This window comes from Burkholderia mayonis, assembly GCF_001523745.2.
Taxonomy (GTDB): Bacteria; Pseudomonadota; Gammaproteobacteria; order Burkholderiales; family Burkholderiaceae; genus Burkholderia; species Burkholderia mayonis.
Map to the genome: position 1 here is coordinate 1897837 of NZ_CP013387.1, position 115343 is coordinate 2013179.

Annotated in this window: 96 protein-coding genes, 1 tRNA gene and 7 pseudogenes (1 of these 104 running past the window's edge); 46 read left to right on the forward strand and 58 right to left on the reverse strand. The window is 66.4% G+C overall.

Features of this window, described 5'->3' with window-relative positions; all coding sequences use genetic code 11:
- The 5 genes from WS70_RS27090 to WS70_RS27110 all read left to right on the forward strand — a co-directional run.
- Window positions 1-985 carry the 3' portion of a Zn-dependent oxidoreductase gene (locus tag WS70_RS27090; RefSeq protein WP_059597416.1) on the forward strand. Its footprint begins 47 nt before the window's first position, so 985 of the gene's 1032 nt are visible here — the last part of the coding sequence; its start codon lies beyond the left edge, outside the window; its stop codon occupies window positions 983-985.
- A 497-nt stretch (window positions 986-1482) separates the two neighbouring features.
- Entirely contained in the window at window positions 1483-1668 is a 186-nt protein-coding gene (locus tag WS70_RS27095) for a hypothetical protein (RefSeq protein WP_059469934.1), read from the forward strand.
- Between the two features lie 86 nt (window positions 1669-1754).
- The gene (locus WS70_RS27100; RefSeq protein WP_059469933.1) at window positions 1755-2657 is read left to right on the forward strand and encodes a DMT family transporter; all 903 of its coding nucleotides are present in this window, start codon (window positions 1755-1757) and stop codon (window positions 2655-2657) included.
- Window positions 2658-2821: 164 nt separating this feature from the next.
- Window positions 2822-3484, forward strand: a complete 663-nt coding sequence (locus WS70_RS27105; RefSeq protein ID WP_059597417.1) for a glutathione S-transferase family protein — start codon at window positions 2822-2824, stop codon at window positions 3482-3484.
- Window positions 3485-3596: 112 nt separating this feature from the next.
- A complete protein-coding gene (locus tag WS70_RS27110; protein WP_059597418.1) occupies window positions 3597-4241 on the forward strand; it encodes a LysE family translocator in 645 nt (214 codons plus the stop codon).
- Between the two features lie 12 nt (window positions 4242-4253).
- On the opposite strand, the gene WS70_RS27115 is transcribed toward WS70_RS27110, so the two are convergent.
- Entirely contained in the window at window positions 4254-5228 is a 975-nt protein-coding gene (locus tag WS70_RS27115; RefSeq protein ID WP_059597419.1) for a TetR/AcrR family transcriptional regulator, read from the reverse strand.
- 111 nt (window positions 5229-5339) lie between these two features.
- Here WS70_RS27115 and WS70_RS27120 point away from each other — a divergent pair, with 111 nt between their 5' ends.
- From WS70_RS27120 to WS70_RS27150, 6 genes are all read left to right on the forward strand, one after another.
- Window positions 5340-6557, forward strand: coding sequence for a Tm-1-like ATP-binding domain-containing protein (locus WS70_RS27120; RefSeq protein WP_059597420.1), 1218 nt, complete (start codon window positions 5340-5342; stop codon window positions 6555-6557).
- A gap of 2 nt (window positions 6558-6559) precedes the next feature.
- Window positions 6560-7402 (forward strand): phosphoenolpyruvate hydrolase family protein, encoded by an 843-nt coding sequence (locus tag WS70_RS27125; RefSeq protein ID WP_059469928.1) that lies wholly within the window; start codon window positions 6560-6562, stop codon window positions 7400-7402.
- A 43-nt stretch (window positions 7403-7445) separates the two neighbouring features.
- The gene (locus WS70_RS27130; RefSeq protein WP_059597422.1) at window positions 7446-7886 is read left to right on the forward strand and encodes an SRPBCC family protein; all 441 of its coding nucleotides are present in this window, start codon (window positions 7446-7448) and stop codon (window positions 7884-7886) included.
- Window positions 7887-8336: 450 nt separating this feature from the next.
- A complete protein-coding gene (gene nirK, locus WS70_RS27140) occupies window positions 8337-9896 on the forward strand; it encodes a copper-containing nitrite reductase (protein ID WP_059597424.1) in 1560 nt (519 codons plus the stop codon).
- A 31-nt stretch (window positions 9897-9927) separates the two neighbouring features.
- Window positions 9928-10752: a formylglycine-generating enzyme family protein gene (locus WS70_RS27145; protein WP_059597426.1), complete on the forward strand. Its 825-nt coding sequence runs from the start codon at window positions 9928-9930 to the stop codon at window positions 10750-10752.
- Complete coding sequence (locus WS70_RS27150) at window positions 10749-11363, forward strand: SCO family protein (protein WP_059469925.1); 615 nt, start codon at window positions 10749-10751, stop codon at window positions 11361-11363. The genes WS70_RS27145 and WS70_RS27150 overlap by 4 nt, the downstream gene beginning before the upstream one ends.
- Before the next feature lie 312 nt (window positions 11364-11675).
- Here WS70_RS27150 and WS70_RS27155 read toward each other — a convergent pair whose 3' ends face one another.
- The 4 genes from WS70_RS27155 to WS70_RS27170 all read right to left on the reverse strand — a co-directional run bounded on the left by WS70_RS27155 (window position 11676) and on the right by WS70_RS27170 (window position 16410).
- Window positions 11676-13343, reverse strand: coding sequence for a S10 family peptidase (locus tag WS70_RS27155; RefSeq protein ID WP_059597427.1), 1668 nt, complete (start codon window positions 13341-13343; stop codon window positions 11676-11678).
- A 237-nt stretch (window positions 13344-13580) separates the two neighbouring features.
- Window positions 13581-13754, reverse strand: coding sequence for a hypothetical protein (locus tag WS70_RS31970; protein WP_159082982.1), 174 nt, complete (start codon window positions 13752-13754; stop codon window positions 13581-13583).
- Between the two features lie 58 nt (window positions 13755-13812).
- Window positions 13813-15402 (reverse strand): S53 family peptidase, encoded by a 1590-nt coding sequence (locus WS70_RS27165; RefSeq protein ID WP_059469923.1) that lies wholly within the window; start codon window positions 15400-15402, stop codon window positions 13813-13815.
- 381 nt (window positions 15403-15783) lie between these two features.
- A complete protein-coding gene (locus WS70_RS27170) occupies window positions 15784-16410 on the reverse strand; it encodes a LysE family translocator (protein WP_059469922.1) in 627 nt (208 codons plus the stop codon).
- A gap of 135 nt (window positions 16411-16545) precedes the next feature.
- Here WS70_RS27170 and WS70_RS27175 point away from each other — a divergent pair, with 135 nt between their 5' ends.
- The 8 genes and pseudogenes from WS70_RS27175 to WS70_RS27220 all read left to right on the forward strand — a co-directional run bounded on the left by WS70_RS27175 (window position 16546) and on the right by WS70_RS27220 (window position 26630).
- Window positions 16546-17010 carry an Lrp/AsnC family transcriptional regulator gene (locus tag WS70_RS27175; RefSeq protein WP_059469921.1) on the forward strand — a complete coding sequence of 155 codons (465 nt, stop codon included), beginning with the start codon at window positions 16546-16548 and terminating at the stop codon, window positions 17008-17010.
- Between the two features lie 149 nt (window positions 17011-17159).
- Window positions 17160-17564, forward strand: coding sequence for an SRPBCC family protein (locus WS70_RS27180; protein ID WP_059469920.1), 405 nt, complete (start codon window positions 17160-17162; stop codon window positions 17562-17564).
- A 122-nt stretch (window positions 17565-17686) separates the two neighbouring features.
- Complete coding sequence (locus tag WS70_RS27185; RefSeq protein ID WP_059597429.1) at window positions 17687-19273, forward strand: inorganic phosphate transporter; 1587 nt, start codon at window positions 17687-17689, stop codon at window positions 19271-19273.
- Between the two features lie 111 nt (window positions 19274-19384).
- On the forward strand, window positions 19385-20167 hold the full coding sequence (locus WS70_RS27190) for a 2OG-Fe(II) oxygenase (protein ID WP_059597431.1): 783 nt from the start codon (window positions 19385-19387) through the stop codon (window positions 20165-20167).
- A gap of 578 nt (window positions 20168-20745) precedes the next feature.
- Window positions 20746-22353: pseudogene (locus WS70_RS27200) on the forward strand (acyl-CoA ligase (AMP-forming), exosortase A system-associated).
- Window positions 22354-23174: 821 nt separating this feature from the next.
- Entirely contained in the window at window positions 23175-23867 is a 693-nt protein-coding gene (locus WS70_RS27205; RefSeq protein WP_059469917.1) for a LuxR family transcriptional regulator, read from the forward strand.
- A 304-nt stretch (window positions 23868-24171) separates the two neighbouring features.
- Window positions 24172-24780 (forward strand): acyl-homoserine-lactone synthase, encoded by a 609-nt coding sequence (locus tag WS70_RS27215; RefSeq protein ID WP_059469916.1) that lies wholly within the window; start codon window positions 24172-24174, stop codon window positions 24778-24780.
- Window positions 24781-25304: 524 nt separating this feature from the next.
- The gene (locus WS70_RS27220; RefSeq protein WP_059472919.1) at window positions 25305-26630 is read left to right on the forward strand and encodes an NADH:flavin oxidoreductase/NADH oxidase family protein; all 1326 of its coding nucleotides are present in this window, start codon (window positions 25305-25307) and stop codon (window positions 26628-26630) included.
- A gap of 235 nt (window positions 26631-26865) precedes the next feature.
- On the opposite strand, the gene WS70_RS27225 is transcribed toward WS70_RS27220, so the two are convergent.
- From WS70_RS27225 to tauA, 3 genes are read right to left on the reverse strand one after another with little or no spacing between them, the layout of a single operon-like run.
- Window positions 26866-27717 carry an ABC transporter permease subunit gene (locus tag WS70_RS27225; RefSeq protein WP_059597436.1) on the reverse strand — a complete coding sequence of 284 codons (852 nt, stop codon included), beginning with the start codon at window positions 27715-27717 and terminating at the stop codon, window positions 26866-26868.
- Window positions 27718-27719: 2 nt separating this feature from the next.
- The gene (locus WS70_RS27230) at window positions 27720-28502 is read right to left on the reverse strand and encodes a taurine ABC transporter ATP-binding protein (RefSeq protein ID WP_059597438.1); all 783 of its coding nucleotides are present in this window, start codon (window positions 28500-28502) and stop codon (window positions 27720-27722) included.
- A gap of 22 nt (window positions 28503-28524) precedes the next feature.
- The gene (gene tauA, locus WS70_RS27235; RefSeq protein ID WP_059472916.1) at window positions 28525-29535 is read right to left on the reverse strand and encodes a taurine ABC transporter substrate-binding protein; all 1011 of its coding nucleotides are present in this window, start codon (window positions 29533-29535) and stop codon (window positions 28525-28527) included.
- Between the two features lie 302 nt (window positions 29536-29837).
- Between tauA and tauD the strand changes: the two genes are divergently transcribed.
- The gene (tauD, locus tag WS70_RS27245) at window positions 29838-30674 is read left to right on the forward strand and encodes a taurine dioxygenase (RefSeq protein WP_059472945.1); all 837 of its coding nucleotides are present in this window, start codon (window positions 29838-29840) and stop codon (window positions 30672-30674) included.
- 501 nt (window positions 30675-31175) lie between these two features.
- Here the strand turns inward: tauD and WS70_RS31975 are convergent.
- Window positions 31176-31325, reverse strand: coding sequence for a hypothetical protein (locus tag WS70_RS31975; protein ID WP_159082983.1), 150 nt, complete (start codon window positions 31323-31325; stop codon window positions 31176-31178).
- Window positions 31326-31560: 235 nt separating this feature from the next.
- On the opposite strand from WS70_RS31975, the gene WS70_RS27255 reads away from it, so the two are divergent.
- Window positions 31561-33462: a tetratricopeptide repeat protein gene (locus tag WS70_RS27255; protein ID WP_226382869.1), complete on the forward strand. Its 1902-nt coding sequence runs from the start codon at window positions 31561-31563 to the stop codon at window positions 33460-33462.
- Between the two features lie 30 nt (window positions 33463-33492).
- Window positions 33493-33805 (forward strand): annotated as a pseudogene (locus tag WS70_RS33270) (ATP-binding cassette domain-containing protein); the annotation flags it as partial.
- Window positions 33806-33984: 179 nt separating this feature from the next.
- On the opposite strand, the gene WS70_RS27265 reads toward WS70_RS33270, so the two are convergent.
- The 9 genes from WS70_RS27265 to bcsB form a co-directional block, all read right to left on the reverse strand.
- Complete coding sequence (locus WS70_RS27265) at window positions 33985-34176, reverse strand: hypothetical protein (RefSeq protein WP_059472913.1); 192 nt, start codon at window positions 34174-34176, stop codon at window positions 33985-33987.
- Window positions 34173-35732, reverse strand: a complete 1560-nt coding sequence (gene bcsG / locus WS70_RS27270; protein ID WP_059472912.1) for a cellulose biosynthesis protein BcsG — start codon at window positions 35730-35732, stop codon at window positions 34173-34175. The genes WS70_RS27265 and bcsG overlap by 4 nt, the downstream gene beginning before the upstream one ends.
- A gap of 33 nt (window positions 35733-35765) precedes the next feature.
- On the reverse strand, window positions 35766-38300 hold the full coding sequence (bcsA, locus tag WS70_RS27275) for a UDP-forming cellulose synthase catalytic subunit (RefSeq protein WP_059597442.1): 2535 nt from the start codon (window positions 38298-38300) through the stop codon (window positions 35766-35768).
- Window positions 38297-39082, reverse strand: coding sequence for a cellulose biosynthesis protein BcsQ (bcsQ, locus tag WS70_RS27280; RefSeq protein WP_059597443.1), 786 nt, complete (start codon window positions 39080-39082; stop codon window positions 38297-38299). Before bcsQ ends, bcsA begins: the two co-directional genes overlap by 4 nt.
- Window positions 39079-39291 carry a hypothetical protein gene (locus WS70_RS27285; RefSeq protein ID WP_059472909.1) on the reverse strand — a complete coding sequence of 71 codons (213 nt, stop codon included), beginning with the start codon at window positions 39289-39291 and terminating at the stop codon, window positions 39079-39081. Before WS70_RS27285 ends, bcsQ begins: the two co-directional genes overlap by 4 nt.
- Window positions 39288-41789, reverse strand: a complete 2502-nt coding sequence (gene bcsE / locus WS70_RS27290) for a cellulose biosynthesis protein BcsE (protein ID WP_059597445.1) — start codon at window positions 41787-41789, stop codon at window positions 39288-39290. The genes WS70_RS27285 and bcsE overlap by 4 nt, the downstream gene beginning before the upstream one ends.
- A 10-nt stretch (window positions 41790-41799) precedes the next feature.
- Complete coding sequence (locus tag WS70_RS27300) at window positions 41800-45837, reverse strand: cellulose synthase subunit BcsC-related outer membrane protein (protein ID WP_418230174.1); 4038 nt, start codon at window positions 45835-45837, stop codon at window positions 41800-41802.
- 203 nt (window positions 45838-46040) lie between these two features.
- The gene (gene bcsZ, locus WS70_RS27305; RefSeq protein ID WP_059472944.1) at window positions 46041-47168 is read right to left on the reverse strand and encodes a cellulose synthase complex periplasmic endoglucanase BcsZ; all 1128 of its coding nucleotides are present in this window, start codon (window positions 47166-47168) and stop codon (window positions 46041-46043) included.
- Between the two features lie 592 nt (window positions 47169-47760).
- Entirely contained in the window at window positions 47761-50064 is a 2304-nt protein-coding gene (gene bcsB / locus WS70_RS27310) for a cellulose biosynthesis cyclic di-GMP-binding regulatory protein BcsB (protein WP_059597450.1), read from the reverse strand.
- A gap of 1026 nt (window positions 50065-51090) precedes the next feature.
- Here bcsB and WS70_RS27320 point away from each other — a divergent pair.
- From WS70_RS27320 to WS70_RS33930, 3 genes are read left to right on the forward strand one after another with little or no spacing between them, the layout of a single operon-like run.
- A complete protein-coding gene (locus WS70_RS27320; protein ID WP_059472905.1) occupies window positions 51091-51519 on the forward strand; it encodes a helix-turn-helix transcriptional regulator in 429 nt (142 codons plus the stop codon).
- A gap of 29 nt (window positions 51520-51548) precedes the next feature.
- Window positions 51549-52853 (forward strand): type II toxin-antitoxin system HipA family toxin, encoded by a 1305-nt coding sequence (locus tag WS70_RS27325; protein WP_418230175.1) that lies wholly within the window; start codon window positions 51549-51551, stop codon window positions 52851-52853.
- Window positions 52816-53436, forward strand: coding sequence for an HAD family hydrolase (locus WS70_RS33930; RefSeq protein WP_059597452.1), 621 nt, complete (start codon window positions 52816-52818; stop codon window positions 53434-53436). The genes WS70_RS27325 and WS70_RS33930 overlap by 38 nt, the downstream gene beginning before the upstream one ends.
- Here the strand turns inward: WS70_RS33930 and WS70_RS27335 are convergent.
- Window positions 53331-53774, reverse strand: coding sequence for a hypothetical protein (locus WS70_RS27335; protein WP_059597454.1), 444 nt, complete (start codon window positions 53772-53774; stop codon window positions 53331-53333). The genes WS70_RS33930 and WS70_RS27335 overlap by 106 nt on opposite strands.
- Before the next feature lie 232 nt (window positions 53775-54006).
- Window positions 54007-54921 carry a LysR family transcriptional regulator gene (locus tag WS70_RS27345; protein ID WP_059472901.1) on the reverse strand — a complete coding sequence of 305 codons (915 nt, stop codon included), beginning with the start codon at window positions 54919-54921 and terminating at the stop codon, window positions 54007-54009.
- A gap of 152 nt (window positions 54922-55073) precedes the next feature.
- Between WS70_RS27345 and speB the strand changes: the two genes are divergently transcribed.
- Both speB and WS70_RS27355 read left to right on the forward strand, forming a co-directional pair.
- Window positions 55074-56027: an agmatinase gene (speB, locus tag WS70_RS27350; RefSeq protein ID WP_059472943.1), complete on the forward strand. Its 954-nt coding sequence runs from the start codon at window positions 55074-55076 to the stop codon at window positions 56025-56027.
- A gap of 414 nt (window positions 56028-56441) precedes the next feature.
- Window positions 56442-57845 carry a hypothetical protein gene (locus tag WS70_RS27355; protein ID WP_059597456.1) on the forward strand — a complete coding sequence of 468 codons (1404 nt, stop codon included), beginning with the start codon at window positions 56442-56444 and terminating at the stop codon, window positions 57843-57845.
- Window positions 57846-58420: 575 nt separating this feature from the next.
- Here the strand turns inward: WS70_RS27355 and WS70_RS27360 are convergent.
- Entirely contained in the window at window positions 58421-58762 is a 342-nt protein-coding gene (locus WS70_RS27360) for a DNA-binding protein (RefSeq protein ID WP_082716391.1), read from the reverse strand.
- Window positions 58763-58841: 79 nt separating this feature from the next.
- Between WS70_RS27360 and WS70_RS27365 the strand changes: the two genes are divergently transcribed.
- The 3 genes and pseudogenes from WS70_RS27365 to WS70_RS27380 form a co-directional block, all read left to right on the forward strand.
- Complete coding sequence (locus tag WS70_RS27365) at window positions 58842-59642, forward strand: hypothetical protein (RefSeq protein ID WP_059472942.1); 801 nt, start codon at window positions 58842-58844, stop codon at window positions 59640-59642.
- A 251-nt stretch (window positions 59643-59893) separates the two neighbouring features.
- On the forward strand, window positions 59894-60124 hold the full coding sequence (locus tag WS70_RS27370) for a hypothetical protein (RefSeq protein WP_059472899.1): 231 nt from the start codon (window positions 59894-59896) through the stop codon (window positions 60122-60124).
- 415 nt (window positions 60125-60539) lie between these two features.
- Window positions 60540-60963: pseudogene (locus WS70_RS27380) on the forward strand (RICIN domain-containing protein); the annotation flags it as partial.
- A 220-nt stretch (window positions 60964-61183) separates the two neighbouring features.
- On the opposite strand, the gene WS70_RS27390 reads toward WS70_RS27380, so the two are convergent.
- The 3 genes from WS70_RS27390 to WS70_RS27400 all read right to left on the reverse strand — a co-directional run bounded on the left by WS70_RS27390 (window position 61184) and on the right by WS70_RS27400 (window position 66583).
- Window positions 61184-62185: a patatin-like phospholipase family protein gene (locus WS70_RS27390; RefSeq protein ID WP_059472896.1), complete on the reverse strand. Its 1002-nt coding sequence runs from the start codon at window positions 62183-62185 to the stop codon at window positions 61184-61186.
- 621 nt (window positions 62186-62806) lie between these two features.
- Entirely contained in the window at window positions 62807-64174 is a 1368-nt protein-coding gene (locus WS70_RS27395) for an MFS transporter (RefSeq protein WP_059472895.1), read from the reverse strand.
- A gap of 60 nt (window positions 64175-64234) precedes the next feature.
- Window positions 64235-66583: a cytochrome P450/oxidoreductase gene (locus tag WS70_RS27400; RefSeq protein WP_059597464.1), complete on the reverse strand. Its 2349-nt coding sequence runs from the start codon at window positions 66581-66583 to the stop codon at window positions 64235-64237.
- Window positions 66584-66757: 174 nt separating this feature from the next.
- Between WS70_RS27400 and WS70_RS27405 the strand changes: the two genes are divergently transcribed.
- Window positions 66758-67639: an IclR family transcriptional regulator gene (locus WS70_RS27405; protein WP_226382870.1), complete on the forward strand. Its 882-nt coding sequence runs from the start codon at window positions 66758-66760 to the stop codon at window positions 67637-67639.
- A gap of 153 nt (window positions 67640-67792) precedes the next feature.
- Here the strand turns inward: WS70_RS27405 and WS70_RS27410 are convergent, their stop codons facing one another.
- The gene (locus WS70_RS27410) at window positions 67793-68455 is read right to left on the reverse strand and encodes an OmpA family protein (protein ID WP_059472892.1); all 663 of its coding nucleotides are present in this window, start codon (window positions 68453-68455) and stop codon (window positions 67793-67795) included.
- A gap of 163 nt (window positions 68456-68618) precedes the next feature.
- Window positions 68619-74861, reverse strand: coding sequence for a YadA-like family protein (locus WS70_RS27415; protein WP_108034082.1), 6243 nt, complete (start codon window positions 74859-74861; stop codon window positions 68619-68621).
- Window positions 74862-76360: 1499 nt separating this feature from the next.
- Between WS70_RS27415 and WS70_RS27420 the strand changes: the two genes are divergently transcribed.
- The 3 genes and pseudogenes from WS70_RS27420 to WS70_RS27430 form a co-directional block, all read left to right on the forward strand.
- Window positions 76361-77194, forward strand: coding sequence for a response regulator transcription factor (locus tag WS70_RS27420; protein WP_059597467.1), 834 nt, complete (start codon window positions 76361-76363; stop codon window positions 77192-77194).
- Complete coding sequence (locus WS70_RS27425) at window positions 77187-79580, forward strand: sensor histidine kinase (protein WP_059472940.1); 2394 nt, start codon at window positions 77187-77189, stop codon at window positions 79578-79580. Before WS70_RS27420 ends, WS70_RS27425 begins: the two co-directional genes overlap by 8 nt.
- 210 nt (window positions 79581-79790) lie before the next feature.
- Window positions 79791-79985, forward strand: a pseudogene (locus WS70_RS27430) (helix-turn-helix domain-containing protein); the annotation flags it as partial.
- A gap of 18 nt (window positions 79986-80003) precedes the next feature.
- Here the strand turns inward: WS70_RS27430 and WS70_RS32220 are convergent.
- The gene (locus tag WS70_RS32220) at window positions 80004-80390 is read right to left on the reverse strand and encodes a hypothetical protein (protein ID WP_162499002.1); all 387 of its coding nucleotides are present in this window, start codon (window positions 80388-80390) and stop codon (window positions 80004-80006) included.
- On the opposite strand from WS70_RS32220, the gene WS70_RS27435 reads away from it, so the two are divergent.
- Complete coding sequence (locus WS70_RS27435) at window positions 80343-80834, forward strand: hypothetical protein (RefSeq protein ID WP_059472888.1); 492 nt, start codon at window positions 80343-80345, stop codon at window positions 80832-80834. The genes WS70_RS32220 and WS70_RS27435 overlap by 48 nt on opposite strands.
- Window positions 80835-81613: 779 nt before the next feature.
- On the opposite strand, the gene WS70_RS31980 is transcribed toward WS70_RS27435, so the two are convergent.
- Window positions 81614-81901: a hypothetical protein gene (locus WS70_RS31980; RefSeq protein WP_156438324.1), complete on the reverse strand. Its 288-nt coding sequence runs from the start codon at window positions 81899-81901 to the stop codon at window positions 81614-81616.
- A 743-nt stretch (window positions 81902-82644) separates the two neighbouring features.
- Here WS70_RS31980 and WS70_RS27450 point away from each other — a divergent pair.
- Window positions 82645-83103, forward strand: coding sequence for an avidin/streptavidin family protein (locus WS70_RS27450; protein ID WP_162499003.1), 459 nt, complete (start codon window positions 82645-82647; stop codon window positions 83101-83103).
- 233 nt (window positions 83104-83336) lie between these two features.
- Here WS70_RS27450 and WS70_RS27460 read toward each other — a convergent pair whose 3' ends face one another.
- Window positions 83337-83621, reverse strand: coding sequence for a BrnA antitoxin family protein (locus tag WS70_RS27460; RefSeq protein WP_059472886.1), 285 nt, complete (start codon window positions 83619-83621; stop codon window positions 83337-83339).
- Entirely contained in the window at window positions 83605-83874 is a 270-nt protein-coding gene (locus WS70_RS27465) for a BrnT family toxin (protein ID WP_059472885.1), read from the reverse strand. Before WS70_RS27465 ends, WS70_RS27460 begins: the two co-directional genes overlap by 17 nt.
- 128 nt (window positions 83875-84002) lie before the next feature.
- On the opposite strand from WS70_RS27465, the gene WS70_RS27470 reads away from it, so the two are divergent.
- A complete protein-coding gene (locus tag WS70_RS27470; protein ID WP_059472884.1) occupies window positions 84003-84416 on the forward strand; it encodes an ASCH domain-containing protein in 414 nt (137 codons plus the stop codon).
- On the opposite strand, the gene WS70_RS27475 is transcribed toward WS70_RS27470, so the two are convergent.
- The gene (locus WS70_RS27475; RefSeq protein WP_059472883.1) at window positions 84413-84742 is read right to left on the reverse strand and encodes a hypothetical protein; all 330 of its coding nucleotides are present in this window, start codon (window positions 84740-84742) and stop codon (window positions 84413-84415) included. The genes WS70_RS27470 and WS70_RS27475 overlap by 4 nt on opposite strands.
- Before the next feature lie 398 nt (window positions 84743-85140).
- Between WS70_RS27475 and WS70_RS33275 the strand changes: the two genes are divergently transcribed.
- Window positions 85141-85659: a hypothetical protein gene (locus WS70_RS33275; protein ID WP_226382871.1), complete on the forward strand. Its 519-nt coding sequence runs from the start codon at window positions 85141-85143 to the stop codon at window positions 85657-85659.
- 274 nt (window positions 85660-85933) lie between these two features.
- Here the strand turns inward: WS70_RS33275 and WS70_RS27490 are convergent, their stop codons facing one another.
- Complete coding sequence (locus WS70_RS27490) at window positions 85934-86470, reverse strand: SOS response-associated peptidase (protein WP_082722294.1); 537 nt, start codon at window positions 86468-86470, stop codon at window positions 85934-85936.
- Between the two features lie 202 nt (window positions 86471-86672).
- On the opposite strand from WS70_RS27490, the gene WS70_RS27495 reads away from it, so the two are divergent.
- Complete coding sequence (locus WS70_RS27495) at window positions 86673-87080, forward strand: VOC family protein (protein WP_082722295.1); 408 nt, start codon at window positions 86673-86675, stop codon at window positions 87078-87080.
- Window positions 87081-87377: 297 nt separating this feature from the next.
- On the opposite strand, the pseudogene WS70_RS33935 reads toward WS70_RS27495, so the two are convergent.
- Window positions 87378-87500: pseudogene (locus WS70_RS33935) on the reverse strand (lysozyme); the annotation flags it as partial.
- Window positions 87501-87689: 189 nt separating this feature from the next.
- On the opposite strand from WS70_RS33935, the gene WS70_RS33940 reads away from it, so the two are divergent.
- From WS70_RS33940 to WS70_RS27510, 4 genes are all read left to right on the forward strand, one after another.
- Complete coding sequence (locus WS70_RS33940; protein ID WP_059597471.1) at window positions 87690-87956, forward strand: IS110 family transposase; 267 nt, start codon at window positions 87690-87692, stop codon at window positions 87954-87956.
- A gap of 38 nt (window positions 87957-87994) precedes the next feature.
- Window positions 87995-88141 carry a hypothetical protein gene (locus WS70_RS33945; RefSeq protein ID WP_156438111.1) on the forward strand — a complete coding sequence of 49 codons (147 nt, stop codon included), beginning with the start codon at window positions 87995-87997 and terminating at the stop codon, window positions 88139-88141.
- A 285-nt stretch (window positions 88142-88426) separates the two neighbouring features.
- Entirely contained in the window at window positions 88427-88585 is a 159-nt protein-coding gene (locus WS70_RS31985; protein ID WP_159082984.1) for a hypothetical protein, read from the forward strand.
- Window positions 88578-89549 (forward strand): phytanoyl-CoA dioxygenase family protein, encoded by a 972-nt coding sequence (locus WS70_RS27510; protein WP_082722157.1) that lies wholly within the window; start codon window positions 88578-88580, stop codon window positions 89547-89549. Before WS70_RS31985 ends, WS70_RS27510 begins: the two co-directional genes overlap by 8 nt.
- 137 nt (window positions 89550-89686) lie before the next feature.
- Here WS70_RS27510 and WS70_RS27515 read toward each other — a convergent pair.
- The 8 genes from WS70_RS27515 to WS70_RS32225 form a co-directional block, all read right to left on the reverse strand.
- Window positions 89687-89782: transfer RNA gene (locus WS70_RS27515), tRNA-Sec, on the reverse strand.
- Between the two features lie 64 nt (window positions 89783-89846).
- The gene (selB, locus tag WS70_RS27520; protein WP_059596622.1) at window positions 89847-91769 is read right to left on the reverse strand and encodes a selenocysteine-specific translation elongation factor; all 1923 of its coding nucleotides are present in this window, start codon (window positions 91767-91769) and stop codon (window positions 89847-89849) included.
- Window positions 91766-93208, reverse strand: a complete 1443-nt coding sequence (gene selA / locus WS70_RS27525) for an L-seryl-tRNA(Sec) selenium transferase (protein ID WP_059596617.1) — start codon at window positions 93206-93208, stop codon at window positions 91766-91768. Before selA ends, selB begins: the two co-directional genes overlap by 4 nt.
- A complete protein-coding gene (fdhE, locus tag WS70_RS27530) occupies window positions 93205-94164 on the reverse strand; it encodes a formate dehydrogenase accessory protein FdhE (protein ID WP_059596618.1) in 960 nt (319 codons plus the stop codon). The genes selA and fdhE overlap by 4 nt, the downstream gene beginning before the upstream one ends.
- A 146-nt stretch (window positions 94165-94310) precedes the next feature.
- Window positions 94311-94937, reverse strand: coding sequence for a formate dehydrogenase subunit gamma (locus tag WS70_RS27535; protein ID WP_059472878.1), 627 nt, complete (start codon window positions 94935-94937; stop codon window positions 94311-94313).
- Window positions 94934-95848 carry a formate dehydrogenase subunit beta gene (gene fdxH / locus WS70_RS27540; RefSeq protein WP_059596619.1) on the reverse strand — a complete coding sequence of 305 codons (915 nt, stop codon included), beginning with the start codon at window positions 95846-95848 and terminating at the stop codon, window positions 94934-94936. Before fdxH ends, WS70_RS27535 begins: the two co-directional genes overlap by 4 nt.
- Before the next feature lie 10 nt (window positions 95849-95858).
- The gene (gene fdnG / locus WS70_RS27545; protein ID WP_082722158.1) at window positions 95859-98930 is read right to left on the reverse strand and encodes a formate dehydrogenase-N subunit alpha; all 3072 of its coding nucleotides are present in this window, start codon (window positions 98928-98930) and stop codon (window positions 95859-95861) included.
- Window positions 98931-99623: 693 nt separating this feature from the next.
- Entirely contained in the window at window positions 99624-99944 is a 321-nt protein-coding gene (locus WS70_RS32225; protein WP_162498988.1) for a DUF4170 domain-containing protein, read from the reverse strand.
- Between WS70_RS32225 and WS70_RS33290 the strand changes: the two genes are divergently transcribed.
- The gene (locus tag WS70_RS33290; protein ID WP_226382978.1) at window positions 99868-100716 is read left to right on the forward strand and encodes an enterotoxin A family protein; all 849 of its coding nucleotides are present in this window, start codon (window positions 99868-99870) and stop codon (window positions 100714-100716) included. The genes WS70_RS32225 and WS70_RS33290 overlap by 77 nt on opposite strands.
- 28 nt (window positions 100717-100744) lie before the next feature.
- Here WS70_RS33290 and WS70_RS27565 read toward each other — a convergent pair.
- From WS70_RS27565 to WS70_RS27605, 7 genes and pseudogenes are all read right to left on the reverse strand, one after another.
- Window positions 100745-101525: pseudogene (locus WS70_RS27565) on the reverse strand (YdcF family protein).
- A 481-nt stretch (window positions 101526-102006) separates the two neighbouring features.
- Window positions 102007-102945 carry an ABC transporter substrate-binding protein gene (locus WS70_RS27575; RefSeq protein ID WP_059472873.1) on the reverse strand — a complete coding sequence of 313 codons (939 nt, stop codon included), beginning with the start codon at window positions 102943-102945 and terminating at the stop codon, window positions 102007-102009.
- Between the two features lie 373 nt (window positions 102946-103318).
- Window positions 103319-105394 carry an amino acid ABC transporter permease/ATP-binding protein gene (locus WS70_RS33535; protein ID WP_082716371.1) on the reverse strand — a complete coding sequence of 692 codons (2076 nt, stop codon included), beginning with the start codon at window positions 105392-105394 and terminating at the stop codon, window positions 103319-103321.
- 106 nt (window positions 105395-105500) lie between these two features.
- Entirely contained in the window at window positions 105501-106823 is a 1323-nt protein-coding gene (locus WS70_RS27590) for an LLM class flavin-dependent oxidoreductase (protein ID WP_059472872.1), read from the reverse strand.
- A gap of 64 nt (window positions 106824-106887) precedes the next feature.
- Window positions 106888-107889 (reverse strand): LLM class flavin-dependent oxidoreductase, encoded by a 1002-nt coding sequence (locus tag WS70_RS27595; protein ID WP_059598275.1) that lies wholly within the window; start codon window positions 107887-107889, stop codon window positions 106888-106890.
- 238 nt (window positions 107890-108127) lie between these two features.
- Window positions 108128-109075 carry an ABC transporter substrate-binding protein gene (locus WS70_RS27600; protein WP_059472870.1) on the reverse strand — a complete coding sequence of 316 codons (948 nt, stop codon included), beginning with the start codon at window positions 109073-109075 and terminating at the stop codon, window positions 108128-108130.
- A 95-nt stretch (window positions 109076-109170) separates the two neighbouring features.
- Window positions 109171-109722: a GNAT family N-acetyltransferase gene (locus tag WS70_RS27605; protein WP_059472869.1), complete on the reverse strand. Its 552-nt coding sequence runs from the start codon at window positions 109720-109722 to the stop codon at window positions 109171-109173.
- On the opposite strand from WS70_RS27605, the pseudogene WS70_RS33950 reads away from it, so the two are divergent.
- Window positions 109721-109966 (forward strand): annotated as a pseudogene (locus tag WS70_RS33950) (hypothetical protein). The gene WS70_RS27605 and the pseudogene WS70_RS33950 sit on opposite strands and share 2 nt — an antisense overlap.
- Before the next feature lie 235 nt (window positions 109967-110201).
- Here the strand turns inward: WS70_RS33950 and WS70_RS27615 are convergent.
- The 10 genes from WS70_RS27615 to gvpA all read right to left on the reverse strand — a co-directional run bounded on the left by WS70_RS27615 (window position 110202) and on the right by gvpA (window position 114259).
- Window positions 110202-110522, reverse strand: coding sequence for a gas vesicle protein (locus WS70_RS27615; protein ID WP_226382873.1), 321 nt, complete (start codon window positions 110520-110522; stop codon window positions 110202-110204).
- 10 nt (window positions 110523-110532) lie between these two features.
- Window positions 110533-110895, reverse strand: a complete 363-nt coding sequence (locus WS70_RS27620; RefSeq protein WP_059472866.1) for a gas vesicle protein K — start codon at window positions 110893-110895, stop codon at window positions 110533-110535.
- Window positions 110892-111092, reverse strand: coding sequence for a gas vesicle protein (locus WS70_RS27625; RefSeq protein WP_226382874.1), 201 nt, complete (start codon window positions 111090-111092; stop codon window positions 110892-110894). Before WS70_RS27625 ends, WS70_RS27620 begins: the two co-directional genes overlap by 4 nt.
- Before the next feature lie 53 nt (window positions 111093-111145).
- Window positions 111146-111373, reverse strand: a complete 228-nt coding sequence (locus WS70_RS27630; protein ID WP_059472864.1) for a gas vesicle protein GvpG — start codon at window positions 111371-111373, stop codon at window positions 111146-111148.
- Between the two features lie 8 nt (window positions 111374-111381).
- The gene (locus tag WS70_RS27635; RefSeq protein WP_059472863.1) at window positions 111382-112131 is read right to left on the reverse strand and encodes a GvpL/GvpF family gas vesicle protein; all 750 of its coding nucleotides are present in this window, start codon (window positions 112129-112131) and stop codon (window positions 111382-111384) included.
- A complete protein-coding gene (locus tag WS70_RS27640; RefSeq protein ID WP_059472862.1) occupies window positions 112118-112351 on the reverse strand; it encodes a hypothetical protein in 234 nt (77 codons plus the stop codon). The genes WS70_RS27635 and WS70_RS27640 overlap by 14 nt, the downstream gene beginning before the upstream one ends.
- 10 nt (window positions 112352-112361) lie before the next feature.
- Window positions 112362-112637, reverse strand: coding sequence for a hypothetical protein (locus WS70_RS27645; RefSeq protein ID WP_059472861.1), 276 nt, complete (start codon window positions 112635-112637; stop codon window positions 112362-112364).
- 3 nt (window positions 112638-112640) lie between these two features.
- Complete coding sequence (gvpN, locus tag WS70_RS27650; RefSeq protein WP_226382875.1) at window positions 112641-113588, reverse strand: gas vesicle protein GvpN; 948 nt, start codon at window positions 113586-113588, stop codon at window positions 112641-112643.
- 93 nt (window positions 113589-113681) lie between these two features.
- The gene (locus tag WS70_RS27655) at window positions 113682-113963 is read right to left on the reverse strand and encodes a hypothetical protein (protein WP_059472859.1); all 282 of its coding nucleotides are present in this window, start codon (window positions 113961-113963) and stop codon (window positions 113682-113684) included.
- Window positions 113964-114037: 74 nt separating this feature from the next.
- On the reverse strand, window positions 114038-114259 hold the full coding sequence (gene gvpA / locus WS70_RS27660) for a gas vesicle structural protein GvpA (protein WP_010109838.1): 222 nt from the start codon (window positions 114257-114259) through the stop codon (window positions 114038-114040).
- A gap of 470 nt (window positions 114260-114729) precedes the next feature.
- Here gvpA and WS70_RS27665 point away from each other — a divergent pair, with 470 nt between their 5' ends.
- A complete protein-coding gene (locus tag WS70_RS27665) occupies window positions 114730-115332 on the forward strand; it encodes a hypothetical protein (protein WP_059472858.1) in 603 nt (200 codons plus the stop codon).
- Window positions 115333-115343 lie beyond the last annotated feature (11 nt).

Here is a 115343-nt window from a genome sequence, read left to right on the forward strand (position 1 = left end):
AATGCCGATGCCCGCGCCCGCCGCGGGCGAATTGCGCGTGCGCGTGCGCTATGCGGGCATCTGCGGATCCGATCTGCACATCTTTCATGGCAAGAACCCGTTCGTCTCGTATCCGCGGATCATCGGGCACGAGTTCGTCGGGCGCGTCGAATCGGTCGGCGCGGGCGTCGACGCATCGCGCATCGGCGAAACCGTCGCGGTCGATCCGGTCATCAGTTGCGGGCGCTGCCACGCGTGCGCGATCGGCCGGCGCAACGTGTGCCGCCACCTGACCGTGCTCGGCGTGCATCGCGACGGCGGCTTCAGCGAATACGTGTGCGTGCCCGCGGCGAACGCCTACCGGATTCCGCCCGAGATCGCCGACACCTGCGCGGCGATCGTCGAGCCGTTCGCGGTCGCGGCGAACGCGACCGCGCGCACCGGCGTGCTGCCGTCCGACGTCGCGCTGATCTACGGCGCGGGCACGGTGGGCCTCACGCTGCTGCAGGTGCTGAAGCGCGTCTACGGAATCCGCGCGTTCATCACCGATCGCCTCGGCGAGCGCCTCGAACTCGCCCGCAAGTGCGGCGCGGCCGACGACGAGGTGATCAACGCCGCGACGGAAACGCTGCCGGACGCGCTGCAGCGGCGCGGGGTCGACGGCGGTCCGACGCTGATCTTCGATGCGGTGTGCCACCCGTCGATCCTCGAGGAAGCGGTGCGGCTCGCGGCGCCCGCCGCGCGGATCGGCGTGCTCGGCTTCTCGTCGGAGCCGTCGTCGATCGTGCAGGCGGAGCTGACGAAGAAGGAATTGACGCTGTGCGCGTCGCGGCTCAATTGTGCGATGTTTCCGCAGGTCATCGAATGGATCGGCGCGGGGCTCGTGCATCCGGAGCACATCGTCACGCACAAGGTCGATTTCCGCGACGTCGCGCAGGCGTTCGATCTCGCGGAGCGCAATCCGCGAGAAAGCTGCAAGATCCTGCTGGATTTCGCGGCGGAATGAACGGCGTCCGATGCCGCGCATCGGGTGCGATTGCGGGAACGTCGAAATCGGGTCGCGGCGCTTCGCCAGTGCCGCTCGCCCACCGCTTGAAAAGCGACATGGCCGCCCGGTTACGACGCTGTACGCCGACAATCGGCAACCGTGCAAGGGCATGGATTTCCGCCACGCCACGCCATGACAAGCAAGCGATGCGCTCCGCATCGCGAAATCGGATCGGCCGCGCGCAATGCGCTCGACGCGCGACGCGCTCGCCCGCGTCGCGTCATCTCATACACGCATGAACGGAAGCGGCCATGCGCGCCGCGCGCCGGCCCGCGGACGGACCGCGCGCTCCAGACGACGCGCCCCGCCGAGAACATGCGGCGCCCATCGCCCCGCTTTCGACGATCGCCTCTCACCCACGAGCAATTCAGTATTTCGCGTCGCACGGCAATCGGCTCCGCCGCACATTGCTAAACTCGCCGCTCGACCCCAAGCCAACCGACAGAGGTGAATCGATGTATCGCAAAGGCGCCGTCCTCGAAATCCAGTTTCCGCCGGAGCGGCTCAACGACGCCGCGGGCGATCCGTACTGGATCGATCTCACGCTCGATGAAGCGCGCCGCCTGCATCAGCAACTGAGCGCGCGCTTCGCGACCGACGCCAGCGCGAATCAGCCGCTCGACACGTTCTCGATCGACTGAAGCGGCCGGCGCGCCGCGCCGCGGGCAGTGCAGATTTCGACAAGACGGCGGCGCACCGCCGCGCGATACTCGGCGGCTTCACCGTCATGTCGGCCGCGCCCGGTCCGCTTCGCATGCCTGCTTCCGCTTCCCTCGTCGCCGCGGCGTTCGTCGCGCTGTGGTCCACGGGCTTCATCGTCGCGCGCGCGATCAAGCCCTACGCCGATCCGAATCTGTACCTGCTCGCGCGCTTCGTAGGCACCGCGCTCCTCTACACGTGCGTCGCGCTCGCCGTCCGTGCGCGTTGGCCCTCGGGGCGCGAATGGGGCCGGCATCTGTTCGCCGGCGCGCTGCTGCAAGGCGTCTATCTCGGCGCGAGCTATTGGGCCGTCGCGCAAGGGCTCAACGCCGGCGTGATGGCGCTCCTAGGCGCGCTTCAGCCGCTCGCGACCGCCGCGCTCGCCGCGCCGCTCTTCGGCGAGCGGCTGTCGGCGCGCGGCTGGCTCGGAATGGCGCTCGGCATCGCGGGCGTCGCGCTCGTGCTCGCGCCGAAGCTCGCCGCCGCCCGCGCGGCGGCGGGAGGCGCGCCCGCATGGGCCGTCGTCGCGATCGCGGTCGCCGCCGTCGCGTCGATCACGGCCGGCTCGCTCTATCAGAAAAGCTCGCTCGCGCAGACCGACCTGCGCACCGCCGTCGCCGTGCAGAACCTCGGCGCGGCGCTCGTCGCCGGCGCCGCCGCGCTCGCGCTCGGCGAAACCCGCTGGCACGGCGCGCCCGCGCTGTGGTTCTCGCTCGCGTGGGGCATCGCGATGCTGTCCGGCGTCGCGGTGATGCTGCTGATGGCGATGCTGCGCCGGGGCGAGGCGGCGCGCGCGACGTCGCTGCTGTTTCTCGCGCCGCCCCTCGCCGCGCTGCAGGGCTACGCGCTCTTCGGCGAGACGCTCGGGCCGCCGCAGATCGCCGGCTTCGCGGTCGCGCTCGCCGGCGTCACGCTCGCGCGCCGTAATTGACGGCCGGCATGCCCGCGCGAATCCGCCTCCGCGGCGGTCCCGGCGCACACGTCCCCGCCGACGCGCGCATGCCCCGGCGCACCATCGCCGAACTTGCTACCATCGAGCGTCTCGACCGCTCGCCGTGCGTCGAACCCGATGCCCCCCGATCAAGGAGACCGCCCATGTCGTACACGCTGTACTACTCGCCGGGCGCGGCCAGCATGGCCGTCCATTGGATGCTGATCGAGCTGCGCGTGCCGTTCGACGTCTGCTGCATCAACATCGACGAAGGCATGCAGCATTCGCCCGACTATCGGCGACTGAATCCGACGGGCCGCGTGCCGACGCTCGTCGTCGACGGCGTGCCGCGCCACGAATCGACCGCGCTGCTGATGCTGCTCGCCGAGCGCCATCCGGAAGGCGGCTTCGCGCCGCCGCCCGGCACGCCCGAGCGCGCCGCGTGGTTCGAACTGATGATCTATCTGGCGAACACGCTGCTGCCGGCGATGCGCAACTGGTTCTACGCGGACATCGATGGCGATCCGGACGGCGCCGACGCGGTCCGCGCGCATGCGCGCCTTCAGATCGAAGCGGCGATGGACGAATTCGACGGCCGGCTGCGCGACGGCCGCGACCATCTGCTCGGCGGCGCGTCACCGAGCACCGCCGACTTCCTCGCGATCGTGCTGATGCGCTGGACGCGCAACATGCCGCGCACGGTGTTCGCGTGGCCGCATCTCGCGCGCTACGTCGAACGGATGCGCGCGCGGCCGTCGTTCGCCGAGCTGACCGCGCGCGAAGGGCTGACCGAATGGCTCAATGCGCCGATTGGCGCGGCGGGATGACTTGCACGACCGCGTGCACGACCACGCGACTGCCGCACTCGCTGCAATCACCGCAATCGTTCGAGCCGCCGAGAACGGCCGATCCAACGCCGCCGCTTCGAAGGAACCCCGCATGCATGTCGATTCGCACGCCATCTTTGCCGTCTTTTCCGTGTATCTCGCGGGCGTCGTGATCCCGGGCCCGAACTTCGTCGCGGTCGCGCACAAGGCCGTCTCGGCGACCCGGCGCGACGCGCTCGCAATGGCGGGCGGCATCGTGCTCGTCAATCTGATGTGGGCGTCGTGCGCGATCCTCGGCGTCGGCATCGTGTTCGCCGCGTTTCCGTGGCTCGCGGTCGCGGTCAAGCTCGCGGGCGCCGCCTACCTGATCCGTTTCGGTTTCCGGCTGATTCGCGATGCCGGCCGCGCCGGCGTTCGACGCGCGACAGCGCCGGGCACGCCGCGGCACATGGGCAGCGATCGTGTCGGCGCCCGCCGCGCGTTCGCGCAAGGCCTGCTGACGAATCTCGCGAACCCCAAGTCAGTCGCGCTCTACGCGGCCGTATTCGCATCGGCCGCGCCCGCGCATGTCGGCTGGCCGACCTTCGCGGCAATGCTCGCGATGGTCGCCACGGTCGCGACGGGCTGGTACGGCTTCGTCGCGCTCGCGCTGTCGCATGCGGACGTCGCGACCGCCTATCGACGCGGCCGCAAGGCGATCGACCGGTTCTGCGGCGGGCTCGTCGTCGCGCTGGGCGTCCGGCAACTGCTGCGCTGACGCGCGGGCTGTTCAGGAATCGCGCTTGTCGTCGCCGGGAGCAGCCGCTTCGTGCGCGCCATCCGCAACGCTCGGGCCACCGGCGTCATGTGCGTGATCCGCAGCGCCCGACGCAGTGGCGCCACTCGCAGCACCGGCACTGCCGGCCGGGCCAGCGGCCCCCGCCGCATCCGCGCCGCCCGCCGATCCGACGCTGCTCTGCACGGCTGCGGTGTCGTCGCTCGCGGCACCTGGGCCGCCCGTCGAACCAGCATCGCTCCCCGCCGCCCCCGCACCGCCCGACGACGCGCTGCTCTCGGTATCCGCATCGCTCGCGGCCTCCACGCCCCCCGCCGAACCGACGTCGCTCCCCGCCGCCCCGGCGACGCCCGCCTCCGCGAGCGTCGCGCGCACGAGCGCGGAGCTCGTCCATTTGACGACGTTCATGAACTGCTGGAAGTCGAGCCCCCAGAAATCCTTCAGCACGACCATCGCCTCGGTGCCGTAAAGCAGCGACAACGATTGCGCGAGCCGTGCAGCCGCCGCCGGCGCGACGCCCGCCTGCAACAGCGGCTCGACCGCGAGCGACAGGAGCCGCTTGCGGTTGCCGCGCCGGTATTTCGGCTCGTCCTCGGCGCGCCGTGCACGCTCGTTCGCCCACTGCTGCAACGCGACCTGCAACGCGGCGCGCAATGCGCCTTCGTGCTGCTCCATCCGCGGATACGCGAAATCGAGCAGTTCATTGACCCGCGCCTCGACCGACGTCGACGTCGGCTGCCATTGCAGCACCGGCCCGAGGCTCTCGTCGACGACGGTGCTGACGAGCGCCGCCTGCGACGGGAAGTAGCGATAAGCGGTCGCGCGCGACACGCCGGACGCGTTCGCGAGTTCGGTGATCGACGGAAACCAGCCTTGCTCGAGCATCGACAGCGCGGTTTGCAGCAGCAGGTCGCGAGTCTGCGTGCGCGTTTCGGACAGCGTTTCCGTTGCGGATACGGTAGTTGGCATGTGTTTTGTGTGGGCGACCGCTGAGACGGCCGTCTCACCTGTGTTAAAGTTGTCGCGGAATCGAATCGCGGTACATCGGGCGACAAACGAACGATTGGCGAAGGAGACCAAATGGTACCCCACCGTAAACAGATCTACGTTGCGGCAACCGTTGATACAAAAGGCGCGGAAGCGCATTTCGTCAAGGACCGGATCGCCGACGCGGGGCTCCCGGCGGTCGTGGTCGATCTGTCTACGCGCGCGCCGGGGCTCGGGGCCGACATCGGCGCAGACACCGTCGCCGCGCATCATCCGGACGGCGCGGCCGCCGTGTTCTGCGGCGACCGCGGCCGCGCGATCGCCGCGATGGCGATCGCGTTCGAGCGCTACATCAAAAGCCGCGACGATGTCGCCGCGCTGATCGGCATCGGCGGCTCGGGCGGCACCGCGCTCATCACGCCGGCGATGCAGGCGCTGTCGATCGGCGTGCCGAAGCTGATGATCTCGACGATGGCGTCGGGCGACGTGTCCGCCTACGTCGGCTCGTCGGACATCGCGATGCTCTATTCGGTGACGGACGTCGCCGGCCTCAACCGGATCTCGCGGCAGGTGCTCGCGAACGGCGCCCACATGATCGCGGGCGCGGTGCGCGACATGCAGCCGCTGCCCGCCGACCTGAAGCCCGCGCTCGGGCTGACGATGTTCGGCGTGACGACGCCGTGCATCCAGGCGGTCGCGTCGCGGCTCGACGCCCGCTTCGACTGCATCGTGTTCCATGCGACGGGCAACGGCGGCCATGCGATGGAGAAGCTCGCGGACAGCGGCCTCCTCGACGGCGTGCTCGATCTCACCACCACCGAAGTCTGCGACCTGCTGATGGGCGGCGTGCTCGCGTGCGGCGAGGACCGCTTCGACGCGATCGCGCGCAGCCGCGTGCCGTACGTCGGCTCGTGCGGCGCGCTCGACATGGTGAACTTCGGCCATATCGACACGATGCCGCCCCGCTACGCGGGCCGCCTGCTGTACAAGCACAACCCGCAAGTCACGCTGATGCGCACGACGCCGGACGAGAACCGCCGGATCGGCGAGTGGATCGGCGCGAAGCTGAACGCGTGCGAGGGCCCCGTGCGCTTCCTGATTCCCGAAGGCGGCGTGTCGGCGCTCGACGCGCCGGGCCAGGCGTTCTGGAGCCCGGAAGCCGACGCGGCGCTCTTCGACGCGCTCGAGGCGACGGTGAACCAGACCGACAATCGCCGCCTCGTGCGCGTGCCCGCGCACATCAACGACCCACAGTTCGCCGACATCGCCGTCGAACACTTTTTATCGCTTCACGCAGCACACCGGAATTGAAGATGAAGAGACTGACACGCGCCGAGATCCTCGAAAAACTGCGCGCGACCATCGCGCGCGGCGAGCCGATCGTCGGTGGCGGCGCGGGAACGGGCCTGTCCGCGAAATGCGAGGAAGCGGGCGGCATCGACCTCATCGTGATCTACAACTCGGGCCGCTACCGGATGGCCGGGCGCGGCTCGCTCGCGGGGCTGCTCGCGTACGGCAACGCGAACGAGATCGTCGTCGACATGGCGCGCGAGGTGTTGCCCGTCGTCAAGTCGACGCCCGTGCTCGCGGGCGTGAACGGCACCGATCCGTTCTGCAATTTCGACGCGTTTCTCGACGAGCTGATCCGGCTCGGATTTTCCGGGGTGCAGAACTTCCCGACCGTCGGCCTCATCGACGGCAATTTCCGCGCGAATCTCGAAGAAACCGGGATGGGCTACGCGCTCGAAGTCGACATGATCCGCCTCGCGCACGGCAAGGGACTGCTGACGACGCCGTACGTATTCAGCGAAGCCGATGCGATCGCAATGACCGAAGCGGGCGCCGACATCGTCGTCGCGCACCTGGGCTTGACGACGGGCGGCACGATCGGCGCGAGCACCGCGCGCCGCCTCGCCGACTGCGTGCCGCTCGTGCGCCGCTGGGCCGATGCGGCAAAATCGGTGCGCGACGACGTGATCGTGCTGTGCCATGGCGGTCCGATCGCGTCGCCCGAGGACGCCGCGTACATCCTGCGCGAGTGCCCGCAGTGCCACGGTTTCTACGGCGCGAGCTCGATGGAGCGCCTGCCGGCCGAAACCGCATTGACCGACATGACGCGGCGCTTCAAGGAGATCGACAGGCGCGTCGCGTCATGATGCCCGCGCGCGTGCGCGCGCCTCTACGAGGAACCGAACGACGATGAACCACACCTCCTTCGCCAGCAGTGTCATCGACGCGCCGACCGAGCGCGTCTGGGCGTTCTTCCGCGATTTCAACGGCCTCGCCGCGTTTCATCCGGCGATCGTCGAAAGCCGGCTCGAGCCGGGCCCGGACGCGCACACGGTGGGCGCGATCCGGTACCTGACGCTGCAGGACGGCTTCGTTCGCGAAAAGCTGCTGAAGCTCGACGAGCCGAGTCACGCGCTCGAGTATTCGATCGTCGAGACGTCGATGCCGGTGCGCAACTATGTCGCGGGCGTGAAGCTCTTCCCCGTCACCGACTCGGGCAAGACGTTCGCGCAATGGTGGGCGAACTTCACGACCGAAGGCGTCAAGTTACAGCCGATTGCGGCGTCGATCAGCGAGCATGTGTTCGCGGCGGGATTTCGCGCGCTCTCGGACAAGCTGCGCGCGCGCTGACATGTCGCAGATGTGTTTCGCCGCGCCGATGCCCGTTTCGGGCGTCGTGCGCGGCTTGCCGGCGGCTTCTGCCGCCGCTGCGTCGCACCGCCGGCTTGCGGTGCGGCAACGCAGCCCCGCCGGCGAGTTCTCGGGTTCTGGCAATGGCCCTCGGATGAAGCCGGAACCTTTTTGGCCGACCTTGACGGGCCGGCCACTTTCTATTCGCAATCGCGCCGCGCATGAAGGCGCCTCCCCACGCAGGAAGCGAACGGGCCGCGCATAGCGCGCGATCCGTTCGCACACCGCAACACTTGCGACACGCGGGCGCAGCTGCGCCGCCCGGAATTCACCTGGATTAAGTTATTCGCCGCCCTGCGTGCGCCCAAAAAGATGCATTTGCCGAACATCAATGCTGCCCTGTCTCGCGACCGATAGCTTGGAAGAAACGAAGCCAGCGAGGGGCGAATCATGAAAGACCTGCAATCGACCCGTGGCCAACTCCGCGCCACGTTCCTGTCCGTCGTGCTGAGCGCCGTCGTAGCGGCGAGCGCGAGCGCGCATGCCGCGACGGCAACCGGCAAGATTTCCGGCGACTTCGGTCCGCCGCAAGGCGAGCCGATCCACGCGGCGCTCGTGAGCCCGCCGAACGTGCCGCCGCCCATCACCCGCCGCTATCCGGCGAAGGTCATCGTCGATCTCGAAGTCGTCGAGAAAGTGATGCCGATCGCGGACGGCGTGAACTACACGTTCTGGACCTTCGGCGGCGCGGTGCCCGGCAACTTCATCCGCGTGCGACAAGGCGACACGGTCGAATTCCATCTCAAGAATCGTCCGGACAGCAAAATGCCGCACAACATCGATCTGCACGCGGTGACGGGACCGGGCGGCGGCGCGGCGTCGAGCTTCACCGCACCGGGCCACGAATCGCGCTTCACGTTCAAGGCGCTGAACGAAGGGCTCTACGTGTATCACTGCGCGACCGCGCCCGTCGGCATGCACGTCGCGAACGGGATGTACGGCCTGATTCTCGTCGAGCCGCCGGAAGGGCTGTCGCAGGTCGACCACGAGTATTACGTGATGCAGGGCGACTTCTATACGAACGGCAAGTATCGCGAGAAGGGGCTGCAATCGTTCGACATGGACAAGGCGATCGACGAGCGCCCGACCTACGTCGTCTTCAACGGCGCCGAAGGCGCGCTGACGGGCGACAAGGCGATGCGCGCCCGCATCGACGAGACGGTGCGCCTGTTCGTCGGCAACGGCGGACCGAATCTCGTGTCGAGCTTCCACGTGATCGGCACGGTGTTCGACAAGGTGCGCGAGGACGGCTCCGACGTCACGCAGAGCAACGTGCAGACGACGCTGATTCCAGCGGGCGGCGCGGCGACGATCGAGTTCCATACGCGCGTGCCTGGCAACTACACGTTCGTCGATCACTCGATCTTCCGCGCGTTCAACAAGGGCGCGCTCGCGATCCTCAAGGTCGACGGTCCGGACAACAAGGCGGTCTATTCGGGCAAAGAGCTCGATACGCTCTACAGCGGCGATCGTGCGGCCGCCGCGGCCGGATCGGTCCCCGCGGCGAACGCGACACCGGCCGCCGCGGGCGCGAATGCCGGCGCTTCGCTCGTCACGACGCGTGCAACGACGCCCGCCGCGCCGCTGTCGCTGCAAGGACAAGTGAAAGCGGGCGGCGCGGTGTTCGCGAGCACCTGCGCGGTGTGCCACCAGAGCGGCGGCGCCGGCCTGCCGGGCGTGTTCCCGCCGCTCGCCGGCTCCGATTTCCTCGCCGCGAATCCGAAGCGCGCGATCGGCATCCTGCTGCACGGGCTGAACGGCAAGGTGACGGTCAACGGCCGCGATTACGATTCGGCGATGCCGCCGATGGCGCAACTGACCGACGACGAAGTCGCGAACGTGCTGACCTACGCGCTGAACAACTGGGGCAATCCGGGCGGCCAGGTCGGCGCGAACGAGGTCGCGAAGATCCGCACGAAGACGCCCGCGGTCGCCGAGACTTCGCACTGACACGATCCACCGACGCCAGGGAGCAACGGCCATGCGCGCTTCGTCGACATCGTCACGCGCGGTTCGACTCGCCCGCATCGCGGCGATCGCACTGGCGCTTGCATTCGCTGCGGCGGGCGCGCATGCCGCCGCGCGCTTCGTGCGGCTGCCGGGCGGCGACTTCGAAAGCGCGCTGCCGCAAGACGTGCCGGGCCGCTCGACGCCCGTGCACATCGACGCGTTCGAGCTGCAGGACGCGCCCGTGACGGTCCGCGCGTTCGCTGCGTTCGTGAGCGCGCATCCCGAATGGCGGCGCGATCGCGTCGCGCGCGTATTCGCCGGTCCCGCGTATCTCGCCGATTGGGCCGACCCGCTGCATCCCGCGCAGCCGACGTCGCCCGACGCGCCCGTCACGGGCGTCAGCTGGTTCGCCGCGCGCGCGTATTGCGCGAGCGAAGGCGCCCGGCTGCCGACGTGGCTCGAATGGGAATACGCGGCGGCCGCCGACGCGACGCGCACCGACGCGCGCAACGATCCGCTGTGGCGCAGGCAGATCCTGTCGTGGTATGAGCAGCCCGCCGCGCGCGTGCTGCCGCCCGTCGGCGGCGCGCCGAACGCCTACGGCGTACGCAACCTGCACGGGCTGATCTGGGAATGGGTCGACGACTTCAATGCGCTCTTCATCAGCGGCGACAGCCGCACGCAAGGCGACCCGGACCAGCAACGGTTTTGCGGCGCCGGCGCGATCAGCATCGTGCGGCGCGACAGCTACGCGGTGCTGATGCGCGTCGCGCTACTGTCTTCCCTCACCGGTGCGGATTCGACCGGAAGCCTTGGTTTTCGCTGCGCCCGTTCGATTTCAGGAGAAATGATATGAAGCTTGGACACCTCACCCGGCGCGGCGCGCTCGCGCTGATCGCCGCCGCATGCGTCGCGACGACCGCCGAAGGCGCGGGCCTGCCCGTCGCAGCCGAGCAAGCGACCGCTGCGACGGCAACCGATTCGCTCTACCCGGCAAACGCAACGCTGACCGATCAGGACGGCAAAACGTTCCGCCTGGCCGATTTGCGCGGCATGCCGACGCTCGTCAGCATGTTCTACACGTCGTGCAAGATGGTCTGCCCGATGCTGTTCGAGACGATCGGCCTCACGCTCGACGCGGGCGGCGAGGCGGCGCGCAAACGGATCAAGGTCGTCGCGGTGACGATCGATCCCGATCGCGATTCGGTCGCGGTGCTGCGCAAGACCGCGAACGCGCACGGCCTCGATGCACGCTGGCGGCTTGCGCGCACCGATCGCGACAGCACGCGCGCCGTCGCCGCGCTGCTCGGCATTCAGTACCGGAAGCTCGCGAGCGGCGAGTTCAATCATTCGAGCACGATCGTGCTGCTCGATGCCGACGGACGCATCGTCGCGCACACGAACACGCTCGGCGAGACGGACCCGGCGTTCGTCGATGCAATGCGCAAGCAGTTGGCCGCGCAATAAAAAAACGGCGACGCGAGGCGTCGCCGCTCGTCCGTCGAACGCTGCGGCATGCCGTGCGTCTCGCGCGAACGCGCTCTGCATCGAACCTCGCCGGATGTCCATGCGCCGCCGCATCCCCGTATGGCATCCCTTCGATCGCGCGTTGCACGCCTGTCGAAATCGGCACACGCCGCCGCGCATCGATCGCCAGCGCGCGAGAGCGCGGGCACACGGACTTGCGCCCGCTGCGCGCCGCCATGCCGTCACGCGCATTCACGCACCGCACCGCCCGCGAGCCGCATCCGCGCGACTCGCGGCGCGCGCCCGGCTCCATCACGCGCCTTCGCGCTTCTTCGCCTGCAGCGCGCGAATCCGCATCACGGCCGCGGCGTCGTGCACCGTCGACTCGTACATCTGCGCGAGATCGTGCTTGAGCGCAGTGCGCGAGCCGCCGTCGAGATACACCATGTGCCCCGACGGATAGAACCGCGCCGACAGGTTCTCGCGCACCTTCGGATCGTCGAGCGGCATCTGCTGCAAGTCGAGCACCGTCTGGTAGAACGGCGTGACGAAGTCGTAGAGGCCGTTCGCCGACAGCACCTTCAGGTCGACGTTGAGCGCCATCACGGCGGCGAGATCGCCCGCCGTGTAGAGGATCACGTTGCCCTTCGCGTCGACGCCCTGCTGCTCGCCCGTCGGATCGACATGGCCGAAGTCCCAGTACTTGAACGCCTGGTCGTTCAGGTCGGTGAACGACGAATTCGACGTGTACTTCAATTGCTCGTTCAGATACGCGTTCCACATCGCCGTGTAGACGCCGGACACCGCCGTCATCGTCGGATCGTTGCCGCCCGAGTTCGGATCGATCTTGCCCGCGATCCCCGATTCGATTCCCGTCACGCGGCCGTCGTACCCGCCGAGCGCCAAGCCGCGCGCCTTCAGCAGCGTCGTCAGGAACAGCGAATTGCCGCGCGTGTCGTAGCCCGCGATGTCGAGGCTCCACGACAACAGCGTCGTCGTGTCGATGCCGGTGTAGTCGGACAGCTTCTTGACGACGGCCGCATCGGCGTGCGGGAACTTGCGCAGCGCGTCGAGATAGTCGGTGCGCGCGAACTGCGCGACTTCCTCGACGAACGCGCCGAGATCGGTCGGCGCCGGCGCGACGCCGAGCCGCTTGTGATACCACGCGTCGGCGGCCGCGGTCGGCAGCGCGCCGACCGGGTTGCCCGCCTGCTTGTAGTCGAGGATCGACGATTGCAGCGTGATGCCGTTCAGGTCGACGCCGTCCTCATGCAGCTTGTACGCGAGCACGCAGCTGCGCGCGGTGCCGTACGATTCGCCGAACAGGAACTTCGGCGAATTCCAGCGGTTGTTCTTCGTCAGATAGCGCTTGATGAACTGCTTGATCGAGTTCGCGTCCTGGTCGACGCCCCAGAAATCGCGGTTCTTGTGCGGCGCGATCGCCGCCGAATAGCCGGTGCCGACCGGATTGATGAACACGAGATCGCTCTTGTCGATCAGGCTGTCCGGATTGTCTTCCATCCGGTATGGCGCGGGCGGCGTGAAGCTCGGCATCGACGTCTTGATCCGCCTCGGCGCGAACGATCCGAGCAGCACGAACACCGCCGACGAGCCCGGTCCGCCGTTGTAGAAGAACGTGACGGGCCGCGATTCCTCCAGTTGCCCGTCCTGCGTGAACGCGACGTAGAAGATCTTCGCGTTCGGCTGTGAACTGCTCGGGTCGACGGTCACGAGGTGGCCCGCCGTCGCGGCGTACGCGATCGTGCGGCCGTCGATCTGGATCGTGTGATGCGTGAGCGCCGCGGCCTCGGTCGTGTCCGTCACAGAATCGTCGGGACCGTTGCCGTACGCGACCGGATCGAAGAATGGCTGATCGCCGTCCGCCTTCGGCGTCACGACGGTCGGCGGCGCATGGACCGAAGCCGACGCGCCGTGATGCAGCGGCTGCACGCCGCCGGAAGATGTCGTATCGATGCTCATCCTGCTGCTCCTTCTGGTTCTATTAGGTGGTGCATGAACGAATCGTCAATCGTGCCAAACCGTTTGCGGTCGATTGCGACGGCGCGCGTGTCTCGGGCAACCGATCGCGTCGAGCCGGCACCGGACCGCATCGGCTTCGCGCGACGCGCGTCCGCTGCCACGACCGCTTCGCCGCAATCGCAGCGAAGCACCGTTGCGATGCCGGCGTCGCCGCTGCGGCTACGCGGGCGCCTTTGCTCACCGCGTCGTCACCGCGTCGACGCCCGGCTCGCCGGCGCCGTCGAGCGTCATGGCTTGCGCCGCCGAACCGCTGCGGTTGGCACCGCCGCCATCGGCCCCGCGCCGCAAAATCTCCGGCGCCGCGACGCCGACGTCAAACGCCCCGACGCCGCAGCCTGCGAGCCGTCGCATCGAGTGCGACGGCGCGTCGGCAGATGAAGCGCTGTCGGAGCGTCGCGCCGGCTCGCGATCATCCCGCCGCGCCGCTCTTCAGCGCCGCCGCGACCTTCGCGCCGTCGGGGCTGCCAAGCCCCGTGCACGCGTCCCAGCCGGGCGTCGCCGCATATGCGCCGTTGTCGCCGACCGAGACGTCGCGCAGCGCGCCCGTGTTCCGGTACAGCTTCGGGTTGATCCAGCCTGCCGGGCTGCCCGCCGCCGCGTTGATCCGCGCGACGAGCGCGGCCCACAGCGGCGCGACGGCGCTCGTGCCGCCCATCGCCGTCGACGTGCCCGCGACGAGCACCTCGTAGCCCGTCGCAGGCGACGCGTCGCCCGCGACGTCGGGCACGCCGCGCTTCGTGAGCGGCGACGCGCTTCCGCCCTGCGCGAGCGTCGCGCTCAGGCCCTTCTGCCAGTCCGGCACGTCGAACACGGCGCTCACGCCGCCGCCCGTCGAGCCGCCGCCCGCCGCATCGTCGTTCCACACGACTTCGCTGCGGATGCCCTGCCCCGGCAGCGCGTCGAGCCGCGTGCCGCCGCACGCGAGCACGTACGGGCTCGATGCCGGGAAGTCGACGTGATTCGCGCCGTCCTGCAGGCCGTCGCTCGAGCCGGCGTCGCCGGACGCCGCGCACACGGTCACGCCGAGCGCCGCGGCCGATTGCAGCACGCGGTTGAACGCCTGCAGCGATTGCGACGTCCACGCGGCCTCCGGACCGCCCCAACTGATCGTTACGACCGACGGCCGGTTCGTCGTGTCGTGCACCGCCTGGTTGACCGCCTGGATGAAGCCGGCGTCGCTGTTCTGCGTGAAATAGACGGCGAGCGTCGCGCCGGGTGCGATCGCGCCCGCGACCTCGAGATCGAGCGCGACTTCGCCGTCCGGCCCGCTGGGATCGCCGGTCGGCGCGTTGCGGCCGGCGCCGACGTTCACGTCGACGAGCGTCGGCTGCCGCGCGAGCCCGAGGCCGCTGAAATACTGCTGGATCTCGGCGGGCCGATATCCGCCGCCGAGCTCGACGACGGCGATGCATTGGCCCGCGCCGTCGCCGGGCGGGAAATCGTAGAGCGCCGCGAGCTGCGGCGGCGTGTAGGTGACGGCGACGCCGCGCGCGGGCTGGAAGGTCGGCCGCACCCGGAAATGCGGGCGTGCCTGCGGACGGTTGTCGAGCCCGAGCACCGCGGTGACGACGTCGTGCAGTTCGTCGGGCAGCGTGACGTCGCCCGTGCGTCCGCGATACTGGCCGATCGTCCGATGCTCGAAGCGCTGCAGCTTCACGCCGAACGCCGCCTCGAACTGCACGATCGTGCCCGACAGCACGACGACGCTCTCGACCGGATCGACGCGCGCGACCGTCAGACCGTGCTGCTTCGCGAACGCTTCGACTTTTCCGACGTCGTCGGGATGCGCGCAGAAACGCTGGGCGAACGCTTCGCGCGAGACCGGCTTCGCGTCGGGATCGCCGCTCGCGAGGCCTTGCAACAGCGTGGCGAGGTGCTGCTCTTCCTGCCGCCGCAACATCACCATCACGTGGATCGTCTCGGCCGGATCGCATGGACCGATGCACGTGGATTCGGCGACGATTTGCGGTTCGTTGCCGGCGTGAAGATGCCTTGCCATATTCGGATCCTCCAGAAGCCGTGGTAACGGGTTGTCAGGATTCGGACACGGTCGCGCGATCGCAGTTCCGACCGGTATGTCGGACGGCGCACACACGCCGTCGACAGGACCATGCGACAGTACGGCAGAGCAAGTGTAAAGCACGCGCGGCGATCCTGTGTCGGCATCTCGAGCGTTCGTGACGGCGCATTCATGGCATCGCGGGGTCGGGCACGCGACGTTCGGCCCACCGCGAACGACGCGTGCCCGCGCAGGCGGGCGCGGGCCTCGCACGACGTGCGCGGCCCGCGAATTCCGGCGCTTCGCGGTTAGTTGCTTCGCATGCGCCAATGGCCGCGTGTGTTGACGCCGACGGCGATGCCGGCGTTCGCGCGCGTCGCGTCAGTCGATCGACAGCCGCAGCGCGAAGCCGAGCAGCACGGCCGAGAAGGTCCAGCGCTGCGCGGTCTGCGCAAGCGGATGCGCGCGCAACCATCCCGCGACGCGCGTCGCACCCGCGACGCACGCGAGATCGAAGCACAGGCCCGCGAGCACGAGCACCGCGCCGAGCACCGCCATCTGCACGATTACCGGCGCGCCGCCCCGCTGGACGAACTGCGGCAGCAGCACCGAGCAGAACAGCAGCGCCTTCGGGTTGAGCAGATTGGTGAGGAGCCCTTTGACGAAGGTCTGGCGCAGCCGCACGGCGGGCTGCGCCAGACCTTCGTCGGACAGCGCGAACGCCGGCGAGCGGAAGATCTGCACGGCGAGGTACGCGAGATACAGCGCGCCGCCGTAGCGCACGGTCTCGTAGAGCCACGGCGCGCTCTTGAGGAGCGCGGCGACGCCGCACGCGGACAGCGTGACGTGCACGGCGCGCGCGAGCCCGAGCCCGGCCGCGGCGGCCGCACCGTGACGCGCGCCGCGGCCGATGCCCGTTTGCAGCACGCACGCCATGTCGGGCCCGGGCACCGCGTAAATGGCGACGACGGCAGCGACGTAGACGAGCAGCAAGTGAGCGGAAAACATGGTCAAACCCGGGTGTCGAAAGGGTTCCATGATGCGTCTGCTCGATGAGGGTTTATTGGCTTATTTGGTTGGGTTACCCGCCAAACTTATCGGAATACACTACTAGTAAGCGCTTTTTTAGAGCATTTCCATATCATGATCGATCTCGACAAAACCGACCGCGCCATCCTCGCCGCGGTGCAGCTCGACGGCCGCATCCCGGTCGCCCGCCTCGCCGACTCGGTAGGGCTGAGCGAAACGCCGTGCGCACGCCGCCTCAAGCGGCTCGAAAGCGACGGCTACATCGAGCGCTACCGCGCGCAACTGTCGCGCAACGCACTCGGCTTCGGCGTCGTCGCATTCGTGCTGCTGCGCTGCGCGGTTCACGACCGCGGCGTCGCGAACCGCTTCGAGCGCGAAGTGCTCGGCATTCCGCGCATCCTGTCGTGCCACAACGTGTCGGGCTCCGCCGACTATCTGCTGCAAGTCGTCGCGCACGATCTCGACGACTACGGGATGTTTCTGCGCGAGACGCTGCGCGTGCTGCCGGGCGTCACGTCGATCGAATCGGCGCTGTCGCTGCGCGAGGTGAAGCGCGAGGCCGAGCTGCCGATTCCTTGAGCGGCGGCGCGCGTCGCCGCCGACCGGGCGCGGCGCAAGCCGTGCGCGCAACGGAGACCGGCGCGCACGCGAGCCTCGCCGTCTGTCGACGCCGCTTGCGCGTCCGCTATCATGCATGGCCTCCGATACGCATTTTCGAGCCCCCCGCGATGACCGAAGCCGAACCGATCTGCGTCGAACAATTCGTCGCCCGCCCGCCTGCACAGGTCTGGGCGGCGCTCACCGAACCCGCGGCGCTCGCGCGCTGGTGGGCGGCGGGCGACGTACGCCCCGTGCCCGGCCACCGTTTCACGCTCGACATGGGCCCGTGGGGCCGGCAGCCATGCGAAGTCACCACGGTCGAACCCGAGCGCCGCTTCGCGATCGCGTTCGCGAAAAGCTCGCTCGACACGACGATCTCGTGGCGGCTCGAACCGGAATCCGGCGGCACGCGCGTGTTCCTCGAGCATGCGGGCTTCGATCTCGACGCGCCGCAAGCGCGGATCGCGTACGAAGGGATGAAGCGCGGCTGGCCTGCCGTGCTCGCGCGAATCGGGCAGGCGATCGGGAACTGAACCCGCCCCGCGCTCGATTCCCCGACCTCGCAGCCGACGAATCGCGCCCCCTTTGAGCGCTGTCATCAAACTGCCGGATCGCGAGCGCTAGCATCAAACGGTCCGTCTCATCAAGGGCCGTCATGAACCACCCCCTGTCCGCCGCGACGAGCGGAGAGCTCGGTCGCACCCGGCATCTGGGCATCGCGCTCCTCGTCGCGCTCGTCGCAAGCGGCGCCGCCTACGTGTTCGTCCATCTGTTCGCCGATCTCGCACCCGTCGGCAAGCGCTCCATATTCCCCTATCTGCTGCTCGGCGTCGCGCTCGCGATCGCGCTCGGCTTCGAGTTCGTCAACGGCTTCCACGACACCGCGAACGCCGTCGCGACCGTCATCTACACGCATTCGCTCACGCCGAACGTCGCGGTGATCTGGTCGGGCATCTGGAATTTTCTCGGCGTGGCGGCGTCGACGGGCGCGGTCGCGTTCGGCATCCTGCAGTTGCTGCCCGTCGAGCTGATCCTGCAGGTCGGTCATGGCGCGGGCTTCGCGATGGTGTTCGCGCTGTTGATCGCGGCGATCGCATGGAATCTCGCGACCTGGTACTTCGGGCTGCCGTCGTCGAGCTCGCATACGCTGATCGGCTCGATCATCGGCGTCGGGCTCGCGAACCAATTGATGCATGGGCCGTCGGGCACGAGCGGCGTCGATTGGGCGCAGGCGGCGGGCGTCGGCAAGTCGCTGCTGCTCTCGCCGATCGTCGGTTTCCTGTGCGCGGGCCTCCTGCTCGCCGCGCTGAAGGCGCTCGTGCGCGTGCCGACCCTCTATCGCGAGCCGCAGAAGAACGAGCCGCCGCCGTTCTGGGTCCGCTGCCTGCTGATCCTGACCTGCACCGGCGTGTCGTTCGCGCACGGCTCGAACGACGGCCAGAAAGGCATGGGGCTCATCATGCTGATCCTGATCGGCACGGTGCCGACCGCATACGCGCTCAACAAGGCCGTCACGCCCGGCGAGACGCAGACGTTCATCGCCGTCGCGCACCAGGCGGCCGCGACACTCACGCGCTACGCGGGCGACGCACCGCCGTCGCCGAATCCTCGCGCCGACGTCGAAGCGTACGTGCAGTCGCGCCAACTGAGCCGCGCGACGCTGCCTGCGGTCCGGCAACTGTCGGACTCGCTCGCGGCCGAGGTCGGCGCGACGGGCTCGATCGCGAAAGTCCCCGAAGGCCAGGCGGACAACGTGCGCAATACGATGTATCTCGTGTCCGAGGCGCTGCGCCTGATGGAGAAAACCGGACAGCCGGCGTTCTCGCCGCAGGACCGCCGCGCGCTCGACGGCTATCGCGCGCAGCTCGATCACGCGACGAAGTTCATTCCGACCTGGGTGAAGGTCGCGGTCGCGACCGCGCTCGGTCTCGGCACGATGGTCGGCTGGCGACGCATCGTCGTGACCGTCGGCGAGAAGATCGGCAAGCAGCATCTGACCTACGGGCAAGGCGCGTCGGCGGAAGTCGTCGCGATGCTGACGATCGGCGCGGCGGACGCGTACGGATTGCCCGTGTCGACGACGCACGTGCTGTCGTCGGGCGTCGCGGGCACGATGGCCGCGAACGGCTCGGGACTGCAATGGGGCACCGTGCGCAGCCTCGTGCTCGCGTGGGTGCTGACGCTGCCCGCATCGATCGTGCTCGCGGGCGCGCTCTACTGGGGCTTCCACGCGCTGCTCTGACGCCATGCGCGCGCGCCGCCGGATTGCAGCGCAAGATTCGGAGCGCGTCGTGTCGGCCGTCCCGCTAGACTCGCCGCATCGACCCATTCACGATGCAGCGAGGAAGCGCCGATGAATACGACGTTCGAACCATCCGCGGCAGCCGCTCGGACGCACGACGAAACGACGGCCTTCGCATCGCGCGAAGCGGCGCTCGCGCGGCGGATCGACGCGCTCGCGTGGCAGACGATCGAACAGGATCTCGACCGCGACGGCCGCGCGATCGTCCGCGGGCTGCTCGCACGCCGCACGTGCGAAGCGCTCGCCGCGCTCTATGCGCGCGACGACTTGTTCCGCAGCCGCGTGACGATGGCGCGCCACGGTTTCGGCCGCGGCGAATACAAGTATTTCGGTTATCCGCTGCCGCGCGTGATACACGCGCTGCGCACTGCGCTCTATCCGCATCTCGCGCCGATCGCGAACCGCTGGAATACGCTGATGCGCGTCGATGCACGCTTCCCCGTCGAGCACGCCCGGTTCATCGAGCGCTGTCATGCCGCCGGTCAGTTGCGTCCGACGCCATTGCTGCTGCGCTACGGCGAAGGCGATTACAACCGCCTGCATCAAGATCTGTACGGCGAGCACGAATTTCCGCTGCAGGCGGCGATCCTGCTGTCCGAGCCGGGCGTCGATTTCGCGGGCGGCGAGTTCGTCATCACCGAACAACGGCCGCGCATGCAGTCGCGCGTGGACGTCGTGCCGCTCGAGCAAGGCGATGCGGTGATCTTCGCCGTGCATCATCGGCCCGTGCAAGGCGCGCGCGGCGCATATCGGGTGAATCTGCGGCATGGCGTGAGCCGTCTGCACGCCGGGCGGCGACACACGCTCGGGATCATCTTTCACGACGCGCTGTGACGCCGGACGCGACGAGACGCGCGCTCTTACGGACAATGCACGCCGCTTCGCATTCGCCCCAATCTTCTCGCTCGGCGAATCGGCCATGTCGAATGAAATGGTTGCGCATGCATCCATCTGCCGCGCCGCACAGGCATCGGCCATGCGATTCGACGGGCCAGAGCGAATCCACGTTCGCGCGCACGATTCGACCATCGCGCCGCCGAGCGCCGCTCGATCATCCGACATGTCCACGCATGCCGCACATGCAACCGAATTGAAAGATATGCTTACGTTGCGAAACGAGATTCATCAGGATAATTGACGATACCGTCGAGCATGCAATCTCCTCCACAGCAGCGCATTCATGTTTTGCGTGTGCTAGCGAAACGTCGAAAACGAATCGATCGCGCTCGCCAATGTTCGGCATCACCCCGTTCGTCAATTTACCTGCATGCGGGACCGCCGCACGCGCCGCCTATTCGCTACTCTTTCCGGCAGCCAGGATCGGCCGCGGTCGCGCGACGCTCGTTAGCCACCGAAGGCCTCGCAACATCGCTCGACGTGCGCCGCTCGTGATTCGGAACGGAGGTGGAACCATACGTAATTTCTTCGATCTGGTCGGACAAGCGGCATCCCGCACGCCGGATGCCGAGGCGCTAGTCACCGACGACACTCGGCTCACCTATCGCGCACTCGCCGCGCAGAGCCTGTCATTCGCCGAGCGGCTGCAAGCGCTCGAGATCGCGCCAGGCGAGCGGCTCGCGATCTTTCTCGACAAGCGCGTCGAGGCCGTCGTCGCGATGCTCGGCGCGGCCGCCGCAGGCGTCGTGTTCGTGCCGATCAATCCGATCCTCAAGCCCGATCAGGTCAATCACATCCTCGCCGACAGCGGAGCGCGCTGCATCGTCACGTCGTCGCTGCGCGCACGGATTCCCGGCGACGACGTGCTCGCGACCATTCCATACGTGATCCTGATCGATGCGAAGACGCAAGCGCCGACGCCTTCCTCGCGCACGACGTATCTGCGATGGACTCAGGCTGACGCGCCGCCCGAGTCTGCCGCGAATGCCCACGCAAGCGCGGCAACGTCACGGCAAACCGACACGATCGATACCGATCTCACCGCGCTCCTTTACACGCCCGGCTCGACCGGCCACCCGAAAGGCGTGATGCTCAGCCATCGCAGTCTGCTGGAGGGTGCATGGAGTGTCGCGCACTATCTGCGTCACACGGCCGCAGACCGCATTCTCGCGGCGCTGCCGCTCGGCTTCGACGCCGGCCTCAGCCAGCTGACGACCGCATGGGCCGCAGGCGCAACCGCCGTGCTCGTCGATTATCTGATGCCGGCGGACATCGTCGACATCTGCCGGCGCGAGCGGATCACCGGCTTCGCGGGCGTGCCGCCGCTCTGGATCCAGCTCTCGCGCGCCGCGTGGCCCGACGACACGCGCGCGCGGCTACGCTATTTCGCGAACACCGGCGGTCACATGCCGCAACCTGTGTTGCGCGCGCTGCGCAGCCTTTTTCCGCACGCGCTGCCGTATCTGATGTACGGACTGACCGAGGCGTTCCGCTCGACCTATCTCGATCCCGCCGAAGCCGATCGCCGGCCCGATTCGATCGGCAAGGCAGTGCCGAACGCGCGAATCCTCGTCGTGCGCGAGGACGGCGCGCCGTGCGCGCCGAATGAGGTCGGCGAGCTCGTTCACGTCGATGCGTGCGTGACGCTCGGCTACTGGAACGATCCTGCACGCACCACGCTCCGCTATCGGCCGTCGCCCGATGCGCGGCCGGGCGGCGCGCAGCGTGAGACGGCCGTCTGGTCGGGCGATCTCGTGCGCCGCGACGACGATGGATTCCTCTATTTCGTCTCCCGCAACGATGCGCGGATCAAGAGCTCCGGCTACCGGATCTGCCCGGAAGAGATCGAAGATGTCGCGCACGCGAGCGGACTCGTTGCCGAGGCCGTCGCGCTCGGCGTGCCGCACGACGAGCTCGGCGAGGCGATCACGCTCGTCGTCGTGCCGTTGTCCATCGACTCGTTCACGCCCGATGCGCTGCGCACGTAGTGTGCGAAGCAACTGCCGCCATACATGGTGCCCTATACGATCGCGACGCGCGCGTCGCTGCCACGCAACCCGAACGGGAAATTCGACCACATCGCGTTGCGCGCGGATGCGGCGAACCTCGTCGAAACGCTTTGACGGCGAGCCTGCCGTGCAAGGCAATTGACCGCCGCACGGCGTTTCGGGTCGACCTTCCCACGCGGCCGGCACGCATGTCGCGAAACTCGCGCGCACGATGCGGCAGCCTTCGCTTACAACCGCATTTCGCCCGCTCGATGCGCTGCGCTGAATTGCCGCGCTCACGTCCACGAGCGCTCGGCGACACGCACTACAGCCGCGCGCGCCCGCATTCGGCCGAATCATTTCTCAGCGCCAGTTTCCGTTCCGCCACGAATATATTCGCGCGCCATTCCTCGACGGAAAACAAGAATTTACCGCGCATCTAATAAACCCGAATCCGTTCGAATATCCACTCGATACCATTCCCTACTGATAGCGATTTCGCGAAACGATGCGGCACTTACTCGGCTCGCACAAAAATCTCGTCCACGCAAAAACGAAATGAACTCGCCCATTGCATCAAGCCAGCGGTTTAAATTCCGGGTGCCGTATCGAACAGGCCACACCCCGTCTCCACATGGGCCAGATCGTTGCAGACAGTGAAAAACACATGGGGTATCGAGATAAAAATATCGAACACCGCCTCAAAATAAATCGCCGATTATCCGAACGCCGCTCTTGCAATCGTTATTACATTTGATATTATTTCCGGACAATTTCAACGTCATTGCGTTATCCGATTTTCATTGGCGACGCGTCCCCAATCCGGTACACGGCACTTCCAAAAGTCTTGATTTTCAATAATGGGGGCATGCAAATTGAGCAGGCTGCTTCAACGCGAATATCGAACAGGTGGGGATGACGGCGCGGGGTCGTCGGGAGAAAGCGCTTCGGCACCGATGTTCTCCGCCGCCTTGCCGGAATCGCGCGACGTCCGCACGCTGATCGAGACTTTCAGGCAGGCGGCGCTGCAGATCGGCTATCAGTATCATGCGATCGTCGAGCTGTCGGGCAAGTCGCATTCCGCGTCGGTCAACGTCGTCTCGCTGCACTACCCGACAGAGTGGATCGAGCATTACACGCGCAACGACTACTTCGACATCGATCCCGTCCCTCGCGCGGCGTTCCGGTACAGCACGCCGTTCTCGTGGAGCGACGTTGCGACGTCGAACCTGTGTGAACGGAATCTGCTGATGGAAGCGGAGGACGCGGGCCTCGACAACGGAATCAGCATTCCGCTTCATCAGCCGCTCGGACACGTGTTGCTGATCAACCTGTCCGGCACCGCGCCGACACACGACGCCGAAGCGAAATGGCGCAACGCCTATCTGCTCAGCATGCAGTTCCATCTGCAATTCCAGAGCATGCGAACGAGCCGCCCCATTCCGCCTTCCGTCCACCTGACGGATCGCGAGCAGATATGCCTGACCTGGGTCGCGCGCGGCAAGTCGTCGTGGGTCATTGCAAACATGCTCGACATCTCCAAGTACACGGTCGACTTCCACATCGAGAACGCGATGGAGAAGCTCAACACGCGCAGCCGCACGTTCGCCGCCGTGAAGGCGACGCGACAAGGGCTGATTTTTCCATGAATTCACCATCCATCCGGGTGCGTTAGGGCCGTCCGTCACGCCCGCCGCGTCGTGCGCCGACGCGACGCGATCGGCCGATTGCATCGGAATCCTGATCGAGCCGCGTCGAACGCCATTCCGTACGCCGTCGTCATCGTCGCCATGCAGCGGCGAGGACATGTCGCGTTCGTATGCGGCGCGCGTTCGGTGCGTGGCCGGATCGTCGTCACGGCGACGCGCGCGCCTCTCAACCATCACCGCTCATACGCGATCGCACGCGCCTTATCTTCACGCCGACGATCGATCCATCGGAGAACGAAGCGCCATGTCATACATCATCGCCGGCCGATTGAACGAACTGCCGCCGCACGTTCAGGCCGATCTCGGCGCGTATCGCTACGACGTGTTCGTCCGCCGGCTCGGCTGGACGATCGCGGCCCACGCGCGCGACGATCATGCGGAATGGGACGAGTTCGACGGTCCGTCGACGATCCACGTCGTCGCACTCGACGACGCGCGTCGAGTATGCGGCTATGCGCGCCTGTTGCCGACGACGGGCCCGTACCTGCTGCGCGATGTCTTTCCGCATCTGCTCGGCTCGGCGCCCGCGCCGCAATCGCCGACGGTCTGGGAGATGTCGCGCTTCGCCGCATCGCGCCGGCGCCGCCGCGCGACCGGGCACCAACCGCTCGGGATGGATTTCTTTCCGTCGGTGCTCTCGGTGGCCGCGTCGCTCGGCGCGACGCGCGTGGTCGGCGTGATGTCGCTGTCGATCGAGCGCCTGTACCGGCGCTCGGGATTCGCGCTGCAGCGCCTCGGCAACGCGGCGCCGTACGCAGGCGGCAGCATCTCCGCGTGCTCGGTCGAATTGCCGCGCCTCGCGTTCGCGCCGTTCGGCCGGATGCAGTGCGCGTCGTGCCTGTCGATGCATTGACGCGAGCGCGTCTGGGCGAGACGCGCGTCTTGTCGTTTTTGCCGATTTCGCCATGTCCGACGTCCGACGCGCAAGCTCGCTTTGTCGCTCGCCGTTCGGCGTCGCTCGGATATCCGCCGAGGCCACGCGCCGTCGGATTGGACGGCCTCCGCCAACTTCGCTGACTGTGCGCCAAGGCTTATGGCCACGGCCTCAGCCGGCTGGCCGCGAGGCAGCCGATTTTGCCAGGCGCTCGGCACTCCCGTCTCGGGATTCCTCATTCGCTTGCACGTCGGTGCTCGCGCTGCCGCCGGCCGCGAGCGTCCGGTCACGCGCGCCGCCGCGCCGCCAGTGCAGCGTCCGCCATCCCGATGCGTCCATGCAGGCCGGCCCCAGTCCCGTCATTCGATCCGGCCCTCATCGACATCCGCAGCTTTATGACTTGACTCAGTTCTGATTTTGAACTTACGATCCAATCACTACATCAAACGATGTAACATTTTTCGATGGATAATTGGCCGTCGACCTAACCGGAGCGTCACGACATGTCCCGTCCCAATTCCGCCGCGGGCCCATCGCTCGCGCAGCCGCTCACTTTGCCGAACGGCATGGTGCTGAAGAATCGCCTTGCGAAATCAGCGCTGAGCGAGGCGCTCTGCGGCCACGATGGCCGCGTGACGCCGCAGTTGATCGCGCTGTACCGGCGCTGGTCGAATTCGGGCGCGGGGCTGCTCGTTACCGGTAACGTGATGATCGACAGCAAGGCGCTCGGCGAACCTGGCAACGTCGTGATCGAAGACGAGCGCGACCTGCCGAAGCTGCGCGAATGGGCGGCGGCCGGCAAGGCGCACGGCAGCGAGTTCTGGATGCAGATCAACCATCCGGGCAAGCAGGCGATGCGCGGGCTCAATGCGGAGACGGTCGCGCCGTCCGCGATCGGCTTCGGGCCGAAGCTCTCCCGGTATTTTCTCGTGCCGCGCGAACTGACGGGCGCGGAGATCGAGAATCTGATCCGCCGCTACGGGACAGCCGCCGCAATCGCGCAGAAGGCCGGCTTCACCGGCGTTCAACTGCACGGCGCACACGGCTATCTGATCAGCCAGTTCCTGTCGCCGCAGCACAACCAGCGCACCGACGAATGGGGCGGCAGCGCCGAAAACCGCCGGCGCTTCGTGCTCGCGGTGTACGAGGAGGTGCGGCGTCGGGTCGGTCCGGACTTTCCGATCGGCATCAAGCTCAATTCCGCCGATTTCCAGCGCGGAGGCTTCACCGAAGACGAATCGCTCGACGTGATCCGTGCGCTCGCGAAAGCCGGCATCGACCTGATCGAAATTTCCGGCGGCACTTACGAGGAGCCCGTGATGCAGCGTGGCGACCGCAAGACGTCGACGATGGCGCGCGAGGCGTATTTCCTCGAATTCGCCGAAAAGGTGCGCGCCGAAGTGGACGTGCCGCTGATGGTCACGGGCGGCTTCCGCAGCCTCGCCGGCATGGAAGCGCCGCTGCGCGACGGCGCGCTCGATCTGATCGGCCTCGGCCGCATTCTCGCGATCGAGCCCGACGCGCCCGCGCGCCTGCTGCGCGGCGAGGAAACGCGGCATCACGTGAAGCCGCTCAGCACCGGGATCAAGTATTTCGACGATCTCGGCTCGCTCGAAGTCACCTGGTACACGCGGCAGCTCCATCGGATCGGCAAGGGCCGCCATCCGATCCCCGACGAGAACGCGCTGAAGTCGTTCCTGCTCGATCTGTCGTCGAAGGGCTGCGCGATCTTCAGGGCGCGCCGCTTGCGTGCTTCGTCATCCGAAGCGCCGGCGGCGCACGGCTCGGCGACGCCGATCGTCGGCGGCCGGCGTCACGACGCGCATTGAGCGATGCGATATGCGTGGCCGTTCGCCGTCGATCGGGAAGATCGATGGCGGACGGCGGCGCTCATTATATTGTCGCGACCGGTCGAAGCGTCTCGGTCATCGCGCCGACGAGTATTCGCGTTGGCTGCGATCAGCTATCACGGCATCGCATCGCGCGCGATCGCGTACAAATCGACCGCCATCCGCAAGCCACACTGGCCGGACCGCCGCATCGCCGCATCGACTGCGAGCCGCGCTATTCAGCCCGCCACGGCGTCAAGCGCCGCTGCATCGCGCGCAGCCCGATCTCCAGCGCGAGCGCGATCGCGCCGATCACGAGAATCCCCGCGACGACGGCGTCCGTCACGAGGAAGCGTGACGCCGAATACACCATGAAGCCAAGCCCGCGCGTCGCCGCGATCAGCTCGGCCGCGACGAGCGTCGACCAGCCCGCGCCGAGCGCGATGCGCACGCCCGTCAGGATGTCCGGCAGCGCGCTCGGCAGCACGACGTGGCGCAACAGCTTGAAGCGCGTCGCGCCGAGCGACGCGGCCGCTCGCAAGCGGCTCTCCGATACGCCGCTCGCGCCCGCGGCGGTCGCGATCGTCAGCGGTGCGAACATCGTCAGATAGATCAGCAGGATCTTCGACGCATCGCCGATCCCGAACCAGACGACCATCAGCGGCAAGTACGCAAGCGGCGGAATCGGCCGGTAGAACTCGATGATCGGATCGACGACGCCGCGCACGATCCGGTTCGTCGCAATCAGGATACCTACCGGAATCGCGGTCACGATCGCAAGCGCGAACGCCGCCGCCATCCGCGACAGGCTCGCGAACAAGTGCTGGCCGAGCGTCGCGTCGTCGAAGCCTTCGGTGCTCAGCGTGATGAGCTTGCGCAGCACCGCCTCGGGGCTCGGCAGCAGCGCGGCCGACATCCATTCGAAGTGCGCGGCGAGCCACCAGCCGCCGACGAGCGCGGCCCATGTCGCGATCGCGGCCGCATGGCCCGCATGCACGCGCTGCCTGCGGCGCTCGCGCGGCGGCGCGCCCGTGCCCGCCGCCGGCAGCGGCAACGTGAGATTGGGATTCTGTTCGGTCGCGGCCAAAGTCAAACCTCCTCGGTTTCCCGCATCAGTTGCTCGACGAGCGCGAGATGGATTTCGGTGAAGCGCGGATCGCTCTTGATCGAGCGCATCGATTCGCCGTCCGCGTAGCGCCGCGCGAAGTCGAGCGAATGGCGCGCGGCGATTCGTCCGGGCCGCGGCGACAGGATCAGCAGCTCGGTCGCGAGCAGCAGCGCTTCCTCGACGCTGTGCGTGATCAGGAAAATCCCCTTGCCGGTCGCGCGCCATACGTCGAGCAGCAGCGTCTGCATGTGCTCGCGCGTCAACGCGTCGAGCGCGCCGAGCGGCTCGTCCATCAGCAGGAACGAAGGATCCGCAGCCAGCGCGCGCGCGAGCCCGACGCGCTGGCGCATTCCGCCCGATATCTCGTCGATCCGATGCTGCTCGAAGCCCGCGAGCTTCACGAGCCGCAGCACCTCGCGCGCTCGCGCGTCGCGCGCTTCGTGGCCGATGCCCTGCATTCGCAGCCCGAACGCGACGTTGTCGATCACGTTCAGCCACGGCATCAGCGCGTCGTCCTGAAACACGACGCCGCGATCGGCGCCCGGTCCCGCGACGGGCGCACCGTCGACGCTCACTCGGCCCGACGTCGGCCGCTGAAAGCCCGCGAGCAACGACAGCAGCGTGCTCTTGCCGCAGCCGGACGCGCCGAGCGCGACAACGATCTCGTTGCTGCCAACCGACATCGACACCTCCTCGAGCGCCGTCAATGCGCCGCGGCGCGATTCGTAGACGACGGACACATGCTGCGCAGCAAGCTTCGCCATATCGATGCCGCTCCGTCGAGTATCAGCGCGCCGCGACCGACGCGCGAACGAACCGGTCCGTCACCGTCGGCCGGTAGTCGGGCAGCACGCGATCGATCTTGCGCTGCTCCTTCAGGAAGCGCGCAGTCGATGCGATCGCGGCGGCCGTCCCGCCGCCGAGCAGTTCGGGCGACGCCTGCTCGGACGCGGTCGGATAAAGATTGCCGGCGAGCAGCTGCGGAATGTCGCCCGTCGTCGCGCCGCTCAGGCGCGAGATCGCGGCGACCTGCGGCGACGCGCTCGTCCACGTCTTTCCGTTCGCGCGATAGTCGGCGATCGCCTGCGCCGTCACGTTCACGAACTTCGACACGAAGTCCGGATGGGCGTGCGCGAAGTCGCTGCGCACCGCCCAGAGATCGAACGTCGGCGCGCCCCACTTGCCGACCTCCGCCGAATCGACGAGCACCTTGCCGCCGCTTGCCTTCGCACGACCGAGCGCCGGGTCCCACGTGTACGCGGCGTCGATCACGCCTCGCTCCCACGCGGCGACGATCTCGGTCGGCCCGAGGTTCACGATCTTCACGCGCCGCGGATCGATGCCCCAGTGCTCGAGCGCCGCGAGCAGCGCGTAATGGCAGTTCGACGCGTAAGGCGTCGCGATCGTCTTGCCGACGAGATCGCCCGGCTTGTCGATGTGCGCGCCGCCGCGCACGACGAGCGCCTCCGACACGCCGGTGATCGCATTCAGCACGACCGCCTGGATCGGCACGCCGCGCGACACCGCCGCGGTAAACGGGCTCTGGCCGACGTCGCCGATCTGGATGTCGCCGGACGCGAGCGCCGCGACGACGTCCGCGCCCGAATCGAAGCGGCGCCAGTTGATCTTCCAGCCGGTGGCCTTCTCGTAAGCGGCGCCCGCCTGCGCGAGCTTCGCCGGATCGGCGCCGTACTGATAGGCGACGTTCACCGTGTCGGCATGCGCGGACTGTGCATGAACGGCGGAAAAAGCGGTGACGGCGAGAGTCGCGGCGGCGAGGATGCGCTTGAGAATCATGAGGGCCTTCTTCTGGATGCGTTGAATTCGGATGGCCGTCGAGATTACCGGGATGCATGTCGCCTGTTAAACAACGAAATCTGCGAAGGATATGAGACGGCGCATTCCGCGTTCGCACCAGGCCGGCTGCAATCCCGGCGATCAAATAAGCAATGCGAATTTCGTTGGTTCACCGGACGAACGTGTTTTGCGACACTCGTCGATTTTCCGCAACAAGCGGCGCGCGAGCGTCGGCTGCGCACGCATGCTGCCTCGCCGATGCCGATGCCGATGCCGATGCCGAATCCGAATCCGAATCGACGATGACTCGACTGAAACTGACCCGACTGACGCCCGCGATCGGCGCGATCGTCGACAACGTGAACCTTGCGAATGCGGTCGACGACGACGTTCGCAGCGCAATCCGCGACGCGCTCGCGCACCATCAGGTGCTGTTCTTCCGCGATCAGCGCCTGAGCGCCGCCCAGCATCGCGATTTCGCGGCCGGGTTCGGCGATCTGCACGTTCACCCGATCTATCCGTCGCATCCGGATGCGCGCGAGATCATGGTGCTCGACAACGAAGTCTTCGATCTGAAGGACAACGCGATCTGGCATACGGACGTGACGTTCGCCGAGACGCCGCCGCGCGCGTCGATCCTCGCCGCGCGCACGCTGCCCGAGACGGGCGGCGACACGCTGTGGGGCAGCGGCTTCGCCGCATACGATGCGTTGTCCGATCGCGTGAAGACGCAGCTCGAGGGCCTCACCGCGCAGCACGACTTCACGAAGTCGTTTCCGTTGAAGCGCTTCGGGCTCACGGCCGACGATCGCGCACGCTGGGAAGAAACGCGCATCAAGCATCCGCCCGTCACGCACCCCGTCGTGCGCACGCATCCGGTGAACGCGCGCCGCGCGCTGTTCGTCAACGACGGCTTCACGACCGAGATCAACGCGTTGCCTGAGGAAGAAAGCGCCGCGCTGCTGCGCTTCCTGTTCGCGCATCAGTCGCGGCCCGAGTTCACGCTGCGCTGGCGCTGGCAGGCCGGCGACGTCGCATTCTGGGACAACCGCTCGACGATTCACTACGCGGTGAACGACTACGGCAAAGCGCATCGGGTGATGCATCGCGCGACGATCGCCGGCGATCGGCCGTATTGAGCGGCCGGCGTACGGCGGCTGTGGCGAGCGAGAAAGATCGCGCAGCGCACCGTCTCGGCCTCGCCGCCGGCGGAACGAACGGATCGCGGGCTTCGGCGCATCGGCGTGCGTGGATCAAGACTGCCGAATCGACTACGTCGCCCTGCGCGCTCGCGCCGAGCCTCGCTAGGCGAGAACCGGGATCGTGCGAAATAAATCTGTTATCGACGAGCGTTGAGTGGAACGGATTCCATTCAGCCAGGCGAACGCTCTCGCACCTGCGGTCACCGCGGCACCCTGCAAACCTACCGCATTCCCACCACTTTTTTCTGGTTGAATTTCGGTTGCCAGGTGCCTTAAATACGCAGTGTGTAGCGGGAAGACAAGCTAATTCCCGTGGTATTGCGAAGGCCCGCGCTCAATGGAGGAAACCGACGTGATGCGATCACCGGAAAAGTGGTTCGCGGGGAATGACGAGCCGGGATGTAAGCTCAATCCGGCGCACGGTGTATGCCGCCGTGGTCACGCGTGGTAGGCAATCTCATCCTTAGCGGTCAGCTTCGACAACGCCTGGCCGCGTTCGACGAACGCCCACCGGATCAAGCGCTCTGCCTTGTCGGGATAGGCGCGCCGCATCATGGACGCCTCGTGCAACGCGAGCCGCGCTTGCACGGCGCGATCGTTGTCAGCGTCGAGCGCTCAGGTCAGGCTAGGCGCACAGAACGCGCTGTCCGAGCCGCCGATCTCGTGCGGCAACCGCAGCCCTCCCGGGGCACGACGCTGCTAGTCGCCGTCTGCGCAGTGAGCACGCTCCTCGCGCGAATGAGGGTGTTGCGATCGGCACATGGCGCGGCGGCCTGCCCGCACGGTAGCTCGATCGACATTCACGTTTCCAGGAGAGCGTGCAATGAAAACAACCGAAAATCACTCGCGTTCTTGCGGCGATGACAACCGTCGAAACCGGCTTGGACAAGCTTGCCTGGGTTGGGCGGCCGGTCTTGTGACCGCGCTGAGCGCGCCTTTTGCGATATCCGCGGCCAAAGGCGACATGCATGCCGCAGCTGTGCACAGCATGCGGGACATGGGAAGCGAGCACATGATGAGCGCGCCGCCTGGCAGCAAGATATCGTTCGCGCTTTCGGAAATCGCGGCCAACGACCCCGAGCCCCCGACGGATTTCCAACTCGGGAATCTGACGAGAAAAATCAAGACAGAGAACCCGAGAACGCAAGCGCTCTTCGATCAAGGCTTGCGCTTTTACTACGCGTTCAACCTTCGCGAAGCATACCGCGCGTTCGAAGCCGCACTCAAACGAGATCCGAACTGCGTCATGTGTCGATGGGGGATCGCGATGTCGCTGGGTGTGAACATCAATCAGATCGATCAGCCGGAACCGGATCGCCGGATCGCGCAACAGAAGCTCAAGGAAGCATGTCTTATAGCCGATGCAGATCAGAAGGAGCGCTCGCTCGTCGAAGCGCTGCTGCCGCGCTACGAAGAGCATCGGCAGATTCCCCGCGAACGCGAGCGCCAGGACCGGCGCAACACCGACTACGCCAAGGCGATGACCACGCTGGCCCACGAGTACCCGGACGATCCCGACATCCAAACCCTGTACGCGGACGCAGTGATGAACCGTAAGCCGTGGGAATACTGGGATCGTCACGGGAACGCTGCCTACCCTGACATTCCTCCGGCAGTCGCTGCGATCAAGGACGAGCTGAAGGACCATTCCGATCACATGGGGCTCGTTCATTGGTATATCCATATTCTCGAGGGATCGGAGAAGCCGAACGATGTGACGGATTTTGCGAAAAAGCTGGCCAGCATGGCGCCCGATGCGGGCCACTTGGTCCATATGCCCTCGCACATCTATTACCGCATCGGCAACCACCGGGAGTCGTTCGAGGCCAATCGGGACGCGGTATCAAAGGATGACGGATATTTCGAGAAGGTCGATGCCGGGCGCCCGGGCGGCATCGATCACCCGGACGGCGACCGATATCGCTGGGGCTACTACCGGCACAACATTCATTTTGCGCTTGCTTCGGCGATCATGACAGGCAACGTCGCGAACATGAAATGGGCGGCAGGCCGCCTCTTGAAGTCGGAGGGCAAGGGTATTACGTTCCGGACCGATCGCTATCGCGGTGTCTATTACCAATCGCTACCGTATTTCATGTCCCCGGACGACATCATCAATCAACCACCGCCCGACGGGGTGGAAAAGGACTGGCGCTTTTCGAGCGTTTCCTGGGACTACGCACGAGTGCTTGCATATGTCCGTAACCACGATGATCGCAATGCGCAAAATGCGTATACGAAACTTGTGAAGGACGTGGCCGCATTCGAGAAGGAGCGGCGCGACGAAGTGATGAACCAGCAGGCAGTGCAAATCATGAAATCGATCGCGCAAGCACGGATCGACCAAATGAAAGGCAACTCGCAAAGCGGGGTGCGCGCTCTCGAACACTCAGTCAAACGGCAGGACGCCATGAACTATGACGAGCCGCCTTACTGGATGGTCCCGGTCAGGCAAACCCTCGCCGCACTCCTGATCGACCTCCATCGTTATGACAAAGCGATCGAGACGCTTCACCAGTCGCTCGGCGACGACGACCCGGACCGCATCCCGTACACGAACTTCAGAGACAACGTCTGGGCCTATTTTGGCTTGACGCAGGCCTATAAAGGCATGGGCAGCTTGACGCCCGACCAGCAAAAGGACTATGACAAAGCGCGGGAATGGCTTGCCGAATACTGCAAGCCGACCAAGAATAATTGCGCGTTGTCGCTCGATCGTATGTAAGCGACCACGGCCGTCTTCGAGCTGAGTATCTATCCGGAACAGTTGTCCGGCCAGCAGCAGCGCGTGGCGATTGCCCGCGCGCTTGCGATGAAGCCGGCCGTGCTGCTGTGCGACGAAATCACGTCGGCGCGCGATCCGGAGCTCGTCGGCGAAGTGCCGGGCGTCGTCGAGAACCTCGCGCGCGAAGACATGACGCTCATCATGGTGACGCACGAAATGCACTTCGTGCGCGCGGTCGGCGACACGGTCGTGCATGCACCAAGGGCGCGTGTGCGAAAGCAGGTTCCTCGATCAGATCTTCGAGCATCCGCAAGCCGTCGAGCTGCAGCGGCTCATTCAATGACGGACGAGCGGGCAACGGCGTGGCGTGCGTGCTGCGCGACGCCGCTCGGCACGCATCGGCCGACGATCGCGTCGCGCCCACACGCCTCTTCCGCGACCGATGCGCCGCATGCAGGCTGCACGCTCGTCTCGCGGGACGCCGTACAAGCGACAGCGACCACGCTACACCACCGCCGGACATCAATCCGCCAGCCCCATCAGCTTCGCAAGCACCGGCCACCGGTCGAGCGCGTCCCGATACGCGAGCCGCGCCTGCTCGTCCAGGTAGCGCGCCGGATCGATCTCGGGCACGTGGCGCGCGAGCCCCGCGATGTCGTTTGCGGGCAGCGGCCCCTCGTCGCGCGCTGCCGCGTTCCGATTCGAATGTGTCATTTTTCGTCGATCCACACGCCGTCCGGCGTCTTCACCGCGTAGCCCGTCGCGGTCGTCATCGTCACGGTGCCTTCGTTCTCGCCGATCATCCGCGTGCGCGGCAGATCGGCCGCGTATTGCGACAGCGTCACGCCCGGCTTGAACGGGCTGTTCGACACGAGGTTCGACAGCAGTTGCGCGACCGCAAGGAAACTGGTCGGCGCGTCGATCACAGTCGTCGTGCCATGGTCGCCCGCGAAGCCGACGAGCCGCACGCCGACCGGCCCGTGCACGATCCGCGGCGTCGGAATCTCGCGCAGTCCCGCGACCTGCTTCGTGTCGCCGCGCAGCGCCGCACCGTGCTCGGGCACGAACACGATCACCGCGCGCCGGCCCGACGAGGCGATCAGGTCCGCGAAGCGGTCGAAGTCGTCCATCAGCCTGCGCGCGCGCAGTGGATACGATTCGAGGCTTGGCATCCGGCCGCTCGACAACTGGTTGCCGTCATGCAGGCTGATCGTGTTGTAGTACAGCGCAACCGGGCCCGCCGTCGCACCGCGTTTCGCGTACCAGTTCGCGAGCGTCGCGTAGTCGTCCTTGATCGCCGAGCCGTCGAACGCGTGCATCGCGACGGACGCGTCCGCGTTCGAGATCATCGGCGCGTTCGGCACGCCGATGTTGTCGTGGATCAACTGGATGAAATTGTCGAAATGTCCGTCGTGGTTCAGCAGTGTCTGCGGCGCGAAGCCGGCGTCCGCGAGCTGCTTGAACAGGTGGCACTGGGCGGGCGCGGGCTTGTACAGGTCCGCGTGCGCCTCTTGTCCGCACGTCGCGCGCAGCACGCGGATCGCGGCCGGCCCGCTGTAGCTCGCCGCCGTGCTGAAGTTCGTGAACAGATAGTCGAAGCGGCCGAGCAGCGGATGATTGCGCAGCTTCGCGACGTCGAGATCGTCCCACGACAGCGAGCACACGTGCAGCACGATCACGTCGAACTGTGTCGCCGGATCGGCGGGCGGGCGGCCGAACGTCACCTGCCGCTGCGATTCCTGCGAGCGGAACGCGGCGAGCGCCGCGTTGCCATCCTGCGGCTGCGCGGCGCGGGCGAGATCGGAGGGCTTCGCGGCGGCGGCGGCCGCAGCCGCGTCGAAACGCGCGAGCGCGGCGCTGCCCGCCTGCCATACGGGCAGCGCGATCAGCGCGAGCAACACGAACGTCGCGACGCGCAGCCAGCGGTTGACGATCAGATAGCCGATCACGACGCCGAGCGCGATCAATGCAAGCATCGGCGGCACGAAGCGCGGCGCGAGTTCCATCCAGTAGCCGAAGCTGAACGAGCGCAGGCTGCCGAGCGTCTCGATGAGCCGCGCGAACGGCGGCACGTCCGCTTCGTAATACATCAGCGGCACGCCGATCGCGAGCGCGAGCGCGTGACGCAGCCATCGCCAGCCGCGCCGCCTCACGGGCGAACTCAATGCGAGCGCCAGCGCAAAGCCGATGTTGGCGATCCACAGCGGCTTCAGGTGCCCCGCCGCGAACAGGTAGATCTTGAGAATGAAGTACAGATTCCAGAACGTCATCGACGTGACTCCGTCGTCAATTGAATCGGCGCGTCAATGACGCGTGCGGTCGGCCGTGCGGATCGCGTGCATCTCGCTCGCGGCCGCCCTCAGCATCCGCGCATAGCCTTCGGCGCCCATCGACAGCACCTCCTTGAGCCCGCGCAGCGGCGCGTCGCCGGTGCCGGTTTCGCGCCAGTCGAGCCACGCATCCGCGCGGCCGAACGTGCATTGAACGAGCTGCCGCTCCTGCTCAAGCGTCAGGCGCTCGAACTGCACGCCGAGATGCGCGTCGTCGATGCGCGTCACGCGCACCGGGAAATGAAACGGCCGGTCGCCGCGGCTCACGCAGACGTCGAGCGTGTCGCCGAGCGCGAGGCGCGCGCCCGGCACCGCATCGAGGCCGAGGCCGCCCGCCGAATAGTCCTTCGTGCGGCATGCGGCCGTCGTGCCATCGGCGAAGAGCAGCGTCGCCGGCACGCGCATCGCGATCCGGTGCGTGACGCGCACCTGCTTCGCCTCGCGCGCGACCGCGAGCGCCGCGCCGAGCATCGCGAGGTTGTACAGCGCCCACGAGACGTTCATCAGGATCGTCGACGCCTCGTCGCCGCCGCCGAGCACGAGACGGACGAAGCCCGCGCCGATCGCCGCGACGTTCAGCACGAACAGCGCGAGATACGGCTTCGACGTCGCCCAGTCGACGTAGCCTTCGTCGATCCGCCCGCCCTTTGCGGTCACGTTGAACTTGCCGTGCTTCGGGCTCAGGAAAGCGATCGTCGTCGGCAGCGCGATGTACCACGCGAGCACCGATTCGTACACTTCGGCCCAGAACGAGTGACGGAAGCGCCCCTGCATCCGCGCGTTCGCGACGTGCGCGAGCGCCATGTACGGCAGCACGTAGCTCGCGAGCGCGAGCGCCGACGCGTTGATGAAATACAGATGGAAGAACAGGTACGCGATCGGCATCGTCAGGAACACGAGCCGCGGAATGCCGTAGAAGAAATGCAGCATCGCATTGCCGTAGCACACGCGCTGGAAGAAGCCGAGGCCGCGGCCGACGAACGGGTTGTCGACCCGGAAGATCTGCGCCATGCCGCGCGCCCAGCGCGCGCGCTGCCGGATGTGGCCCGCGAGGCTTTCGGTCGCGAGGCCGGCGGCCTGAACGGTCGGCAGGTACGCGCTCGCATAGCCGCGGCGATGCAGCTTCAGCGCGGTGTGCGCGTCCTCGGTGACGGTCTCGATCGCGACGCCGCCCACCTCTTCGAGCGGACCGCGCTTCAACACTGCACACGAGCCGCAGAAGAACGCCGCGTTCCAAAGATCGTTGCCCGCCTGCACGAGTCCGTAAAACAGGCTGCCTTCGTTCGGCACGCGGCGGAACGTGCCGAGGTTGCGCTCGAACGGATCCGGCGAGAAGAAATGATGCGGCGTCTGCACGAGCGCGCATGTCGGATCGCGAAGGAATGCGCCCATCGTCGTCTGCAGGAACGAGCGCGTCGGCACGTGATCGCAATCGAAGATCGCGACGTATTCGCCTTGCGTTTGCGCAAGCGCGCTGTTGATGTTGCCCGCCTTCGCGTGCCGGTTGTCGTCGCGCGTCAGATAGCCGATGCCCGCGTCGCGAGCGAATGCTTCGAACTCCGGACGACGGCCGTCGTCGAGCAGATAGACGCGCAGCTTGTCGGCGGGCCAGTCGAGGCTCTGCGCGGCGAACACCGTCGGCTTCACGACGGCGAGCGGCTCGTTGCAGGTCGGAATGTAGACGTCGACGCTCGGCCACTCGGCCGGATCGTCCGGCAGGCGCGCGACCGGACGTTCGAGCGGCCATGCGGTCTGCACGAAGCCGAGCACGAGAATGAGCCATGTGTACGCCTCGGCCGCGTACAGCAGATAGCCGACGAACGCCTCGACCGGCGTGCGGAAATCGAGCGTCTCGGTGCTACGCCACCAGATGTAGCGCGCCATCGCGAGCAGCGCGAACGTCGCGAGCGCGAGCGTCGGCAGACGGCCCGGCACGCGGCGCAGCATCAGCGCGAGCGCGGCGACCGTCGCGAAGAACGCGAACTGGCCCGCGGGCGCGAGCGGCGACGTGCCGGCCGCGAGCCACAGCGCGACGCCTGCCGCGCCGCTTGCCGGCAGCAGCCAGCGACGCGCGCCGGCACGCTCGGCGCCGCGCTCGATGCGCTCGCCCCAGCGATGCCACGGCAGACGCGCGAGCCAACCGTCGACGCGTCGCTGCACGCGTCGCGCGAACAGGCATGCCGGCACGAACGTCGCGTCGATCCATGCGAGCGGATCGCGCGCGCGCGATCGTGCTTCATGCGGCGCGCGCACGAACGCTCGCCAGAGCCAGTCGCGCGCGCGGCGCGGCCGCGCCACGCCCCATTGCGCGGCGGCCCACAGGATCGCCGCGCGCAGCCAGTCGCGCACGACGTCGCGCTTGCCGGGCGCGGGCGCGTGAAAGAGCACGCGCACGAGCCAGTCGAACGACGAGCGTTCGTCGGGCACGCCGAGGCCGCGCGCGATCCAATCGCGAGCGCGCACCACTGCGTCGCCGATCCGCCGGCGGAATGTCGTGTGCGGTTTCATGCGATCGTCCCCGCCGCGCCGCGCCCCACCGTTGCATCGAGCCACGCGTCGACCCAGTTCGCGACGCCGTGCAGATCGTGCGACGCCTGCGAATGCGGCGCGTCGTCGAAGAACCACGTGCCGCGCGCGAGCGCCTCGGGCAGCGCCGCATCCAGATGAACGCGCTGCTCGAGCACGACGCCCGGCCCCGCCGCCGCGCGCAGCATCGCGAGCACGTCGCGCTGCATGTCGCGCGCCGGGTTCAAGCGGTTCACGACGATGCGCAGCGCGGCGGCATGCGCGGCACGCAGTTCCGGCAGCCGAGCGGCGGCCGTTGCGCACGCGGCGGGATCCGGCGGCACGACGCACAACGCGAGATCCGCGCAGCGCAGTGCGTGCGCCGCCTGCTGCGATGGGTAGCGCGCGGTGTCGATCAGCGCCACGCCGTCGGCCGGCAGGTCGACGTCGGCGAGCGCGCGGGCGAGCCATCCGGGTTCGGCGGCCAGCCGCCCGTCGCACGCGAGCGCTTGCGCGGGATCGACGTGTCCGTACGGCACGAACAGCACGCCGTCCGCGCTGCGCCACGTGTGCGCGTGCCAGACGGCATCCGTGCCCGTCAGCGCGTGCGCGATGCCCGCCGACGCGAACGCGTCCAGCCCGAGCTGCACGCCGAGCAGATTCTGCGGATCGAAATCGAGCGCGACGGCCGGCCGCCCACGGCGCGCGAGCAGCACCGCGAGCGCCGCCGTCAGCATCGTGCGGCCCGCGCCGCCCGTCGTCGAAACGATGGCGATCGTCTTCATTGCGCGCCCCGCCGTTTGCGCGCCGCGGCTGCGGGAAGCAGTCGCGCGTGCAGCGCGACCGGCTCGAGCGTGCAGTGCACCGCGTCGCGGCGATCGAAGTCGCGCGGCAGCGACAGGCCTTTTCCGACGCCGGCGCGCGACGTCACGAGCCGGATCGGAACGGCGATCACGACGCCGACGACAAAGCCGGCGATCATCAGCGAAATCATTCGGCCTCCTTGATGTGCAGCGGCATCGCATCGCGCGTGGCGGTGCGGGTGCGGGTGTGGACGATCGCGCCGGCGGCCGGAGACCGGAGCGGATGCGGGAGGCGCGGCGTCGCGATCGATGTGGTCGATGCGGTCGATGCAGTCGATGCGATCGGCATGGGCGATGGCGATACGACGATCTGCGCCGTTTCGGTCGGTGCGCGCGACGCGGGCGATATGGGGAACGCCGATCGTCGCGGCAGCGCATGTGATGCGGATCGAGCGCTCGTTGGCGTCGACGTGCTCGGCGCATGCCGCGGCATGCGTTCGTCCGGCGGGATTTCGATGCGCGGCATGGCCGGATGCTCGACCGCAGTGCGCGCGTCGGGCTCGCGCTTCACAACGGCCGCCGCCGAAAAGAGGTCGCTGTAATCGGCGATCGGCGCGCGCCGGTTTGCCGCATCGAGCGCGCTCAGCTCATGCTCGATGCTCTCCTCCGCGAGATACGCGCCGCGATCCGATATCCGCTCGACCGGCACGCTGAAGATGTATCCGAGCACGTCGCTCGCATCGGCGAGCTCGCACGCGAAAAGGAACAGATAAAGATGCTGCGCGTCGGCGGTCAGCACGTCGCCCGCACGGCGCAACGCGCACGCGCGCAGCGCGTCCGCATGCGGCACGCCCGGCAGCAGCGTCAGCTTCACGAGCGTATGCGACAGCGCGAGCACCGTGCTGCGCTCGAGCACCGCGCGTACATGCGCGCAGAACGCGCCGACGGGCAGATAGCCGAGCACCGTATCGCCGAGCGACGCGGCGAGCGCGGCCCGATAATCGGCCGCGACCGGGCGCGCATACAACTGTCCCTGCAGCGAGCGCAGCACCGCGAGCACGCGCGAAAACGGCAGATTGCGCGCGACGACCTGATTCGCGCCGAGGTTCAGCGCGAGCAGCTCGAACTGATGGCGCAGCGCTTCGCCGCGTTCGACGACGACGATCTTCAGCGCGCCGCCGCATCGCAAGCGCAGCGCGTGGATCGCCGAGCACAATGCTTCGAGCTGCGCGCGGCCGGTGAACGCGAGTACGGCGGTCGCCGCGTGCGCGCCTTCGCAGGCGGCGAGCACCGCGGCGTTGTCGTCGACGACGTCCCAATCGCCCGGCGCCCACGATTCGCGCTCGACGACGCGTCGGCAGACGACGACGCGCGTCTCGTCGAACGCGAGCTGTGCGCCGCCGCGCAGCGCGTGCGCACCGGCCGCCGGCACGGCCGTCAGCCGGCCGTCTCCCGTGAAGCGCAGCGCGCGAACCTCACCCGTCGCGACCGCGCCGCGCGAGCGCCAGAAGTCGACCATCCAGCGCAGCTCGCCGTGCGTACGCTGCAACTGCGCGACGCCCGCACATGCGCCGTGGAATCCGCCGCGTGCGGAGCGCGCGCCGTCGCCGGCGAATGCGGCGGCGCGGTCTGCGGTTCGGTCGTCGGATCGATCACCGGCGCGGTCATCGTTGCGGGCCTCGTCACGAACGGCAGCCGCGGCACGCGACGCGATCGCGCGCGCCCCGTCGGCGCGGCTCGCGTCCGCCTCCGCCGCTCGCGGGTCGATCAGCAGCACGAGCGCGATCCGATGTGCACGGCACCAGCCGGCGAGCGCGCGCCCTTCCTGCGTCAGCGCGACCGGATCGTGCCAACTGAACCAACACTCTGCGCCTTCGACGAAATACAGCGCGTTCGCGCGAAAACGGTAGCGCTTCAGCGCGCGCAGGCCGCCGACGAGACGCGCGAACGCGGGCGGCGACGCGGCGTCTTCTAGCGGATTCGGCGCGTTCGATGCATTCGGCGCGTTCGATGCATTCGGCGCGTTCGATGCGTTCGATGCGTTCAACACCTTCGACGCATCCGGCGCATCCGGCGCATCCAATACATCCGGCATCTCATGCACCTTCGGCACTCCCGATGCGCCTGTCGAGTTCGACGCAGACGCGCCCGACGAGACATCCACCGCCGACGCACCCGCCTCGCCTCCCCGTCGATGCTTCGACGCCCGCGCATCGAAACCCGCGCGGGCCGCGACATCGACCCGGCCCGTGCGCAGCGCCTCATCCGCGTCCGCGTCATCGAGCGGCATCGCAAGCACGTTCAATCGTCGCGGCCAGCCCCGGGCATGCACATCTTCGTCGAAGCCGATCTCGCGCAGCCGCGCCGCGACGTCCGCGCGCTCGCGCGCGAGCACGACCGTGACGTCACGCGTGCGCGCATGCCGCACGCTCTCCCAGATCAGCGCATCGCACGCGGGCGTGCGCGCCGCCGCATACACCGCATACAGCCCGCCCGGCTCGAGCTCGGTCCACTCGTCGGGCAGCGCGTCGATCGCGAGCCGGTTCGGCGCCGCCGCTCGGTCGTGCGGCGTCACGGCACGCGACCACGCACGCCACAGCGCGCGCAAGCGCCCGAACGCGCCCGTCTCGGCGGCGTCGCGTTCGGAACGGATGAAGGTCGAATCGGATTTCACGCGTGTGTCGTTCATGTCGCGTCCATCAGTAGCTCGAATAGAGTCGAACCGGCGACGGCGAAAAGCCGCCGCTGTCCTTGCGTGCGTCGAACGAATAGCGCACGTACACCAGACCGGAGCTCGGCGCGTAGTCGTGCGCGTGATCGATGTCGAACCGCGCGCCGACGACGAGCCGCGCGTTCACGCGATACTCGGCGACGCCGGTGAACCCATACCAGAACGACACGCCGCGCGTCGAGCCCCCCGAAAACACCGGGTGGCCGAGCGCCTGCGCGGTCTTGACGAGCGTCGAGTCCGGCAGTCCGTTCGGGAAGTACGGCGAATCCCGTTCATACGAATTCGACACGCCGGTCGTTGCGGTCACGTCCCATGTGAACGGGCCGCGCCGCCCCACCCATTCGATCGGCATGCCGATCGACAGATAACGCTGCGGGCTGTAGTAGCCCCCCTGCCCGTACGTGTAGAAGCGCAGGTTCTGCGCGTAGTGCCAGGCGTTGCCGACGAGTCCCGCGCTCACGCGCATGTCCGCGCGCCGGTAGACGGGCGCCATGAGCCCCGTGCGCAGCGTGACGGCCGAATTGCCGGCGACGCTGCGTCCCGTCAGCAGCCCCGCGCCGAGATCGGCGAACAGGTTCACGCGGCCGATGTCGACGGACGCGTGCAGATCGACGCTGTCGCGCCGCACGCCGCCCCATGTCGCGCCCGTCCACGGATCGCGCAGCCCCGCGTACGACAGCACGCTGCCCGTCTCCGGCCGCCGCGACGCGCTGACCGAGAAGCTCGCCGGGCCCGTGTCGAATCGATAGCGCGCGCCGACGACGACGTAATGCACCGGAAAGCCGAGCGGCGTCGTGCCGACGTCGAAGCGCCACGCGTCGGTCCGGTAGCCGACGCCGCCGCCGACGCCCGTCGCGCGCTGGCGCAGCGATCCGCCGGGCGCCGCCGACGGATCGGCGAGCGCCGGATAGGTCGCAAACGTGTTGAGCGCATCAGCGCGCGGATCGCTCGTGTCGAGTGTGCCCGCATCGAGCCGCACGGCGTCGAGATGGACGAAGACGTGGCCGTCGTAGCGATACGGAAGCTGCAGATAGACGGGCGCCTGATACGCGCGATACGCGGAAATTCCTTCGTCCCCGGACTTGTACGCGGGCAGCCAGCCCGCTTCGATCTCGGGATCGCGGCGCTGCTGCAAGTCGGTCCAGGCGGCCTGCGCGGGTGTCGCGCCGTCGCGTCGCGGCGCGGCGCCCGTCGCGCGCTCCTGCGCGAGCGACTGCCGGTACAGCGATTCCGCGTCGTCGTAGCGGCCGAGCGCCTGCGCGACCCGCCCGGCCGCGACCGTCACGTCCGGACGCGCCGGATACGCAACGCGCAGCGTGGCGGTGAGCCGCGCCGCTTCCCGCGGAAGGCGCAGCGCAGTCAGCCGGCGCACCGCCGACAGTTGCGCGTCGACATCGTCGGGCGGCGTGCGCGCGAGCACGTCGTGCACGAGCGCGAGCGCCTCCGCATGCTCGCCGTCGTCGTCGAGGATGCGCGCGAGCGCGAGCCGCGCGTCGGCGTCGTCGGGGGTGCGCGCCAGCAGCGGCGCGAGCGCGAGCCGCGCGGCATCGTAGCGGCCCTGCGCACGCGCCAGCTCGGCGACCTCGAGCGCGTAGCGGCGATCGGCCTTGCCCGCCGGGCTCGCGCGATCGAGCAGGCGCTGCGCGTGCGCGTAGTCGTTGCGCTCGAGCGCATCGTCGGTCTCGCGCAGAATCAGCCGCAGCGACTGATCCTCGAGGCGCGCAGTCTGCGCGGCGCTCAGCGGCGAGCCGCGCCGCAGCGCGTCGAGCCACGCGGCCAGCGCGTCGTTGCGTTGCGCGCCGCCGAGCAGATCGCCGTAGCGCAGCCGGACATCGGCGTCGGCCTGCTGCGGATGCGCGGCGATCCAGTCGCGCAGCGGCGCGAGGCCGCGCTCGATGTCGCCGCTGTCGATCCACTGTGCGCCAACGGCCGCGAGCATGTCCGGATCGTCGGGTGCGAAACTTCGCGCACGATCGAGCGCGGCCGCGGCGGCCGCGCGGTCGTCGCGCGCGAGCGCGGCGCGCGCGTCGGCGAGCGACGCTTCGGCATCGAGCCTGCGCGCGAACGCGCGCATGCCGTCGGTGCGGCTCGCGTCCGGGATCGCCGCGAACGCCGCCTGCGCGCCCGCGACGTCGTCGAGCGAGTTTCGATACAACGCGACCGCGTGGCGCATGTCGGCCGCGTCCGACGCCGCCAGCCCGTCGTCCATCACCGCCCGACCCAGCTGCGGCAGGCCCATGTCGCGATACAGCCGCGCGAGCGCGAAGCGGGTCCACGGCGCGTCGGGCGCGATGCGCAGCGATGCTTCGTAGCGCTGCGCGGCCGGTCCGCGCTTGCCCGACGCCGCGAGCGCGTCCGCTTGCTGGGCGAGCAGATCGGCGCGCAGCCGCGCGAGCGCCCGGCGATCGTCAGCCGCGGCAAAGCGGCTTTGCAGCGCGTCGATGAGCGGCCCGAGCGCGTCGAGGCGACCGGTTTCTTCGTACAGCGTGCGCACGCTGCGCACGGCCGACACGCTCGGCGTGCGCGCGGCGAGCAGCGCGCGCAGCAGCGGTTCCGCCGCGCGCCAGTCGCGCCGCGCGAGCAGCGAATCGGCGAGCAGCAGCTGCGCGTCGGCGCTGTCCGGCTCGAGCGCGAGCGCCGCGCGCGCGGCGCGCTCCGCGTCGTCCGCCCGCCCTTGCGCGGCCGCCGCGCGGCCCTGCGCAAGCGTGCCCCAGAAGCGCGCGGTGCCCGCGAGGCTCGTCCATTTCGCGCGATTGTCCGGCGCGAGCGCGACCGCGCGCACGAACAGCGCGCGCGCTTCGTCGTGCCGGCCCTCGCGCAAGCGCAGCAAGCCGAGGCCGCCGACCGCGTCGGGATCGCCCGCGCGCGCCCGCGCGGCGCGCACGAGCAGCGGCTCGGCGGCCGCGAAGTCGCCGCGCGCGAGCGCCTGCAGGCCGCGTTGCTGCGCGATGTAGTCCGGATCGCGTTCGAGGCGCCGTTGCGCTTCGCGCTGCTGTTCGAGCGCGGCGGCGTTGCCGCGGAATTCGTCGTCGCCGGGAACGAATGTCAGGTACGCGCGGAACGCGTCGAGATACGCGAGATCGCGGCCCGCCGATTGCAGCACGCTGCGCCACAGCGACAGCGCCGCGCGCCGGTCCGTGTCCGGCCGCGCGACAAGCGTCCACGCGAGCCGGTTCGCTTCCGCGCGCGTGTCGCCGCGCTGGTTCAGCAGCTTCGCGAGGACGGTCGCCGCGTCGACGTCCGACGAATCGGCGGCGACGGTCCGGCGCAGCGCGTCGATCGCCCGCGCGCGGCCATCGGGCGCGCTTGCGACGATCTGGTAATACTCGGCGCCGAGCGTGCCCGTCGGCGCGCCGTGCGGAAACAGCGCGACGATCCGCCGGGCCGCGTCGTCGCCGCGCCCGCTGCGCGCGAGCAGGCGGATCTGCGCCATCTCCTCGCGGCCGCTCGTCGCGACGCGGTATTCGTCGTCGGCCTGGCGCGTCGCGACCGCGCCGGGCGCCGCCGCCTTCAGACGCGCGAGCGCGGCGCGAGCGCCATTCGCATCGCCGACGCGCAGCAGGATCCGCGTCTGCTCGGCGAGCAGCGACGGATCGTCGGGCGCGATCAGCAGCGCCTTGCGCAGCGCGTCGCGCGCGAGGTCGTCGCGATGCTTGTTGGCCCACATGCGCGCCGTCGCGTACAACTGACGCGCGGCTTCGGCATCGGGCGAGTGCGGCGTCGCGACGGGCTGCGGCGTCGCGGGCGCGCCGCGCGGCTGCGTCGGGACGAAGCGGATCTGCGACGATTGCGTCGTCGATATCGAATACGGCGGCGCGGCCAAGCGAAGCGGCATCGACGCGCCTGTGCGCGCGAACGGCTGTGACGCCGCCGCGCGCGCGCGCGTCTCGGACGTCGGCGAGCGTCGACGCGGCACATCTTGCCGCATCGACGCGGCATTCGCCGACATCGCACCCGACGACGTTCGCGGGATCGACACGAGTCGCACCGACGACGCCTGCGTCATCGGGACGGCCCGGACCGGAGCGTCGTATATCGCCACCGATGGAACGGAAACGGGAACGGGAGCTGGAGCCGCTTGCGACGCCGAAGCCGCAATGGCGCTTTGCGCTGCGCCGAACGCCAGGCCGAGCGCGGCATTGCGGATGATCACCGCGATCCCGGCGAGCCGGACACGGCGCCGCGCGCACACCGCGAGGCGCGTCATCGTCAGCGAGCGGGCGTCGAGCACGGCTCGCTCCATCGAACGTTCAGCGTGCCGTCCGCCGCGAACCGGTAGCGCCCGTCGCGCCAGCCAAGCCCGAACAGCGTCAGCACGTTCGCGTAGTAGCCGCTCGCCGCCTCTCGCTCGAGCCGCGCGAGGCGCGCGACTTGCGCATCGGCGAGCGCGTGCTCGCCGCGCGCGTCGAGGAACGGCACGGCCGCCGCGGAAAAACCGGTGTTGCCGTCGCGCGGCCCCGCCACGCCCGTCGTCGCGTCGACCGTTTCCGGCGGCGCGCCGTGCGCGGCGACGTGATCGGCGAACGGCGCGAAATGCGCGAGCAGCGGCTGCGCGAGCGCGTCGCTCGCGTCGAGCATCCCCGCCCACAAATAGACGCGAATCGCGTTGTACGCGCTTTCCGCATGCGAGTCGGCATCCGGCTCGAAGCCGTGACCCGACCGGTACAGCGCCCAGTCCGGCGCGAAGCCGCGCGGCGCGGTATCGATCAGCACGCGGCCGACGCTCGCCGCGAGCCGCGCCCAGCGCGCGTCGTCCGGCAGATGCGCGCCGATGCCGCGAATCGCCTGCGGCGGCGAGTAGCTCGGATTCAGCCGCCACAGATCGCGCATCGGCCGAAAGCCCGCCGGCCCGGGCAGCAGCACGAGGCCAAGCCCCGGCAGCGTCGCGGTCTCGTCGTCGAGCACGCGCTTCGCGAGCAGCGCGCCGCGCGCGGTGTAGCTGCGCTCGCGCCACAGACGCCCCGCTTCGAGCAGCGCGTACGCGATCCACACGTCCGCGTCGGATGCGGCGTTCGCGTCGAGCACGCGCCACGCGCCGTCGGCCGCGCGGCCCCACAGCCACGCGGGCAGATGCGCGGTCAGGTCGCCTTGCGCGAGGTTGTTCTCTGTCCAGTGGAGGAGCGCATCGAAGGCCGGCCGGTCGTTCGCGACGAGCGCGAAGAACAGCCCGTATGCCTGCCCCTCGGACACGGTCCGTTCGTCGGCCGAGCCGACGTCGATCACGCGGCCGTCGGCCGACATGAAGTCGCGCTTGAAGCGATCCCAGCGCGGCCAGGAAGGCGTGCAGACAGCGGCGGCGGACGTGCGAGCGGACTTCGCCGCGGGCGACGCCGACATCGCGATCGTGTCCGTTGCGTCGCGCGGACGCTTGCCTTCGCTTGCAATCTCGTTCGTCAAGACACTCGCGACGATGCGCTCACTCGCGACGACACTCACGCGCTCACCCGACTCGGCCGGCGCGCCGTCGCTCGAACTCGCGTAACCGCCTCGCGTCGCATTGGCGACCGCATCCAGACCCGCTTTCGCGCTTGCAAGCCGGCTCGCATGCTCGGCTCGAAGCGCGCGGCCGCCCGGGTTCACGCCAGCCATTGACGCATTCGCGCCGAGGTTTGGGACGACGTCCGTACTCGCGTCCGCACTCATGGCCGCGAGTGCGGCCGGGTTCGCGCCGAAGCCCCGATTTCCGCTCGAACCTGGCCATGCGGAAGCGGCCGATGCTGGACCGGCGACGTCGCGCCATCCGGCATCGCCTGACGCGCGCTCCGTCGCACGTGCGGCGCTTCCCGAAGCCGCCGCGACGCCCGCTGTCGCGACGCTCGCTGTCATGACGCTCACCGCCGCGACGCCCGCAGACGCCCGACAAAACGCCCGCCAGCATCGCCTGCCCCACCGCGCCCGCGCGCCGCGCACCGCCCGCCCGGCCATCGGCTCAGATCCCCCGCCGCCGCGCGGCGATCCGCTGCAGCGCGCCGAACGCGCCGAGCGCGAGCAGCAGCCCGGCCGCCGCGCCGAGCAGCCCGAGAAGCACCGGATGCTTCGCGACCGCGGTCCACACGCGCGCGTACCACGGCACGTAGCTGACGAGATAGGGTTCGCCGACACGCATGCTCTCGACCGCGCCGGCCCGCACGAGCGCGACGTCGCCCTGCAACTGCGCGACGAGGCCCGGCTTCTCGAATACGTCGAGCAGATCGCCGAGATGCCGCGCGTCGGTCGCGGTCATGGCGACGACGCTGCGCCCGTCGCTGCCCGGCAGCTCGAAGCCGAACAGCGCGGCGAGCGCGCCGCTCTGCTCGAAGCGCGCGCCGCCCGACGGCGAGCGCGCATCGTCGCGCCAGCGCTCCTTCACCGAGAACGTCGCGCGCGCGAAGCCGCCGTCCGCGCCCGCACCGATCGCGACCGGCAGCGCGTCGCGCCAGCCCGACAACTGCGCATACGGCGGCGCGCCGTCGATCACGAGCAGATCCTTGTCCGTGATGCGCGGCGCGTCCGCCGTCCGCGCGACCTGCATGCGCAGCGCCGGGAAGCCGGTCCACTGCCCCATGTGGCCGAGCATCGTCAGGAACGCTTCCTGCTCGACGGGCGACGGCCGCTCGGGCAGCACGATCGCGGTCTGCGACAGATCCGCGTAGCGCGTGAACGGAAAACCGCTGTTCGCGAAGTACGCGAGGTTCGGCAGCGTCGCGTAATGGATGAAGCGCGAGAAATCGATCGTCGAATCGGGATCGATCGCCGCGCGCTGCGGCTCGCTCGCGACGCCCGTGCAGAGCCCCGTCTTCTCCGAATCGAGCGTGAAGCGCAGTTGCAGCTGGTTCGCGCTGCCGACGCGAAACGCCGGGATGTCGACGTCGTTCGTCGCGCGGCTGTCCGCGTCGGACAGCAAAGGCAGCTGCACGCGGCCGCGCGCGTCCTGGCTGCGCGGCGACAGCCGGTACGACTGCACGAGCTGGTCGTTGATCTCGACGGCGAGCATCGAATCGCTGCGCACGGTCGGCGCGGTGTAGCGATAGTGCAGCGACAGCGGCACGCCCGAACCGCTCCACGAATGCAGATCGGCGGGCAAGCGCAGATTCAGCCGGACCGGATCGGGCGCGCTGCCGCGCACCTGCAGATCGGCCGGGTTGCCGATGAGCTCGCGGAACGTCACCGGCCGGTTCACCGGCACCCAGCGCGGCGCGTCGTAAGGCTTGCGCGGCGCGCCGATGTCGATGCGCGACACGCGCGCCCACGGACCGGACAGCGCGGCGTTGCCGAGCACGAGCGCGTTCGTCGCGGCGTCGACGTCGGCCGCGCTGCGGCCCGTGACGACGAGCAGCTTCTTGTCGGGCGCGACCGGGTTGTCGGCGACGACGAGCATCGGGCCGTCGATCGGCGGCAGTTGCAGCGACGCGGGCAGTTGAGCGGCGGCGCCGACGATCACCGCATGATCGTTCGCGGGCAACGTCGACGACACCGGGAAACGCGCCTGCCGGTAATCGGCGAGCGCGCCGAACCACGACGCGAGCACGCCCGCGCTGCGCAGCGTCGCGTCGTCGGGCGTCGCGGGCAGCACGAACGGCAGGCGCAGCCGGCTGTTGTCGCGCCGGTCGAAGAACGGCGCGGGCAGGAGCGCGAGATCGTTCGGCAAGCGCACCGACGCCTCGTCGAAGATCAGCTCGCTCGTCGGGCTTACGTCGGCCCAGAGCGCCGAATGCTCGGGGTCTTCGCAATGATCGAGCGTGTAGTGCGCGATGAGGCGCAGCTCGATCTGGTTGAAGTCGGTGAAATAGCGCGGATCAAGCGGGATCTCCTGCGTGACCGCGCGGCCCGCGTGCTCGCTGTCGAACGGCAGCGTCGCGACCGATTCGCCGTTGATCGACACCTTCAGATGCGACACCGGAAACACGAGCGACGGCGAATACGTATAGGTGAGCCGCAGCCGCGCGGCCGTGACCATCCGGTCGAGCCGCACGCCGGCGTTGACGGTCCGCGCGGTGTCGCTGCCGCGCAGGCGCAGCGTCTCGTACGCGCCGAGCGTCGCGAACGGCACGCGGATCGCGGCGCCGGCAAGGCCAGGCGGCTTCGGTGCGGCGAGCGGCGCGGACGCGCCGGCGGCGGTCGACGCCGACGGCTGTTTCTGCGGCGGCTGCTTCGGCGGCTGCGATTGCGATTGCGGCGCCGCGATCGATGAACCGGGATGAACGAGCGCGGAGGCGATCGCGAGTGCGCTCGCAAACGTTGCAATCGGCTTCATCGGCAGAGCCGATCGAATGCGAAGCCGGCTTCGAAGCCGGACGGCTGGCACCGCCGTCCGTCGATATTCCAACATTCCCCGCAAAAAACCTGGCCTGTTATGGGCGAACATTTTGATTGGCCTGCTGACTGTCTCGATATCGAGTCGCGCGCAATCGCCCGCACAGGCGCAAGCCGCCTGCCCGCCGACAGGACCGTTGGCGGCCTGCGGCTGTCGATTGTTCGCGTGCGTGACCGCGCGCCGTCATCCCGTCCCGACGGCAACGCCCCCGTCATGTCACTCGACGCCGGCCTCGCCGGCGTCGCTCCGCACACGGCGAACGATGGGTTTCGATCGTTCGCGTCCGGCGGACAACGCGCGGAAATCTCTCCACCCGCGCGTCGCCCTGCCGGGAAATGCAACCTTCACACGCCGGCGCGCGCGTCGGAAACGCAATCGCGCAGGGGCGTCGAAACGGCTTCGCCAGCGTGCCGTTTTTAATCTGACAATTTCGATCGCGAATAGGCCGGATGGTGGCACATGCCGGCGCTCGATTACCCCTCGACGCGACAGGCGCTCCGTTGCGCCGCCACTCGACATCGCCTGATCTGCACGATCGCCGCCGGTCGTGTCCGGCTGCGATGCGAATCTCGGCTGGAGCCGATTGTCAGATTGTCAAAAAGCTGCGAATTATACGGGACGTGGCCACCCAAAAGCACACGGGCCAACGCAATTTTTGACGGGAAATCGGCGGGTGCGGCGCAGCCCGGAATCGCACGAAAACAGGGTCGATGCACACTTTGGCACGCGCAAACGAACAACCGGGCGCACGCAAACGTTGCCGCATCGGCGACCGCATCGGCACGCTCGACGCACCGCGACAAATCGACTCGCCGCCGTCGTCGTCCGATATGTCCATGCACCCATAAAAACAGGTCATGGACTGTTTTTAACAAATACAGCCTGAAGCTTGTAAATTCAATTTACAGCATATAGACTGTTTTCTTCGAATATAGGCAGTACTTTGCATATCAATCGGGTGCACGCATGGCCATCACCATCGAACACGGGATCAAGACACTCAGCCAATGGCGGCCCATCTTGCGCGGCTTCCGCAAGGCCGCCGGATTGACGCAAGCGATGCTCGCGAGCCGCCTCGGCGTCACACAGCAGACGTATGCGCAATTCGAGGCAAACCCGGCGTCGGCGAGCGTCGAGCGGCTGGTCAAGGTGCTGCGCATCCTCGACGTCGAGCTCACACTGACCCAAACCTACGTCGCTTCTGCCAAGCCCGCCGCGAAGCAAACGGTCGCCGCGCCCGCGCGCAAAGTCGCGAAAACGACAGGAGGCGGACGCGTCGCCGCAAAGCGTCCCGCGTTGCCTGCGAGGCCATCCGTGCCGGACCTGCACGCCGCCGAGCGCCTGCCCCGCTCGCCGCGCAAGAGCGCCGCCCCGAAGAAGCGGGAGGACTGGTGAGCGCGCGCACGGCTCGCCTGCATCTGTGGATGAACGGCCTGCCCGTCGGCTACTGGGAGCATGCCCGCGACGGCGAGCGCCTCGTCTACTTCGACGAATGGATCGCGGACCCGCAAGGCCGCCCCCTGTCGCTTTCGCTGCCGTTCACGCCGGGCAACCAGCCGTATCGCGGCCGGCTCGTCAGCGACTACTTCGACAACCTGCTGCCCGACAGCGAACCGATCCGGCGCCGGATCGCGATGCGCTACAGAACGGGCGGCACGTCGCCGTTCGAGCTGCTCTCGACGCTCGGCCGCGATTGCGTCGGCGCGCTGCAGATGCTGCCGCCCGACGAAACGCCGGACGATCTCGATCGCATTCGCGGGCACGCGCTCGCCGACGCGGACATCGCGCGCCTGCTGCGCGAGATCACGTCCGCGCCGCAGGCCGGGCAGCACGAGCCGCTCGACGATCTGCGCCTGTCGATCGCGGGCGCGCAGGAAAAGACCGCGCTGCTGCGCCATCGCGGCCGTTGGCTGCTGCCCGAAGGCAGCACGCCGACCACGCATATCCTGAAGCTGCCGCTCGGGCTCGTCGGCAACCGGCGCGCCGACATGCGCACGTCGGTCGAGAACGAATGGCTGTGCTCGAAAATCGTCGCAGCGTACGGACTGCCGATCGCGCATTGCGACATCGCGCATTTCGACGATCGGAAGGCGCTCGTCGTCGAGCGCTTCGACCGCAAGCCGTCGAGCGATGCACGCTGGCTCCTGCGCCTGCCGCAGGAAGACATGTGCCAGGCGACAGGCACGTCCGCATTCGACAAATATCAGGCCGACGGCGGACCGGGTATCGAGGCGATCATGGACGTGCTCGCCGGCTCCGAGCACGCGGCCGACCGCTACGCATTCTTCGCGGCGCAGATCGTGTTCTGGCTGCTCGCCGCGACCGACGGCCATGCGAAGAACTTCAGCATCGCGCATCTGCCGGGTAATCGCTTTCGATCGACGCCGCTCTACGACGTGCTGTCCGCGCATCCGGTGATCGGTCGGGGTGCGAATCAATTGCCGGCGCAGCGCGCGCGGCTCGCGATGGGCGTGCGCGGCAAGAACCTCCACTATCCGATCAACCAGATCCAGCGGCGGCACTGGATCGCGCAGGGCCAGCGCGTCGGCTTCGCGCCGGCCGAAGTCGACGACATGATCGACGCGTTGACCGCGCGAACCGCAGGCGTCGTCGACGAAGTGTCGGCGCGGCTGCCGCGCGATTTTCCGCGAGACGTCGCCGACGCGATCTTCAGCGGGATGCTTCGTCTGAATGCGAAGCTCGCCGCGGCATCGCCGGCGCGAGCATAGCGAAGAAGCGGCGCGGCCGTTGCCGCGAACCCTGTCGCGCGTGCAACTCGATGCGTGGCGCACGCGGTTCATGGGCGACGTGATCGGGCCGGCGATCCGGGATCCGGCTCGCCGCGCGCTCGTGCAGCGGCATCGCGATGCGGGCGATCCGTGCTGCACCGTGGCCGCCGCCAACGTGTTGGTCACGGCGCCGATCGGCAAGGCGCTGGGATTCGACCGCCTGCTCGGCATCGAGCTCGGCGCCGAGGGAGACGATCCGCACGCGCGCTATACCGGCAATGCGGTCGGCGTGCCGACGTTCCGCGAAGGCAAGATCGCCCGCATCGAGCCGAGCGCTGGCTCGCGTCGCTCGGCTATCGCTTACAGGACATGGAACAGCCGCTCGGCGGCGAACGCATCTTGCGACCAGACCGGCGCCTCGAGGACATGGGCAATCGCTCGGCCGGGGCCGCCCCGGCGCCGCCTCGCCCGCTCGGCTCAAGTGGATTTGCGATGCCCGGCGTGCTGCTCGAACAGCCGCCGCACGATCAGGACGATGCCGACGACAATGCAGACAAATACGAACCACAGCGCGAGTACGTAGCCGACGAGTTGCCAGAACTCGTCGACGCGCGCCCGCATCACGGCCGCCGAATAGCCGGCCGCGCTGCTCGCCGCGTCGACGTACGCGGCCCGGTACAGAAAGAACGACCGGCAGACCGCGTTGTCCGGCTGCGTCGCCGACAGCAGCGAGCCCGCCGGCATCGCCCGCACTTCCGCGCATTCCGACGCCGTCATTCCGTCGACGATCGCCTGCTCGACCGGATGATCGACGATCGCGCTGATCCACGTCACACCGATTGCGAACAGCGCGCTCAGGCCTACCGCATGAATCCACCTGGCTAGCCGTCGATGTCGACGATGCTCGTACCTGTGTTCCATCGCATTGCTCCGTTGCGATCCCGTGGACGCGCGGCGCCGACGGGACTCCATTCGCCCGGATGCATACTGCGTGCAGTTGCAGCAAACCGGCTTGACCTGGCTCAAATGGAACGGGTCCCTCCACGCGCCCGATCGCGAAAAAAGCCGATCTCGCACCACCGGGCGAAATCGATGCGCGCGCCCATTCGAAACGCGCGGCCGCCCGTGAACGCCGCGGCGCGCGCGATCCCCTTCAAGCGCGCGACGCGCCGCCTCGATGCGCGTGAGTCAGATCGTCGAGAAACGCCTGCACGATCGGATCCTGCCGGCCGCGCCGCTGCGTAACCACCTGGAACGTCACGTCGTAGCCCAGCATGCCCGGATTCAGCGCCTTGAGCAGCCCCTGCTTCACGTAAGGCGCCGCGAAATGCCGAGGCAGATAGCCGAGATGATGGCCGGACAGGATCAGCAGCGCGACGGCCTCCATGTTGTCGGCTTGCGCGGTAACTTTCGCGGGCGTCGTCGACAACGCCGCTTCGGGCAGCGGATAGGTGCGCCACGCCCACTCGAAATCCGCGACGCTCGACGGCGCGAGCCGCCCCGCCCGCCTGAAGAGCGGATGGCCGCGCCCGCAGTACGCGACCTGACGTTCGACGAAGAGCGGCGTGTACTCGAGCGTCGGCACGCGATGCCAGAAATAGCCGATCGCGATCTGCACGTCGCCGCTCAGCAGACGCTCTGCGAGGTCGCCCGGCGGCCGCACCGAGATCACGAAGCGCACGGCTTCGTTGCGCTGCCGGAACCGCGCGATCGCGTCGCTGATGCGGGCGTTCTCGCTGATCGGCGTGTGGCCGATGAGGCCGATCGCGAGCGTGCCGACGAGCGTCTTGTCCATGTGCCGCGCTTCGCTGCTGAACGCGTCGACGGCCGCATACAGCTTCTTCGCGAGCGCGTAGAAGCGCTCGCCCTTCGTCGTCAGCCGAAAGCCGCTGCGCCCGCGCTCGCACAACCGGAAGCCGACGCGCGTCTCGAGCGTCGACAACTGCGTGCTGATCGTCGGCTGGCTGACGTTCAGCGTCGATTGCGCGACGCTGACGCCGCCCGCGTCGGCCACCGCGACGAACACGCGAATCAGCCGGAGGTCCAGATCCGTCAGGGTGCCGAGCATGCTTCCTCCGCGGCAAGCGCCGCCGATACATGGAATTTCATCAATGTGAACGTTGGATCTTCGTGATTCAAGTCGCACTTTTGGCGACGTACAACACGGCCTGTCGTCGTATTCGGATGATACGGCGCAACCGATACGATGGGAGCAAGACGATGCCGGATCACTATTTCCAGCCGCAAAGCGGCAACGCGATGCCCCGCTTCGGCGGCATCGCGACGATGATGCGGCTGCCGCAAGCGGCGAACGCCGCGAGGCTCGACGCCTGCTTCGTCGGCGTGCCGTTCGACCTCGGCACGTCGAACCGGACGGGCGCGCGGTTCGGCCCGCGCCAGATCCGCAGCGAATCGGTGCTGCTGCGCCCGTACAACATGGCGACGCGCGCGGCGCCGTTCGATTCGCTGCGCGTCGCCGACGTCGGCGACGTCGCGACGAATCCGTACAACCTCGCCGACTCGATCGCGCGGATCGAAGCCGCGTACGACGCGATCCTCGCGCACGGCTGCCGCCCGGTCACGCTCGGCGGCGACCACACGATCACGCTGCCGATCCTGCGCGCGATGCATCGCGAGCATGGGCGAGTCGGCCTCATTCACGTCGACGCGCACGCGGACGTCAACGACACGATGTTCGACGAGAAGATCGCGCACGGCACGCCGTTTCGCCGGGCCGTGGAGGAAGGCTTGCTGGATTGCAAGCGCGTCGTGCAGATCGGCCTGCGCGGCACCGGCTATGCGGCCGAGGATTTCGACTGGTGCCGCAGCCAGGGCTTTCGCGTCGTCCAGGCCGAGGCGTGCTGGAACCGGTCGCTCGCGCCGCTGATGGACGAAGTGCGCTCGCGCGTACAGGGCGGCCCCGTCTATCTGAGCTTCGACATCGACGGCATCGATCCCGCGTACGCGCCGGGCACGGGCACGCCGGAAATCGCCGGTCTCACGGTGCCGCAGGGTCTCGAGATCGTGCGCGGCGCGTGGGGGCTCGACATCGTCGGCGCCGATCTCGTCGAAGTCGCGCCGCCGTACGATCCGCTCGGCACTACCGCGCTGCTCGGCGCGAATCTTGCATATGAGATGCTCTGTGTGCTGCCCGGCGTGAAGCGGCGCGCCTGATCCCTGGCGGCGGACCCGACTGGCAAGCCAGGCCGGTCGAGGACGTTCGCCGAAATCGCGAATGCAGCGCGGCACGCGCGAAGCGGCGTGCCGCGACACCACGTGCCGACGGCGCGCATCGATCGGGATTCGGCCGGGCCGCCGCCGCATTCCGGCGTTCGCCACGCCGCTCCCGGCATGCCGAATCGCGCCTGCAGTTCGCCGGCGTCGGCCGCCTCGCCCGCTCCTTCTCAATCCCGCTCGAGACGAACGAGCCTTTCCGGACGGCGCACACCCGTTGCATCCAATGACTGCATCGACATCGGCCATTATCTCGGCATCGAATCCGAAACTTTCCCGTCCCTTTTTTCTCCAGCAAACGTATGATGATTGCCGCGCGTCAAGCGCATTCACGTACACGCAAGGAGACCCTTAATGAAAACACTGAAGTACGCGGCAGCGCTGCTGACCGCGGCGGCGATGAGCTCGTCATGGGCGCAACCCCCGACCCTCACCGCGCAATCGCACGTTTCCGGCATCAGCAAGGCGGAGCCGACGAAAATCGGCGAGCAGCTCGCTGCGCGTCGCGCGTCGCTGCCGAACCTGCCGCGTCCACTGCCGACGCTGTCCGCCAGCGCGATCCGGCAAGCCGGCGCGCGCGCGTCGCTCGCGACGCGGCAATCGACGCTCGGCGCCGCGGCCGCCGCGACCGTCGCGCCGAGCGTCGCGAACTGCACCGACGTGACGATCGGCGCCGCGTACAACGCGCCCACGGCGCCTGCCGGCCAGGCCGACTGCTTCCAGTTCGTCGCGCCGAGCGCGACGAAGATCATCGCGTACGTCGTGAACCTGCCCGCGAACGAACAGCACGACGTCCATCTCGTGCAGGTCAACGAAGACAGTTCGTGGACAGTGCTCGACAGCCAGGCCGACCTGTCGCCGAACAAGATCGTCGAAGCGATCCCCAACGGCCCGGTGCGTCTGCTGCTGCTCGTCAGCGCGCAGCAAGGCGCGGGCAACGCGACGTTCCAGTTCCAGGTGCTCGGCACGACGGGCTACGACAGCTACGAGCCGAACGATTCGATCCTGCATCCGACGCAGCTGTCCGGCAACCAGCAGATCAACGCGAACCTCGATACGGTCGCGGACTTCGACTACTACGCGGTGCAAGTGCCTTCGACGCAAACGACGAACTACGTGACGTTCAAGGGCGCGGGCACGCAAACGGCCGAGCTCGAGACCGCGCCGAACACATGGGCGACGCTGGCTTCGGGGACGTCGTACAACATCACGTCGCCTGCGGGCGCGACGCTGATGTTCCGCGTCTACGACAAGGGCACGACGGCGCCGGCCGCGCAAGCCTATACGCTGCGCGTGTCGGACGGCGCGGGCACCGCGGGCTTCTACCGCTTCCTCGACACCGAGAACATCACGCATCTGGTACGCACCGGCGGCGAGAACGTCGCACGGGTCGTGACGCCGGGCGTCGCCGCGTGGGATTCGACGGGCAACGTCCGCCTGCCGCCGGGCGAGCGAATCTGGGTGCGCGCATACGATAGCGCGGGACCGAACGGCCCCAACACGCTGTTGACGGAAACGTCGGGCTATACCGATGCGAACGGCAACCTGCTGGTCGATCTGAAAGTCGGCCTGTGCCAAGGCGGCGGGACGGTGACCGGCGACTTCTATACGATGTCAGTGCCCTCCGATCATTGGCGGATCACCTACAACCCGTATTCGTTCGCGGTCGCCTACCTCGACAACGGGAACTTGCATCAGAGCGCATCGATCGCCCGCTTCACGCATATCTGCACCGAAACCTATCTCGGCCGCAAATAAGTGCGAAAAAGGCGGCTCGCTTTCAGCGAACCGCCTTGCATGAAGCCGGTCGACGCGTCGCGCGCCGACCGGCCTGCTGAATCAGTCAATGCGGAACCTGTCGTCGAATCGACAAGGGACCGCTTCGTACGATGTCGAACGCGGGCGCGGCACTCGTCGCCGCGCTCGATCGCCGGCTCAGGCAATTGACGAGAACGCCGCCTCGACGGCCCGCTTTCCGCGTCTACGCGCGCGAGTTGATTGCATTGCGCGTCGCATCGCCGTATGGCCTGTGTCGTCAAGGCGCGCGCCGACACAGTTCCGCATCGAGCGGTTGCCGTCGCCGAAGGCGACGCTCGCACGAATACACGCCCCTTCCCCTCGACCATTCACGCTCTGCACGGCGGATGTCGATCTCGCATTCGTGATCGCGTGCGCGTGCGCCGCAACGCGAGCGACGTCCGACATCGCCGAACGAAGTTCCTCGCTCGCAATCAGCAACGTGATTCGTGCATGAAGGCAAACGCACGCAATCGCGACGCCTCGCACAGTGCGCCGCACCTGCACAGCGTCGAAAACGCGCATCGCAACAGCCGTCATCTCGGCTTGCTGCTCAGCTCCTTCAATCCCCTGATCACGCCGAGCAGCGCGCGCCCGTGCTCTTCGGTGCCGTCCCACGCTTCGACGATCGCCTCGCGCAGCAAGTCGTTGTACGGCGCCGAAAGCCGGCCCGACTGCCGCGTCTCGACGCCGTAGAAACTGCATAGCTTATTGAATGATGAGCTCCTGCGCAGCCGACGCCCGCTCGACAACCTCAGTCGCGAGACGGTGGGCTGACTGACGCCAGAAAGCCTAGCTATTTCGCTGGACGAGCGGGTATCGGCCAACAATCGGCTCAACAGGTCCTGAACAGAAAAATGTGTCTTGGGGGCTTCCATAGTATGCATTATACATATACATTAATGCCTAATGAATTGATCGTCGAATCTGACGATCGGCCGCATTCCGAGAAAGTTGATGACACTGAAACACCTACCCCCGACGTTTTGCTGGACCAAAATCGGTAACGAGTCCGGCGAAGCACTCCCGACCATCGTGCTGAGAAAGGAATGGGAGCGCCGGTTGGGAGGCGGGCGGTTTCTGTGGGGCATCGGCCAGCCACTCGGCAACAGCGCGCAGATCGCCGCGCATCGAACGGGCTCGCTGATCGCGCTGTTCTCGCCGGCGTCTAGCAAGCCGAGACAGGCGGAAAGAAAGCAGGAAGACGCGCTGCTCTGGAACGCGTGGATCGATGCGAGCGGCCAGGTGCGTCAGCTCCCGCCGCATACGTTCATCACGAGCCGCGCGACGCTGCCTTCGGGGCGGTGCCGCGAGCATTACTACGCGCTCGTGTGCGCATCGCCGACCGAGCTCAGCATCGGCACGCGCCTGCGCGTGCATCCTGATCACCTGCGCAGCGTGAGCACGGGCAAGGTGCTCGGCGCCGCGCAAAGCGCGGCGGTCGTCGATTGCATCAGCCGCGAATCCGGGCAGACCGGCAAGCACTATCCGCTCGCGCTGTCGATCGAGCTCGAAGCGCCGTACTTCGTACGGCTCACGCAGCCGAGCGTGCTGAAAGCGCGCGATCTCGCGGAAGTCATGAAGGCGACGCGCGACGGCGATTTCGACACGTTCGTCGAGCAGGTCGCGCGTCTGCGCAGCCAGCCCGCCGCCGAGCAGGCGCGCGGGTTCACGCGGGATCTGTTCGATTTGCCGCCCGTCGAATCCCTCACGCCGTTCGGCCATGCTTCACACGCGCATGCGAACCATGCGTGGTAACGGATCGAGCGCCTGAGTGCGCAACCGGACGCGCGACGCCCGGCAGCACGCGAAGGCTCACGCCGCTTCGCACGCGCCAGTCGCGTGTTGCAATCCGGCCACGGCGGCTCGATCGAGACGCAGAGAATCGGCACGAAGCGTCGCGCGCGGCGGCCGATGCAGTTGCATTCAGTGGTTCACGCCGGTGCGCGTCGCGCGATGCGAACGCTTGCCATCGGCCTGTCATGTTTGGCAACAGAGGAGAAACGTCCATGTCGACCATCCCGCATTCACGGGAAGCCCAGGCCGCGCAGCGTTTTTTCGAGGCGACGCGCAACGTCGATCTCGCCTTTCGCGCCGTTCGCGGTGACGCGGAGGACACGACGTCGAGCGTCGAATACGCGGCGGCAGTGTCGCGGCTCGATCGCGCACTGGATGAGCTCGCGCGGGCTCAGGCGCTGTTCGATTCGGCGGTCCGCATGCGCGCACGCAAACGCAACTGAGTCCGCTTCACGTTCGAACGACGCGCAGCGCGCCGATCTGTCGAAAAAAAACCGCATCCCTTCTTCCGTGACATCGATTCGTCACGCCATCCACCTCTCGGCCGCCGTCGATCGGCAAGGCGACGCGATGTGGCGCGACGGCGAATCGTGTCACGAACGGCGAATCATCGAATGATGAAGAAGCATTCGATGCAAGCGCCGACTCCACCCAAACGGCAACGCAGCGAAGCGCACGCGCCGTTCGTCGGATGACATCTCGTCGAACATGACGGCCGCACGATTCGCGACGTCAGCCGGTCGATGTCGCGCCGCTCGAGCGCAGCGGTTGCGCATCGCGTCGGGACGAAGCTCGCGCGCCCGCGCGAGAAATTCCGCGCCGCTCATGTTCGGCATCCGCATGTCGGAGACGATCAGATCGACCGCGTCGGGCGCGGGGGTCGTTCAGACGTCGTGCTCCGGCCAAGGCGATACGACGCGGTCGTTCGTCCCCGTCGGCAATCGCCATCACATCGTGCTGCAGGGCAGCGGCCTGTGCCTGAACGTGCCGGGCAGCTCGGTCGCGAGCGGCCTGTGCCTGAACGTGAGCGGCGGCTCGCTGTCGCCGGGCGCGCCGCTCATCCAGTATCCGTGCCAGGACGCGAATGCGCTCAACGCCCCCGTTCTCGCTCGGCCTGCCGCAGTCGTTCCCGGTCACGCTGCCGTCCGCGTGGAGTCCGGTGATTCCGCTGCCCGTCAATCCGACCGGCATCGCGAACACGCCGAACGGCAAGCTCGTGATGTGGTCCGCGGATCAGCAGTTCGGCTTCCAGAACGGCGTCGGCGGCAAGACGACGCAAACATGCGGCGCATGCCGATCGGTCTTGCGGCCCGGCCAGCCGACAATCGGGCGACCGCCGCTTCATTCGAGCACGATCGGGCAACGCGGCGGCAACACGTCCGCCGCCATTCCTTCGGCTTGCCGGATCGGCTGCGGAAAACCTCGTTCGTCAGCGATGCCCGCGATCCGCGATCCGTGATCGGAGCCGCCTGCGACGGCGCCACCGCAAGCCGCGCATGCCGTCAACGCCAATTCGCGTCCACCCACTGGCAAACGCGCTCCCACTCGGAGGTCCTCATGTACGCGATCGTTTCGCTCTCCAGCAAGGGCGCGTTGCGCCAGTCGTCGAGTTCGACGGTTTCGCCGAGCACGAAATCGCCGCGCTGGTAGCCTGCGCCCAGCAATTGCTGCGCTTGCTGCGTCGCCAGCATGGCGGTCGCATCGAACGTCAATCCGAGCAACGCGGAGGCCGGCACATCATGGCGCTCGAACGGCCAGAACCAGGTCGTCACGCCCCATTCGAGCGGATCGCCGACCGCGCTCGGACGGATGCCCGCCGGACTGACGCCGGTGCCGAGCGACAGCACGCGCAAGTTTCCGAGATTGCCGCCGAGGCCGCTCGCCAGCGCCTCGGAGACGGCGGTCATCGACGGATTGTTCGCGAACACGCCGCCGTCCGCAAAGTAGCCGAGCGACGGAACTTCGTACGGCGGGAAATAGGAAGGCGCGGCCGACGTCGCGAGCGCCGCGTCGACGAGGCCGACATGGCGATATGCATTGCCGCTCGCGTTCGAGAACGTGCAAGCGGACCAGCTTTGCATGGCCGGATCCCACAAGCGTGCCGAATTGACGACGATCAGTCGACGCAGCTCGGTCAGATCGCCGCCGCCGAGCAGTTCCTGCGCGATGTGCTTGAGCCCCGTATTGACGTACTGGCACGCCACGAGTCCCGGCCCGGCGAATGCGGCGAAGGTCGCGGCGTCCGTTTCGATTGCGACCTTCTGCTCGCGCCACGCCCGGTTTTCCTGAAATATTTCCGCGCCCCGATTCCTGTAGATGTCGACGACTTGCGAAATCGACACGCCGCGCGCAAGCGCCAGCGACAGCAAGCCGCCCGTCGACGTGCCGGCGAAGCCGTCTGCCTTCGCGATGATCCCGCTGCGCCGATCGAGATCCTGAATGAGCAAGGCAGTGATCAATCCCCTGATGCCGCCACCGTCGCAACTAAGAATCTTGAAGGTCATCGCGGTTCTCCTCGGCTGGTGATGCGGATGCGAGCGTTCTGTCGGGAAAACGCCTTGTCGCTCGGTGCATCCGTGAGTGGATCACGTGTGACGTCAGTTCTGTGTTCCCGCGTCGAGTGTGTCGAGTGTGTCGCGTGCCGCGTCCGATGCCACATGTCCGTTTCCATCGCAGCATCAATTCGGTTCGGCATTCCCTTCGGACCGGCCAGTCGTTTTCGATTTCTCCGCAACGATGCCTTCGCACCCGATCGTGCGAAACCGGCCGTTCGCAAGCGGCCTCGGCAACCGGTCACCGCGTCTTCTGCCGGCGTCCCTCGCGGCTTTCCCCGTTCCGTTCCGATAGCGACGAACATCGCGCCATGCGGCGACTCGATGCGCACTTTTAAATTAGGATGTGCGAGCCGCTTTGACCAGGCCGGGATGCAACAAACATGCATGCGTCACGCGCGTCGCGCTTCGACGACGCGCGCACGATCGACCGGCCGGCCGGAATTCGCGGCGACGTGCGGCCATCGCGCCCGCCGTTCGTCGCGAACCGTCCGCGCCCTGCCGGCGCATCGACATCGCAGCCCGGTCAACCCCTGTGACCGCGTCTTCACGACGCCTGCCGCCGGCTCCGCGTCAGTCGCTCGCGGCGGCCGCGCGTCGCGCACCGGTTGCGGCGCCCGCGCCGACGAAGCCCAAACGCGCGATCGCGACGATCCCCGCCATCGACACGCACGCCGGCGCCGCCGCCGCGAGAAACAGCGACGACGACGACCACTGCAGATGCATCAGCGCGCCGCCGAGCACCGGGCCGACGACGGAGCCGATCCGCCCGACGCCGAGGCTCCAGCCGATCCCGGTCGAGCGCAGCGAAGTCGGATAGTAGACCGCCGCGAGCGCATTGAGCGCGGGCTGTCCGCCGATGATCGAGAACCCGGTCAGGAAGATCGCCGCGAACACCGCGACGAGCGACGCCAGCACGAGCGGATGCCCGATCGACGCGATCGCGACGATCGCGAGCAGGAACGTCGTCGCGAGCACGGTCGTGAAGCCGATCCGGTCGATGATGCGGCCGAGCGCGAGCGTGCCGATCACGCCGCCCGCCCATAGCGCGGTGCCGGCGAGCACGGCGGTCGACGTCGAATAGCCGGCGTCGCGCATGACCGTCGGCAGCCAGTTCGACAGGAAGTACATGTCGAGCAGGTTCGCGAAATTGACGAGCCACAACAGCAGCGTGATGCGCGCGCGGCCGTCCTGGAACAGCGCGACGAACGGCATCCCCGCGCGATTCGATTCGACGCCGACGAGCATCGCATCATGCGGCAGCGACGCCGCGGGCACGATGCGCTCGAGCTGCCGGCGTGCACGCGCCGCGCCGCCGTCGCGAAACAGCAGGAACTGGATCGACTCCGGCAACGCGACGAACATCAGCAAGCCGATCGCGAGCGGAATCGCGCCGCCGACGAAAAACACGGCTCGCCAGCCGACGTGCGGAATCAGCGCGGCGGTGATGAGCCCGCCGACCACGCCGCCGACCGTGAAGCCGCACGACACGATCATCATCAGCGACACGCGAATGCGTCGCGGGCTGTATTCTCCGGCGAGCGCCATCGCATTCGGCATGATGCAGCCGAGCCCGAGGCCGGCCGCGAAGCGCCAGCCGATCAGTTGCGCGATCGACTGCGCGAAGCCGGTCGCGATCATGCAGACGGAAAAGAACAGCGTCGCGCCGATCAGCACCGGACGCCGGCCGATCTTGTCGGCGAGCGCGCTGAACACGAGCGAGCCGATCAGCATTCCGAATAATCCGGCGCCGAACACGGGCGACAGCGTCTCCTTCGCGATCCCCCATTCGCGGATCACGACCGGCGCGACGTATCCCATCGCCTGCACGTCGAATCCGTCCATCACAAGGCACGCCGCGCACAGCGCGACGATCGCCCATTGATGCGCGCCGAAGCGGCTGTTGTCTAGCATCTCCCGCACGTCCACTCGCGTATTCATCCGTTGTCTCCTTGTCTTGTCTCCGTCGTTGTCCGCCTGGTGTCGAGGGACGGACAGGCGCTACAGCTCGAGCACGAGCCGCCCGCGCTTCGCGCGCGAACAGCACGCCATCATCCGCGTGTTAGCCGCGCGCTCGCCCGTGCTCAGCACGCTGTCGCGATGATCGACTTCGCCTGCCAGCACGCGCACTTCGCACGAGCCGCACAGTCCTTCCTCGCAATCGCTCTGCACGTCGACGTTCGCCGCGCGCAGCGTCGCGAGCAGCGTCCGGTTCGCCGGCACCGTCAGCGTGACGCCCGAATCCTTCAACTCGACTTCGAACGACTGCCCGGCGGCCGGATCGAAGCGCGGCGCGCCGGCCGCGAAATGCTCGACGCGCAGCGCGTGCGCGGGCCAGCGCGGCGCGCACGCGGCGAGCGCATCGAGCATCCGCGCCGGCCCGCATGCATAGACCTGCGTGCCGGGCGCGACGTCGAGCGCGGCGAAATCGTGGCGCGTGCATTCGTCCGATACGTGCAAATGCAGCCGATCGCCGTGCAGCGCGGCGAGCTCGTCGACGAACGCCATCGTACAGCGGCTGCGTCCGCTGTAATGCAGCGCGTAATCGACGCCGCGTGCGCGCGCTTCCCGCGCGATCGCGCCGATCGGCGTGATGCCGATGCCGCCCGCGATCAGGATCGCGCGGCTCGCGCGTTCGTCGAGCGGGAAATGGTTGCGCGGCCCGCGAATCTTCACGCGCATGCCGGACTGCAAGCGCTCGTGCATCCATGCGGAACCGCCGCGACTCGCCGGCTCGCGCAGCACGGCGATCTCGTACGCGCCGCGCTCGGCCGGATCGCCGCACAGCGAATACTGCCGGGAAAGACCGGTGTCGCCGCATTCGACGTCGATGTGCGCGCCCGCGCCCCAGCGCGGCAACGGCGCACCGTCTGGCACGACGAGACGCACGCGCAGAATGCGCTCGGCCACGGGCGTCACGCTGTCGACTCGCAACGCGCGCCCCGCGCTGCGCGCGTTCGATTCGCCGATCCGCACGGTCAGCGCGAAGCGTCGGACATCCGCGCGCAGCCGCTCCGGATTTTCGGCCGGATCCCATTCGACCCAAATATGCTCCGGACCTCGAAACGATGTGTTCGGCACGTAAGTGAAGCGCTGTTCGGCGAGCCGCATGTGCGGCAGGCGGCGCGTCAGTTCGTCGATGAATATCTGCATCTCCATGCGCGCGAGATGCTTGCCCATGCATTGATGCGAGCCATACCCGAACGTCAGGTGATCGGCCGGGTTGTCGCGGTGGATGTCGAACAGATCCGGATCGGCGAAGCGGCGTTCGTCGCGATTCGCCGACGACGTGACGATCAGCAGCTTCGCGCCCGCCGGAATCGCGACGCCGCCGACCGTCGTATCGCAGGTCGCGAGCCGTCGCCACGCGGCGATCGAACCGTTGTGGCGCAGGCATTCGTCGACCGCATTCGGAATCAGCGAAGCATCTTCGCAGAGCTCGCGCCATGCTTGCGGGTGCTGCAGCAACAGCTTCAGCGCATTCGCGGTCGCGTTCGCGGTGGTCTCGTGCGCGGCGACGATGCCCGCCATCATCATCGAATGCAGGTACGAATCAGTGACGATGTCCGGATGCTCGCGCTGCATGCGGATGCCGAACTGCATCCAGCCGGGTCCCGACGGATCCTCGCGCATCCTGTCGAGCACCTGACCAGCGTACTGCCAGAACTGCCCGACCGCATGCGCGACCGCGACCTGCTCTTCCGGCCGCGGCCGGCCCCACGTGTTGACGGTGTGCGCGATCGAATATCGGCGCAGCGTATCCATGTCTTCTTCGGGAACACCGAGGAAATGCAGCGCGACCGTGAGCGGCACCTCCCACAGCATCTGGTCGACGAGGTCCGCGCGTCCGTCGTCGACGAAGCGGTCGACGTATTCACGCGCGAGCCGCCGCACCATCGGCTCGTGCGCGCGCAGCGCGTCGGGCGTGAACGGCTCGATCAGCAAGCGCCGCCGCGCCGTGTGCGCGGGCTCGTCCTCGTTGACGAGCGTGCGATTCATCGCATAGCCGTACGACGCGAGCACCGCATTCGCTTCCGCTCCGGTCGGCGTGATCTTCTCGAGCGCGATCGACGGGCTGAAGGTCCGGTTGTCGCGGAAGATCGCCTTGATGTCGTCGTAGCGCGCGACGACCCAGTAGCCGAGCTTCGGGCTGTAGAACACCGGCTCCTGTTCGCGCGCCCAGCGCACGTATTCGGGCGGATCCTGCTGATACGCGTCGTCGAACGGATCGAACGCGGCCGCCCCGGCGCTCGCCGGACAACCAGCCGGATGCGCGGCGGCGCCAGGCGAAGCGGAATGGAACGGACACTGCGCGGCATGCGAAGCCGGCGTGGACGCGACGTTCGTCATGGCAGTTCTCCAATTGGCAATTACGTTTTGCGTAACTCTAGTACGCATTGCGTAAATCAATGATCGGGGTTAACCTGCATCGCATTCCCATCGTAGTCACGCCGCTCGAGCAGCGCCTGCCGGCCGCCGCCAGATCGCCGCCTGACCGCTACGACACGCTCTACAATCGCGCTGATGACAAAAAAGGCCCCTACCCCGAAGCCCGCGAAGGCAACCCGCACCCGTGCGCACCATGCGCCCGCGCCGACTCCGCCGCCCCGCTCAGCGCCCGCGCCGCGCGAACGGCGGCAGCGCGTGCAGGCGGCCGCGACAGGCATGGCGGTGCTCAAGGGACTCGCGCGGCTCGGCGGACGCGCGACGCTGACGGCCCTCGCGATGCACATCGACGAAAGTCCGGCGAAAGTGCACCGCTATCTGGCGAGCCTGATCGAAGAAGGCTTCGTGTCGCAGGATCGCGGCACGCAGCAGTACTGCCTCGGCACCGAGGCGCTGCTGATCGGCGTTGCCGCGATGCGCCAGGCCGAACCGATCCGCGCGGCGGAGCCCGCGCTCGTGCGGCTGCGCGAGGCGCTCGAGCTGACGTGCTTCGTCGCCGTGATGGGCAACCGCGGGCCGACGATCCTGCGCATCGAGGAGCCGGGGCTGCCCGTGATCGTCAACGTGCGTGCGGGTTCGGTGCTATCGCTGCTCGGGTCCGCGACTGGCCGGCTGTTTCTCGGCCTGCTCGACGATTCGACGATCGATGCGATGGCTCAGGCCGAGCTCGCGACGGCGCCCGACGAGCTGCGCGCGCAACTGGACACGCGAGATCCGATCGGCGCGCTGCGTCGCGCCGTGCGAGCGGCCGGTTGCGCGGCGGTGCGCGATACGAATCTGAAGGGCATCAGCGCGGTGTCCGCGCCGCTCCGCGATTACACGGGGCACGTATGCGCGGCGCTGACCGTGCTCGGCGCGACCGGGGCGTTCGATGCGTCGCTCGACGGAGAAGCCGCGGCCGCGCTGCGGCGCGAAGCCGACGCGACGAGCGCGGTGCTCGGCTATCGGCCGGCTACGTAGCGACGCGTCGCCGCGCCGATCGAGCATTGCGCTGCAAATACGCGCAAGCGTTCGTCGGCACCGTTACCCTCAATCGGAAGTCGCGTCGACTTCGGCTGCAAAGTCCTCGTTGGCGTTCGAACACCGGCAGCGGGCGACGGAAACGCCGCTCAGTTAGCGCTGCAGCACGATATCGACGCGCCGGTTGTTGGCTCGCCCTTCGGCCGTCGAATTCGACGCGACCGGATCGGCCTTGCCGCGTCCGATCGACACGAGCGTATCGGCCTGCAGCCCGCGATCGCGAAGATAACGGGTCACGGCGTCCGCGCGTTGCTGCGAGAGCTGCAGATTTGATGCGTCGGAACCGACCGCGTCCGTGAAGCCGGTGACGGTCACGCGCGAGAAGTACTTGCCGGCCTGCCGATTCAGCAGTTCGTCGAGCCTCGCGCGAGCGGCGGGAGCCAGCGTCGCCGAGCCGGTCGCAAAAAACGCATCGCCCGACAGATGCACGCTTTCGGCAGCCGCCGGCGGCGCCGCAACAGGCGCGGGCGTCGGCGCGGCGGGTGCCCCACATTGGAATACGAGCGTGCGTGGATCGGCGCGATCACGCAGCGGCCGCGTCGAGTCGACCGTGCGAACCGGCTGGTCGCCGCATTGGCGCCGCGCGACCTTCATGCACGTCGCCTGGCTCGAAAAGATCCCGTGGCAGTCGACCTGATACGTGCTGACGCCGTCCCTTGGCTGCAGTTCATACGCGTTGAACGTCGGACCAGAGGCGCTCGAGCACGCGGTGAGAAACAGGGCGGACAGGATCGGGACGAGATGAAATTTGTTCACTGTATTGCTCCGGAAAAGCCGTGTAGAGAAGCGAAGCCGCGCAGTCGTGCGCCGGCTTCGCGCGCAATCGTCGAGGCCGCGAGCGCCGTTCGTGCCGATGCAGCGCGACTAACCGGACGGACTCGCGAAGCCGGGCACCCGTACGAGTTGCCCGGCCTCTCCGTTACTTCCACTGGTACAGCATGCCCGCGCCCACGACTCGCTGGCTTCCGCTGAAACCGCCGTTCAGTGTCGCCTTGATGTTCTCCGTAATGCGGGCCTGCATCCCGACGGCCATCGCCTTCTGACCGGCGAAGGTCGCCGTGCCGATCCCCATCGCGAAGTTGGAATCGCGGTCCATGTGCGGAATCGACGCCATCGCGGCCGTGGCGGCGATCCCCTCGCGCGCCATCGAATCCGTCTGCTGGATCTGCTGCTGCATCTGGTTGACCTGGTTGCCCAGGTTGTTCACCGACGTCGACAGCGCGGTCGAGACGGCGTTCAGCTGATTGACGTTGACCGCATCGTTGCCTTCGGTGCCCGCCGCGACATTGGCGACCTGCCGCGCCGAGTTCGCGGAGCCCACCGACAGCACACCCGCGCGACCGCCGTCGTTGCTGCCGGTGCCGAGCGCGACCGAGTTGCTGCCGCTTGCCGTCGCGCCGACGCCGATCGCGGTCGACCCGTTGCCCGCCGCCTGCGAGCTGTTGCCGACCGCCGTGCTGTTCGCGCCCGATGCCACGGCCCCCATGCCGCCTGCGGACGCGTTCGTGCCGCTCGGCGCCGGCGCGCCGTTCGTCCCGGACAGGTTGGACGTGAACGACCCGCCGGTAGTCGTCGTCCGCTGGTTGATCAGCGTCGTCAGCTGACTGGCGACCGCATCGAGCTGCGACACGTTGACGGCATCGCTGCCGACGCGTCCTGCGGCCAGCCCGGTGATCTGCCGGTTGCCGACGTTGACTTCGCCCGCCGACGACTGCGGCGAACCGAGCCCGTACGCGATGTAGTTGTTCAGCGCGCCGACCGTCGTCAGCGAACCGGCGCCGAGTGCGACGCTGTTCGCGAACGTCGCGCTTGCGCCGGCACCCAGCGCGACCGCGTCGATCGCGCTGCTGTGCGCGCCCGAACCGTACGCGATGCCGCCCGCGTTGAGTGCGGTTGCATTCGCGCCTTGCGCGATCGATTGCGCGCCTGCCGCAATCGAACCGCTGCCAAGCGCGATCGCGTCCGCCTGAGCCGAGCTCGCGCTCTGCCCGATCGCGATTCCTCCTGGTGCGGTCGCGTCGACGATCGCGCCATTGCCCATGCCGATTCCGTTGTCGCCGTTGACCACGGTCGTCGGCCCCACCGCGACCGACTCCACGCCGACAGCCAGCGAGTCGGCCTGCAGCGAGTTCGCATGGAAGTACTTCTGTCCAGTGACCGCGAACGACGACAGCGCACCGGCGAGCTGCCGGACGGTGACAGCGTCTTGCGCCTGCGTGCCGTCGGCGACGTTGGTCAGTTGGCGATAGGTATTGCCGCTCGTATCGCCGAACGAAACCGCGCCGAGCAGCGCACGGTCCGACGTGTTGAACGGAATCGCGTGACTGCCGACCGCGATCGAACCGACGCCCGACAGAACGGCCCGATCCGACACCGAGCCCGAACCGATCGCGACGCCGCCCGCGACCGACACGTTCGACTGCGCACCGAGCGCCAGCGCATTGGCGACCTGCGCCTGCGCACCGTTGCCGGCCGCGAGGCTGCCGGTACCGCTTGCTATCGCCAGCGGACCGATCGCGACGCTGTCCGTGCCGATGGCCTGGCTGTCGGCCGCAGTGGAATTCGCGTGGAAGTACTTGATGCCCCCGCCGTTCCGGATGTCGTTGACGGCATTGGTCACGTTGGTCACGTTCTGGTTGGTCGCATACAGTTGCGAGCCATTGACCGCGTCCGTGCTCGCCGGACTCAGCGTGGCCGCCGCGACGTTCGTGATCGTGTTCGAACCGCTGCCGCCGTGCGCGGCACTGAACGCGCCGGCGCCGCCGTTCGCCGCCGGATCCCACAACAGCGCATCGTTCTGCACCTGGTTGAGCTGCGAACTCACCGCCTGCAACTGGCTGACGTTCACCGCATCGGTCGGCGCCGCGCCGGCCGCCACGTTCGTGATGCGCCGCTCGACCCCGGCGGAACCGACCGACACTTCACCGGCCGGCGTCGCACCCGCCACCGTTCCCGTGCCGGGGTTGAAAGCGGCCAGCCCCAGATTGGCGTTCGTCGTCGAATTGGCGCCTAGCGCAACCGAATTCGCGGCCGTCGCCTGCGCGTTGCCGCCGATCGCAACGCTGTCCGCGCCCGTCGCCTGGCTGTCCGGCGCCGTCGAGTTCGCGTGGAAATACTTGATCCCGCCGCCGTTCGTCATGTTGCTGATCGCCGTGGTGTTCGCATCGACCTGCTGGTTCGTCGCATAAAGCTGCGAACCGTTGACCGCGTCGGTGCTGCCCGAATTCAGTTGGCCGGCCGCAACGTTCTGGATCTGCCGTTCCGCGCCCGGCGCACCCACGCTCACGGCGCTCGTGGGCGTCGTGCCCGCGAAGCTGTAGGCCGTGCCGCCGATCGTCGCGCCGGACGTCTGCGTTACCGTCGTGGTCGTCGAATTGGCGCCCAGCGCAACGTCGCCCGCGTGGTTCGCGACCGCGTTCGTGCCGATCGCCACACTGTCGGCACCGAACGGCCGGCTGTCGGCGCCTGTCGAATTGGCGTGGAAATACTTGACGCCTGCGGTCGTCCCGCCTCCACCGATCGCATCCAGCGCATTCTGGACAGAGTTGTACGTGTTGCCCGCGTAGTTGAGGCTGGTCGTCACGGCGCCCGTCGCGCTGTTGTACGTGCTGCCGCCGCCGAGGCCGGCCGCGACGCTGTTGCCGAGCGTATCGACGCCCGAGACGACGGAGAACAGCTGCGAGCCGTTGACCGCGTCGGTGCTCGCCGACGAGATCACGCCCGCCGCGACGTTCTGCAGTTGTCGTTCCCGGCCGGGGGCGCCGATCGACACGACGCCATTGGCCGCCGTCGCCGGGCCGGCCGCGGTCCCGGCATAAAGCGCGGTCGCACCCGTGTGCGGCGATGCCGCCGTGCTGCCCGCGCCGAGCGCGACGCTGTTCGCCGACGTGGCGCTCGCGCCTGCGCCGAGTGCCAGCGCGTTGATCGCGCTACTCTGCGCGCCCGAACCGAGCGCGACGCCGCCCGCATTCAGCGCACTCGCATTCGCGCCTTGCGCGATCGACTGCGCGCCGGCGGCCGTCGCACCGCTGCCGAACGCGATCGCATCCGCCTGCGCCGAGCTCGCGCTCTGGCCGATCGCCATGCCGCCGGGCGCCGTCGAATCGACGATCGCGCCGTGTCCGATGCCCACGCCGTTGTCACCATTCACGACGGTCGACGGGCCGACGGCGACAGAATCCGTTCCGACGGCGAGCGAATCTGTCTGCGTCGAATTCGCATGGAAATATTTCTGGCCCGTTACCGCGAACGACGCGAGCGCGCCCGCCAGCTGACGCACGGTCACCGCGTCCTGAGCCTGTGTGCCGTCAGCAACGTTGGTCAACTGGCGATAGGTGTTGCCGCTTGCATCGCCGAACGAAACCGCGCCGAGCAAGGTCCGATCGGACGTGTTGAACGGGATCGCGTGACTGCCGACCGCGATCGAACCGACGCCCGACAGAACGGCCCGATCCGACACCGAGCCCAAACCGATCGCGACGCCGCCCGCGACCGACACGTTCGACTGCGCACCGAGCGCCAGCGCGTTCGCCGCCGCGGCCTGCGCACCGTTTCCGGCGGCCAGGCTGCTCGCGCCGCTCGCGACCGCGAACGGACCGATCGCGACGCTTTCGGCGCCGGTCGCTTGGCTGTCGGTTGCGGTGGAATTGGCGTGGAAGTACTTGATGCCCTGCGAATTGATGTTGTCAATCACCGACCCGACATTGTTGTTGATCGTCGTCGTGCCGTTCGCGTTGTACGTCGTATACGACGGCGCAGAGATCGAGCCGGCCGTCGGATTGTAGGTCGCGCCTCCGCCGAGTGCCGAAGCTGTGCCGTTGCCGAGATTGTTCGTTGTGTTGACGACCGTGCCGAGGCCGGTGGACAGCGAAGCGATGCCCGTCGAGGTCGACGTGGACAGCGACGTGATCGAGCTGGTCGCCGATGAAAGGCCGGTCGACGTCGACGTGGACAGCGACGCCACCGAACTGTCGGTAGAGCTCAAGCCGGTGGACAGCGAAGCGATACCCGTCGACGTCGACGTGGACAGCGACGCCACCGAACTGTCGGTAGAGCTCAAGCCGGTGGACAGCGAAGCGATACCCGTCGACGTCGATGTCGACAGCGACGCCACCGAACTACCGATCGACACGAGACCGGTCGACAGAGAACTGAAGCCCGCCGATGTCGACGTCGACAACGAGTCGATCGCAAGATTGGTCGCATTCAATTGCGAGCCGTTGATCGCATCCGTGCTTGCCGAACTGATGCGCCCGGCCGCCACGTTGGTGATCTGTCGCTCGCTGCCGGACGCACCGACGCTCACGACACTCGTCGGATTCGTTCCCTGAAAACTGTACGTGACGCCGCCGATGGTCGCGCTCGCCGTGGGATTCGGTGCGGCCGTCGATGATCCGGAGCCCAGTGCGACATCGCCCGCATTGTTCGCAACCGCCGACGAACCGAACGCGACGGCGCCGGCCGCCGCCGCCGTCGACGTGTTGCCGAGCGCAATCGAGCCCTGCCCCTGCGCGTTGTTCGAATTGCCGATCGCGACTGCGCCGTTGCCGTTGGCGGTGTTGTTCGAACCGGCCGTCACCGCGCCGGTGCCGATCGCGGTGCTTGGATCGCCGATTGCAACCGCACCATTGCCGCTCACCGTTTGCCCTTCACCCAGCGCGACTGCGCCGGTACCGCCGAGCACTTGGGAGTTATGGCCGCCGGCAATGGAGCCGGTGCCGGCCGTCGCCGCCACCATGTTGCTGTCGCCAATGGCCACGCTCGATCCCGCGAGAGCTTGCGACTTGAAGCCAACAGCCGTCGCATCGCCATTGCTCGCAACCGTCTGGCTACCCAACGCGATAGCGCTGCTCCCTGACGCCGTTGCATTCGTGCCCATAGCGATGGCATTGGTATTGCCCCCCGTCAGAGCCGAGTCGCCTATCGCAATGGACGAGGAACCAGCGGAGCGGGCGCCGGTGCCGATAGCAATGGCGCGAATGCCTGACGCTGCGGCGCCCGCCGCAGCCGCCGGTGCGGATGAACCGCCTTCCGCGACGGAATCCGCCCCACCCAGCGCTATCGAGTTTGCGCCGCTGGCGCTAGAGCCGTTCATCATGCCGAGCGCGCTCACGCCGACGGCGGCAGCGCCCGCCCCCAATGCCACCGCATTCTGCGCCGTGGCGGCAGCCACCGTTCCCGCTGCCAACGAAGAGGGACCGGATGAAGTTACGTCAGTGCCGACAGCAATCGCCCCCGGCGCCGTTGCGCCCGTGCCCGCGACCGTGCGCGCCCCAAGATATACAGAGTTGAGACCGCTGGCGATGGCCTGGAAGCCGATGGCGGCGGTATGCTGCCCGGAGCCGTTGGCCCCATAACCCATCGCGACGGCTTCGGGCCCGCTCGCCACCGTCTGGAAACCGACGGCCGTGGCATAGTCGCCGGTAGAGGCAACGTCAGTGCCAATGCCAATGGACGATAGTCCAGTCGATCCAGTGCCAGCGGCACTGCGTGCGCCCATGTAAATGGAATTGAGACCGCTGGCAATGGACTGAAAGCCGACAGCAACCGCGTTCTGCCCACCGGCGCTGCTCCCCCAGCCGGCCGCCAACGAATACGCTGCCAACGCGGTGGAACTGACGCCGAGAGCAGTGGAGTTCCCCCCCGAGGCAACGGCGAAGGTGCCCAACGCGCTGGCGCCGGCCGCCGTAGCGCTGGCACTGACTCCCAGCGCCACCGAATTGATGTTGTTCGAGACCGTGCCGGCGCCCAGCGCCATCGAACCCTGGCCCGTGGCCGCTGCACCCTGGCTGAGTGCGACCGTGTAAAGTCCCGTGGCATTGGCCTGGTAGCCAAGCGCCATCGCCCCGGCTCCATTGGCTATGGACTGATAACCCACGCACGTCACGCTGCCATTGTAGAAGTTGTAGGGTGCCGTAGAGCAGTTCACTTGCGCCTGCGCCTGCGCATCCCATCCCCCCACACCAATCAGCAGCAGCACGACCAGGCTCCTTGGCGGCGTACTCCAGCGGGCTTTCTCGCTGCTCGACTCGCCAACCTCCGCATCATCCGCCGCCGCGCTTCTCGACGACGAAACTCGCTTCCCGCGCGCACGATCGAGTTCGGACGCGGCAACCCAGGTCCCCAATGCTTCGTTCCAGATCGACTTGAACGACTTGTTCATCTCTGTTTCCCCTCGCTTCTGATGTGCTGGATGACACAACAGCGAACGCGCCGGCAAGCGAAGACGGTTCATCCTGTTCCATCCACGCCAGTCTCGCTCCGCCTCATAGATTTCGGCTTACTAAATATCCTTCGGAATAGCACCGCACGTTTCTCGCGAAACACGTCCATGGGCGTGCGGTCGGCGCGCTCGTCGGCCACGACGCGCAATGGCCGTCGCCGGTTATCGAATCACGGAAACCGATGTCGCCGGCGAGGCGGTGGCGTAACACCCGGCGCACCGCAGGAACGCGCGGTCGTACGCTGTCGCCCCGCGCAAGGGATGACATCGAATCTCATGGAACCCGTCGTTCGGGCGACGCCGGACAGGAGCCGCTCGAATCCCGGGGCGGCCCGTCGCTGCTTATTTCACTCGGGTGGAGGATGACGCCGTTCGGCGCCCGGGAATGAAGTGTGCATCGCTCGATTGCGGATGTTGATGACCGACACCGGCTCGATCGAGCCGGTGTCGTGACCTGCCGCGCCTGAAGTGCTCATATTTTTCGTGCCCGCCTGGTTCGATTGAGCACTGCGCGCGACCGCCTCCGATAGATTGGACCGCAAGGCCGCTGACGCGAAGCAACTCACATTTGCCATCGGCTTGCCAACCGATTTTTCCGAATCTCCGGAATAGGATCGGTAGTTTTCCGAATGACACCCACAGTGAATCAATCGATTGAATTTCTTTGAAGAATTTTTTCAGATCGAATATATCGCCCTGGAACAAGGCTTGAACCGTTCCATCGCCTTTATATATCGATATGTTCTGAGAATTATGAAAATTGCACGACCCTCATGCCCGCCAATCCATTCATGCTGACATTCCCATACCGCGAGAATTTCAGCATGAAATATGCCATTGGAAATGAAAAGACAAACATGCCGAAACGCTGAAATCCCCGATCCAATCTGTATTCTCCAAGAGAACCGATTCCAGCGCCGCCCGATCTAGTGTGCAAGCATTAGATCGGCCAAATCTTTTGCGGAGCGGAAAAATTCTTTTCCAGAGCGGACAATATTTACATTTATACATTTTCAATTATTTCCTATTTCAATGAAAAACAACGACCCGAGAAATATCGATGCAACCCAATAGACAGTATGGTTAATCGACGGACCCACGATCTCTCCGATATTGTCTGTACCGATGCATAAGTTACATAGGCTCATATATGTGGAAACCCGATACCGACGCCCGAAAATCGGAAATAACGACCGAATAGAACAAATAATTCGGCATGTTTTTCCTTTTCCATTTTCCTTCAAACCGGCTGTCGCCGCCCGTTTGCGCAAGAGGATGTCGGAACGAACACACAGTGCACCGTCGGACATGCCGACGTGCCTCACAGAATCCTCCCAGACTGTCCTTTCATCGGCTTATAATTTTTTGCAACAATCGCGCGCCCGTACACGGCGATGCACACAATCTGATCAGGCAACCTTCCCGATTCGTTCGCAATCATGTCATCACGCATGTCAAGTTCGACGTCGCCTCGCGCCGCGCCGGATCTCGGTGGCGCACATATTCTTGTCGTCGATGATCGCCCGAACGAGCTCCGGCTCCTGCTCGAGATCCTGCGCGTCACGCGCTGCCGCATCAGCATCGCGTTCGACGGATTGCAGGCATATCACCGCGCACAGGCGATCTCTCCGGACCTGATCCTGATGGACGTCCGCATGCCGCGCCTGAACGGTTTCGCCGCCTGCCGGCTGCTTGCGTCGACGCCATCCACTCAGACCATTCCGGTCATCATCCTGACCGCCGCAGGTGACCTCGAAGATCGCATTGCAGGGCTCGAGACGGGCGCGATCGACTACATCGTCAAGCCGTTCGAGCCAGCCGAAGTCATCGCCCGGATCCGCAATCACCTGAAGAGGGCGGTGCGCAGCCGACCGTTTGCGCATCTGCCCGCCCTTCCCGACAATCTGGATGCCTCGCTGGTGCGCGCCGCGAGTGAGATCCTGCTGAGCGACCTGCGCAATCCGCCCGCGCTCGAAGATCTCGCGAGGCTGGTCGGCACGCACGAAAAGCGCCTGTCGCGCGTGTTCCGCGACAATCTCGGCCAGACCGTCTTCGAGTATCTGCGCGACACGCGCTTGCGTGCCGCAATGCACTTTCTCGCCGAGACGTCGATGGGCATAGGCGACATCGCCGAAGAGATCGGCTTTTCCACACAGGGCAATTTCGCGACGGCATTCCGCGAACGTTTCGGCATCACGCCGTCCGATTGGCGACGGCAGCACAGTTCGGTCGATGCGCGCGGCATGGCTTCCGAACTGCAGCGCGATGCATAGGCTATACGCGGCATGCGCGCCGGGATGGCGCGTCGTGCTGCTTCTTCCGCTGGTGGCGGCGTTCGCGTGCGCGACCGCGCGAGCAGCGACGACCGAAAACCCGGCGCGCCTAGAAACGATATCGATCTTCGAGGATGCCACCGCGACGATGTCCGTCGATCAGGTGCTGACGCGGTTCGGCGATCCGCAGCACGGATTCTTGCCGGCAGCCGGCGCGCGGTTCAACATCGCGTTTTCCCGCTCGGCATGGTGGATCCACGCGACGCTGGTCAATCGCGACAGCGCTGCGCGCCCGCTCGTGCTGGTGCTTCGCGATGCACGCGTCGACCGGGTCGACTTCCATATGCTCCGGAGCGGTCGATGGACGCTCGGCAGCCGATTTCCCGGCGACGACGGCAACGCGAACCGGCCAGTTGCCCGATACCCAACGCTCGACGTGACGCTGCTTCCGGGCGAAAGCATGTCCGTGCTGATACGCGTCACGTCGCGCAAGGAAATGCGGCTCGCGCCGGCCGCGTTCACGCAGGACGCGTGGCATGCGCAGGAGATGCGCGCCGCCATGTGGAACTTCGGCTTCTTCGGCGGGCTGCTGGCGCTCGCGTGGTGCGCACTGCTGATCGGTTTCTTTTCGGGCAACGGCGTGTTCCACGTGCTGGCGGCGATGGGCCTGAGCACGACGCTGTTCGAAGCAGCGACCCGCGGCTATAAGGGGATGTATCTGTGGCCCGGCGCCACGGAATGGTCGGCGCGCAGCGAGGTGATCTTCGCCTACCTGGCCGTGGCGCTCTTCATCGTCTTCATCCTGAAGGTCGCGCGCGGCGAGAAGGCCAGAATCCCGATGCGCGCGGTCTACGTGACGATCCTCTGCCTCGAATGCGTCGGGATGGCCGGCGCTGCGTTCGGCGATCTGCTCACCTTCACGTGGTTCTGCCTGCGACTGAACACCGTGCTGTCGATCGTGAACATCGGCATTGCGCTAACGCTCGCGATACGCAGAACGCCGACGGGCCGCGTGATGCTGATCGCGGTCACGTTTGCGAGCTTCAATATCCTGATACGCATGCTCGACGGGCTGGACGCAATACCGTCGGCGCTGTCGTGGCTGAAGTCCGACATCTACCCCAACCCGGTGATCGCCATCATCGGTCTCGCCACGCACCTGCTCGTCCTGGCCGCATGGATCGACCACGTGGGCCGTCAGCGCACCGAGGCGAGGAAACGGCTCGAACATTGGCAGCTCACCGAACAGGATCGCCTGCGGGAAGAAGTCGAAAAACGCACGGTTGCATTGAACGAAGCATTGCAGCAAGTGAAGACCAGCATGCAGCAGAAGATCGAGACGCTCGGCTACGTCAGCCACGATCTGCGCGCGCCACTTTCCACGATCAACGGATACGCGAAGCTCCTGTTGCAAAGCGCGACGCGCAGCCAGACCCGGCTGATCCAGTCGATCGATCGAAGCATCCGCTACCAGCTCACGCTCATCGACGAATTGCTCGCCTATACGAAGGCCGAGTTGCAGCCGCTCGGCATTGCTCCGGACGCGACCGATCTGCCCGGTCTCCTGGACGACATCGGCAGCTATGCGATGGCGTTATGCGCGCAGCAGCACAATCGATTCGCCTATCGGCCGCTGACGCCGCTGCCCAAAACACTGTCGATCGACGGCACCCGCCTCCAGCAGGTTCTGCTCAACCTGTTGTCCAATGCGTCGAAATTCACGCGCAACGGCACGGTGACGCTGTCGGTCCACGCGTTCCGGGACGAGGACGCGTACCGTATGGTCTTCGAGGTCGCCGATACAGGTATCGGGATCGACATAACCCGGACGTCCGATATTTTCCGCGCGTATCAGCAGGTCCAGTCCGTCAACGGGAGCACCGGGCTCGGCCTGTTCATCGCGCAGCGTATCGTCAGGGCGATGCAGGGCGAGCTGGTCGTCTCCAGCAAGCCGGGCGTCGGCACGTCGTTTTCATTCCAGACCGTCGCGCCGGCCATCGGGCACACGCTCGTGCCGCCGTCGGAGCTCCTGCGTCCGGTTCGCACCAAGGCTGAGGCCGTACGGGCGATCGCATCGCGCACGACGCGCCACCCACCCGCCCATGCACTCGACGAACTCACACGGTTGGCCAGGGAGGGTCGCCTCACTGATGTCGAGGAATGGCTCGCTCAACATGTGGGCGACTCCGGCTACGCCGCGTTCGTCCAGGATGTGCGAGAGTATCTCGACGTGCTGGATCTTCATGGAATCGAGATGCTGGTCGGCTCGCTCAAACGCGCGGGCAACGCCGGTTCGTCGGTCGACGACGAGCCGGAAGCGGCCGGGCCTTCACCGGTAACGGAGGCCGGCGCGAGCGATCCTGCTGAAGACGAATGTCCGCAATGATTCACTCATGAGTCCCACGCCGCTGCGACGCGTCGAAGCGCGGACAAGCGCCCTGGGCTGGCCCCCGCGAAAACCAGACACGGGGTAACGCTTGAATTGCAGTGAACCAGACTAAATCTGACAGTGGTTGGTTTCTCATGCTCGCGCACATTGGCGCGGAGGGCGTAGCCCGTGGAGGCGATGTGCGCCGCGAACAGCAGGGAATCCGCCATGACTCAGGAACAGAAAGTCATCCGTGCCAAGGTCGGCACGCTCGAGCTGGCCCGGCAACTCGGAAACGTCAGCCAGGCCTGTCGCGTGATGAGGTACTCGCGCGACAGCGTCTACCGGTTCAAGGAACTGAACGATCGGGGCGGAAAGGCTGCACTGCAGGCGATTTCCCCGGAGCAGCCCCCCCTGAAATCGGCTGCCAAACACCCCCTCTCATCCCATCTCGAAATTGACTTTCTTTAAATATTTTCCAAACGAAACTACAAAAAATTGTAGTTTCGAACACCTGCCATTCCAAGCTATGATTAATCCAACAAGCACACATTCAGCACAACATACGCCCATCTCATAAAAATTAGAAAGCAAGACCATCTCAATAAAACAGAAAATAAATTCATAAAATGCGATTTTAATCAACATCCATCCATTCAAGACGCCGCTCATTTCACGAATCGGAGCATAGCCCGTCTGCAGCGGGTTTACACATGGCGCGATCGAAAGCGCCAAATCGGCACGACCGCCGTCATCACCTTCAAGAAAGGAGTTCGCATCATGGCCACGACCACCGAAGAAGAAATCCTGCCGCAGATCCTTCATCACATTTACAGCGTGACCGGCGGAGAAGTGAATCCGTCGTCCGTCTCGACCCCGGCCGTCGAGCTCAAGCTGCAGTTCGACGACGCCAATCACCGCATTTCCGGGTTCGGCCGAGTCGTCTGGGGCAAGGTCAAGCCGCCGAAAGTCACCTCGGATTTCGTCGATCTCATCATCCACGGCGATTACGGATACGTCCCGCCCATTTCGAAGCAAAACGATCCGAATTTTCTGGTCAGAACCCTTCAATTCAGCCTGGTCGGGTATCCCAATCTGCACTGGAATCCGCGCTGGGGCATCGGCCCTCAACTCCAGGTCATTTTCAACCTCAACGCGGTGATTCCCGTCGGATCGAAAACCGGGTATGCCGCCTACAGCTACGGCCTCCCTCACGATCCCGAAAGCGCCGTCTCCGTGGCCGACGCGACGATCCGCCAATTGCTGCTCTGATCGCGCGACCGGATCCTCAACGTTCGAAAGGCACTCGATCACTTCAAGAAACCTTCGGACGCGATGAGCAGTGACCGATGACGCGCCGGCGATGCAATGTCGCCGGCGCCGTCGATTTTCCAGAACGACATCGGAAATCGGCGCTGATCGCATCGGGAAATCATCGCGTGCGCCTCAAAGCACCCGCCCGATGGCCATCGGCCGATTCCAGGGCCGCGCACACGCTCGCCTCTATCCAATCAGGTGCAGAAGCCTGCAAAGCGGAGCGGATAAGCGAAATGCGGACGACCGCGCATCGCCGGTTCAGGAAATATCCGGCTGAAAAGATACCGAGCGATTCCGGCGGTTAATGCGTGGAGCGATTCTCATCAAAGGCAATTTGATTGGCGGCCTTATTTCGTTTCCAAAACCCAAAAACTAGTCAGTTATTTTATTCACAATAGCCATTCCCCGCCATTCACTCACGCGCCATTCCAGACAAAAAAGTAATACAAATTTCTCGCGACGCCCTGCCACTCCATCTACACTCGCCAGACCTAAACGAGGCCGCGAAATGCCAGTTTCTTGCCGTATATCAGGACATTAACGTGATGTCTTTTACATGGGCAAGTAATCAATGCCGGTCAAATGCGATGCCGCGAGTTTGCGATGCATTGCCACCTCGATACAGGCGAGCCAATCCACCATCGTGAACGCGATTACATGAAGAAACTTCTGGTCGTCACGTTGCTTGCCGCTTTGGTTGCCCCCTTGTTTGTGCCAGACAAGAACCCACTGTCTCATCCGCCGCCGTCGACGCGCAGGGCAGCTTGATCAGCCATGAGGAATTCAGGATGCCGGCGGGTCCGGCGAGAGTACGTTGCACCATCCTCACCACCGATCCCGACAATCCGCAAAAAGCCGTTACGATCGAGCAGGTGCTGATGCGAACGGGTCCGGACAAATTGACTTTCGTGCGAGGTGAACAGCCGGCCGATGCAACTCTCTACAGGCAGAGACTGTGTAAGAAAATGGGAGCGGTCCCCAGGATTGAAATGGCTCGAAGAAATCAGGCAGGTCACACGCATGCTCACTCAAACGTTAGTTCCCCGAGCCGAATCCTCGCTTCGCGCGTCTCGGCCCCGCACGATCTGATCCAGTAAGCTGTCTTGAACGGTGCAACGCGCGGTGACGCCACAGCCCCGATCCTCATCCCACACTGCCCACAATTCGCTCAGGCCGGCGTTCGCAGATTCCATTCGCATTTCTACGCCCCAATGCAAGCCTGCGGGCTTTCACCTTACGGACTTCGCTTTCTATTGGCGTATCTATCACCACTGGGACGGATTTTTCACTTAATCAGCATCAGTCATCAAGACACGATCAAAAAAATCGAAGACACATCGATCGGCCTCTTATTAATTTAACTCTTACTTATCTGACAACGTTAAAATTCGACGCCATGCCGTCCCCATAAAAACTACCACATTGATTTCAGAATTCGCTCTCGATCAAATTGCACACTTGCCAAACATGACCTTTCAACCTATGCTGAATTTTTGCCATTTCCGCACATCGAATATGAAAATCAATTAATTTAGCGATTAAATAGTTAAATTCAATTCAAGCTTCATTCTGCGCGTGATTTTTTAACAAACCAATCACACAAATACAACACCCGCTCGACCAAGCTTATTAAAAAGATGATCGCCGACACCAGACATCATCAGTCGAGCTCGCGCAATATGCGTGTCGGATTGGGTGTGAGGTCAGCCATAGCATGGCTCGGCCAATACAAGAGATCCGCACTATCACAAAGAAGGAACTGAAAATGAAAAAGATGCTCGCATCGCTCGCTATGCTGGGGATTCTCGCGTCACCCGCGTGGGCTGACACTCCACCGAATTGCCAGAACCCATCCGGCTCATGGCTCAATGAATTGGGCTCGACCATGAAGATCACTTCCATCAATGGGACTGGAGCCATTACCGGCACGTACGTTTCCCCCTCTGGAACAACCGGACAGACTTTTTCGCTTTCTGGCTGGTTCTATGCAGCGCCACCTACGAATAACGGCCTAGATCAAGTGACATTGGTCACGTTTTCCGTAAATTGGAACAATGCCGCGGCCCGCTACAACAGCATTACGACGTGGTCGGGGCTTTGCCGAGTAACGAACAACGTGCCGACGATCACAGCGCTTTACTACTACTCAAATGCTTTCGCCCAATATTCGTGGAAGCACATCAATGTGGGGCAGGATATTTTCCAGCCAATTGGCTCGCAATAAGGGAACGCCATCCGATAGTTTCGTGAACTTGCTTGCGTACCAGCATCTGGACCTAAAAAGAAAACGCCCCGCTACCGAAAAATCGGCGCGGGGCGCAGGCTGAACTGCATAAGTAAGCCCCGAGGCTTTCGCACTCAGGGCTTCGTTTGGGCGCACCCTGCGCCCGATGTCATCAATATAGAGAAACACGATGCGGTTTACAACCCCTTTTCAATTACGTCATCGAATGAGGACTACGCCGGCTGATGTTCCTTCAACCATTCACGCAGCGCGTCGTTCATGCGCGTCTGCCAACCTTCGCCTGTCGCCTTGAAGGCGTCGACGATGTCGATGTCGTAGCGCACGGTCAATTGCATCTTTGGAGCCTCAAGCGGCGGACGGCCGCGCTTATCTCGACGCGCCATCTTCGCAAAGTCCTCTGCCGGCACTTCGAACGTGTCGGAGTCGGCCGCGATGCCGCGGTTGATTGCCGCATCTTCGCCGTCCGTCGGCATGACGATCTTACGGTTGCTCGACATAGCTCTTGGCCTCCCACTTGTTCGCCTTGCGAATGCTGATGATGTGCATTGAGTCGCGACGCTGCTTGAACATCATGCAGTAAAAGCGATCGCCGATCACACCGAACCCGACCTCGCGAACTTCATCGTAGTCGCGTCGGGCATCCACGTAGGACAACACATCCGCCCAATCCAGCTGCGCCGCAAACGCCAACGAAACCCCATGCTTGGCAACGTTCGTTTCGTTCTTGGCCGGGTCGAAAGCGATATCCATTTGAATTAGTGTAGTTACGATAATCATCGAATGCAGGGGTTTTTGTAACCACACTATTTCGGAACACTTCAGCAATCCGCGGCGCTTTAGCGGCCCAAGAATCAAGCACTTCGCCTGCTGGCATACGGGTGCGCAAGACGTGGCAGCACTCAAACTTCCCGCTCGGGCCATACGAGCCAGATTGCGAGATCTTCCATCGCGCCGACTACTTCGATGATCCGCATGAGCCGGACGGCGAGAAGTCGCCGGAAGGAAAGTACTGGACATCGCGGCCGTCGATCCACATGCCGCGCGCAACGTCCCGCATCACGCTCGCAGTCACAAGCGTGCGCGTCGAGCGGCTGCGGGACATCACCGAGAACGACGCAGAGGCGGAGGGGATGTTTGCAAGCGCCTACGAGTACGGCAACGGCGAGGGCACCGAAAGCGCGCGCAAGTCGTTCCCATGCCTCTGGAATAGCCTCAACGCCTCGCGCGGCTTCGAATGGAATGCGAATCCGTGGGTCTGGGTCGTCGAGTTCGCAAAGTTGTTCGGATACTAAAGATCCCCTTCATCGATCTGGATCACGAAGGGTTCAGGGACATCGACTGGGCCAAGCGGATCGTACTGCACCATGCGCACCGCGACGATCTCGCGTATGCGTTTCTCGATTCTGGTCTGCTCGATCACATCGCTGGTTTCATGGCGATTGATCGCGCCGACATCGATCACGATCACCATCGGCGTATTGCGACGCAGCGAATCGTCTCGATCTGCGACCTGCCATCTGACGATGACATGGTTACTCCGATTCCCTTCCAGAAACTCTACGTCTGATGGAAAATCGTCATGCAGTATGAAATCCAACCATTCGGACTCGCGAGACATATCGGCCTCCGTTGTGGATCTTTATGCTAGCAGTTATATAGCTCTTGCCTGCTGGGCGAAGAAGCCTCGTGTAACATGGCTTCCGCGTAGTTTCACCTTTCGACGTATCGATACATCAAAATATATCGTTCCCCTCAAGCGCTGGTCAGCTCCCAAGGAGCACTTGCAGGAGCACTTGCGGAAGCAATAACGCTCTCCGAAATAGCGCCAGCGAACGTATAAATCTTACCTTCAATTGTGCGAGACAGTTCGAGCTGGGACGCGCCATTCTCTCGCGTGTAAAACCGATCGAGGGCGATACAGCCCGAAAACAATACTGGCACGCCCAACGCGGACAAGTAAACGCATGACGACATGATGCGTCTCCGTTGGCTTTTGACTGTTTGGAACAGGCACTGATGGGGATCAATCAAATAAATATAGCAAAGCGAAGTATCTTCGAATCACAAGGGCGCATTATCGACATGCCGACGTGCCTCGTCGCGCCGATATCCTTGACGCCCCATATCGGAACATCAGCCGCATCGACAAAGATTGCAACGTTATCCAGCGCTTCCGTCTCGGTCATAAAACTGACGTCTACGACCTCGATTCCCTCTACCGACACCTCGCATCATGCCAATCGAAACCATCACAAAAAATCGGCGTCGGCGACTTCCGTCGGAATGGTGATCCCCCAGGCCAGCGACGAGCGTCACGTGTACAAAGGCCGTCGAGAAATGCTGGAGATCGCGCGTGCGTGCCCAAATCGGCAGGCTCGCGCAGCCATTCGGGCGGCCTTCTACTCGGGGATGCGATTCAACGAGATCCTGCGGGCGAAGCCAACCAAGAATGGATTTTCGCTGGGGACGAAAAAAATGGGCGACCGAGAATCGTTCCGATCCATTCCCGTATCGCGGTCACTGCGCGCCGAGTGATGTTCACGATCGCTCCGTGGAAATCCAAACGGTACGCCCATCTGGTGACCGACAAACTCGCCGACGCGGTGAAAAAGATCGGCGCAACAAGGATCGGGCAGAAAAACCCCCATCGTAGGGCGAATAATCGCCGAATGGGGTTCATCCAATCTGCCGCAAAGCCTTGTGGCGGAAGGCAGCAGACTCCTGAAACGGCCGCGGCAGCGTTGCTAGGTAAGGATTTCGCTGTCGCCGCGAGCAGCTACCCACAACCCTACCCACAATTGCATCAGCCCTACTCTTTCGATACTGACTCGGCCGCCATCTCGTCGGCCGGATAGAACTGCAGCATCGTGCGCGCGGCGTCGACGTTCTTCGCGTGCAGCCACTCGTCATAGTCGGCTGGCCGCAAGATTACAACTGACCGCTTCTCATCGCCTGGGTGGTGCATGTGTTTCATCAAAGGATGCTCGTCGGCGTTCACCGTCGGCATTGCCATTGCTAGGGTTTCATCGCCGTCCGCCCCTTTCCACGCCCGCCATATACCTGCAACGCAAAGCGGCCGCCAGTTCTCGAGACCTATGCGATAACGCACGTGCTTGCTGGTCTCCCAGTTCGGCTCATAGATCCATCGTGCCAGGATCAGGCTGCGCTGGCCAGCGCACCACGCCGCACGGTATGCCGGCTTCTCACCCACTGTCTCGGCGCGCGCGTTGACCGTCAGATACTTCTTTCCCGGCGGCTGGTGCGCCTTCGGGATCACGGCCGCTGCACCATCGCCGGCCGCGCGCACGATCGGTGCCGCACAATCTGGCCAGATCTCGGGTTGCATACTCTCATATTTTTATAAGCACACCATCAACCCAAAATGAATTATTAAAATATCAGACCCTCAAATTAAAATACACTCACACTTGACAGCTACCATTATTCATAGGTTGAATTAAAAAATTAAAATCATACAATATTCAACGATTCCCTTCATCTTGAGCGAACGGGATCGCATTTCCACCAATAACCAATAGGAAATAATCATGCTTTTGGATAATTTTGCAAAAGAATATGCTTTTGTTTCAAAAATCAATGTCTCCAATCTCGACGCAAGCGCCAATTGGTATCAAAAAAATCTTGGCCTGGTCCCGGATAGTCGTTACGACGCTCGATCATGGAGACAATTTAATCTCCCCGATCTCAAGCGAGTTGCTATCGGACTCAATTTAGACAGTTCAAAGGTCGGAACGGGCGGCGCCGTGCTTACGTTCGTGGTCAATGACATTGATGGCGCGCGCCAACAGCTCATTGAGAACAAGGTTCCCGTCGACAACATAAGCGATGTAGGCGACGGCGTGAAACTGTGTTTCTTCAAAGATCCGGACGGAAATTTACTGGGTCTTCGCCAGAACCCTGCCTCTCAACCGCGCGCGGAAAAGATTGGTTATTAACCGGCACTCCGTTTTAGTGCATTAACGCACAAACCAATTCAACTCATACCAACAATCCTCTAAACGCATAACAGCGGCGGCACGCTCGGATGTGCCGCCACACCGACTTGATTTCTTCGCGCCGGTTCACATGGGCGCAGAGTCAGCCACCATCGCATCGGCCGCGTAGAGCTGCAGCATCGCTTGTGCGGCTTCGATTTTCTTCGTATGCAGCCATTCATCGTAATCGGCCGGCCGCAGAATGACGACGGAACGTTTCTCATCGCCCAAGCGGTGCATGTGCTGCATGATTGGATGACCAACGACGACGTTCGTCGTGTCGCCCATGCACTTCGTCGGGATGCCGACCGGGTCGAGATAGCCGACCAGCTTCGTCCATTCGAACTTCGGGACGATGGAAATCGGGATAGGGGCGGCCAGTGACCTAGCCGATCCCCTCCCACACCACCCGGCATGCGGGTCCGCACCGGGCGGTTCTACGAATTCGGCGTTGCCGTGTCGGCCGGTCGACATAGCCTCCGAGAAGCTGAACAGGCGCTCACGCAACTGGCCGACACGCTGCCGGCTATGGTGATCGATACCCTGCGCGAGCAATTGCATCGCATCGGCATGCTCACGAAGGACATCGCCGAAATCGAACGCAGATTGACTGTTTGGCAGCGACAAAACGAAGCGGCCACGCGCCTCATAGCCATCCCCGGCGTCGGCCTGCTTAGCGCCACCGCCGCCGTGGCCACAATCGGCGATGCCTGCATGTTTCGCTCTGGGCGCGAATTTGCGGCATTCCTGGGTCTGGTGCCGCGACAAAGCGGCACGGGTGGCCGAGTAAAACTGCTTGGCATGAGCGCGGCGACATCTACATGCGTACTTTGCTGATTCACGGTGCGCGCGCCGTGCTCGCACGCGCTAAGCATTTGAGCGAAGCGCTGCAACGACTGCTCGCGCGACGACCGTTCAACGTGGTGGTCGTCGCTCTGGCGAACAAAATCGCGCGCACGATCTGGGCGCTTCTTGCTCACGATCGGACGTACGAAACCAGCGACGCGGCGCGAGCTGCGTAATTGTTCAACTCACTATAGGGAATGGGTCGCCAATAGGTTGCGCAGGTTGATGTACGCGTGATGGCAAAACAGGTCGGACCGTGGGCAAGCAAGCCTGAATGGGCGTAGGTCCTTCGAGGACTTCCAGGAGTTGAGGCCTTCCCCAGCAAATTCCATCAGGGCCAGCGGACCGACATCCGCACCGTAGGCCGGATATAAGTCTGCAGCCTGATCCTGTCCGCCGAACACGAATATCACCTGGCAAACCGGGAGGCGTCCATATAAGTGCGCCCATGCTGGGCGCACATGAAAAAGCCGCTCGAAGGCGGCGGTGAAAATATTCGTGTCCAGACAATGGTGATAACATCGGCGCAGGCCAAATCAGCACCCGAAACAATCTCACAACAGACCTATGCAAATCGAAAATTCGGTAAAGTCCAAGTCGCGCCCTTGGTTCATGGATGACTCGCAAGTTGAGGCTAAGCTTGCCGGTTTGGATGCAGATGTAAGACATCATGCCCAGAACATCATCGAGCACGGCTTCACGGTAATTCGTAGCTCTATCTCAAAGGAGCGTTGTACGTTTCTGGTGAATCAGTTCAAAGAGTTCGCGCGATTGAACCCAGAAAAATTCAAGAAATTTATTGATTCCGATGGGCACTATCCGCGCATCGTGAATTTGCATGCGGCGATGCCAGAACTCTTTGAATTGTTTTCGAAAAATCACACAGCCTACCGCGTCCAGCAAGCGCTTTTCGATGCGACACCAAGTCTTTATACATCGCTCTTCTACGAGCGCGGCTCTGCACAAACACCCCATCGAGACACCCCAGTTTTTTCTACTAAGCCTGAGTACTTTTATTTCGGTGTTTGGGTGGCCCTTGAAGACGCCGATCTTGAAAACGGTGCACTACAGGTTTATCGCGGCGGCCACAAAATACCGGAGCTCGATCGCGAAAAGATCGCATTGGGAAGATTCAAAACGCTTGAAGAAATTCCGCCGACATCAAATGACCTCTGGGTTGACTACCAGAGCGAAGTCGTGCGGCGTTGTGAAGATGCCGGCCTGCAAATCGAATCCCTTTGCGTCGAAGCAGGCGACACTGTCATCTGGCACCCGCAGTTGCCTCACGGTGGCGGCCCCATCGCCAATTTGGCCAAGAGCCGGTTCAGCCTTGTCATGCACACCACACCTGTCGGTGTACCGGTGTATCACCAGGACAAGTTCTTTAATCCGAATGCCGAAGCCCCCATCGATGCCCCCTGGTGGTACGAAGAAATCGACGGCGCTCATCGTGTCAAACATACGGAAGTGAACTTCGCGCACCAGGAGTCCTTCCCGGTGAGCGAATTTCATCGGCCTGAAAATGCAGAGAAGCAAACGCCTAAAAAAGGGCTTCTCCATTCGCTGAAGCATATTCTCAGCTGATCTCACCCAATGGACGGCGGATAGTATGTTTCATTATCGTCCGTCGTCCAGCCAAGAGCGCTGCCCCCCAAAGCCGCGCCGGACAAGGCTTTGATGGTAGTGAGCGGGAGTAAACGAGAAACTGCGAGAGTCTTAAGTGGCGGAAGGCAGCAGGAGTCGAACCTACCTAGCGCGGGCTGACCGCACCAACTGGGTTTGAAGCCCAGCCGCACCACCGGATACGGATGCCTTCCTGCGAAAACGAGAGCGGAAACCGCGTACGCGGTCCCGTCGAGAATCGTCGCGAACGATTGAGAACTATGGCGAGCCGAGCAACCGACTGTCGGCGCGCAACCAGTGAAGATCGCGCTGGAAGCGAGTATACCCAACGCGATCGAAGAATTCGAGGATTTGAATCGCGCGCTTGCGGCCGAGGCCCGTCGCGTCGCGAAACGTCGCCGCGTCGAGCGCGCCGCCGTGCTCATGCACGAGCTGCGAGATCAACCGCGCGAGCTGCGCGATCACGTCGCGATGGTAGAACAGGTCGCGCACGACCTGATGCACGTCGCCGCGCCGCGCAAGCTTGCGCAGCAGCGCGCGCACCGCATCTTCCGCAACGCCCGTCGTCGTCGCGAGATCCCGCACCCAGGGCGGATCGTAGCGCCCCGCCGCGACGAGCGGCAGCAAGCGCCCAGCCAGCGCCTCCTCGCTCGCATCGAAGCTCACCGCGTGCGACGGCAGATGCAGCCACGGCCCGCTGCGCGCGATCGCGCCTTCGGCGATCAACGCATCGGTCAGCGCGCGCCACAACGCATCGTCCGCGAGCGGCGCCGCGATCCGGCGCAGCCGCGCGACATCGGGCCCCTGCTCGTCCGGCGAACGCTGGTGGAACGTCGCGAGCGCGTCGAGCACGCGCGTGCGCAGCGCATCCCAATGCCCGCGCGCGACGACGCGCGCGTCGTCCGCATGCTTGCCCGGCGCGGCAATGTTCACCGCATCGGCGGGCAGCGCAAGCGCGCCCGATGGCAAGCCGGTCAGATGCATCAGCATCGCGCGCGTGACACCGAGCGGCGCTTCGTCGAGCAATGCGTCGAGCCGGCCTTCGTCGAGCCATGTCGCGAGCGCGTCGAGCCACGCGCGGCGCGCGCTCGTGCGCCGCTTGCGCGCCGGTCCGAACGGATCGAGCACGCGCCCGCCGCCCACCGTGCGCGTCGCCTGCGCGTTGCGCACGATGAAGCGGTCGCCCGGCGCCGCGAACACCGGCTCCGTGAAATTCAACTGCGCGCGCGCGCGCTGGCTCGGCCCGAGCGTATCGCCTTCGAGCAGCGCGACGTGCGCAACCCGGTGCAGCGTGCCGAGATGCACGTGCAGCGGCGTCCAGTGCGAGATCGTCAGATCGGCGTCCGCCGTCAGCGTCAGCTCGACGTCGAGGCGCGGCGACAGCGTCGCGAGCCGCGCGTCGACGATCGCGTCGCCGCGCGCGAGCGCCGCCTTGTCGATGCCCGCGAGGTTCAGCGCGCAGCGCTCGCCCGCGTGGCCAACGTCGGTCGCGCGGTTCTGCGCATGGATGCTGCGCACGCGCACGGATTCGCCTGTGCGCGCGACGGCGAGCGTATCGCCGACGCCCACGCGCCCCGCGAACGCGGTGCCCGTCACGACGGTGCCTTGCCCCGCGAGCGTGAACACGCGATCGACCGCGAGCCGGAACAGGCCGTCGTCGCGCCGCGCGCGCCACGCAAGCGCAGTGTCGCGCAGATGCGCGTTCAGCGCGGCGACACCCACGTCATCGGGCTCGGTCGCGCGCGTCTCGACGATCGGCGCATCGGCGAGCGGCGACGTCGCGAGCCACGCGCGGATCTCGTCGCGCACCTGCGCGATGCGCGCCACATCGACGCGATCGCATTTCGTCAGCGCGACCGCGCCGTGCGCGACGCCGAGCAATTGCAGGATCGCGAGATGCTCGCGCGTTTGCGGCATCACGCCGTCGTCGGCGGCGATCACGACGAGCGCGAAGTCGATCCCGCACGCGCCCGCCGCCATCGTATGGACGAGCTTCTCGTGGCCGGGCACGTCGATGAAGCCGAGCACGTCGCCGTTCGGCAGCGGCGTATATGCATAGCCGAGCTCGATCGAGATGCCGCGCGCCTTCTCTTCCTTCAGCCGATCGGTGTCGACGCCCGTCAGCGCGCGCACGAGCGTCGTCTTCCCGTGATCAATGTGGCCCGCGGTTCCGACGATCATGCGTGCGTATCCGTCGACGCTTGCGCGCATTGCGCGACGAACGCGGTCTCATCGTCCGCTTCGAGGCAGCGCAGGTCGAGCCGCAGTGCGTCGTCGGCGACGCGGCCGAGCACCGGGCGCGGCCAGCCGCGCAGGCGTTTCTCGAGCTGCGCGAGCGCGCGGCCGCTGCGCTTGCCGTCGGCCGCGCGCACGACGACGCCGCAGCTCGGCAGTTGATCGACGGGCAGCGCGCCACTGCCGATCTGGCTGAACATCGGCTCGACGTTCACGACGAACGCCGCGCCGATCGCGCGTTGCAGCGCCGGGCGCACGCGCTCGGCCGCCGCCGCGATGTCCGCCTGCGGACGCGTCAGGAGCCGCAGCGTCGTCAGCCGCTCGCGCAGGAATTCCGGCGCCTGGTACAGGCGCAGCACCGGCTCGAGCGCCGCGAGCGTCAGCTTGCCGACGCGCAGCGCGCGCTTCAGCGGATGCCGCTTGATCTTCCCGATCAGGTCGCGCCGGCCGACGATCAGGCCCGCCTGCGGGCCGCCGAGCAGCTTGTCGCCGCTGAACGTGACGAGATCGGCACCCGCTTCGACCGTCTCGCGCACCGTCGTCTCCTTCGGCAGCCCCCAGCGCGTCAGGTCGACGAGCGTGCCGCTGCCGAGATCGACGGCCACGGGCAGCCCGCGCTCGCGCGCGAGCGGCGCGAGTTCCTGCAATGTCACTTCCTTCGTGAAGCCGCTGATTGCGTAGTTGCTGCAATGCACCTTCATCAGGAGCGCGGTGCGCGGTCCGATCGCTTCCGCGTAGTCCGCGAGATGCGTGCGGTTCGTCGTGCCGACCTCGCGCAGCTTCGCGCCCGCGCGACTCATGATGTCGGGGATGCGGAACGCGCCGCCGATCTCGACGAGCTCGCCGCGCGACACGATCACTTCCTGCTTCGGTGCGAGCGCGGACAGCGCGAGCAGCACCGCGGCCGCATTGTTGTTGACGACGGTCGCCGCCTCCGCGCCCGTCAACTCGCAAATGAGATCGTCGATCAGATCGTCGCGATCGCCGCGGCGGCCGGTCGCGAGATCGAATTCGAGATTCATCGGCTGCGTGAGCGCCTGCACGACCGCGCGCACCGCTTCGTCCGGCAGCAGTGCGCGGCCGAGATTCGTGTGCAGCACGGTGCCCGTCAGGTTGAACACCGCGCGGATCGCGCCCGCGGCGTCGGCCGCGAGCCGCGCGCGCACGTCGGCGGCGATCCGCGCATCGTCGAGCGTCTCGGCCGCGGCCGGATCGCGCCGCGCGGCGTCGCGCCACGCGTCGAGCGACGCGCGCACCGCGGCGAGCGCGCGCGTGCGCCCGTACTCGTCGACGAGCGGCCTCATCTCGTCCGACGACAGCACGCGCTCGACCGACGGCACGCGCGCCAGCAGCACGTTCAGCTCGTTCGCGCCGGGTTCGCTCACGTCCGGTCGTCTCCTGCGGATTCGGCCGGCAGATCCGGCCACAGCAGCGGATTCGGCGACGCGCGCCGGTAGCCCGCCTCGCCCATCAGCAGATCGAGCGTGAGGCTCGCGAGATCGTCCGCGAGCGGCTCGACGTCGTAATCCTTGTCCTGATAGCCGATCTTGCGATACGTATGGCACTCGTCGCACGATTCGGCCTTGATCGCTTCGCTGCCGCCTTCGATCCCGTGATACGCGATGCCCTTCGTCGAATCGCAATGCGAGCACTTCGTGCGGACCATGTGCCACTCGGTCGAGCACAGCCCGCACTGGAGGAAGCGGTAGCCCTGATACGGGCCGCCGACGCGCACGATGCTCGCGACCGGCTGCGCGCCGCACACGGGGCACAGGCCGGGCTGCTCGAGATACGGGACGTCGGCGGGCGAAATGCGGCTCGCGAGCGCGGTCCACACGACCTGCAGCGCGGCCATCAGGAACGGCGCCGACGCCGGCTCGATTTCGGCGAAGCGCTGCGCGAGCAGCGCGTCGGCCTGCGCGTCGAGCTCGGCGCCCGCGCGCAGGCGCAGCCCGTCGATCAGCTTCGCGAGCGGCGGATTCACGAGGCCCGCGCTTTCGATGCGGTCGAGCAGGCCTTGCAGCACGTCGCGCCAGCGCGGGTCGCGCTCGCCGCCGAGCGCCGGCGCGAGCGGCATCGAATGGCGCTGCGCCTGCTCGATCGATTCATTCGCGGGCGCGTTCGCGTCGAATGCCTGCAGCAATTCGTGCTGCGCATCGGCGACGACCGCCATCAGCCGCAGATAGCCGGCGATCGGGTTCAGGTCGGCGAGCTTGCGCAGCCGCGCGGCGCGCGCGGCGAACACGATGCCGCGCTCGGGCATCCGCACGCGCGGAATGGCCGATTGATCGAGCGACGCGATTTCGCTCGGTTCGAGAATACGTTGGGTTGCGTCAGTCACGTGAGTGCCCTAAAAAAACAAGCGCCGAATCGTCGGCGCTTTTTGTTCCGTCTGCCGCTCGCCCGCCCGCCGGCCGCGTGGACGGCCCGGCGGGCGGCGCGAGGCGCGGACCGTCCGCGCGCTGCGTCGGCATGTGCGATGCGTCGTTACTTCACGCTCTCGCGAAACCACTTCGGATGGTGCTTTCTCGCCCAGCCGACGGTCACGGTGCCGCGCACCATCGCGCCGATCGAGCCCTTCACCCACAGCGCCGCGTACACGTGCACGACGATGCCGACGATCAGCACGAGCGCCGCGACCGCATGCACGACGGCCGCCGCGCGAATCACGCCGATCGGGAAGTAGAACGAGAAATAACGCCGCCAGATCACGATCCCGGAGACGAGCAGCAACAGCAGACACGCCACCATCGCGAAGAATAGCAGCTTCTGCCCCGCGTTATAGCGGCCGACTTCCGGCAGCTTGTCCTCGCGGTTCGCGAGCACGTCGTCGATCTGCGTGAGCCACTGGCGGTCGCCCGCGTCGAGCAGGTTGTGGCGCCAGTAGCGCACGACCATCACCGCGAACGACACGAACATCACGAGGCCGACGAACGGATGGAGGATCCGCGTCCATTGCCCGCCGCCGAACAGCGCCGTCATCCAGAACATCGACGGATGAAACAGCGCGAGCCCGGACAGCGCGAGCAGCACGAACGAGATCGCGGTGATCCAGTGGTTCGAGCGCTCGTTCGCCGTGTAGCGGACGATCAGGTTGGGGTCGTCATGCTTCATTTCGCGTCCTCCTTGATGCGTCGCGCTTCGTCGCGGGCGGCGGCCTCGTCGTCTTCCGTCACTTCGTTCGGGCCGACGCGCGTGTAGTGGAAGAAGCCGGCGAGCGCGGACAATGCGATGCCCGCGACCGCGAGCGGCTTCGCGATGCCCTTCCACAGCTTCACCATCGGACTGATCGACGGGTCGTCGGGCAGGCCGTGATACAGCGACGGCTTGTCCGCGTGGTGCAGCACGTACATCACGTGCGTGCCGCCGACGCCCGCCGGGTCGTACAGCCCCGCATGCTCGAAGCCGCGCCCCTTCAGATCGGCGATCCGCTCGGCCGCGTGCTGCTTCATGTCGTCCTTCGTGCCGAACACGATCGCGCCCGTCGGACAGGTCTTCACGCATGCGGGCTCCTGGCCGACCGCGACGCGATCGGAGCACAGCGTGCACTTGTACGCGCGATTGTCCTTCTTCGAGATCCGCGGGATGTTGAACGGGCAGCCGGTCACGCAGTAGCCGCAGCCGATGCAGTTCTCCTCGTGGAAATCGACGATCCCGTTGTTGTACTGAACGATCGCGCCCGGCGACGGACACGCCTTCAGGCAGCCCGGGTCCTCGCAGTGCATGCAGCCGTCCTTGCGGATCAGCCATTCGAGGTCGCCCGCCGGGTTCTCGTATTCGGAGAAGCGCATCACCGTCCACGAGTGCTCGGTCAGGTCGGCCGGGTTGTCGTACACGCCGACGTTCGTGCCGACTTCGTCGCGCAAATCGTTCCACTCCATGCAGGCCGTCTGACACGCCTTGCAGCCGATGCACTTCGATACGTCGATCAGCTTCGCGACGCCGCCCGTCGACGGCTCGCGCGCGGTGGGCGGCGGCGTCGTGGTGGCGGAGACGCGCTTGATATCCAGCGATTGCAATGCCATCTCTTCCCCCTTACGCCTTTTCGACCTTCACCAGGAACGACTTGAATTCCGGTGTGTACGAGTTGCCGTCGCCCACGGACGGAGTCAGGGTATTCGCGAGATAGCCGGGCTTCGTCAACCCCTTGAAGCCCCAATGCAACGGGATGCCGACCGTCTGCACCTTCTTGCCGTCGACCATCAGCGGCTTGATCCGCTTCGTGACGAGCGCCACCGCGACGATGTGCCCGCGGTTCGACGACACCTTCACGAGCTCGCCGTGCGCGACGCCGACTTCCTTCGCGAGATCCTCGCCGATTTCGACGAACTGCTGGGGCTGGATGATCGCGTTCAGCCGCGCATGCTTGGTCCAGTAGTGGAAGTGCTCGGTCAGACGATACGTCGTCGCGACGTGCGGGAACTTGTCGACCTTGCCGAACGCCGCCCGATCGTCCGGGAACACGCGGGCGGCCGGGTTGTTCAGCGCCCGCGGGTTGTTCGGATGCAGCGGGTTCGCGGCGAGCGGCGTCTCGAACGGCTCGTAGTGCTCGGGGAACGGACCTTCGTTCATCCCGGCGCGCGCGAAGAAGCGTGCGACGCCTTCCGGGTTCATGATGAACGGGCCCATGCCGGTCTCGGGCGGCTCGTCGGCCTTGTAGTCCGGAATGTCCGGACCGGTCCACGCCCTGCCGTTCCACGCGACCAGCTTGCGGGTCGGGTCGAACGGCTTGCCGTTCACGTCGCACGATGCGCGGTTGTACAGGATCCGCCGGTTCGCCGGCCACGCCCACGCCCAGCCGAGCGTCTGGCCGATGCCGGTCGGATCCGAGTTGTCGCGCCGCGCCATCTGGTTGCCCGCTTGCGTCCACGCGCCGCAGAAGATCCAGCAGCCGCTCGCGGTCGTGCCGTCGTCCTTCAGCTGCGCGAAGCCCGCGAGCTGCTCGCCCTTCTTCACGAGCGTCTTCGCCGGGTCCTTCGGGTCGGGCAGATCGGCGAGCGCGCGGCCGCTGAACTCCATCGCGAGCTCTTCGGGCGTCGGGCTTTCCGGATTCGCGTACGGCCAGCTCAGGTTGACGATCGGATCGGGATACTTGCCGCCGTCCTTCTGGTACATCTCGCGCATCCGCAGGAACAGCCCCGACATGATCTCGAGGTCGCTCCTCGCCTGGCCCGGCGGCGCCGCGCCCTGCCAGTGCCACTGCAGCACGCGGCCCGAATTGACGAGCGAGCCGCGCTCCTCCGCGAAGCACGAGGTCGGCAGACGGAACACTTCGGTCTGGATCTTCGACGCATCGACGTCGTTGAACTCGCCGTGGTTCTTCCAGAACTCGGACGTCTCGGTCGCAAGCGGATCCATGATCACGAGCCACTTCAGCTTCGCGAGCGCCTCGGACGTCTTCGCCTTCGACGGCGCCGCCGCGAGCGGGTTGAAGCCCTGGCAGATGTAGCCGTTCATCTTGCCTGCATGCATCAGCTCGATCGTCTGCAGCAGGTCGTACTGCTTGTCGAGCTTCGGCAGATAGTCGTAGCCCCAGTTGTTCCCGGCGCCGACCGCGTCGCCCCACCACGCCTTCATGAAGCTCACGTGGAACGCGCGGTAGTTCTTCCAGTAGCTCAACTGGTTCGGCCGCAGCGGCTGCTGCGCGCGTTTCCGGATGTACGCGTCGAAGTCCTGCTCGGCCTGCATCGGCAGCGTCATGTAGCCCGGCAGCAGGTTCGACATCAGCCCGAGGTCGGTGAGACCCTGGATGTTCGAGTGGCCGCGCAGCGCATTCATCCCGCCGCCCGCGATGCCGATGTTGCCGAGCAGCAGCTGCACCATCGCGCCCGTGCGGATCATCTGCGCGCCGACCGAGTGATGCGTCCAGCCGAGCGCGTACAGGATCGTGCCGGCGCGGCCGGGCACGGCCGTCGTCGCGAGCATCTCGCACACCTTCAGGAACTTGTCCTTCGGCGTGCCGCAGATCTTCTCGACCATCTCCGGCGTGTAGCGCGAATAGTGCTGCTTCAGCAGGTTGTAGACGCAGCGCGGGTGTGCGAGCGTTTCGTCGACCTTCACGAAGCCGTCTTCGCCGCGTTCGTAGTCCCACGTCGACTTGTCCGGATACGCGTGCTTGTCCGCGTCGTAGCCGGAAAAAATGCCGTCGTCGAACGCGAAGTCTTCGCGGACGATGAACGAGAAATCCGTGTAGTGCTTGACGTACTCGTGCTGGATCTTGTCGTTCGTCAGCAGGTAATTGATGATCCCGCCGAGGAATGCGATATCCGTACCGGTGCGAATCGGCGCGTAGAAATCGGCGACCGATGCGGTGCGCGTGAAGCGCGGATCGACGACGACGAGGCGCGCATTGCGATGCGCCTTCGCTTCCGTCACCCATTTGAAGCCGCACGGGTGTGCTTCGGCGGCGTTGCCGCCCATCACGAGAATCACATCCGCGTTCTTGATGTCGACCCAATGGTTCGTCATCGCTCCACGGCCAAACGTCGGGGCAAGACCTGCCACCGTCGGGCCATGTCAGACACGCGCCTGGTTGTCGAACGCGAGCATCCCCATGCTGCGCACGGTCTTGTGCGTCAGATAGCCGACCTCGTTGCTGCCCGCCGACGCGGCCAGCATGCCCGTCGTCAGCCAGCGGTTGACCTTCATGCCGTCGTCCGTCGTCTCGACGAAGTTCGCGTCGCGGTCCGCCTTCATCAGCTTCGCGATCCGGTCGAGCGCATCGCGCCACGAGATCGGCTCCCACTTGTCGGAGCCGGCCGCGCGGTACTCGGGCTGCGTCAGGCGGCTCGGGCTATGGATGAAGTCGACGAGGCTCGCGCCCTTCGGGCACAGCGTGCCGCGGTTGACCGGATGGTCGGGGTCGCCCTCGATGTGGATGATGCTCGACGTGGCGTTCTTCGCGCCGTCGCCGAGGCTGTACATCAGGATGCCGCAACCGACCGAGCAATAGGGACAGGTGTTGCGGGTTTCGACAGTGCGCGCCAGCTTGTATTGGCGGACCTCGGCGAGCGCTTCGGCCGGTGAGAAGCCCATCAGGGCTAGACTCGAGCCGGCGAGCGTCGTCGCGGACAGCTTCAGGAACTGGCGCCGGGACAGTTGGAGCATGGTGGTCTCGGGCGGGTTGTATTGAAGGGGGACAGATTGATTGGATGTCGTTGCGTTGCCGGGTTGCTGGGTTGCTGGGTTGCTGGGTTGCTGGGTTGCTGGGTTGCTGGGTTGCTGGGTTGCTGGGTTGCTGGGTTGCTGGGTTGCCGGGTTGCTGGGTTGCGGGTTTCGCGGCCGCCCCCCGGCGCGGCGTCCGGCGGGAGCCCGCGACGCGGCGGTGACGGGCCGCGTCGTCTATCGTCTTTCCTTTATATGACAACACGAGAGGATCGGATAGCGGAACCGTCACCAATAAGGGAAAACCATTTCTTACAGCGCGCAAGGTTATCAGATTGCGCCAAAACGCGGCGTGTCACGCGAGGCTCGCGCGCACCGGCACAGCGCCGCGCCGGTCGGCGGCCCGGCTTGACGCCCGCCGCAGCGCGATCGGCCCACCCGGACGCCGGACGATCGGCATCGACCGTCCGCGCCGGGGCCGAACACATCGACGAGTTCGGCCGGCATGACGCGCACGCCCCGTCCGCGCGTCGCCGCCGATGCGTTTACGGCATCCGGTTCGAAATATTGAGCGGATTCCTGGGCGAACGACCGAGCGAAACCGGTCCGGACGAAAGTCTTGCCAATTGAAGTCTTGTCTACCGATTCGCCTACCCACGACGAATCAGCCACTCGAATATTTAATAAATTCATATTTTAATTATTCGAGATTATCCAATCCGGTTCGTCCCATATAATCGACATCGGCATTTTAGCCAATTCGCCATTCAATTCAGATTGGGAGGTAATGATGGGATTTTTGCATACGAATGCGCTTTCTTCGTTATTGGCGGCCGCCCTTTGCGCGGCAACTTTCCAGGCCGCGTACGCCGATGTGAAGGACGGCAGGATAGTCATCGCGAACGATGACCTGAATCTGTCGCGGCCGCTGCCGCAAGCCGTGTATCGCGCCGATACCCGCACGCCGGACCAGATATTCCAATATGGCTTTGGCGCGCGCGGCAATTCATACAACATCCGGAATCATGTGATCGGCGGTGCGAATCTCGAAAATACCGGATTCGTGAGCACGACGGCGAGCCGCGAAATCGCGACGCAAATCGCCAACAGCAATCGGCTCGAACTCGCGTCGGCGTGCGGCGCGAGCAGCGACGGCCAAACTACGTTCACGTGCCGCGCATTCGTCTACGAAATCCGCGCGACCGGAAACATGATCTACCTGCCCGATCAATTGACGTCGGATTTGCAGCGATATGCGGGACAGCAGGAGTGGGCGGCGATTCATTCGATCGATCCGCGCCAGATCGTCCGGGCGACCGAGTATCGCGTCAATTTCGTCAACAACATTCCGCAAGGCGGCGCGACGCAGGTGCGCGTCTGGGATAACGTCGCCGGACGCGGCGCCGGTTACGCCGGCTACGATCCGAATTTCATCGGCTACGATCCGGACAACCGGGCGAACAACCACGGCTGGTCATCGACGGCCGACGTCGGCCCGACGTCGACGACCGACCGCCGCTGCACGTCGCAAACCGTCGCGACGAGCGTGACGCGGCCATCGGGCTCCGACCTGGCGATCGCGGTGCCCGAATACTGCGAGGCGCACGGCGGCGTCGTGCTCAGGAACAGCAATGTTCCGGGCGGGGCGAGCGTCGTCGAGCCGGTCGATTTCCGGAATGCGACGCATACGGGGGAAACGCAGAGGTGGCGCGAAACGGCCGATCAGCGCGACAACGACCTGTTGATCGACTCGATCAAGCTGACGTTCACGCCCGCTTATCCGAAGTGACGCGCGGCGTGACGGCGCGGGCGGCGCCTCACGCGTCGTCCGGCTGCGTTCCCGCCTGGTTCCAGCCGAGCGCGTCGTATAGCCGGTAGCGCGCGATGCCGGGATATCGATGGCGGGATATTCATGCAGCGCGAGATCGGCGACCCAGAAATTGTATGCAAGCGGCAGCGGGAACAGTGTCGCTTGCAGGTACTCGGCGCGCACGGGAATCGCCGCGACGCCGAAATGCGCGAAATACAGCACGCTGCGCCGCAATTGGACGCCCGACGTCACGAGCAGCACGCGGTCCGCGCGATAGCCAGCCAGGACGACGCGCGTGAATTGCGCGTTCCGCGACGTGTTCATGCTGCGCGTCTCGGACAGCACATCGGCCGCGTCGATGCCGAGTCCGATCAGCGCATCGCGATGGACGGTCGCTTCCGGTACGCTGTTGAGACGCGCGTCGCCGCCGCTCGCGACGATCTTGCAGTCGGCGTTCGCGCGCGCCTTTCGGCAGCCGCGGTAGAGGCTCGCCGCCTCGACGATCCGCGAATAGGAGAACGTGCCGGGCTCGACCGCGCCCGTCGCGGCGATCTTCTCGGTGCCGAGCCCCGGCATGACGATCGCGTTGCGCTCGCCCCATTCGACCGCCGGCCGCGCCGCATACGGCGCCTGCAGATCGCGCAGCAGCCAGGCGGGCACGGGGCCGCAGCCGATCGCGAAGAACAGGAAGGCGGATGCGGTGAACGTCGCTCGACTCGTGTGCCGCCGCTTGGCGATCCAAAGCAGCGCGGCGACGACGCCACGGCGGTCAGCAGCGCGAGCGTCATGCGACGGCCGCCGGCGCATCGGCGGTTGCGAGCGGGCGTGGGCGGACCGGTGGAGCGGTTCGTGCTGCGGGGCGGGCGGATCGGTGCATGGCGGCGGTCGAACGACAACGAGGCTGGAGATTACGCGACGGGCGGGGCTTCGAGGCCAGCATGTGTTCGGCTGGGCCGGAGACGGCGAAAGCGCCGGGCGGATGGAGCCTGCGGCGATGTCGGTATCGACCGCCGTAGCGGTGTCGAGGTCGAGGTCGAGGTCGAGGTCGAAGCCGGGGCCGGGGCCGGGGCCGGGGCCGGGGCCGGGGCCGGGGCCGGGGCCGGGGCCGGGGCCGGGGCCGGGGCCGGGGCCGGGGCCGGGGCCGGCATAGATTTTCACACGAACGTCCCGACACGCCTGAAGCGATGCATCAAGACGCATCGCGGCACGGCTCGGTCGAACCGCATGCCGCCCACCTGCCGCCTCCGAAAACGCACGCGCCATCGCCGCTCAAAACGACGGCAACCCCGGCGGATTCGTCTCCGATTTGCCGACCGCCTCCGACAGCAGCCCCCATCGCGCGAGCGCCTGCCGATACTTGCCGCTGCGGATCAGATCGTTGGTCGCGAGCGTCAGCGCATCGGCAAGGCCGCTGCCCTTGCGCGTCGCGATCGCGACGTCGGCCTTGACGGGCCAGCCGGCGTTCACGCTGCCGACGCTGCGGATCCTGCCGTCGCGCGCCGCCTGGTACGCGAGCGTCGCGTTCGGATTCAGTTCGGCATCCGCGCGCCCGGACAGCAGCGCGACGCGTGATGCGCCGTCGTCGTCGAAATACAGCACATCGACCGGCTTGAGGCCCTGCGCGACATTGCGACGGTTCCATTCGAGCAGGATGCGCTCCTGGCTCGTGCCCGACGCGGTGATGATCCGCAGGCCCGCGATGTCCTTCGGCTCGGCGATCCGCGCGATCGGGCTCGCGGTCCTCACGTAGAAGCCGTGCAGGCCGAGCCGGTACGTCGTGAAGTCGAACTTCTCCTTCCGCTTCTCGGTGACGCCGACGTTCGAGATCACCGCGTCGTACTTGCCGGAGCTCAGCCCGAGCGGCCAGTCGGCCCATGCGACGGGCAACAGCGCGAGCCGCCGGCCGAGCGCGTCGGCGATCAGTTGCGCATAGTCGGGATCCGCGCCGACGACCGTGCGCGCGTCGGACGCGTAGGTCGCGACGGGCGGCGCATGCGGCGCGATCGCGACGATGAACGCGCCATCGTCGACCCAGCGGCAGCGGCGCGCCGCGTCGGCGGCGGCCGGATCGCGCACCGCGCGCACGCGGCCCGCCTGGCGCGGATCGAGATCGACCGCGACGCCGGCGGCGCGCGCGCCGAGCGGCGTTGCTGCGAAGGCGGCTGCGAGCGCCGCGGCGCCGCCGACGAAAGTGCGTCTGTCGATCATGGCGTCGACGCCTCCGGCTCCGATAAAACGGCGCGACACGAGGCAAGCACACTCGATTGCGCGGACCGCCGGCGCTTGTCGACGTGCGCGCGGCCACCGCCGCCTCCGTACGCGATGCCGTCGTGTCCGTCGTGTCTGCCGTATCCGCTGTATCCGCTGTATCCGCTGTATCCGCTGTATCCGCCGTATCCGCCGTATCCGCCGTATCCGCCGTATCCGCCGTATCCGCCGTATCCGCCGTATCCGCCGTATCCGCCGTATCCGCCGTATCCGCCGTATCCGCCGTATCCGCTTCGTCCAGCGTCGTCGCGACGGCCGCCTCCGCAACCGCCACGGCCGCCGAGCCGCATGCCCGTCTCTCGCCGCGCCGCCATCACAGCACCTTCGACAGGAACGCGCGCGTGCGCGGATGCGCGGGCGCGCCGAGCACTTGCGCGGGCGGCCCCGCTTCGATGATCCGGCCGTGCTCCATGAACAGGATCGTGTCCGCTACCTCGCGCGCGAAGCCGATCTCGTGCGTGACGATGACGAGTGTCGTCCCCGAGCGCGCGAGTTCCTTGATCACGTCGAGCACCTCGTTGACGAGCTCCGGATCGAGCGCGGACGTCGGCTCGTCGAACAGCAGCACCTTCGGCTTCAGCGCGAGCGCCCGCGCGATCGCGACGCGCTGCTGCTGGCCGCCCGACAGTTGGCGCGGATACGCGTCGGCCTTCGCCGCGAGGCCGACCCGCGCGAGCAGCTCGCGCGCGACGCGCTGCGCTTCGGCGCGCGTCGCGCGGCCCGACGCGACAGGCGCCTCGACGATGTTTTCGAGCACGGTCAGATGCGGGAACAGATTGAAATTCTGGAACACCATGCCGACGTCGACGCGGCGGCGCAGCACGTCCTTCTCCTTCAGTTCGTACAGCGTGTCGCCGTCGCGGCGGTAGCCGATCAGTTCGCCGTCGATGTCGATGAAGCCGCCGTCGACGCGCTCGAGATGGTTGATCGTGCGCAGCAGCGTCGATTTGCCGGAGCCGGACTGGCCGAGGATCACGGTGACGCTGCCCGCCCGCGCGACGAACGACACGTCGTCGAGCACCTTGTGCTGGCCGAAGCTCTTCGACACGCGCTGGACGGCGACCTCGCCGCCGCGGCGCTCGCTCGCCGACGGGCGCGCGGCGGCGACCGGCGATCTCGCGTCGGCGGATGCGCCCGATGCGGCGAACACGTCCGAAACAGCCGACGCAGACGACTCAGGCGATGCGGCGCTGCCGGGCACGGTGGAGACATCCGAACCACCGGGTGCGCCAAGCGTCGCCGCGCCCGTCGCGCGTGCTGCGCCCGCCAGTCCGGCCGACACCCGCGACACCCGCGCGAATCCCGCGCCGGAAGCCGACGCATCGCCCGCCGCGCGCGGCTCGTCCCCCGCGCCGCGCCTCGTCCTGCTCGCCTCGCTCGCCGCGTCCGCGCCGCCCGCCCGCGCCGTCGCACGCTCGACGCACCCGCGCCGCGCCGGCAGTGCATCGGTCAACTTGCCGACGATCGCCGCAAGCGGCGACCGCGCCGGATTGCGCACCGCGCCGCGCGCGTAGCGCCGCTCGACCTGCGCCTGAACGATCGACAGCACGGTCAGGATGATCAGATACCAGACGGTCGCGACCATCAGCAGCGGAATCACCTCGAGATTGCGCCGATAGATCACCTGCACCGTATAGAACAGCTCCGGCATCGCGAGCACGTACACCATCGACGTCCCCTTCGCGAGCGAGATCAGATCGTTGAACGCGACGGGCAGAAACGCGCGCATCGCCTGCGGCAGCACGATGCGCGTCGCCTGCCGCGCACGCGGCAGGCCGAGCGCGGCGGCCGCCTCGAGCTGCCCCGCGTCGACCGACAGGATGCCGCCGCGAATTCCTTCGGCCGCGAACGCCGCGTGGTTGAGCGTGAGGCCGAGCACGGCCGCGCAGAACGGGCTGATCAGATCGGTCGTCGCGACCTCGGCGAACGTGACGCCGGTGAACGGCACGCCGAGCCACACGTGTTCGTACAGATAGCCGAGATTGTTGAGAATCAGCAGCAGCACGACGAGCGGAATCGAGCGGAACAGCCAGATGAACGCCCACGCGCACGCGGCGACGAGCGGCGAGCGGGACACGCGCGCGAGCGCGAGCGGCACGCCGAGCGCGAAGCCGAACAGCGCGCCGAGCGCGGTCAGCAGCAGCGTGCGCGCGAGCCCTGACAGCACCGGCTCCGACAGGAACCACTCGGCGAATACCGGCCAGCCCCACTGCGGATTGCCGAGCACCGAATTCAGCACGAGCGCGACCAGCGCGGCGGCGAGCACGGTGCCGGCCGTCCGCGCGCGATAGCGGGCCGGCACGATCCGAAAACGCGGCGCGTCGCCGCGCGCCGCGGGAATGCCTGGCGTCGGCAGCGCGCCGCCGACGGCGTGAGTGATGTCGCTCATGGTCGTGTTTCCTTGCTGGATCGATGGCGCGCCGCGCGGTTGCCCGACGCCGCGCCCACGCGCGACACGGCATGCGCGGCGCGTTTTGCGACGGCACCCGGCGCCGTCATGCGACCTCGGCCGCCGCGTGGCGGCTTTCCTTGCGCGGCAGGCCGAGGTGCTCGCGCAGCGTGCTGCCGTCGAGCGTGCGCCGGTAGCGGCCGCGCGCCTCGAGCGCCGGAATCACGAGCTCGACGAAATCGTCGAGCCCCTGCGCCTGCACCGCGAAGCCGAGGATGAAGCCGTCGCCCGCGCCCGCGTCGATCCAGCGGATCAGCGCGTCGGCGATGTCTTGCGCCGCGCCGATGAACTGCGGGCGCGGCGTCGCGACGGCAAGCGCCGTCTCGCGCAGCGTGAGCCCTTTCGCGCGCGCGTCGGCCTTGATGCGGTCGGTCGTCGAGCGGAAGCTGTTGCGGCCGATGTCGCCGAGCTCCGGGAACGGCGCGTCGAGCGGATACCGCGTGAAGTCGTGGTGATCGAAGTAGCGGCCGAGGTACGCGAGCGCGTCGTCGATCGTCAGCAGATCGCGGATCGCGCGGTACTTGTCCTCCGCCTCGGCGGCCGTGCGCCCGACGATCGGACCGATGCCGGGGAAGATCTTCACGTCGCCGGCGCGGCGGCCGTGCGCGAGCGCGCTGTCCTTCACGCGCTGTGTGAACGCGCGCGTCTCGTCGAGCGACGGCGCGTGCGTGAACACCGCGTCCGCATACTTGCCCGCGAGCGCGATCCCCGCGTCCGACGAGCCCGCCTGGAAGATCACCGGCTGCCCCTGCGGCGAACGCTGGATGTTGAGCGGCCCGGCGACCTGGAAGAACGGGCCCGCGTGATCGAGCGCATGCAGTTTGTCGCGATCGAAGAAGCGGCCGCTCGCGCGATCGCGCACGAAGGCATCGTCGTCCCAGCTATCCCAGAGGCCCTGCGCGACGCTCAGATATTCGTCGGCGATCTCGTAGCGCAGCGCGTGGTCCGGATGCTTCGTCCCGTAATTCTTCGCGGTGCCTTCGAGCGGCGTCGTCACGACGTTCCAGCCGGCTCGGCCGCCGCTCAGCAGATCGAGCGACGCGAACTGCCGCGCGACCGTGAACGGCTCGCTGTACGACGTCGACACAGTGCCGGCGAGGCCGATCTTCGACGTCGCAGTCGCGAGCGCGGACAAGAGCGAGATCGGCTCGAAACGGTTCAGGAAGTGCGGGATCGATTTCTCGTTGACGTAGAGGCCGTCGGCGACGAACGCGAACGCGATGCCGTTCGCCTCCGCCTTGCGCGCGACGCTCAGCATGAAATCGAGGTTGACGCTCGCGTCCGGCGGGTTGCTCGGATGCCGCCACGCGTTCATGTGGCTGCCGGCGCCTTGCAGCATGATGCCGAAGGGGATCGTGGACTGGGTCATGGCGAAGGTGGGTGTCGTTGGAATCGCACGACAGCGCGCCGCCGCGGCGCGCCGTCCCGGCGGCTCAGGTCTGCATGGACTGCTGCTCGCGCGCGAGCAGCTCGACCGACGCGAGCCGCGCCGGATAATGCGTGACCGGCGAATCGACGACGAACTCGCCGACGCCGTAGCGGCGCGCGAGCGCGTCGAGCTCGCGATGCACGTCGTCCGGCGCGCCGGCGATCACGTGCGGGCGCAGCTCGTCGATCCGGTAGTCGGTCGCGCCGCTCTGGCGCGCGAACTCGGCCGCCGCCTGCGCGCTGCCGAGATTGACGCTCTGGCCGCCCGCGAGCTTCAGCTTGAAGATCCGCAGCGCGCCGATCAGCCGCTCGGCTTCCCCTTTCGTCGGCGCCGCGACCGCGTACAGCGCGAGGAGCGGCGCGCGCCCGGCCGCGCGGCGATACGCGTCGAGCGAGCGCTCGACGTTCGCCTCGTCGCCGTTGAAGTGTCCGGCATAGCAGAACTGCCAGCCGAACCGGGCCGCGAGCGCGGCGCTCTCCGGCGAGCCGCCGAGCAGCACGCGCTCGGGCGCCTCGGGCGGCACCGGCAGCGCGACCGCGCCGGCGAGCGGATGATCCTCGGCGACGCCCCAGTTCAGGAACGCGTCGAGCTCGGCGAGCTGGTCGGCGAACGCGGGCTTGCGCGGCCTGTCGTGCAGCGACTGCAGCGCGCGCGTCGTCAGCGGCAGGCCGCCCGGCGCCTTGCCGACGCCGAGATCGACGCGCCCCGGCGCGAGCGACGCGAGCAGCTTGAACGTCTCGGCGACCTTGAACGGGCTGTAGTGCTGGAGCATCACGCCGCCGGACCCGACGCGAATCCGCGACGTATGCGCGAGCACGTGCGATATGACGATCTCGGGCGCGGAGCTCGCGAGCCCCGGCGCGCCGTGATGCTCGGCGATCCAGAAGCGGCGATAGCCGAGCGCCTCGGCGCGCCGCGCGAGCGTGACCGTGAAACGCAGCGCGTCGGCCGCCGTCGCGCCTTCGGCGATCGGGCTCTTGTCCAGCAGCGATAACGAATATGACATGGCGGATGCGAATGCAGGCTACGGGAAATCGGAAAGAGCCGGGCGATGCGGCAAAGCGGTGCGGAGGCGCCGCGCGCCTGCCCGGCGCTATCACGTTATTGAGCGGCGCTACACGTTGGCTTCATCAATCGGCTTCATGCAGCGGTTCCAGCGGCTATACGCGGCTATGAGCGGCTACACGCGGGCTGCGACGCGACGCACCGATCGCGAAGACCGGCCGGCGCGCCGATGCCACGCGTCAAGTCTTCGGCAAGCCCGGCGGATTGGTCCGCGATACGTCGATCGCCTCGGAGCCGAGACTCCAGCGATCGAGCACGCGCCGGTAAGCGCCGTTCTTGATGAAGTCGTTGATTGCGATCGTGAACGGCGCCGCGAGACCGCTGCCCTTGCGCGTCGTGACCGCGATGTCCGCGGTGCGCGGCCAGCCGCCGCTCACCGCGCCGACGAGTTTGGTCCGGTGCTGCTGCGCGGCCTGGTAGGCGAGCACCGCGTTCACGCTGAAGATCGCGTCGGCGCGGCCCGACTGCAGCGCGACGCTCTTGACCGCGTGATCGTCGTAATACTGGACAGTGACGGCCTTGAGCCCGCGCGCGACGTTCCCGCGGTCCCATTCGAGCAGGATCTTTTCCTGATTGGTGCCGGCGTCGGTGATCACGCGCAGGCCCGCGACGTCCTTCGGTTCCCGGATCGACGCGATCTTGCTGTCGGACTTCACGTAGAAGCCGACCTGATCCTTGCGATACGTCGAGAAATCGAACTTCGCCTTGCGTTCCTCAGTCACGGTCACGTTCGACAGCACCGCGTCGACGCGGCCCGATTCGAGCGCGAGCGGCCAGTCCGCCCACGCGAGCGCGACGATCTTCAGCTTGCGGCCGAGGCTGTCGGACAATAGTTGCGCGAGATCGGCGTCGAAGCCGACGACCGTGCGCGCGTCGGTTGCATACGAACTGATCGGCGGCTGGCTCGGCGCGATGCCGACGGTCAGCGTGTCCGGCTCCGCGAACTTGAAGCGCGCGGGCAGCGCGCGGACCACTGCTTCGTCGCGCGCGCCGCGCACGCGTCCGGGCTGCTCGGGGCTCAGGTCGAACGTGACGGCCGACGCCGCCGCGCCGACGCCAGCCAACACGGCCGCGACGACCGCGCGTGCGGCCCATCCGGCGATCGATTTCGTGTATTGCGATTTCATCGGCGATTCCTGTGCGTTGCGAATGTCTCGTCGTTTTCGATGCGAAGCGCGGGCCGGGACGCGCGCCACGTGCGCGCCGCCCGCCGCGCCTCGCGTCATTCGACCGGCGCGGCCGGCACGGGCGCGCGCAGGTCGTCGAGCGTGCCGACGCGGGCGGGCCCGATCAGATCCTTGCCGAACGGCAAATGCACGTAGATCTCCGGATCGACGTCGCGATCGAATAGCGCGGCATAGCCGGCGTCGAGATACAGCGCCCACGCTTCCGGCTGCCGGAATCCCGTCGTCAGATAGACGCGCCGATAACCCTGCCGCGCGGCGCGCAGCTCGAGTTCGCGGACCACGCGCCGCGCGAGCCCCTGGCGTCGCAAATCGGCGCGCGTCCAGATCCGCTTGAGCTCCGCCGTTTGCGCGTCGTATCGCTTGAAGGCCCCGCCGCCGATCGTCTCGCCGTCGCGGATCAGCAGGATGAACGCGCCTTCGGGCGGCGTGAACAGCTCGGCCGAATAGCGCGCGAGCTCCGCTTCCGCCGACGCGCGGCTGTCGGGCCGGTACGCGTGATAGCGCGTCGCGTATTCGTCGACCAGCGCGTCGATCAGAGGCTTCGCGCGCGCGTCGTGCGGCGCGGTGTCGATAATGCTGTCGGTCATGGCGATGTCGTCGGAGGCGAACGGTCACGCGCGGACGATGCGCCGATACGCCGGCTCGCCGCCGCGGCGCGCCCGTTCGTTCTACGGAATGTGGGCGGCGCGGCCGCGTCGCGTTCGATGTGCGCCTGCTTCGTTCGGCGCACGCCCGTCGCGATGCCATCGCGCTGCCATGCACGTCACATTAGCGTTTCGACTCGCAAAGACTAACCAAGCAATTTCGATATCGATATCGACGGCGGTGTAGCAAGGATTTCGTCGAAACGCTCGTTGCGCGGCGCGAATCGATCGCGCCATGGAGGAGTGGCTCGCAGAATTTGACTTGCGGCTCTGGACGGAGAACCGGGAGCGCGTCGAATCGCCATGCGCGCCGACGAACCGGCTCCACGCGCGTCGTCACGAAAAAATGAGAGCGCGCACGCCCTCTTACCAATCCGCCCCGATTTCGCGAACGCCGTCCGGCAAACGAAGCGGCGGACGAATCACGGGCCGCCCGCGTCGACGTGAACGGCGGAGCCCGCCGCGACATCGACGGCGGCCGCCCGGGCCGGCAGCGCGGATCGGGCTTTGTCCGGCCCCAGAAAGAACGAATCGGCGTTCCACCAATCGATGCCGAGTTCCTTCGCCTTATCGACGGAGCAGATCAAGAGCCGGATGCGGATCGTCAGAAGCTCGACGTCGACCAGGTTGATCCGGATATCGCCGGTGATGACGACGCCCTTGTCGAGCACACGCTCGAGGAGATCGGCCACGGTCGTGCTGGAGACGCTGTGCTGGGGCGAAGCGATGCGTGGCTGGCTCATGGGATGGTTCTCAAAAAAGACGGCCGAGCGGGCCGAGATCGAGATTGAGATCGGCGCCGGTGAAACCGAACTGCCCGGCGAGCCGCTCGATCTCCTCGGCCTGCCGCATCAGCGCGAGCCCCAGCCGCTCGATTTCGTCGTCGTTCAGGCTGCCGGCGTCGATTCGCCGCAACGCCTGCCGTTCCAGCAGTTCGTGCAACAGCTTGATCAGCGCCAGAACGAGCTTCGCGAGGCCGTTGCCCGCAGAGGCGGCCGTGACGTCGACGCGTGGCGTCGCGCGCGGCGGCGGCGCCTGTTGCTGAGCCAGCGCCTGTTCCAGCGCGGCGGCGAGTGCGGCGGCGGTCGTTACGGCAGCCGCGTGCGGCCCATTCATCGGGATTCCTCTTCGAGCGGCATCGCGCGGCCGGCCAACGCGGTTTCCACCGAGGTCAGGAGCAAGCGCAGATGCAAGTAGAGCAGATCGACGTCAGCCACCGAGACGACCACGTGGGCGGAAATCACCGCGCCCTTGTTCAGAATCCGGTCCAGCGACTCGCACAGGGACAGCCGTTCGGCGAGCTCGGCCGGCACGGGTTCGCCGTCCGCGCTGCGCACGGCTCGAGACGGCGGCGAGCAAGGCGGCGTCACGACGTTTCCAGGCTGTCCAGATGATCGAGCAGCGCCTGTTCGCGCGCTTCGAACGCAGCCTCGTCGATCTGGCCGGATTCGAGTTCGCGATAAAGATCGATGAGCGCCGCCTTGGTCATCTCGATGTCGGCGATCGTCTCTTCCTCGGCGGCCTGCGCGATCTCTTCGAAGATCCAGAACATGCCCTTGATCGGCGCGGCCAGCAGGTTATCGAGAATGAACATGGCACCCTTCAGAGACTCATGTTGAGATTGACGAAATGATGAGGCGGACACGGCCCGCTGTATTTCAGCACGAGCGCATCGTCGAGTTTCTGCGACGCGGCGGCCACGCCCGACTCGAATCGGCCGAGGTCGGCGTTTCGCACGAGGCAGGTCAAGCGCAGGATTTCCGTCTCGCTGCGCGGCGGGTCGTGCCGGGTCTCCTTGCAACACGCGTCGAGCGCCTCGTCCACCAATGCCGCGTGACGCGCCCGCTCTTCGTTCAGCACGCGTTCGAAGCGGCTGCCCAACTCGATCTTGTCGTCGCGCGTGACCGCGCCGCCGCGCGCCAGCATGGCGTCGCGCGCAGCCTTGAGATCGGGGCGGACGTCGATCAGATAGCGAAAGACGTCGGGCACGTCCCAGTTCAGTCGCACGCTCATTTCCACGTGGTCCGCGAGCCGCGCGAGTTCGCTGCCGAGCATGGTCCGGTGCTTCTTGAGCATCCTGCGCAGCGCGATTTCGCTGGTGGCGATCGTGCCGAACGCCACCGGCAGCACGGTGCCCTCGGCCGCGAGGCTCTGGATGACCGTGTGATGCGCGAGCAGATGGCGCCGCTCGGGACGGACTTTCGCGAGACCCGTGTCGCTGACGATCGCCGCGACGTCGCCGTCGGTCAACGCGTAGACGGCCGTTCCGCCGATGCCCGACGGAAGGCTGGCCGGCACCTCTCGCGCATGCTTGACGGCGTACAGATAGCGCGCGCCGCTATGGCTGGTCATGCTGCACCTCATGCGGCGCCGGCTTGCGGATAGTCGGCTTCACGTTGGGAGGCACGAGCATGGGCGCGTCCTGAAGACGGACAGACTCGATGCAGCCTTCGACGATGTCCACCATCAGCAGCGAATGGCAGACCCAGCAGCGCAGCGCGCCATGGTATCGAGCGTAGGAGTCGTCGTCGACTTCGATCTGGTGCCCGCAGGAAATGCAGTTGATGTTCATGATGTCCCTCTCAATATCGAATCCGGAACGATCCGCCGATGTCGCCGGCCTGCGGCGCTTCGCTTTCGATCGCCGCATACAGCCTGGCCTTCTCGCGCTCCAGATCGGCGAGCCGGCTGTCGACGCTGGCGATGCGGCGCTGCGCGGCCCGTCGCTCGATGTCCCGCCGGCTTTTTTCCATTTCGATGCACGAGATCCGCATGTACATGCTATGCACCGGCATCGCTGCCGAGGTGGACGTATGCCGGGCACGGATGTCGTGCAGCCCTTTTCTCGGAATCGGCATGATTCATCTCCGCGCTTTCGTGCGCCGGCCTGCTTGACGGGCCGGCTGCGCCTCCTGCTCCAGATCCACCCCGAGGATGTCTCTGCAGGCCCATACGTAGCCGGGGTTGTCGCGCGTCGCATCGCCGCCGCGATAGGCGAGCGCGCGAGCGAGCGCGATGGCCGCCCGGATGCTGGGATGGTGGCCGTCGCCGCCGGTGTCGCGCAGCCGGCGGGTGAGATCGACGATCCGCTCGGCGTCGACGCGCTCGATTTCGGATCGGGCCCAGACGATCTCGACCTCCGTCTCGCGGTCGTAGTGCCCCACTTGAATCGTGATCAGCCGGCCCATCAACGCGTTCTGCGTCTTGTGCACGCCCACGTACTCTTCCGGATTCGACGTGAAGATCGCGCGAAAGCCGGGATGCACCGTCAGATAGCCGGCGCCCGTCATGCGATTGGGCAAGTTCAGGATGCCTTCCGACAATACCGGCAGCAGCGCGTTGTTCGCTTCCGGCCGGGATCGGTTGAATTCGTCGTAGATGAGCGTGAGGCCGTGCTGGCAGGCCGTCGTCAGGCGATTGTCGATCCAGGTCGTGGTCATTTCCTCCTCGGTCTTGACCACCGAATGGATGAAGTTGTCGACCACCCGCGAGCGGCGATATCCGGCGCCGCGACCGACGAGATCGGCGCTGCCGAGTTCGTCGTCGCCATGCATCAGCACGACTTGCCGACCGAGCTGAGCGGCGATGTGGAATGCGAGCGTGGTCTTGCCGGTGCCCGACGGCCCCGCAAGATGCACCCCGTAGCCGGCGCCGAGATAGGTCAGCGCACGTTCGGTGAGATTGCGAACGGCGGGCGTCTGCACGAATTCGGCACTCGCTTCCAACCGCACCCTGTCCCGGGCGGCGCCGTCGCTATTCACGCCGCGCGCCGCTGCAACCAGTTCCGGCGGTGGGGCGAGATCGGTCATGATTCCCTCCAGTTATCGGAAAAGCATCGGCCAGGCGCAGCGGTCGGTCGAGCGCATCGATCGGTGGGCCGCCGCGCCCAGTCGCAAACGGCCCTAGCCTCGCCAAGCGCGGCGGGCTCCCCTCAGATCGGCGTCGAACGCCTGCCGCAGATCACGCACGCGCTCGACCAGGTCCGTCACGAAAGCCGTTCTGGCGTCGAGCGCGTGGCTGAACATGTCGGCATTGGCCGAGTGCAGTTGCCGCAACAGTTGCGCGACTTCCGTTCGCAGATCCTCGCGCGAATCCGCCAGCTTCTGCAGCAGTCTCTGCCGCTCCCTGTGACCCGCCACGACTTCCTGATGCAACCGGGTCATGTCTTGCGTCATGCTGTTCATGGCTGTTCCTTTCGAGGCCGACCGCTTTGCCGCGGCCGGAAACCAAGTTGCCCGCCACGCGGCGGCAACGTCGGTCACGCTGCTGGCGCTGCGGCAGTCGCGGTCAAGCCGATTGCTTCGGCATACTTGAGATAGGTTTCGACCGACGCGATGACGACGCGGGCCTCGATCGAGAGCAGCTCAATGCCGACAAGCGACACCTTTGCCCACACGTCGATGACGATGCCCTTGTCGAGGATGCGATCGACAACTTCGGCCAGGCTCGAAGAGTCGGTCGATTTTTGCACTTTGGCCATGATGGCCTCCTTGCTATACGTTGATGGGAAAAGACATTTGCGCTGCAGGAGCAGGCTAGGGCCACCAAGCAACCCCCATGCCGGAACACGGAGCATCGTGCGAGAAAGTTGTCGTGGATGCCGTCGTCGGTCACGCGACGCCGATATGCAACGACTTTGATTCCGAGGCAGGCGAAATCAGCGCGAAATCCCGTACTCGAAACAATGAACCGGCGTCGCAATTTTCAATTTTCGTGTTTCGATCAATGTCGAATTCGATTGAAACGTCTTTTGCGCAAACGTGCATATCCGGCGTATGGAGGCGGTGTCGCGGTATGGAAAGCATTCCATGGAGCGCTTTCCATACCGTCCCCAATGCGCGAAGCATGCGCCGTAAAAATGCCGACGCGGACGGCCATATATTTCCTATGCTGAGAATTGCAGCATAAGGTCGACACCATACAAATACGGCGACACATAGGGGAGCGGCCATGCCCGACAGCAGCCGCACATTGATCTGCATTCCGATTCTCCATTCCGGCATCGACATGGGGCAGTTCGCTCCGCTCGTCGACGATGCGGCGCAAGCCCATCTCGGCGCCGACACGTGGCAACGTCGCATGATCGACGTCGAGCGCATGTGGGACGGCATTGAAGAAGCAATCCCTCGGCTCGGCCTCGACCTGAAATCCGTGCGCATCTATCAGGACGGCTTGCCGGTATGCGGCCGCGAGCTCGAGATCGTCGACGATCTCGCGAAGGCCGGCAGCCGCAATCATCGTTTGCTGCAAACGCTGAGTCGGCAAGGCGCGACGCTGGTTGGCACCGAAGCGCCGGAATTGCTGGTGGAGGAATACGAGCTCGCGTGGCGGCTGCTCAACGCCGCGTCCGCGAACCGGCAACGAACCGACACCGAACGCCAGCTCGCGGCCGACCTGCTGCAAAGACGCGACCGGTTCATTGCGCGCCGGATCGACGAGACGCTGCCGGCCGGCGGCACCGGCATTCTGTTCGTCGGCGCGCTGCACCGGGTGGCGCCCCTCTTGCCGGCCGATCTGGCCGTGAGCTATCCGCTCGGCAGCCCGACGATCTGAGGCGGCGAACG

Bases quoted from the DNA above. Each gene is read 5' to 3' on its own strand.
- WS70_RS27095 (WP_059469934.1), top strand. From the start codon at position 1,483: ATGTATCGCAAAGGCGCCGTCCTCGAAATCCAGTTTCCGCCGGAGCGG.
- WS70_RS27100 (WP_059469933.1), top strand. From the start codon at position 1,755: ATGTCGGCCGCGCCCGGTCCGCTTCGCATGCCTGCTTCCGCTTCCCTC.
- WS70_RS27105 (WP_059597417.1), top strand. From the start codon at position 2,822: ATGTCGTACACGCTGTACTACTCGCCGGGCGCGGCCAGCATGGCCGTC.
- WS70_RS27110 (WP_059597418.1), top strand. From the start codon at position 3,597: ATGCATGTCGATTCGCACGCCATCTTTGCCGTCTTTTCCGTGTATCTC.
- WS70_RS27115 (WP_059597419.1), bottom strand. From the start codon at position 5,228: ATGCCAACTACCGTATCCGCAACGGAAACGCTGTCCGAAACGCGCACG.
- WS70_RS27120 (WP_059597420.1), top strand. From the start codon at position 5,340: ATGGTACCCCACCGTAAACAGATCTACGTTGCGGCAACCGTTGATACA.
- WS70_RS27125 (WP_059469928.1), top strand. From the start codon at position 6,560: ATGAAGAGACTGACACGCGCCGAGATCCTCGAAAAACTGCGCGCGACC.
- WS70_RS27130 (WP_059597422.1), top strand. From the start codon at position 7,446: ATGAACCACACCTCCTTCGCCAGCAGTGTCATCGACGCGCCGACCGAG.
- nirK (WP_059597424.1), top strand. From the start codon at position 8,337: ATGAAAGACCTGCAATCGACCCGTGGCCAACTCCGCGCCACGTTCCTG.
- WS70_RS27145 (WP_059597426.1), top strand. From the start codon at position 9,928: ATGCGCGCTTCGTCGACATCGTCACGCGCGGTTCGACTCGCCCGCATC.
- WS70_RS27150 (WP_059469925.1), top strand. From the start codon at position 10,749: ATGAAGCTTGGACACCTCACCCGGCGCGGCGCGCTCGCGCTGATCGCC.
- WS70_RS27155 (WP_059597427.1), bottom strand. From the start codon at position 13,343: ATGAGCATCGATACGACATCTTCCGGCGGCGTGCAGCCGCTGCATCAC.
- WS70_RS31970 (WP_159082982.1), bottom strand. From the start codon at position 13,754: ATGCGACGGCTCGCAGGCTGCGGCGTCGGGGCGTTTGACGTCGGCGTC.
- WS70_RS27165 (WP_059469923.1), bottom strand. From the start codon at position 15,402: ATGGCAAGGCATCTTCACGCCGGCAACGAACCGCAAATCGTCGCCGAA.
- WS70_RS27170 (WP_059469922.1), bottom strand. From the start codon at position 16,410: ATGTTTTCCGCTCACTTGCTGCTCGTCTACGTCGCTGCCGTCGTCGCC.
- WS70_RS27175 (WP_059469921.1), top strand. From the start codon at position 16,546: ATGATCGATCTCGACAAAACCGACCGCGCCATCCTCGCCGCGGTGCAG.
- WS70_RS27180 (WP_059469920.1), top strand. From the start codon at position 17,160: ATGACCGAAGCCGAACCGATCTGCGTCGAACAATTCGTCGCCCGCCCG.
- WS70_RS27185 (WP_059597429.1), top strand. From the start codon at position 17,687: ATGAACCACCCCCTGTCCGCCGCGACGAGCGGAGAGCTCGGTCGCACC.
- WS70_RS27190 (WP_059597431.1), top strand. From the start codon at position 19,385: ATGAATACGACGTTCGAACCATCCGCGGCAGCCGCTCGGACGCACGAC.
- WS70_RS27205 (WP_059469917.1), top strand. From the start codon at position 23,175: ATGTTCTCCGCCGCCTTGCCGGAATCGCGCGACGTCCGCACGCTGATC.
- WS70_RS27215 (WP_059469916.1), top strand. From the start codon at position 24,172: ATGTCATACATCATCGCCGGCCGATTGAACGAACTGCCGCCGCACGTT.
- WS70_RS27220 (WP_059472919.1), top strand. From the start codon at position 25,305: ATGTCCCGTCCCAATTCCGCCGCGGGCCCATCGCTCGCGCAGCCGCTC.
- WS70_RS27230 (WP_059597438.1), bottom strand. From the start codon at position 28,502: ATGGCGAAGCTTGCTGCGCAGCATGTGTCCGTCGTCTACGAATCGCGC.
- tauA (WP_059472916.1), bottom strand. From the start codon at position 29,535: ATGATTCTCAAGCGCATCCTCGCCGCCGCGACTCTCGCCGTCACCGCT.
- tauD (WP_059472945.1), top strand. From the start codon at position 29,838: ATGACTCGACTGAAACTGACCCGACTGACGCCCGCGATCGGCGCGATC.
- WS70_RS27255 (WP_226382869.1), top strand. From the start codon at position 31,561: ATGAAAACAACCGAAAATCACTCGCGTTCTTGCGGCGATGACAACCGT.
- WS70_RS27265 (WP_059472913.1), bottom strand. From the start codon at position 34,176: ATGACACATTCGAATCGGAACGCGGCAGCGCGCGACGAGGGGCCGCTG.
- bcsG (WP_059472912.1), bottom strand. From the start codon at position 35,732: ATGACGTTCTGGAATCTGTACTTCATTCTCAAGATCTACCTGTTCGCG.
- bcsA (WP_059597442.1), bottom strand. From the start codon at position 38,300: ATGAAACCGCACACGACATTCCGCCGGCGGATCGGCGACGCAGTGGTG.
- bcsQ (WP_059597443.1), bottom strand. From the start codon at position 39,082: ATGAAGACGATCGCCATCGTTTCGACGACGGGCGGCGCGGGCCGCACG.
- WS70_RS27285 (WP_059472909.1), bottom strand. From the start codon at position 39,291: ATGATTTCGCTGATGATCGCCGGCTTTGTCGTCGGCGTCGTGATCGCC.
- bcsE (WP_059597445.1), bottom strand. From the start codon at position 41,789: ATGAACGACACACGCGTGAAATCCGATTCGACCTTCATCCGTTCCGAA.
- WS70_RS27300 (WP_418230174.1), bottom strand. From the start codon at position 45,837: ATGACGCAGGCGTCGTCGGTGCGACTCGTGTCGATCCCGCGAACGTCG.
- bcsZ (WP_059472944.1), bottom strand. From the start codon at position 47,168: ATGTCGGCGTCGCCCGCGGCGAAGTCCGCTCGCACGTCCGCCGCCGCT.
- bcsB (WP_059597450.1), bottom strand. From the start codon at position 50,064: ATGAAGCCGATTGCAACGTTTGCGAGCGCACTCGCGATCGCCTCCGCG.
- WS70_RS27320 (WP_059472905.1), top strand. From the start codon at position 51,091: ATGGCCATCACCATCGAACACGGGATCAAGACACTCAGCCAATGGCGG.
- WS70_RS27325 (WP_418230175.1), top strand. From the start codon at position 51,549: ATGAACGGCCTGCCCGTCGGCTACTGGGAGCATGCCCGCGACGGCGAG.
- WS70_RS33930 (WP_059597452.1), top strand. From the start codon at position 52,816: ATGCGAAGCTCGCCGCGGCATCGCCGGCGCGAGCATAGCGAAGAAGCG.
- WS70_RS27335 (WP_059597454.1), bottom strand. From the start codon at position 53,774: ATGGAACACAGGTACGAGCATCGTCGACATCGACGGCTAGCCAGGTGG.
- WS70_RS27345 (WP_059472901.1), bottom strand. From the start codon at position 54,921: ATGCTCGGCACCCTGACGGATCTGGACCTCCGGCTGATTCGCGTGTTC.
- speB (WP_059472943.1), top strand. From the start codon at position 55,074: ATGCCGGATCACTATTTCCAGCCGCAAAGCGGCAACGCGATGCCCCGC.
- WS70_RS27355 (WP_059597456.1), top strand. From the start codon at position 56,442: ATGAAAACACTGAAGTACGCGGCAGCGCTGCTGACCGCGGCGGCGATG.
- WS70_RS27360 (WP_082716391.1), bottom strand. From the start codon at position 58,762: ATGGAAGCCCCCAAGACACATTTTTCTGTTCAGGACCTGTTGAGCCGA.
- WS70_RS27365 (WP_059472942.1), top strand. From the start codon at position 58,842: ATGACACTGAAACACCTACCCCCGACGTTTTGCTGGACCAAAATCGGT.
- WS70_RS27370 (WP_059472899.1), top strand. From the start codon at position 59,894: ATGTCGACCATCCCGCATTCACGGGAAGCCCAGGCCGCGCAGCGTTTT.
- WS70_RS27390 (WP_059472896.1), bottom strand. From the start codon at position 62,185: ATGACCTTCAAGATTCTTAGTTGCGACGGTGGCGGCATCAGGGGATTG.
- WS70_RS27395 (WP_059472895.1), bottom strand. From the start codon at position 64,174: ATGAATACGCGAGTGGACGTGCGGGAGATGCTAGACAACAGCCGCTTC.
- WS70_RS27400 (WP_059597464.1), bottom strand. From the start codon at position 66,583: ATGACGAACGTCGCGTCCACGCCGGCTTCGCATGCCGCGCAGTGTCCG.
- WS70_RS27405 (WP_226382870.1), top strand. From the start codon at position 66,758: ATGACAAAAAAGGCCCCTACCCCGAAGCCCGCGAAGGCAACCCGCACC.
- WS70_RS27415 (WP_108034082.1), bottom strand. From the start codon at position 74,861: ATGAACAAGTCGTTCAAGTCGATCTGGAACGAAGCATTGGGGACCTGG.
- WS70_RS27420 (WP_059597467.1), top strand. From the start codon at position 76,361: ATGTCATCACGCATGTCAAGTTCGACGTCGCCTCGCGCCGCGCCGGAT.
- WS70_RS27425 (WP_059472940.1), top strand. From the start codon at position 77,187: ATGCATAGGCTATACGCGGCATGCGCGCCGGGATGGCGCGTCGTGCTG.
- WS70_RS27435 (WP_059472888.1), top strand. From the start codon at position 80,343: ATGGCCACGACCACCGAAGAAGAAATCCTGCCGCAGATCCTTCATCAC.
- WS70_RS31980 (WP_156438324.1), bottom strand. From the start codon at position 81,901: ATGCGTGTGACCTGCCTGATTTCTTCGAGCCATTTCAATCCTGGGGAC.
- WS70_RS27450 (WP_162499003.1), top strand. From the start codon at position 82,645: ATGAAAAAGATGCTCGCATCGCTCGCTATGCTGGGGATTCTCGCGTCA.
- WS70_RS27460 (WP_059472886.1), bottom strand. From the start codon at position 83,621: ATGTCGAGCAACCGTAAGATCGTCATGCCGACGGACGGCGAAGATGCG.
- WS70_RS27465 (WP_059472885.1), bottom strand. From the start codon at position 83,874: ATGGATATCGCTTTCGACCCGGCCAAGAACGAAACGAACGTTGCCAAG.
- WS70_RS27475 (WP_059472883.1), bottom strand. From the start codon at position 84,742: ATGTCTCGCGAGTCCGAATGGTTGGATTTCATACTGCATGACGATTTT.
- WS70_RS33275 (WP_226382871.1), top strand. From the start codon at position 85,141: ATGGGGATCAATCAAATAAATATAGCAAAGCGAAGTATCTTCGAATCA.
- WS70_RS27490 (WP_082722294.1), bottom strand. From the start codon at position 86,470: ATGCAACCCGAGATCTGGCCAGATTGTGCGGCACCGATCGTGCGCGCG.
- WS70_RS27495 (WP_082722295.1), top strand. From the start codon at position 86,673: ATGCTTTTGGATAATTTTGCAAAAGAATATGCTTTTGTTTCAAAAATC.
- WS70_RS33940 (WP_059597471.1), top strand. From the start codon at position 87,690: ATGCTCACGAAGGACATCGCCGAAATCGAACGCAGATTGACTGTTTGG.
- WS70_RS31985 (WP_159082984.1), top strand. From the start codon at position 88,427: ATGAAAAAGCCGCTCGAAGGCGGCGGTGAAAATATTCGTGTCCAGACA.
- WS70_RS27510 (WP_082722157.1), top strand. From the start codon at position 88,578: ATGGATGACTCGCAAGTTGAGGCTAAGCTTGCCGGTTTGGATGCAGAT.
- selB (WP_059596622.1), bottom strand. From the start codon at position 91,769: ATGATCGTCGGAACCGCGGGCCACATTGATCACGGGAAGACGACGCTC.
- WS70_RS27535 (WP_059472878.1), bottom strand. From the start codon at position 94,937: ATGAAGCATGACGACCCCAACCTGATCGTCCGCTACACGGCGAACGAG.
- fdxH (WP_059596619.1), bottom strand. From the start codon at position 95,848: ATGGCATTGCAATCGCTGGATATCAAGCGCGTCTCCGCCACCACGACG.
- WS70_RS32225 (WP_162498988.1), bottom strand. From the start codon at position 99,944: ATGTTGTATGAATTGCCGCGCGCGCCAAAGCCATATTGGAATATCTGG.
- WS70_RS27575 (WP_059472873.1), bottom strand. From the start codon at position 102,945: ATGATCGACAGACGCACTTTCGTCGGCGGCGCCGCGGCGCTCGCAGCC.
- WS70_RS33535 (WP_082716371.1), bottom strand. From the start codon at position 105,394: ATGAGCGACATCACTCACGCCGTCGGCGGCGCGCTGCCGACGCCAGGC.
- WS70_RS27590 (WP_059472872.1), bottom strand. From the start codon at position 106,823: ATGACCCAGTCCACGATCCCCTTCGGCATCATGCTGCAAGGCGCCGGC.
- WS70_RS27595 (WP_059598275.1), bottom strand. From the start codon at position 107,889: ATGTCATATTCGTTATCGCTGCTGGACAAGAGCCCGATCGCCGAAGGC.
- WS70_RS27600 (WP_059472870.1), bottom strand. From the start codon at position 109,075: ATGAAATCGCAATACACGAAATCGATCGCCGGATGGGCCGCACGCGCG.
- WS70_RS27605 (WP_059472869.1), bottom strand. From the start codon at position 109,722: ATGACCGACAGCATTATCGACACCGCGCCGCACGACGCGCGCGCGAAG.
- WS70_RS27615 (WP_226382873.1), bottom strand. From the start codon at position 110,522: ATGAGCCAGCCACGCATCGCTTCGCCCCAGCACAGCGTCTCCAGCACG.
- WS70_RS27620 (WP_059472866.1), bottom strand. From the start codon at position 110,895: ATGAATGGGCCGCACGCGGCTGCCGTAACGACCGCCGCCGCACTCGCC.
- WS70_RS27630 (WP_059472864.1), bottom strand. From the start codon at position 111,373: ATGTTCATTCTCGATAACCTGCTGGCCGCGCCGATCAAGGGCATGTTC.
- WS70_RS27635 (WP_059472863.1), bottom strand. From the start codon at position 112,131: ATGACCAGCCATAGCGGCGCGCGCTATCTGTACGCCGTCAAGCATGCG.
- WS70_RS27640 (WP_059472862.1), bottom strand. From the start codon at position 112,351: ATGAACATCAACTGCATTTCCTGCGGGCACCAGATCGAAGTCGACGAC.
- WS70_RS27645 (WP_059472861.1), bottom strand. From the start codon at position 112,637: ATGCCGATTCCGAGAAAAGGGCTGCACGACATCCGTGCCCGGCATACG.
- gvpN (WP_226382875.1), bottom strand. From the start codon at position 113,588: ATGACCGATCTCGCCCCACCGCCGGAACTGGTTGCAGCGGCGCGCGGC.
- WS70_RS27655 (WP_059472859.1), bottom strand. From the start codon at position 113,963: ATGAACAGCATGACGCAAGACATGACCCGGTTGCATCAGGAAGTCGTG.
- gvpA (WP_010109838.1), bottom strand. From the start codon at position 114,259: ATGGCCAAAGTGCAAAAATCGACCGACTCTTCGAGCCTGGCCGAAGTT.
- WS70_RS27665 (WP_059472858.1), top strand. From the start codon at position 114,730: ATGCCCGACAGCAGCCGCACATTGATCTGCATTCCGATTCTCCATTCC.